The organism is Geminisphaera colitermitum TAV2, from assembly GCF_000171235.2.
GTDB classification, from domain to species: Bacteria; Verrucomicrobiota; Verrucomicrobiia; order Opitutales; family Opitutaceae; genus Geminisphaera; species Geminisphaera colitermitum.
Genome location: NZ_ABEA03000041.1, coordinates 1 through 113,868, shown reverse-complemented (window position 1 = coordinate 113,868; position 113,868 = coordinate 1). Strand labels below are relative to the sequence as shown.

Sequence of the window (113,868 nt, the reverse complement as noted above, 5' to 3'; positions counted from 1 at the left end):
GACCGGCACATGTTCGACCCCGAACGCGTTTATCCCCACCTCGAAAAACTCGGTGCCAAATGGGCTCGCGTCCAGACCGGCTGGAGCCGCTGCGAAACCACCCCCGGCGTTTACGATTTCGCCTGGCTCGACACCATCGTGGACCGCCTTCGCACCATCGGGGTGCAACCGTTCTTCTCGGTCAGCTTCGGCAACAAACTCTACATGCCCGACGTTCCCCATGAATCCGCCGTCGGCTACGTCCCCCTCTACTACGGCGACGCCGTCCGCGACGCCTGGACCTCTTACACCCGCGCCCTCGCCGCCCATTTTCGCGGCCGCGTCGCCCACTGGGAAATCTGGAACGAACCCAACATTCCCCAATTCTGGCACCCCTCCAAACCCGACGCCCGTGCCTACGCCGAACTCGTTCGCATCACCGCCGCCGCCATCCGCGAACAAATCCCCGACGCCACGATCATCGGCGGAGCCATGTCCAAGCTCGAACCCGCCTACCTCGAAACCGCGCTCCACGCCGGCATGGCCGACCACATTGACGTGTTTTCCTTTCACCCCTACCAGACCGTCCCCGAGCAAAACCTGCAAAACATGCACGACCTCATCCGTCGCCTGCTCGACCGCCATTCCCCCGCGCGCCGCATCGCCATCTGGCAAGGCGAAAACGGCTGCCCCTCGCAAACCGCCGGGCACAACGACGACTGGCTTGGCCTCTACGACATGGACCAGATCGTGCAGGCCAAATGGATCGCCCGCCGACTCCTCATCGACCTGCGCATCGGCTTCGACCTGCTCCTCTATTTCCACGCCGTTGACCTCATGGACCGCCCCTATCGTCAGGCCGGCGGCAAAGTCAACCGCCCTGTCATGATGGGACTGATACACGGCAAACGTTACACCCCCAAATACTCCTTCGAAGTCATGCGCCGCATCTGCTCGCTCTTCGACAACGACACCCACCGCCGCGAACTCTACACCCGTTTCGCCGAACCCGACCCGCAACACCCGCAGCACAGCGGACTCATGGCCAGCCCCGTTGCCGCCACCTTCACCCGCCACGGCGCGCCGCTCGTTGCGTATTGGAATACCGAGGACGCCCAACAAAAAACCGCCGCCCGCGAAATCGACCTCGTCCTCTGGCACGACTCCGATCTGCGCCTCGAAAAACCCGTCCTCCTCGACTTCCTTACCGGCACGATCCACGACGCCGCCGCCCGCGCTGAAAACTTCGTCCTCGACAACGCCGTCATCGGACGCCGCTTCCGCCTCCCGCTCCCCGACTACCCACTCCTCCTCACCGACGCATCCGTTTTGAGTAGCGAGTAGTGAGTAGCGGGTAGCGAGCATGGTTCCACCGCTCGCACCGCTCGCCTCCTACTTTCTATTCAATCCCTGCGGCGCAGCCGCCGCTGAAATCCTACTCGCTACCCGCTACTCACTATTCGCTACTCTCCCATGAAACTCACCGCGCTCAAAACCTACATCTGCGACGCCTACCGCACCAACTGGTGCTTCGTAAAAATCGAGACCGACTCCGGCCATCACGGCTGGGGCGAAGCCACCCTCGAATACCGCGAACCCACCGTCACCCAGGCCGTCCGCGAACTCGAACGCGGCCTCGTCAACCGCGACCTCCGCAACATCGAAGCCTGGTGGCAGGACGCCTATCGCGACGCCTACTGGCGCGGCGGTCCCGTCCTCATGAGTGCCCTCTCCGCCATTGAAATGGCACTTTGGGACATCAAAGGCAAATCCCTCGGCGTACCCGTACATCAACTACTCGGAGGCCGTGTCCGCGACGCCGTCCCCTGCTACGCCAACGCCTGGTTCGCCAACGCCAAAACCCCCGCCGAATTTGCCGCCGCCGCCACCAAAGCCGTCGCCATGGGCTACCGCGCCCTCAAGTGGGACCCCTTCGGCGCGACCTTCCGCCACCTCTCCGCCGCCCAACTCCGCGATGCCCTCGCCGTGGTCGAAGCCGTCAAAAACGCCGTCGGCACCACCGCCGAATTGTTAATCGAAGGCCACGGACGTTTCGAACTCCCCACTGCCCGCCGCATTGCCCGCGCCCTCGAAGACTACGACATCCAGTGGTTCGAGGAACCCCTCATCCCCGGCAACCTCGAAAACTACGCCCGCCTCCGCCGAGAAACCCGCACGCCCATCTCAATGGGCGAACGCCTCTACACCCGCTGGGAATTCCGCGAAGTTTTTGAAAGCGGTTGCGCCGACTTCATCCAGCCCGACGTCTCGCACGCCGGCGGCATCTGGGAACTCCGCAAAATCGCCACCCTCGCCGAACTCTGGCAAATCCCCTTCTGTCCGCACAACCCCTCCGGCCCCGTTGCAAACGCCGCCACCCTGCAACTCGCCGCCTGCACACCCAACTTTCTCTATCTTGAAACCATGGCGACCGACGTCCCTTGGCGTGCCGAAGTCGCGCAGGAAACCTGTCGCTTCGCCAACGGCGAAATGCACATCAGCGACGCCCCCGGCCTCGGCGTCGAAATTAACGAAGACGCCCTCGCTGCGTACCCCTACCAAGTCCACGACCTCCGCCACTACACCGGCGCCCTCACCGCCATCCGTCCGCCCGACGCCAAAGCCACCTTCTAAACCATGGAGTGCGGCGATTCATCGCCGCTTTCGACGGCGGGATTTATCCCGCCGCGTTCCATTCTCCCCCACCTGCATCCTTCACCCGAAAATTGCCGATAAATCGGCAACAACAAAGCGGCGATGAATCGCCGCACTCCAAACTCATGCAAACCACACAAATCTCTACCGCACCGCTCCCCGACTTCAGCGACCGCACCGTCCTTGTCACCGGTTCCACGCAAAACCTCGGCCACACCATCGCCCTCCTCTTTGCGCAAGCCGGTGCGCGCGTCATCCTCCACGGACGCCGCCTTGCCGACGTCGAAGCCGCCTGCGACCGTATCCGCTTATCAACGACACCCGGTTCCTCCTCCCCCCCCCCCCTCTGCCGCCGACGTTCATGCCACCCACTTCGCCCTCGGCGACTCAGCCGCCATCGAAACCGCTTTTGCCGACCTCGCCCGCCGCAACCTGATGCCCGACATCCTTGTCAACAACGCCGCCCACCTCGGCCTTGGCGACGACACCACATTTCTCGGCCAGACGCCCGCCTTCTTCCGCGAGGTCATCGACGCCAACCTCCACGGCACCTTTCTCTGCTCGCAACTCGCCGCCCGACACCTCCGCGACGCCAGGCGTCCTGGTGCGATTATCAACATCACCTCGCTTGCTGGTGAACGCTCCATTTGGGGCCGCAGCGGATACTGCACCAGCAAGGCCGCGCTCGAAGGACTCACTCGCGCCATGTCGCTCGAACTCGCGCAGCACAACATCCGCGTCAACTGCATCTCTGCCGGTTACATTTGGACACCGCGCTGGAACGACCTTTCGCCCGAGCAAACCGCCCGCCGTCACCAGAACACCCCCGGACGCGCCCCCACGCAGCAGGAGGAAATCGCCCGACTCGCCCTCTTCCTCGCATCGGAGCAAGCCCCGACGCTGATCGGTTCCCGCATCGTGATCGACGGTGGCCTCAACGCCCAGCAAGTCCCCAGCGACGTCGTGGTGTAAGCGTTTGTTTACATGACCCTGTCGGGTATCGTCGGTCCCCCCGCCGCAACCGAAGAAACGAAAATTTCCCGCCACGGCGCAACGGCCGCCACGCTGAGAGGCAACAGGCTGATGGCGTTGCGACCGTTGCGCCGTGGCGGGAAACCCGAAATCCCCTCAGCTAAGGTATTACGCCAGCAGCCAGTCCACGTAGAGTGTGGCGGACCAGCCGTAGTCGTGGATGGTTTGATGCGGGTGGCGTCCGGGAATGTTTTTGAGTTTGCGCAGCAGATGCGGCGGCTCCACTTCGCGGCGGTCATCGAAGTATTCGAAAAAGGTGCCCCAGCGTTCGCAGGTGCGTTCGAGTTCGGCAAGCGTGAGCGCGCGGAGCCGGTCGGCTGCGACGCTCAATCCATAACGACGCAGGCCGCGCGCGACGAGCCAGTTGACGTTGATCCACGTGGGGCCGCGCCACATGTCTTTAGAGTAGTTGGCAGCATCACAGGCGGCGATTGCGGGAATAGGAAAGGCGGTTCCAAAGGTGGCGGGGTTTTCGAGATGCGCGGCGATTTCCATCGCCTGGCATAGATCGGGAGCGCCGCAGAGCAGCGGCAGGAAACCCGCGCTCGACAATATCCCCGTGTGGCGTCCGGTGCTCGGGTCGAGGTCGCAATAAAGCCGGTGCTCGTCGGACCAGAGTTTTTGGTTGATGAGGGCGCAGAGCGCGGCGTGACGGGCGGACCAGCGTGCGGCGTCATCGGGGCGTCCAAGGAGAAGCGCGAAGGCGGCGAGCGTTTCGTATTCGTTGGCCTGATACGCATTGAAATCCGGGGCGTCGAGAGGCACGGCGGCGTCGAAGCGGGGGGAGTTGTCCATGCCGCTTTCACCGCTGCGGCAGTCGTGGGCGTTTTCGATGAACCACTCCAGCAGACCGCCGCCATCGGTGTCGCGGTGGGCGGCATTCCACTCCACGCAGGCGCAGAGTTTCGGGTAGATGGCGGCCAGCCAGGCAAAGTCGCGTGTTTTCTCGAAAATGAGACTGGCTCCAAGCGCGAGAACAGGCGGCTGGGTGATGGCGGAGCGCTGGCGCGGGCTGGCCATGTGCGGCACGAAGCCGTCGGGTGTCTGGACATCGAGCACGGCATCGATCATGTGCTGCGCGAGCGTCGGGTCGATGTGCCGCCAGCCGATGGCGTGGAAGGCGGAATCCCAAAGCCACATGTCGCGGTGCGGCCAACGGTCAGGCGTGGTCCAAGGATGGCGGATGATGCCTTCGGGCGAGCAGAGTTGCCCTTTCATCTGCGAGAGTGCGCGGATGAGAGGATGGCGGGAGGTGGCGGGGACGGAGCGGGGGAGTTGGGGAAGTTGCTGTTTCAACCAATGAAGGCGTGTGCGGGCGATGGCGTCGAAGTCGATATCGACAAGGGCGGGATTGAAACAGACCGAGGAGCCGATGAGCAGGCGACCGTTGCTGGAAAGGGAGGAAAGCGTGTCGGAGGCGGCGTGCATTTCACAAAAACCTTCGATCAGGAGATGATGCGCATCGAGCACCACGCCGCGAATGAGAGAGCCGTCGTCCGCATGCGCCTCGAACCAGTCGCTCGTGATACGGGATTCGCCAATCGGACGGAGAAAGCGCACGTGACCTGATCCGGGAAACTTGAACTCCATCCCTCCGGGAACGGTTCGTGCAACGAGTCCGTTGGCGTAGTCGGTCAGACCGTCGAGGTGTGAAAAGGAGAGCAGGTTGCCGGTATGCCAGCAGCGCGAAAGGGGGACATGCTGGGGAGCGTAGGCGTGAGCGTGCGTGTGCTGACGCAGTGACGGTGCTTCGAGGACGGAGGAGGCCGTATTCATGATTTCGTTGCACCAAGAAAACACCAAGCATCGCACGGTTGCCAGACGGTGGCAGGTGAAGCGTTCAAATGCGCACCCGGCGGCTGGCATTCCGGGCGGCAGTCCGCTCCTAGTATTACCAACTGATGTTACGTGGAGTGTTCGTGGCGCGGGCGTCTCGCCCGCTTCGGCTGGAGGTGCCTGTCAGTCTCGTCTCAGGGCGGCGCTCCACGCCGTCTGCGGGCGAGACGCCCGCGCCACTTTTTCTGCCAATCCTCCGTCGTGTAACTTCAGCTCTTAACCCGGATTCAGGTCCGATGCATGACACCCTGTTTCCCGGATTTTCTGTAACACGTTTCCGGTCGTGTGCGGCGGCTGTCGAGCAAGGATAGCCATGCATCGTAATTCTCCACCCACCGGCCCTCAATGGCGATGATCTGGGGGTGCTCCGGCAGGCCGGTTTCATTGTGCTGGAGGAGGGAGACGAGGTGATTGCAGGCAACACGTCCAACCTCCCAGGAAATCTTGTCGATGCCGCGCGAGCGGGAGTCCGCGTGGCGGATGTTCATGTTCACGTAACGGATGCCATCGGGCGGCGGACGACGATAAACCTTCTCCCAGTCCTGCGGGAAATCTCCCCCGGCGCTGATGATTGCATCGGGACGGTGTTTTTTGACCCATGTATCGAGATTACTGGTACCATCGTCGGAAGCGTTCACGGGGATGCGTCGCGCCCGCGGCAGTGTGTCACTGAAAAGCAGATACGCAGAGCGCCACAGACTCCACACCTTGGCGTCGTCCCCAATTTTTATGTTCAGGCCGATGCGCAGGCATCGTTCCCCGGCGAGGCGGTGCAGGACATCAAGCATTTCCCGGTAGTAGTCGGTCGTGGCGCGATGCAGGAGCGGCGCCGTGAGCGAGTAATCAAACGTCACGGCGGCAAAGTTCTCCCACGCAAGCGGGAGTTGTGCGTCTGGCTGCGGAAACCCTGCGACGAGCAGGCCGCGAATGCCGCGCGCCTCCAGCAGGCCGCTCATGCGCGCGGGCGTCATGCCGGGTTCACCGAGATGAAACACCTCCACGCGGTAGCCGAGTTCGGTGGCGCGTTCCGCCGCGCCCATGTAGTAGTCGTGTTGCGAGAGCCAGTTCCACTCCTCGTAGCGGGTGAAGCTGCTCAGGAAGGCGATGGTCTCGTGATACTCCGTTCCGCTCTGCGTGCGCAGGTGTTGCATGAGTGTGGCGAGCTTCGGATCAGGGTGGTAGCCGAGGCGGCGCGCCACGGCTTGTGCGTGCGTCCGCGTGGCGGCGGCGATGCCCGGATGGTTGCGCAAGGCCATTGAGGTGGCCGCGAGCGACAACCCAGCCTCACGGGCGATGGTCCGCAGGGTGGGACGTTTTTCTGGGGGAGGGCAGGGGGAGGCTTTGGCTGGCATGTGAACGCTTCAGTAGCGATGCGGTTGTCCAACGCACAAGAAAGAAACTTCACTGGTTCCAGCCTTTGAATTACCAAACCCGCCCCCTACCTGCTGCAACACGCATTCCACATCGAAACCAACCCGAACCCCATGAACACCCGGACACACCGTATTCGACATGCCGCCGCCCCCACGCTGAACGAACCGCCGCCGCTACCTGAGCTAGCTCAGGTAACAGGACGAAGTCCTGTTAAGAACCCCTTCCCAGCCTCTTCCGCCTCCCCGCCTGCTTCCGCTTTCACGCTGATCGAACTCCTCACGGTTGTTGCCATCATCGGCATTCTCTCGGCGATCCTTGTCGTCACCATCAGTGCGGCCCGCAAGGCGAGCTACCGGGCCAAATGCGTGTCCAACATGCGCGGCGTGGGGTATGGCATTTTAAACCACGTCAACGACCATCGCGGACGCCTCCCCGGCCCCTTGGGGACAGACCAACACGGGGCCGAATACAAATCCAACAGCAACGGCACAGGCTTCGCCACCAACCATTCGATCGGCTCGGCGCTCGGCGAATACCTCGACCTCAAGCCCCCCCAACCTGGCGGTTCCTCCCAACGCGCGGATGTCCTCGTCTGTCCGGCATGGGACGCCGTCACCCAAAAAAAATCCGGCAACACCACCTACGACAGCGTCCTCTGGCGACTCAACCGCAGGGACGCCTTTGGCGGCGGCACATATCGCAATCGCAACATCAGCGAAGTCGAAACCCTCGTCACCACCCCGGAAGGCCCGGCGAACAATTCCCCATCCAAAATCCGTCTCATGTGGGAACTCGATGCCATCAATCAAGCCGGTTACAAATGTCCACCGCCCGTGCACGGCTCTATCCGCAACATCCTTTATCTCGACGGGCACATTGGCACGCGACCCTCCTCCGAAAAAACCTATTAGCGCCCGTTCCATCCTCCCTTTCCCCCTCCCCTCCCTCCTCCGCATCCGCATGAAACACGACTCCATATTCCACTCCCTGCATCGTGCCCTTGCGATCACCTGTTTGATCGTGACCCCCGCCGCATTCGCCCAAACCAGCATCGCAACCGCCGCCGCCACGCCGCCGAAAAACGTGACCACAGTCGAGAGCTTTGCCGCACTCGCCTTTGACACCAGCCAACGGGGGACGCCGCTGGATCTGAGCAACTATCAGCGGACATTTTTCGACGACTTCGACACAATGAGCATCTCCCCCCCCGGTGGAGAAGAAGCGACATGGTATGGCCCGGTCCACGGAGGCGAAACCCGCACCCGCTGGCTCCCGCCTGGCCCCAATGGCCCCTTCTCAATCAAAGACGGCAACCTCGTCATCACCGCTACAAAACCCACCGCCACCACCCCCTCCGCGAAATGGGACAGCGGCATCATCGAAAGCGTTGACCGCAACGGGCGCGGCTTCGCCCAAAAATACGGTTACTTTGAAATGCGCGCCCAATTTCCCGCTGGTCCCGGCGCCTGGCCCGCCTTCTGGCTCAAAGCCGCCGCCGAACGCACCAACCGCACCATCTCGCGCCCCGAAATAGACATCGTAGAATGGTATGGCGGCGACTCACGCGGCCACCACGCCTCCATCCACCTCTGGTCGTCCACGCGCAACCGCGACCCCGATTACCCGCTCGCCCGCCACGTCTGGCGATCCAACTACTTCGACCTCCGCGAACTCACGCCTCCCGTCCTCACGCCAGCCGAAAACGACCGCTGGGGACACCTCAACGGCTTCCACACCTACGGCGCCGAAGTCACGCCCCGGCACGTCATCTTTTATTTCGACCGCAAAGAAATCTCCCGTTTCCCCACCCTGCCCGAATACCACCAACCCCTCTTCATGCTCGTCTGCCTCAGCATCCTCGCCAAGGAAGCCGACATCGCCGAAAGCCCAAAACAAATGCTCGTTGACTACGTCGCGGCTTGGCAGACGAAAGACCCCAAATAGCCCCCCCCGCCGCCACGCGCGCACACACACCCTTTCCAATGAACATCATAATGAACATCAAACGCAGCCTGGCCCTATTTCTCGCCCTCATTCTCGGAACACTTCCCGCGTTTGCTAAACCAGGGATTACCCTGCAACGCCACGCGCCGAACAACATCTTCGCGCCCGGCGAAATCATCCGCCTCGACGGAAAACTCGACGGTTTCCCCGCCGTTGAATGCGAACTCACCGCCATTCTCCGCGACGAAAAAGGCGACGAAATCACCCGCAAAAACCTCGTCCTTCCCCCCGCCCCCTCCCCAAGAACATTCACGCTCGATTTCGGAAAACAGGAACGCGGTTACCACGAAATTTCCGTCACGGACAAGTACCAGGAAAACCGGATGGGAACGGAAACCATTTCCGCAAGTATCGGAGTCATGGATACGGTCAGCCGTTCCGCCAGCGAAGCGCGCGACGGCAACCACATCTTCGGCCTCAAATGGTGGAACGGCATCCGCCAGCAACGCGAAATCGCCGAAACCATGACCCGCCTTGGCCTCCAATGGACCCGCGTCGGGCAGGCGCAAAACGAAACCACCATCATCACCGACTTCCCCATCAACGCTGTCATCAAGGTCGAACGCTTCCCCAAGGAACTCTACGACGCCGACCGCTACGGTCCCCTCGCCGAATGGGAAACAAAGTTCGGGCGCGGCGCCTGGCTAATCAAGACCCTCCCCAAAAAAATCCCCTACCAAAACTATCTCCGCGACTGGCTCGACACCATCCCCGCGCACCAGAACGTATTCGAAATTTGGAACGAACCCTGGGATAAAATGTCGCCCCAAGACTTCGCCACCCTCAGCCAGTGGATCGCCGACGTCATCCTTGAAAAACGCCCCGACGCCATCATTGGCCCCAACTTCTTTGGCCGCACCGACGACTACGAATACGACGCCCAAGTGATCAAGGCCGGTGGCATGAAACACATGAAAATGGTCGCCCTCCACCCCTACGCCGCCGAGCAAGACCGCGCCTGGCTCCGCGATTATCAAGCGTGGATCAGCCGACAAACCGGACGCGACATCGCCATTTACATCACCGAATGCGGCTCGCATTCCACGCCCGAAGGCCCCGCCCGCCGCTCCGAACTCGAACAAGCCCGCCGCACCGTCCGCCAAGCCATCGAACTCGCCGCCGAAGGCGTCAAAGCCATCACCCCGCACTGGGCCGGACAAAGCGAAAAAAACCGCACCTATATCGAAGACTGGTTCGGCTTCGTTCGCAAAAACGAAGAACCCAAACCCGTTCTCCTCGCCTACGCCAACGCCGCCCGCCTCATCGACGGCTCAAGCCATCTCGGGGACCTCTGGTTCGGCCCCCAAGTCGCCGCCTCGTTGTTTGAAAAAAACAACGCGCGCACACTCGTTCTCTGGACGCTCGACAGCACTCGAACCGGCACGCTCGACCAAACCCAAACCGCACAGGAAAACACCGCCCGCAAAGAAATCCTCATCGAGACCGACGCCCTGGCCATCCGACTCATTGACATGATGGGACGCGAAAAAAATCTCCCCACCGAAAACGGACGCCTCCGCCTGACGCTTGACGAAGCCCCCGTTTATCTCGTCGGCGTCGGGCCAAAACTCGCCGCGCAAGCCACCCGCGACCTCCGCGCCGACCGGTGGCCGCGTCCCGCCAAGCCACCACGCCTCCTTCGCTCCACGAAACAACTCGCCGAACCGCCCACCCTTGACGGCAAGTTTTCCGATTGGCCCGGCGCCGCCCAACTCGCCCTGATCAACCCCCAGGTCAACGGCTGGGATTGCAGCGGCACGGGTTACGTGTCATGGGATTCCCAATACCTCTACATCGGTGCCGACATGCGCGACAACGAAATGCTCAACACCCGCAGTCGCAACAAACTCTATCTCGGCGACAGCATGGAACTTTTTGTCAGCACCGCTCCGCGCGACTCCGGTGGCGGTTACGGCCCGCGCGATTTTCAATTTTTTCTCACCCCGGTATCCGGCGAAGGCAAACCCATCATGGGCAAAGTCACCGACCGCGAAATGGGCACCGTGAGCGACATTGAGGACGCCCGCTTTTTTGCCGGTCGCACCCAAAACCCCGATCCCGGCTGGGCGATTGAAGTGGCGATTCCGTGGAGTGCGCTCGGCGATTTCCGTCCCGCCCCCGGTGCGCGCCTCGCCCTCGAAATGCGCGTCAACGACAACGACAGCACTCATGAACGCTGGAAAATTGACCCCTCCGACGCCGGCATCCTCAACGTCACCGACCCCTCCACATGGTCCCTCCTCGAACTCCAATGAACAAACCGCTCGAACCAACGCTTAACGTCCAAACAAAACCCCAACGACGCAGGAGTGCCCCACTTGGACGTTCGATGTTGGACGTTCGATGTTGGATGTTCGACGTTGAACGTTCGGCGAAGCCGCTCCCCCCTCCCCCCCCCGCCGCAAACTCCCGCCCCCACTTTTGATCACAAACCCACAACACCACACATCGCCCATCATGAAAACACGCACGCTATCATTGCTCGCCCTCCTCGCCTTCGGAACGGGGACCGCCACTCGTGCTGAAACCGTCCTCGAATACAAATTCGATGTCGCCAACCCGCTCAAGGGAGGCGAATTCGTGACCGCCACCACCGTCGTTCCCAAAGGCTCGCCCAACGCCAAACTCATGCCCGGCTCCGCCATTCACGCCGAAGCCACCGGAATCAGCGACAAATGGGTCGGCTTCCTCCAAACCGGCTTCCTTCGCACCGGACTTGGCGCGACCAAAAAACAATTCGGCCTCAAAACCGAACCCACGCCCGACGCCTACAAAGGCCGCAACGCCACTTACAGCGAATACTTCGGATTCAGCGGACTCGGCCTCAAAGAGGGCGGCGATGGCGGCGCCCTTTATCTCGTTTTCAAACCCAACGACACATGGAACAAACCCGCCCGCCGTCGCGGACTCTTCGGCACCGGCCACACGTTTGAGGGCGTCGTCACCCTTCAAGCGAACGAGCAAAAACAACTCATCCTGACCGTCGGGCGTCTGCGACCCGACGACGCCAAAAACGCCGTCACCGCCACCCTCGACATCCCTTGGGAACAAAACGCCTGGTATTTTCTCGCCGCCAGTTGGCAGGAAAACTCCGCCCCCGTTTTATTCGTCAGAAAACTTGCTCCCGAAGGCGCGAAAGCCTCGCCCGCTGGCGTTTCCGGCAAGGCATCCGGCCCCGCGCCAAGTCCAACCGAAGCCCCCCGTTATGACCCGCTGGTCATTGGTGCCTCGTGGCACAATCCTGGCAGCGACCCTTCCACCGTTGACGGTTCCGACTCCGACATCGCTTACGTCCGCATTGACAACACCCACGCGACCGAAGCGGACATCCAGAAAATATTCCTCTCCCTCGCCAACGAGTAAACATCTCCCTCCCTCCCCAAAAATCACCAACCCGCAGCTATCACACACCATGAAAAACACGGCATTCATAACACACATCAAAATCGTTGCGGCCCTTTTATTTGCCGCCAGTGCCTATCCGAACCTTCAGGCGCAGACCGCATGGACCGGCGCTGGCGCCGACAACAACTGGTCCACCGTGGCGAACTGGAGCAGTGGAGTTCCCGGCACATCCAGCAATGTGACGTTTGACAACACCGGCACCACCACAGCCGGAACCGTCAACAGTATCGTTAATTCCAATACAACCATTCAGCAACTGCTCGCCAAAAACACCGGCGCGACCGCCACCGACTGGCATGTCCTGCAAATAAACACCGGCGTGACCTTGAAAACCACACGAGAAGTCCATATTGGGAACATCACAGTAGCGACGGCAACGGAGTCGGTAACCACGCAAATGAAACTAACCGGAAACGGGAAATTTATCATGGATTCCGCGAGCAGGGATTTTATCGTCACCAACAAAAATTCAGTTAACAACGCGACGAACATCTCCTCCGCCACACTGGACGCCTCCGGCTTGGCGCAATTTGAGGTCTGGGCTTCAAACGTGAAAGTAGGAGACGGACAAGGAAGCCTCGGAATACTTTCGCTCGGTCAAACGAGCAAGATTTACGCAGGCACCCTGACCGTTGGTGGAAATGGAAACAACGGGCCAGTGTCCGCCGAGGCGAATGCCGTTCACATGGGCGGCAGCACAACACTTCAGGTAAACACGATCACCATCGGGAAGTATCGGGCCAACGGCGTCCTGGATTTTCAAAGCGGACTTCAGGGCACGCCCACGGTGAGGATTCTCGGACGCAACACCAGCGTGGTTGAGCGGGCGGACATGACTGTGGGTTGGGCGTTGAATCACCAGTTGGACACTCCGCTGGAAGGCACTGTGGACTTCACCGGTGGCACCGTGGACGCCTTCATCAACAATCTGGTTGTCGGAACGGCGGCGCGCGAAAACCGATACAATCCCACTGGCGGCGGCCTTGAGGGAGCTGGCGGCGGCGTGACCGCAATCGTTAGCATGGACGCCGGCACAATTGACGCGAACGCGGTTATTCTGGGTCAAAGCACGAGTGACAAGGGGACGGCACGAGCCGCCCTCGCATCGGGCACGCTCACGGTGAATGGCGGCACCTTTAAAGCAGGCTCAATGACCCTCGGACAAAGTGCCGGGCAGGCGGCCACGGGCATCGTCAACATCGGCGGCACTGGCGCGTCGGTTGAAGTCACCGGAGACATTGAAATGGGCAGTCAGTCCGGTCTGGATACGGCCGCCACCTACGGCGGCACGGTTGTCGGAGTCGGAGCCGCCACCGCCACGATCAACCTCTCATCCGGCACATTGAAAGTTGGTGGAAACATTACGAAGGGAAGCGATGCTTCAGTCGCCGGAAGCGTTGTATCCACCATCAACCTCGGCGGTGGCACGCTAGACCTGACGGACGGCAGCGGAAGCATCACCGTTGACAACTTCAATTTCACCGGCGGCACGCTCAAAAATGTCACAGCATTTTCGGCCACCGGCATGGGCGGACTCGTATTGCAAAACACCGCCACGCTCGCCTTCGACCTGGACGCCGCTTTCACGACGCTGGCTCTGACTGGCGCGCTCGACCTGTCCGACGGCAACGCCAACCTGTCCCTTGCTCTTGCGGACGATTTCGCACCGGTTGCGAACTTCATCCTCATAGCCAACGACGCCTCAGATTCGATCACCGGCACCTTTGCGACGATCAACGGCGGCGCGTTTGGAAGCGGAAACATGTTCACGCTGACCAACAACACCGGCACGTATGAGTTCTCGCTCAACTACGCCGGGGGCGACGGCAACGATCTCGTGTTATCGTTAACCTCCGTCCCCGAACCCGCCCTGTGCGCGATTTTTGCCGGTCTCGGCATGTTGGCCTTTGTCCTCTGGCGTCGTCGTCGCTGACCTCTTCGACGACCTCACCGCCATTGGCCTCGACTGCTTCAATCCCTTTCAGCCCGAAGTCATCGACATCCCCAAAATCCACGCGCAATATCGCGGACGCCTCTCCTTTTTTTGGGGTCTCTCCATGCAAAAAAACCTCCCCTACGGCACAGTTGCCGACGTGGTCAGCGAGAGCCGCGCCCTTCTCGAAATGGGTCGTTCTGGCAATTACATCTTTTCCCTCTCGCACGCTGTCGAGGGTGACACGTCCATGGACAACATCATCGCTTTCATTCGCGAAGCCCGCGCCCAATCCGGCCTCCCCGACGACCTTCGCGACGTTTCAATTTTCTGACCCGCATTTTTCCTCCCCCCGCATTCCATCCCGATTCGACAGGAAAGGGAATTCGATGCTGGCACGGCGAACGCGAGCTTCTCGATGAAGCCCGTCTCCACGGTATTCCTTACCTCCTCCACATTTGCGGCAACACCCGGCTGATTCTCGATAAAATGGCGACCCTCGGCCTTGATGCCGTCGAACTCGATTACGCCACTCCCCTTGACGAAATCGTCACTCATTTTGGTTCTCGCACCACGCTTTTTGGCACCATTGATCCTTCCGGCATTTTCAATTTTGGGACGCCCGACAAAGTGCGCGCCGAGGCTGAAAAGATTTTCACCGCTTACCGCGACAATCCCCGTCTCGTCATCGGTGCCGGTTGCGCGCTCCCGCCCACCACACCCGCTGAAAACATCCACGCCATCGTCAACTTCGCCCATTCCGGAGTATTTTAGGAAGACCACTAAAACTCGCCTGCGCGGAGTTTTTTCAACGCTTCGCCGGGCGTCAGAATCAAAATCCCGAAACCGGGTGCAGGCGCAAAATCACGCGGATTAAGCGTCACGATTATTTTTGATTCGGTTGCCAGCGCCGCCGCCACAAACGGCAAATCATCAACATCAGGCCAGTCCGCCTCCGGCACCGGCAACGGAGTCACTCGAACCCCCGACGAACGCAGCTTCAAAACCACGGCCACGCGTTCCCGCAACTCAATGCCAAACTCTGCGCGCCCCATCACCTCCCCATATTCGGCAATAATGTCACCTGTCCACGCGAGTTTCAGTTGATCGTGGAAAAATGCGTCCACCAACAAACCCGACGCCCCATGCGGTTTCAACAGACCGGCAATCAATGCGCAGGTGTCCAAAACAAGCGGCGGCTTCATGACGAAGGCATTGCACGTTCACGGCGCGCCCTCTTCACAACCTCTACAATGGCCTTGTCGGACATCCGGTTTCGTTTGTTCGCCATGGCGCGTGTCCGGATCGAATCCAAGGCGAGCAAGGCCATCCCATCTATTGCCATCTTTTCCAGTTCCCGGCCAAGACCGGAAACCGGCGTCTGGTTTGCGACTTCCTCCGCCGAGGTCACGAGGTAGCGGTTCAAACTGAGACCGCGCATCTTGGCAGCGCGTGAAAGACTGCGTTTTGTCGCGGGGGTCAGACGTATCGTTGTCGTGATTGTCGCTGGCATTGTGCTACACCTGTAGCACACCGTGCCGGATGGTCAAGCATCGCGCACCCATCATCACCGGCCCCTGTCACAGCGGCATTGCCATCGGGGCGCTTCGTGGTTCGTGTGGAGGGCTAATTCTACCGACTCACATGACCATTTTCCCGGATCGCGCCGCCTTCCTGCAACTTGCCACCCAAGGTAACATCATCCCGGTTTACACCGACTTGATGGCCGACTTCGAAACGCCCGTCTCAGCCTACGCCAAACTCAGGGTCGCGGGTCCGTCCTTTCTCCTCGAATCCATCGAAGGCGGTGAACGCCTCTCGCGTTACAGCTTTATCGGCTGCCGCCCACGCAAGGTCTTCGCCTGCGGCCCCGACACCACCACGATCCGTTCGCATGGGCAGACAGGACAGGGGGGGGGGGGGGGGGACGTCTCGCGCATGTTGAAACCGTCCCCACGCCCACCGATCCGTTGACGTTGATCGAACAGGAAATGAGCGGGTTCAAACCGGTGACGATTCCGGGGTTGCCGCGCTTCACGGGCGGGGCGGTGGGGTTTATCGGTTACGAGTATATCACGCGGATCGAGCCGACCGTCCCGGCGGCGTCGCCGGAAAACGATCTCGGCACGCCGTTGCTCTACTTTGTCATGGCGGATTCACTACTGATCTTCGATCGCGCCAAGCAAACGCTCCGTCTTTGCGTCAATGCGCACATCCACAACGGCGACGCCGACGCCGCCTACGACCACGCGCTGGCGGAGTTGGGCGAATTGGAGGCGTTGCTCCGTCTGCCAAGCACGCTCGCTCCCGCGCCGCTCATCGATCCGGGCGCGGTCACGGTGCCGCCGGGCAACTTCACCAGGGAACACTTCGAGCACACTGTCGAGTCGGCCAAGGAATACATCCGCGCGGGCGACATCATCCAGTTCGTGCCTTCGCAGCGTTTCACCAAGCCGTTTGCGCGCACGCCGCTCGATCTCTACCGGGCGCTGCGCACGGTCAACCCGTCGCCCTACATGTTTATCCTCGACGCGGGCGACTTCGCCATCGTCGGCGCGTCGCCTGAAGTGCACGTGCGGTTGACGGATGGTCTGGTGGAAATTCGCCCCATCGCCGGCACGCGCAAGCGTGGAGTGACGCAGGCCGACGACCTCGCGCTCGAAAAGGATTTGCTCGCCGACCAGAAGGAGCGAGCCGAGCACCTGATGCTCGTGGATCTGGCGCGCAACGACATCGGGCGCGTTTGCGAGTATGGCAGCGTGACGGTGCCGGAGATGATGGTGATCGAGCGGTATTCGCACGTCATGCACATCGTGTCGCAGGTGGAGGGGCGCATCGCGTCAGGGAGAACTGGATACGACTTGATCCGCGCCACGTTTCCGGCGGGCACGGTGAGCGGTGCGCCGAAGATTCGTGCCATGCAGATCATCGCGGACAACGAGCCCAACCAGCGCGGGTTTTACGCCGGGGCGCTCGGTTACATCGGTTATGATGGAAATCTGGATACGTGCATCACGTTGCGCACGTCGTTGATCAAGGATGGCAAGATTCACATTCAGGCGGGCGCGGGCATCGTGGCGGACAGCGATCCGGCGAGCGAATATCAGGAAACGGTCAACAAGGCGTCGGCTCTGTTCAAGGCGGTGGCAATCGCGGAGCGGCTGTAAACACGCTTTGCGGGGGACCGGCTTCAGGAGCGCTCAATCTTCGACCGATTTGCAGCCATCACGCCGGAGGCGTGACAGCCATTAGCCGGGGGTTGAGCGGAGTGCGCAGCACGCAGCGACACCCCCGGAATAGGTTTGTTTTATTTTTGCACCCCGGCAGGGGTGCCAGCCCGCAACGGACTCTGGGGGAAGGAGGACGCTGAGGAGGGTGATCAGGGGGTGGCGGCGGGAGTGGGAGCGGGCGTGGCGGCTTCCTGCGCCATTTGCATGGCGGCTTGTTGCACCTTGGGTATGGCCTTCATCATGCGGGGCATCATGATGGTCTGCATGCGGGCTTGGAGTTCGGGCTGCTTGTCGAGGACGGCGACTCCAGTGGGGGTGTTGTAGAAGCTGGCCATGCCCTGAATCTCGTCCTTGGTGAAAATGTCGGCGTAGGCTTTGGCGACGTCGTCCTTCATGCCTTCGAGGTTCATCTCATCGAGCATGATGTTGATGAGCTTGCTCTGCTGGGCGGCGATCTTGTCGGCTTCGGCACCCTTGATGCCTTGTTGGGCCAGCATTCCGCGCACCATTTTGCCGATGGCCTCGCGTTGCTGATCGACGGTTTTGCGGATCATCTCGGCAAAGCGCATCTGGTCCATGAGGGCGGTGGCGTCGGCGAGCGTGGCTTTGCCGCTGTCGGCAGCGACGTCGGCATTCTTGGCGTCGGCGAGGGTGATCTGGATGGTGTGGCCGTCCTTGGCGAGCGTGAGGGTGCCGGTGGCGGCGTCGTAGGTGTCGAGTTTCCAGCCGTCGAATTTTTTTCCGAGTTCGGCCCAGCGGGCATTGCCGTCGGCGCTCGCGAGCGAGAAGAGGGGGCCGTCGCCGGTCATGAGGACACCGCGGAGGGTGGGGAGTGGCGAGGCGGTTGCAGCAGAGGCGGCGGAGGCCGGCTGGATGGTGGCGAGGGTCCCGCAGGCAAGGAGGACAAGAATGAGGATTTTGTTCATGGGATGCGTTTTTGGGAAAGATGAACCTTCACGGCAAATGTGTTGGAGGGCCATCACAAATATACGACTACAGAGGGTGCGGGGGAGGAAGGGGAGGGGGAGGGACGTTTTGTGCGCTTACTTGGTTTTCGTCGTGTCGGTTGAGGTGGAGCCGGTTTTGGCGGGGGAGGGACGGCGGACGGGCTTGGGAGGAGGCGGCGGGTTGGCCAGGTATTCACGAATAAAGGCGAGGACTTTGTGCGGGCCTTCGTAAACATCGATTTCCTTCGGTGCGGCAGGTGCGGTGGGTGCGGCGTCTTTGGCGGCGGCACTTTGGGCGGGCGGTGCGTCCTTGGGGGTTGCTGGTGAGGGAGGTGTGGGACGAGGAGGGACGGGCGGGGGGGGGGGGGGAGAGGAGGCGTCATTGGGCGCTTCAGGGGGCTTTACTTTCACATAGCTGGAGGCGAGGAGTTTTCCGTGGGCGTTGACGAAAACGAGGTTGGGCACGCCTTTGCTCCGGTGTTTGCGAACGGAGGTGGCGATTTTGATGTTTTCATATCCGACTGCGGGCCACGGCATTTTTTCTTCGGTCATGAAGGCGAGCATTTCGGGTTCCGATTCGTCGGCGCTTACGAAGATGATCTCAAATTCGGGATAGGCGGCTTTGAGCGCGGGGTAGGCGGCGACGAGTTCCGGGGTGAATTTCCTGCTCGCGCCGGACCAGCCCGCGGCGAAGTAGATGCCATAAAATTTTAGCGGTTTCAGGGTGTCGGGAGGCACGGGGACGAAGGCTTTGTCCTTCAGCGTCACGAGCAGTTCGGAGAGGTTGTGGGTGACCGAGGGGAGGCGGGGTGCGTTGCTGGCGGGTTTCGCAGCGTCCTTTGGGTCCGGCGTGGGTTTGGTCTTGGCGGATGGGGGGGCTTGGTCGGTTTTGGGCTGAGCGGGAGCGGCGGGACCGGCGGGACTTGTATCGGCGGCGGGACTACGCCGGCGTTCTTCGCGTTGCGCGGCGAAGCGGAGGGCGGCGGCATGGACGCGTTCCTGGTCGGCGTCGGAGAGCGTGCTGATCAACACCCGGTAGCGCCGGTCGTTTTGCTCTTTGCGGAACTCAGCCCAGTTTCTGTGTTCGTTAACATCGAGTAATTCGGCCTGCATCGTCCGGCCTTGTTGGTCGGTCCATGTTTCCACGTCCGCCAGCACGGGGGAACAGAGGCAGAGGATAAGGAGCAGGAGGCGCGGCGTCATGGCACCAAATGACAGGGGGGGAGCGCGTGGGTGCAACTCAAAGTGGCGTCAGTAGTGTCATCGACTGAAGAGGCGATGGGGCATTTTTGGGGCAGGCGGGCCGTTAAAACGGCCCGTCAAAGCGGCGATGAATCGCCGCACTCCATAACTGGGCATCACTTTGGGACTATGCGTGATATTTTTTTTGGACGCTATCTGGCTGTGTTTTGGCGATGGCAAAAGGCAGCGCGGTCTTGTTGGGGTCCTTTTCCTGCTCTTCGCGGCTGGATTCTTCGTCAGAGCTGGGTGGCTCGGCGCGCAGGGTGCGGCGGAGGAGTTGGCGGAGGCGTCCGGTCGAGATTCGCAGGTCGAGGGAGGCTCTCAAAAAACCAGAATTGGCCGGATGGTGGACGAATTCCGAAACTTCCATCGCGTAGTCCCGGGTGCGCCGCAGCCGTCCGGTGGCGCGGACAAGGTCGAGGTCCGCTTGAAAGTAATTGGAGGACAGGACTCGGATGAGGGGGTAGAGGACTCGTGCCATCGGGTGCAGGGATTCTTTGAGCACTGACTGCGCAAATTTTTCGAGGGGAATCTGATGCTGGGAGCAATAGGCCTCGGCAAATGTCTTGCGAAAACTAGGTTGAGAGGTCGTCGAGTTGTTCATGGGAGTGGAGGGAGGGGATGGTGGTGAAATGGATTATTTTTGCTTGTTTGCGATTAAAATATTCAGCCAGCGGTTCAGAAATCTGGCATTTTTGCGTCTCTGATCCAAAATGACCGGGTGGAAAACCGCGATCCGAAATCGCAGCCAGAATGGCATTGCGGCGGGGTGGGGGGAGTCGCTTCATTGCCCGCTTCTATTCACCCAATCATCCATCAGTTATGGCCAAGTATTCCGTTTTGAAAGAGGCCTTTGAGCGTGCAGGTCAGGGCCACGTTTTTGCGTTTTATGATCGTTTGTCGGCGGACGAACAGCAGCGGTTGATCGCCGATGCCGGGGAAATCGATCTCGCCGAGATCGGGCGTCTCAATCGCACGCTTGTCGCTCAATCGGGCGCGGGTGTGGTGGGCGTTAATATTGAGGGCATCGCCCCGGCTCCGTTTGAACCGTTGCCGGAGAATGGCGGTGACGCCGGTGCCTGGGCGCGGGCCAAGGCCGTGGGCGAGGAGGCGTTGCGCGCGGGTCGCGTGGCGGCGTTCACCGTCGCGGGGGGGCAGGGGACGCGGCTCGGTTACGATGGACCCAAGGGCACTTATCCGGTGACGCCGATCAAACGGAAGTCGTTGTTCCAGGTCTTCGCCGAAAAGATTATTGCCGCCGGCAAACGCTATGGGCGTCCGCTGCACTGGTTTGTCATGACGAGCCACATCAACCACGCGGCTACCGTGGCGTTTTTTGAGCAGCACGCCTTCTTCGGGCTCGACCGGGGGCGGGTTCATTTCTTCCGGCAGGGGCGGATGCCCGCCGTCGGTTTTGACGGCAAGATTTTGCTCGAAACGCAAAGCGCCATCGCCATGTCGCCCGATGGTCACGGCGGCTCCTTGCGCGCGCTCGACCGCAGCGGGGCGCTCGATCTCATGGAGCGCGAGGGCATCGACATGCTGAGCTATTTTCAGGTGGACAATCCGCTGGTGCGTTTCATCGATCCCGCCTTCATCGGCTGGCACCTCATGAGTCGTTCCGAGATGAGTAGCAAGATGATCCCCAAGGCTTACGCGGGGGAAAAGGTCGGCCATTTTTGCACGCAGGGCGGCAAGCTCGTGGTCATCGAGTATTCCGACTTGCCCAAGGACAAGCAGGAGGAGAGGGGCGCCGCCACGGGCCAGCTCCGCTACATCGCCGGCAGCATTGCCATCCACCTGCTCGATCGCGGTTTCATCCGGCGCATGGCGCGTGGGGACGACGCGCTGCCTTTCCACCGCGCCGACAAAAAAATCCCTTGCGTGGACGCCGCTGGCAACGTCGTGAAGCCCGACAGGGCCAATGGCGTGAAGTTCGAGATGTTCGTGTTCGACGCGCTGCCTTTTGCCAAAAACCCGGTCGTCATCGAAACGCGTCGCGCGGACGACTTCTCGCCGGTCAAAAATGCCGAGGGTCTCGATTCGCCCAAGACGTGCGCCGAGGACCAGCGCCGCCAGTTTGCACGCTGGCTGCGCGCCAATGGCGCCACCGTGGAAACGGACGCCACGGGGCTGCCGCCGTTCGAAATCGAGGTGTCGCCGCTTTTTGGATACGACGAGGATTCCTTCGCCGATGCGTGGGCCCGGCTCGCCGGCGCCGGCAGGCAGCCCGCCATTGCTCCGGGGCTTTGTTTGGAGGCCTGAGGAAACCATTACGGCTCCCCCCGGACTTTTTGGGCAACCCATGTATCCACACAACCATCCCTTTGATCCAACCGGCGGATACTCGAAGGAGCAATTGCTCGCGTTGCAGCCCGTGATCGACGAACCGGTCGATTTTGCGGCGTTCTGGCGCGAGACGTTTGAGTGGGCGGCGTCCATGCCGCTCGACTGGAGTATCCGGCCTTCAACTACGCATCCGGGGACTGAGCACACGGAGGTGTTTGATGTGGAGTTCGCCAGCTTGCACGGGCAGGGCAACCGGATCGGTGGCTGGTTGACGTTGCCGAGGGGACGACCCGTGCGTCGCGGCGCGGTGATTTGCCACGGTTACGGAGGGCGCGCCGAGCCAGACCTCAATCCACCGTTCCCCAAAGAGGCGAATGTTGCCGCCATTTTCCCTTGTTGCACCGGCCTTCCTGAACGCAGTCGTCATGCGGACATCCGTCTCGAAGGGGCTGGCCATGTGCTGCACGGCATCGAGCGTCGCGAGACGTACGTGCACCGGTTTTGCGTGGCCGACGTGTGGCGCGCCGCGTCGGTGTTGCAGGCGGCGGTACCGGAAACACGGGAGCGACTCGATTACCTGGGAGGCAGTTTTGGAGGTGGCATTGGCGCGCTCGCTTTGGCGTGGGATGCGCGCTTTGCAAAGGCGCACTTGTCGGTGCCGAGTTTTGGCAATCATCCGTTGCGTCTCGGATTGCCCTGCTGTGGCAGTGGCGAGGCGGTGCGTGTGCATACACAGCGTCACCCGGAGACGCGTGAGGTGTTGAGGTATTTCGACGCGGCCACGGCGGCGCGGCACATCAAAATCCCGGTGCACGTGGAGGCCGCGTTTTTCGACCCTGCGGTGCCTCCGGCGGGGCAGTTCTCGGTTTATCACGCGTTGGGGAATCCGGCGGCAAAACGTCTGTTTGCGTCGGAGACGGGGCACTACGATCACGCGGGCAAAGCGGCGCAGGAGGCCCGGTTGCGCGAGGCCTTGCTCACTTTTTTTGCAAGCTGAGGGGATGCAATGAGGATATCGTTTTGATTTTTGCTTGCGATGCAGCGAAGCCGCCCCCTAGTAACGCCGCTCTGTTTTTCACCGTATTGGTGAGGCAACAAGACGCCAGAGTAGCTCAGTGGTAGAGCAGGGGACTCATAAGCCCTTGGTCGGCAGTTCAATCCTGCCCTCTGGCACCACTTGGAAATCAAGAGATTGCGGGATTTTTAGGGAGGAGAAAATAGGCAGAAGAAAGGCACACTGTGCGTTTACTGTGCACTTTTTGAGCCAATACCCCCACACCACCCGCTCTATTCCGAACAACTCCGCCAGGCTCGGATCCTCCCGCAACGGATCACAACACGTCTCGCGCAGGGTGGCTCACTCAACTCGCAACGCATCTTTCAATTGACCGATAAGCCGGCTGGCCCCCGAGCGCACTTGCCGCACCCGTGGATTCCAGACCAGGGCGAGCTTTCGTTTCAGACGTTTCAGCGTGGGATCGATTACGCTGACGTAAGTGCCGGTTGGCAATTCAGCCAAGGCGAGCGACGGAAGGATGGCCGCAAAGCCTCCCGAGCGGACGGCACTCACCGTCTGAGGAAAGGACTGGCAAGCGAGTGCCGGGCGGAATTCCACTTTGAAGCTGTCGGCGATCTGGCGGACACGTTGCGTGAATTGTCCGTCCGCTGTCTGCGATGCCAGCGGCAGTTGGCCGATGACATCCTTGAGCATTGGAGTCTTGCCGCGACCGATAAGCGCCTTGGGAACGACAGCAACGTAACCGAGTTCCCCCAGCGGGGCCGAGTCGAGTGCGGCGGTCACGGCGTCCTGCCGGATCACTCCGAAATCGGCGCGGACGTCGGAGAGGTATTGCACCACGTCGTTGGTGCGCAGGCCAATGGTCGCGAAACGCACCGGCTGTTTCCCCGCCACGAGTGCGCCGAGCCGCGGAATCACCAGCCAGTGCAGCAGGCTGTCGCCAGCGGCGATCGTGTAGTCCAAACTTTCGGCCGCGCACTCTGCGCGAAAATCTTCCAGCGAGCGAAAATGTTCACGGGTCAGATCGGCCAGCCGTCGTCCCTGCCCGGTGAGCTTGAGCAGCTTGCCCTGCCGCTGCGCCACCTCGCAGCCGAAAAACTCGGATAGTTCCCGAAGCTGCCGGCTGTATTGGCTCTGGCGGATCGGGTCGCCCGGCGCCGCCTGGGCGATGCTGCCGGCGTCGTGCACCTCGACCAATACACGCATGCGATCCAGCGAAAGACCGCGTTCGGAGAAGAGTTTTTCAAACATGATTCCAAAGTCAGGTATCCTGCGCCTTCGCACATGGCAAGCACCGGCTATTCTGGTAGGATGTCGGGACAACGGATTTTGCAGTTTCGCAAGATTGAGAAAGAATTTTCAAAATCCCTCTTGATTTCAGAACCGCCCGATCCGTTGTAATTCTACGAACACCTAATCATTTCAACCTTCTGCCATGAATCGAACCACACGACTTATTCTCACAGCCCTCCATCTATCGGAGCGTCATCGGTCGTGTGCGAATCTGCCGACAAGCCAGACGACCATGCGTAGCGAACCGGTCGGATTCCGACCCGATTACGCAGGCAAACATCGAAGTGGTATCTTTTAACGCCGAGGTATTTTAACAACCTCACATGCGACCACTTCTTTCCCGAAGTGGTTTTTTTGTGCCTCAACTCAGGCCAGCCGCTTCCGGGAATCCGGGTTCACACTCGTTTTCCATATTCCGTAAGCGGCTTCATCGCTGAGCCCAGTCAATCAGCCAAGGCCCGCACAAAATCCTGCGGCCGTCCAAACCGCCCGAACCAATCGGGCGAGAGGGACGATGGTGTGTGTTCTTTTTTGCAATGAAACGCTCAGCGAAACCGCGAGCCTCCATCATTTTTTTTGCGGGTAGAGCGAGTGCTCCATCTGGTCTCATAAGCCACGATGCGTCGGTGCAAGTCCGACACCCGCACCCATCTTTCGGAGCGTAGCCTAGAAGTCAGGTACTCGGCTTGGGACCGAGATCACGCGTGTGCGAATCACGCCGCTCCGACCATTTTTTGTCAGGTGTGTGGCCCAGTCAGCGGGGCACCGGCCCGTGAAGCCGGGGAAGTGGGTGCAAATCCCACCCACCTGACCAATTTTTGCGGTGTCGTCTAACGAGCAGGACAGTGGGCTTTGAATCCGTGAATGGAGGTGCGAATCCTCCCGCCGCAGCCACTAGCGCGTTTTTTCAAAACTATGGCCCTTGCCTTGACGGTAGGGAGGCCTCTCCGAGGCCTCCGCCTCCCGCCCTCCTACCTGTGAATTTCGTATTCACTCTCACACTACGAACAGCGGAGGCCTCGGAGAGGCCTCCCTACCAGGTAGGTGATGACTACAGATTTTTTGAAAATGATCTGATTAAGCATTCCGGCAAAGCGTAGGAAGCGCCGCATCCCGTTGGTATCGGGGAGAGCGGAGCGCAAGTCTCCGTGCCGGCCTTGTAAGCCGGACGAGGCCGGTGCGATTCCGGCGCCGGGCCCCATTTTCCTCCTGTAGTGAAAAAGCCATCACACGGCCGTGCGAAGGCCGAGGTCCAGGTGCAAGTCCTGGCAGGAGGACCCATTTCCTCGCGTGGTGAAAAACATATCATACCGCGCTTCGAACGCGACGTTGCGGGTGGAAGTCCCGCCGCGAGGTCCATTTTTCAAAAAAGAACACACACCATCGTTGGCAAAACCATGCCCGGCGAAAAGCCCACACCATTCACCACCATCACAACTTCCCATGTCTGACATCCTCGACAAACCCATCGTCCTGTCGCTCAACCGCGCCTGGCAAGTCATCGGACACCGCACCGTCAAGCAAGCCCTCGTCGCCCTCAACGGCGGCAACGCCGATCTGCCTCCCGCGCTCGGCCTCGACATCGCGTATCCAAAATTCGACGACGGCGCGTGGAACTTCGACCGACCGCTCTTCCTCAATCCGCTCCCCTGGAGCGAGTGGATCGAACTGCCGGTGCGCGATTTCGATTTCGCCATCACCACGCCAAGACTCCGCATCCGCGTCCCCACCGTCATCGTTGCAACTCAGTTTGCGAAAATGCCGGTGCGCATCCCGCGACTCACGCGCGAAGCCATCTTCGAACGCGACGGCGGCGTCTGCCAATACACCGGCGAACACGTTGGCAAACACGGCGGCAACCTCGATCACGTCGTTCCACGCGACCGCGGCGGACGCGACAGCTTCGAGAACCTCGTGTGGGCCAAGCGGGAAATCAACTCCCTCAAAGCCAACCGACTCCCGCACGAAGCCGGACTCCGCTTGTTGCGCAGGCCCAAGGCACCCGCGCCGCTACCGGCCTCCATGACGATCCGCGAAGCCCGACACCCAGACTGGCGACACTTCCTCACGCCCTGACGGCAACCCGCAGATGAGGACGCGCATTCCCATCCTCCCTCTGCGGGCTGCCGCCCACTCATGACCAGCGTATCCACTTTTCCAATCCACCTCGCCGATTTCCTCGACATCGTTGAAACGGCGCTCGCCACCCTCACCCGACGTTTGCCGGCCAACATCGCGCGCGACGACCTCGCCTCTGTTGGCAAACTCGCGCTCATCGCCGCCCTCGGCCAACGCAACGGCGAACCCGACGACGTGCGCGCCTACTGTTACGTACGTGTGCGCGGCGCCATGCTCGACGAACTCCGCCGCCTCGACCCGCTCAGCCGCCGCCAACGCAACCGGATCAGCTTCATCGCCCGCGCCCGCACCGCACTGACCAAGCGCCTCGGACGCCTTCCAACTCTGGACGAAATCGCATCCGCCACCCAGCTCACGAAAGCCGAGCTAACTTCAGCAATCGATGCCGCCACACAAGCCACCGACACCACTGAAATCGAGTGGGACACGATCCCTGACACGCAACTGCCTTCGCCAGCCGAAGTCGTCGAACTCGACGACATCCGTGCCAGCCTCGGCGTTGCGCTTGACCGCCTGCCTGCCAACCAAGCGCTGGCGCTCCGCCGCTACTATCTGGAAGACGCCACGCTCGACGCGATTGCTGTCGAACTCGGCGTCTCCCGCGAACGAGCCCGCCAAGTCCGTGAAGCCGGCGAGAAAAAACTCCGTGCCGATTTCGTCGTCCTCGCCCTCTGGCAAAGCTTCGTCAACCGCAGCCGGGACTGATGCGCCCTCCCGCAGCCTCCTCCCCCCCCCCCCCCGGCTGCGCTACTCGGCTCTCATTTTTTTTATCCATACAGAAACATGACTAACAAATCAGGTATTCTGCGCGATCTCCTCTACCTTGAATCCTCCGAACACTCTATTCTCTCACTCAACCAAACCAAATAAAACGAACATGAAAACCATCACCCTATCCCATGCCCTGAAGCACAAGAACCGCCTTGCCGGTGAAGTTGCCCGCCTGCGCGAAATCGTGCAGCGCGAAAATTCCCGCAAGGACACCCAACCCGCCCGTGCCGACGTGCGCGCCGCGTTCGACGAGAGCGTCACCCGTTCCCGCGAACTCGCCGCCTTCAAGGGCGCTCTTGCCGCTGCCAACGCTGGCGTGACCGGCCTCGATCACGGCATCTACGGAAAACTCAACCTCCAAGCCGAACTCCGCGGCCTCCTCGCCTTCGTCCAGGCGCTCAACACCAAGGAAGGCACGGAAATCGAACGCGTCGGTTTCCTCAGCCGCGACGAGGCTTCCCGCACCGTTTATGTTGCGGTGATCACTCGCGACGAGGTGGACCGCCTGACTGTCGCCTACCAAACCGAGATCGAACGTCTTCAAGACGAGATCGACGAATTCAACGCGAGCACGCGCATTCCTCTCGCCGTTTAACTTTATTTTCGGGCCCGGCTTGAGCGACGACTGACAGACAACAGGCACATCGGCATCCTCGGGTGCCTCTGGACGACCTTTAAAGTCGTTTCACCAAACGATACCGACCTGATTGTTAACCGTCATCGTTCAACGTTTCAAAAAGCAAACCTCACACCTAAAGGCTCAAACCTTTGCCGCCTATTTCTGTCCGCCATCGCCTCAGGCCGGTGTCCCGATCAACTCTCTTTTATCATGAATATGGAAATCAAAGCCCGCGATTTGCTCGCGGCTGGTTGGCTCGAAGGCCGCCGACTCGGCTCTGCCCTTCGCCGCGCACGTGAACTCGACGCCACTGGCCTCGACCGCGCACTCATCTTTACCCAACTCGAACAGGAGTTTCCCAAACAAGTCCCGCTGATCCAACCGCGCGCCTCCAACGCTCCGCTCGCCGAAGCCGTTGAAACCGAGACCGACGAGGAAACTACCAACGTTGCCTCCGCGCGTCAGCGCATGATGGAACTCCTGCATACGCCTGTCGTCCAACGCGGCGTGCTGATGCCCGACACCTGTCCGACCGGAGGCGGCACCGCAACCATCCCGGTTGGAGGTGCCATCGCCGTGGAGAACGCCATCATTCCCGGCGCACACTCGGCGGACATTTGTTGTTCGATGTTCGCGACCTTCTTCGCCGACAACCATCCGGTCGAAGAACTCATGAACCACCTGCAAAAAGTAACGCACTTCGGTGCCGGTGGACGTCCGCGTGGCCAACAATTCACCTCCGCCGTGCTCAACGAGCCGGTGTGGGACAACCCCTTCCTCTCCGGCCTGCGCAGCCGCGCCCAAGATTTCCTCGGCACCCAAGGCGACGGCAACCACTTCGTCTACGTCGGACGTATCCAGTTCACGGATGCACAACGCGCCGCGCTCGAAACCGCCGGTTACACCGAACTGGCCGAGACGATCACGCGCCGCGACGGCAAGTTCAACGTTCTCGTGACTCACCACGGATCGCGCGGCATCGGCGCCGACCTTTACAAACGCGGCCAGAAAGCCGCCCGCAGTTGGTGCGACGAAAACGCCACAAACATCCCCGACGCCGCCGTGTGGTTACCCGCCGATTCACCGGAAGGCGCAGCCTACTGGGACGCCTTGCAATACATTGCCCGCTGGACGCGCGCCAACCACGCCGTGATTCACGACGCCTTTCTTGGCCGCATCGGACAACGCTCCCTCGCGCAGATCGGCAACGAGCACAATTTTGTGTGGAAACGCGGCAGCACCTTCCTCCACGGCAAAGGAGCCACGCCAGCCTGGCGCGACGAGCAAGGCCGCCCGTTGCTTGGTCTGATCCCGCTCAACATGGCACGCGAAATCCTCCTCGTGCTCGGCGCGGACAACAGCGATTACCTCTCCTTCTGTCCACACGGCGCAGGCCGCAACCTCTCGCGTTCCGCTATGCTGCGTCCCTACAAAGACAGCGACGGCGAGATCGATCCCGCCCGCGTAAAAGAAGTTCTGTCCTCGGTGACGCAAGGAATCGACGTGCGCTGGTTCAACGGTGCGCCCGACCTCTCCGAGTCCCCGCTCGGCTACAAAGACGCGACCAAAGTAAAAGCCCAGATCGCCCGTTTCGGCCTCGCAACCGTGGTCGGCGAAATCCAACCGCAAGGCTGCATCATGGCCGGTGAAGCCCCCGAGCCGCACTGGCAACGTGTCCGCCGCGAAAAGCGCGCCTCGCATAAAAGCGAACGGCGTGAAGGCCTTGCTGAAACCGCAATCTAACCTGCGAGTGCTGCCCTTGCCTCCCTATTGCCCGGAAATCAATCCGATGGAATGCTTCGGCAGTCCTGAAAAAGAAACACCCCGGTAACTTATTCAATTACCGGGGCTTTCAATAAAATGGAGCGGACGAAGAGGTTCGAACTCTCGACGTCCACCTTGGCAAGGTGGTGCTCTACCAACTGAGCTACGTCCGCTTGAGAGATGGGCGAGACAATGAATCCTACACGGCGGGTCAATAGGATTTTCCAGATTTTTTATTGCAATGGCCTCACAGGCTCGCGGCGAAGCGATCCAGACGGGCGCGCACGCGATCTTTGCCGAGGAGTCGGAAGAGACTCGTCAGGCTCGGACCAGCAGGGACCCCCGTCACGGCCAGACGCGAGACGGCCTGGTAGTCGCCAAATCCAAGGCCGCGCGCAGTGGCGAGGTCTTTGATCGCAGTCTCAATGTTCGCGTCACTGGAAAAATCCGCGTCGGACAGGGCAGCGGATAGCTCGGCGAGCCGCGCCTTCGGATCGCCTTTGCCCAAAACTTTGGTCCGGTTTTTTTCGTCCACAGGATAATCGTCGGTGAAAAAATACACCGTGTAGGCGGGCAATTCTTCGACGGATTTGATCTTGGGTTGGGCGAGTAGCATCACGTCGCGGAAATACGCCGGATCAGCCGCCAGCGCGGGTGCGAGGAGGGGGGGGGTATCGGTTGCGGAGGCCTCGGTTTGGCGTTCGAAGTAGACGCGGGCGTGGGCGACGAAGCGCTCGGGCGGCAGTTCGAGCAGGTAGGCCATGTTCATGTGCGCCATTTTTTTGTCGTCGAAACGGGCGTTGCTCTGGTTGACGCCGGGGAAGTCGAAACGCCCGATGATCTCGGCGATGGGCATTTTTTCGCGATCGTCCTTGGGGTTCCAGCCGAGCAGGCAGAGGAAGTTGACCACGGCTTCGGGCAGGTATCCGCGGCGCTGATACTCCTCGACGAGCGCGCCCTGGTCGCGCTTGGACATCTTGCCGGGACCGTTTTGTTTCAGGATGAGCGGGATGTGCGCGAAGGCGGGCACGGGTGCGCCGAAGGCTTGGTAAAGTTCCACGTGCTTGCTCGTGTTGGAGAGGTGGTCCTCGCCGCGGATCACGTGGGTGATCTTCATCGTGATGTCGTCCACCACGTTGACGAAGTGGAAAACGGGATTCCCGTCGGAGCGGAAAATGACAAAATCCTCGTCCTCGGTGCGCTCCACTCGACCGCGGATGCAATCGTCGATGACGACGGGTTTGTTGGCGACCTTGGTGACGGTTTTTTTGCGATGGTCGTCAAACACCTCCGAGCGTTCGCCGAGGAGCTTGAACCAGATGGCGCCGTCCTTCTCGTAGGTGCGTCCGGCGGCGGTGAGTTTTTGGAGGTATTCGCGGTAGATGGCGTCGCGCTCGCTCTGGCGGTAGGGACCGTAATCGCCGCCCACGCCCGGACCCTCATCCCAGTCCATGCCGAGCCAGCGGAGGCTGTCGTAGATGACATTCAAAAACGCTTCGCTGTTGCGGGCGTGGTCGGTGTCCTCAATGCGGAGGACAAAGGTGCCTCCGGTATGGCGGGCGTAGAGCCAGTTGAAGAGGGCGGTGCGGGCGCTTCCGATGTGGAAGAAACCGGTGGGACTGGGAGCGAATCGAACGCGAACTTGGGACATGGATTTGGATAAAAGCCGGAAGTCTAAAGGGTCGAAAGTCTCAAAGTCGAAGGTCTAAAAGTCGGGTTCCGCCAAAGGTCGGGTCCGGTGCGTCAGTCCATCAGTGCGTGGATTCCGGCGGGTGAAACGTACCGGTTTCGGCGGCGCGGATGTAGCCTTCGGTGACGCTTTTGAGCTGTTCCCAACGGGCGCGGATCGAGGCGGCCTCTTCGGGGGTCACTTTCTGGTCGGCGGAGGCGGCGGCGATGAGGGACAGCATTTCGGCAAATTCCTCCACGATTTTGCTGGTGGCAGGGGCCAGCGGGCGGGTGTTGGGATGCGCCTCCGGGTTGTGGATAAAAAAGCCGCCGGCCTGCTGGCAGACCCATTGGGCGAGGCGGATGTCGCCCGTGGAGGCGATGAGCTGGCCGACGCGCGCGAGGGGATTGTGGGAGCCGCTGCCACCACTGCTGGCATTGCTGCCGCTGCCGGTGTCGCCCCCCGGGGTTTCGCTCCACTTGTAAACCAGCGACAATGACACGCCCAGATCGGAGGCGATTTGTTTGGCGCTGGTTTTTTTGAGGATGTCCTTAAAAAGCTCGTGCGGCTGCATGGCGGCGACGCTGCGCGAGCGGCCTCAAAAGGCAATGTTCGGAAACGGCTGCAACGGGAAATGCGGATGCCGCCGTGCTGCTTAGAGCATTGGCTTGGCGCGCTTGAGCACCTGCACGGCGAAGCCCCACGGATCGCGCAGCATGATGATCTGGTCGCCATTGGGGAGATTTTCCAAGTCGGCGGCGAGCGTGGCCCCATTGGCCAGCAGGTAATCGCGGGCTGCGGCGGGGTTTTCGACCGCGAAGGCGACGTGCAGATGCAGCGGATCGTAGGTGCGGTAGTCGGGGATGCTGGCCTTGGGATTGTTGTAGATCTCGATGACGAGACGGCGCGTGGCGTCCGCGATAAAGTGCATGTGAACCGGCGCGGGCCCCTGGCGCACCACCTCGAAGCCGAGGTGCTTGACATACCAGGCGGCGACGGCGACCGGGTCGGAGGCCTGCCAGGCGACATGCTCGGCGGCGAATTTAATGGCGGGGACGGAGGCAGTGTGGGTGCTCATGTGATGTGTGTGAAGAGAAGCCAAAATATGGAAATACGGAAAAGTGAACAAAAGACCATGCCGGCGGCGACGGCGCGGCGCGAGAGGATTGATTGTGGGAACAGTGGCAGAACCTTACAAAAAAATATCGGAAAACATCACTCCGCCATCGACAAGAGGGGCAACATACGCACGGTTATTCACACGTTATCCACATATGGAACATCTGAGCGGGACCAGCGTTCACAAACCACGGCTCAAGTTCTCTGCGAAGGTCAAGACCTTCGTGCTCGACACCAACGTCCTGCTCCACGACCCGCAATCCATCTTCAAATTCGAGGATAACAACCTCGCAATCCCGGTGGAGGTCTTGGAAGAGCTCGATGCCATCAAGACGGAGCAGTCCACCGAGCGAGGCCGCAACGCCCGCCGCGTGCATCGGATACTCTCCGAACTGCTCCCCGATTCGCGCTCCATGCACGAAGGCGTGCGGCTCGAAAACGGCGGCACCCTCTCCGTCATCATCAACCCCTACCTCGCCGACCCCTCGCTTAAGGACAGCCCCGGCATGCGCGCCCTCCGCGCCGTGCTCCCCGACATGGGCAAGAAGGACAACCGGATCATCGCCGCCGCCGTCTTCGTCAAGGACGCCTACCCGCCGCCCACGATTCTCGTCACCAAGGATGTCAACGTCGCCCTCAAGGCCCGCGCCGTCGGCCTAGAGGCGCAGGATTACCTCAACGACAAGGTTCCCCTCGCCGCCACGGATGACGAGGCCTCCTACCGCGTGGTGCCGGTGACGATCTACGAACTCCAGCGTTTTTGCTCGGAGGGCTTTTTTGACATCGGTCATGGCGCCGCCACTACAGGCGCGGATGTGCAACCGTCCGGCGCGCTCCATCTCAACGAATACGTGCTGCTGCGCTCCGACGAGGGCAAGACCATGCCCGCCCGCCACTACGGCGAAGGCATCGTGCGCCGCCTCAAAATCCCCGAATTCGTCAAAGCCCCCGGCGGCATCCCGATCCGCCCGCGCAACCTCGAACAGCAGTTCCTCGTGGATGCGCTGCTCGACGACTCCATCTCGCTCATCACCTGCTACGGCAAGGCCGGCACCGGCAAGACGCTCCTCTCCATCGGCTGCGCCCTGCACCAGACGCACGACGACCACTCGCGCTACGACGGCGTCTCCATCTCCCGCCCCGTGATGGCGCTCGGCAAGGACATCGGTTTCCTGCCCGGCACCATGGAAGAAAAGATGAAGCCTTGGCTCCAACCCTACTTCGATGCGCTGGAAGTGCTGATGCCCTCCAAGCCGCCCAAGGACCCGCAGTTCGCGGCGATGAAGACGTCGAAGAAAAAACAGAAAAGACACCACGACGCCGCTCTTGAGGCTGCGTCCGCGCCGTTTGTCTCTTCGAACGGAAATCACTCCGGCCAGGGGGGGGGGGGAGGGGCCAATGGGAACCTCGCTCCGATGAAACCGTATGAGCGGCTCATCAAGAGCGGACTGGTGGAGGTCGAGGCGTTGTGTTTCATCCGCGGGCGTTCCATCGCCCGCCGCTTCTTCATTCTCGACGAAGCGCAGCAGCTCACGCCGCACGAGGTCAAAACCGTCATCACGCGCATTTCCGAAGGCTCGAAAATCGTGCTGATCGGCGACCCTGCGCAGATCGACAATCCTTATGTGGATGCGCGCAGCAACGGGCTCGTTTACTGTCACAACCGGATGAAGGGCCAAGCCCTCGCCGCGCACGTGAAGCTGACCAAGGGCGAACGTTCCCGTCTCGCCGAACTCGCCGCCGACTTGCTGTAAGTAAAAACATCGGAGGGCGGGTCTCCCGACCCGCCAGACGCGGCACAGCCGCGCCCATCCGGAATCGCGATGCTTCGCATCGTCGGCGGGTCAGGAGACCCGCCCTCCGATGTGCGGTTGCCCTCGACGGTCGATTTGGTTCACTCGGCGTTTTCGCACCACACCATGAGCCAAGCCATCGACGATCTTCGCCAAACCATCGCCCGTCTCCGCGCCCCCGGCGGATGCCCGTGGGACATCGAACAAACCCACGCGACCCTCGTGCGCTGCCTCATCGACGAAGTCAGCGAACTCATCGACACCATCGACCGCAACGACCTGCCGCACATGCGCGAGGAACTGGGTGACGTGCTCATCCAGGTGATCTTCCACGCGCAAATCGCCTCCGAAACGGGCGCGTTCGACCTCGACGACGTCGCCCGTGAAGTGAATGACAAACTCATCCGCCGTCACCCGCATGTATTCGGAAACCATGACAAACTCGGCACCGCCGCCGATGTCATTACGAAGTGGGACGAGATCAAGGCGCAGGAAAAGAAAAACGGCCCCGCGCAATCCGGTGTATTCAAAGAACAACCACCCCGTCTCCCCGCCCTCATGTATGCCGAGGCCATTTGGAAGCAGATCGGCAAAAAAAACATTCCGGTCGGCGACGCCGCGGACGCGCCGCAGATCAAGTCCATCGCCACGCATCTCGACGACGAGCGCCTGGGGCGTCACCTCTTCCAACTCGCCGCCGCCGCCCGCGACGCCGGACTCGATCCCGAAGGCGCGCTGCGCCGGGAAACGGACCGCGTAAAGGCCGCCATCGAGGCGAAGGTTCGCACTGAAACCAAACCTGCTTAACCACTAATACACACTCATGGGCACTAATAAGCAGGCCTTGAAATTGTATTCAAAAATAAGTGACAAAATCATGCATGGTAGGGGCGTCGCTTGCGACGCCCGCGTCTGCCGGACGCGGCACACTTACCAATCGCGGGCGTCGCAAGCGACGCCCCTACATCGGAAAGTAATGCTTTCCCCACTACAAATCCGCCCTCCGAAATTAGTGTTCATTAGTGTCCATTAGTGGTTAAGAAAAACGCCGTGACCGAGAACGCCCAACAGCCAGCCGTGCCGCCCGCCATCGTCGCCGAGTGGCTGACGCCGTTTCTCGATTATCTGGCCCGCGAACGCCGTTATTCGGTGTATACGGTTCGCAACTACCGACAGGCGTTCGAAGATTTTTACCGCTGGCTGGTTTCCTCGGGACTGCGCGACGCGGCAAACGAATCCGCTGCATCTCTCGCACCCGACAAGCTCACGCCGCGCGATCTCCGTGATTTTGTCATCGAGGGCCAGCGGCGCTTCGACCGGCGCACGCTGCACAATCATGTTTCCGGGCTGCGTTCGTTTTACAAATACTGGCTCCGTCATGGCCGTGTGTCGCGCAATCCGCTGGTCGGGCTGGCGCTGCCCAAACTCGAAAAACGCCTGCCGAAATTTCTCACCGAGCAGCAAATGAAACTCCTGTTGTCCGGGCCGCAGCGTTTGCTGGACAATGTGGCGGACATCACGCCCTTCACCGCCTGGCGCGACCGGCTGGCGATGGAACTGCTTTACGGCGGGGGCCTGCGCGTCAGCGAATTGACCGCGCTCGACTACGGGCAGATCGACTTTACGAGCGGCGTGGCCCGCGTTCTCGGCAAGGGCAGAAAAGAGCGCCTGTGTCCGCTCGGCAAAGTCGCCCTGGCCGTTCTTGTGAAGTGGAAAAACGAATACGCCCGCGACACATCGCCCGCCGCTCCCGTGCTGGTGACGCCGGAGCACGAGCGCATGCCCGTGCGGCAGGTGCAGCTAATGCTGAAACGCTATCTCGCGCTGGCCGGCCTGCCGACCGACCTTTCGCCGCACAAGTTGCGCCACAGTTACGCCACGCATCTGCTCAACGCGGGGGCGGACCTGCGTCTGGTGCAGGAGTTGCTGGGTCATGCCAGTTTGAATACGACACAGATTTACACCCACGTGAGCATCGCCCGGTTGCGCGATATCTACGACAAGGCGCACCCGCGGGCGTGAAGTCGGGGGGGGGGGGGGGGGAGGGGAGCCGTCAGAGGCGGGCGAGACGCCCGCGCCACTTCAAACGGGGTGCGTTGCGACTCGTCCCTCTGCGTAACTTCGGTTCGTCGTTCGTAATTTATTCGACGCCGAGCAGGCTGATGCCGAGTTCGTGGGCGCGTGCGAGGACGGCGGGTTTGTCCAGGATGATGACGCGCCCGGCTTCGATGGCGGCGGCCTTGATGCCGGAGGCGTGCATGTTTTCGAGCGTTTGCAGACCGAAGCAGGGAACGTCGAAACGGTAGTCTTGCGCGGTTTTGACGACTTTGACGAAGACGGCTTCGTCGGTCTTGAATTCGCCGACGCGGCGCAGCATGGGATCGGTGCCTTCGTAGGCTTCAACGGCGAGCACGGTGCCTTTGCGCACTACGCAACCCTGGCCGATGTCGAGCCGGGCGCATTCGCGGGCGATGTGCAGACCGTGGTCAACGCTCTCGCGCTCGATGGGAAATTTGCCACGGGTCATGACGCCGGGTGTGGCGAGGTGCGCGTCGATAAAACAGCGCGCATCGAGCAAACGCACGCCCAGGGCTTCGATTTCCGAGGCGATGGCGCCGAAGATCGTTTCGGCGTTTCGGCGTTTGAGACGTGCGAGGATGGCGAGGGCTTTGAGGTCGGGGTGGAGGCCTTTGAAGAGGCGGCGCGGGGTGATTTGTCCAGCCATGAGGGCGTAGCCGGCGCGCAGTTCGCGGATGGCCTTGAGCATTTTGCCAAGCTGGCCGACGAGGATGGTGCGACGTTCGGCTTCGGGGAAGGTGGCGATCAATTCCTGCGGGGTTTCTTCGTCAAACGCGACGAGTCGCAGTGGAATCCCGGCGGCGCGGATGGAGCGTGCGACGAGTTGGGGGTAAAGGCCTTTGCCGGAGAGCAGGGCGATGGGGCGTGTGGGATCGTAGTCGGGCGGGAGAAAGGCGGAGGGGGGGGGGGGGGGGATGGCAGAGGTCGAGATGGTCACGTTTTTGTTGTTGGTGAAGGGGTGGGATAAAAAGAGCGGGGAAAATTATTTAAAGTGTATTGACAGAATAAAAACAGGCGACACGGTCTCGGCCTCTTTACTGTTCCTTTGTTGCAGGGTGGAGCAGCCTGGTAGCTCGTCAGGCTCATAACCTGAAGGTCGTTGGTTCAAATCCAACCCCTGCACCCACTTTGGCCCTTTGGAAATCTTTCCAAAGGGCTTTTTTGCAGGTTGTTGAGGGCTTTGTGTTCTACAGGAAGAGCAACTGCAGATTCGCTTCGTGGTGAATGCGGCGGGCGGCCAGGTCCTGCACGTAACGAAGGGCTTCGGTGTAGTCGCGCTGGCGGCGCGGAGTGGCGCGGGCTTGGGGGGGGAGGAAGGCCGGACGCAAATTGGTGACGAGCAACGTGGATTCGCGGTAGGGCGCGAGTCGCTTGAGACCTGTCATCAGTTCCGCACGCGCAAAGAGCGGCGTCGCCGAGGTGGTAGTGCCAAGGGCATCCCAGTGAAAAAATCCGTGGCCGGGTCGCTGGTCATTGAAGAAACGTTGCAGGAGGCGCGCGGCGGCGGCGTTGAACTCCGCATCGTAACGCGCCGCAAATTCGGGATGCTCACGGGTTCGCGTCTCAAGCTCCGTCAGGCTGAAGGCAATGGCTTCATGGATTTGACGCGCCAGATAAAGGTCGTGCCCGGTCAGCGGCGCAAAAAGCGAATCAATGAAATACAGGCGGCGCAGTTGGTCGCGCGGAAGGGGGGGGGGGGGGGGGGACATTCGGATCAGCTTTTTCCGTCCAGTGTCTTGATTTCCTGCATGAACTCGGAGACGTCACGAAATTCTTTGTAAACGCTGGCGAAGCGCACGTAGGCGACCTGGTCGATCTTGCGGAGGTGCTGCATGACGGCGTCGCCAATGGCGCTGGAGGGGATTTCGCTGTCGTATTGCGTCTCCAGAACATCAATCACGTCCTCGGCCAGCATGGAGATTTGCTCGGCGTCGATGGGGCGTTTGTGGGAGGCGACGCGGATGGCGCGGATGAGTTTGTCGCGTTCAAAGTCTTCGCGGCGTCCGTCGCGTTTGAGAACGACAATGCCTTCGCGAACGAAGGTCTCTGTCGTGGTAAAGCGGTGACCGCATTCCAGGCATTCGCGGCGGCGACGGATGGTGGTGCCTTCACGGCTGATGCGGGAGTCAATGACTTTGTCGTCAATGGAGGTGCATTTGGGACAGCGCATGATGGTAACGGGTTTAAAGGCTAAGGAAGTTTTCGAGGATCTTCATGCCGCCTTCGGTGGCGATGGACTCGGGATGAAATTGGACGCCCCAGATGGGGAGCGTCTTGTGGGCGAGGCCCATGATTTCGCCTTCGGCGGTCTCGGCGGTGATGGCGAGGCAGTCGGGCAGGGTGGCGCGTTCGACGAGCAACGAGTGGTAGCGCGTGGCGGCGAAGCCTTGCGGGAGACCGCGGAAGACGTCGGTGTCGCGGTGCAGGATCGGGGAGGTCTTGCCGTGCATGAGGCGGTCGGCGCGGATGACGCGGCCGCCGAAATAGTGTCCGATGGATTGATGGCCGAGGCAGACGCCGAAGATGGGTTTTTTGCCGGCGAAGGCGGCGATCATGTCGAGCGAGACACCGGCCTCGGCGGGCGAGCAGGGGCCGGGCGAGATGAGGACGCGCTCCGGGTTGAGCGCGAGGGCTTCGGCGGGGGTGATCTCGTTGTTGCGGTAAACACGTTGTTCCACGCCCAGTTGGCCGAAGTATTGGACGAGGTTATAGGTGAACGAGTCGTAGTTGTCGATGACGAGCAGCACGGGTGGTGGCGTTGGATGGAACGCGGCAGGCTGCCGGTTTGATGAGTCGGCGTCCGCCGCGAACGCGCACTAATCGCACGCCGGGGCGGCCGGGTCAACGTCACATTACAATCGCCAGATGGGAGCTGGAGCGGGCAGTCTGCGGGGTGTCATGGAGATCGAAGAACAACGGCCGGTGCGCACGCAGCAGAAGAAACCGAGTTTTCCGGTGAGCGAGCCTTTGCGGACGTATTTGCGGCGGTGGCGGCGCGAACGTGAGCTGCCGGTGACTTACGAGCGGTTGCGGCGGTTCAGCGACAGCGTGCCGTTGAGCGACGCGAAGGGGCGGCAGACGTTGTGGGAGGGCGTGGTTTACGAGCCGCTGGAGATGCAGGCGTTGCAGGAGGATTTGAAACAGGTTTACGCCATCCTGCGCGTCGATGGCGACATGTCGGTCATGCAGCACCTTTACATCGACCGGATCGACTACTGCGCGTTCGGCAACTCGGCGCCGTTTCGTATCCGGATTGTGAATGCGTATAACGACAACCCGGATCATTTCTACGTCAAGACGGGCGACGCGTCGCGCATCTACGGGCTGGAGTTGGAGCACTTGTTGTCGCCGAATCGGATGAACTATCTGACGTGCGGCAACACGCTCATCGAGGAGCATATCGCGGGTATTCCGGGCAACGAGTTTATCAGCCGCTGGATGGAGAGTCCGGAGATCAAGCCCATCCGGCTGGCGAAGGAGTTGGTGAAGTTTAACACGCGGTGTTTCGTGCGCTTGCTGGGCGACATGCGGAGTTACAACTACGTGGTGGTGTTCACGCCGGATTTCGAGGGGGCGCAGATCCGGCTGCGGGCGATGGATTTTGACCAGCAGAGTTACGAGGGGCGCATGAACTTGTATCGTCCGCAGTTTTTTAAGGACAACCGGGCGCTGGCGTTGTTTTGCATGAAGCATCTGCGGATCGAGACGGCGCGGCAATACGAGCGCGAGGAGCAGGTCTTGATGTTGCAGCGGGCGGAGATCATCGAGGACCGGCTGACGATGTTGCTGACGGCGATGTCGGGCGACCGTCTTGCGCCGCCGGAGAATGTGCGCGAGTTGCGCGTGTCATTGGCGGAGCACTACAAGCGGAGGGCTTATCTGGATTGCGAGTCGATGGGGGAACTGGTGAGCGAAAATTTGGAGTCGATCCGGCTGAGTGTGGCGGGGGAGTGAGCCCGCAGGGAGCCCGCAGTGAGGGGCGGCATCCTGCCGCCGGTATTCCGAAGTAGCGCAGGCATCCTGCCTGCCATCCATAGGTTGCGCGAAGTGCGGTGACTTCTTCTGTTTTCTGTTGGTTCGGCTATTTGGGCGGCGGCGCTTCGCGCAATCGACTCGATTGCAGGCAGGATGCCTGCGCTACGGGGAACGCGGAGCGGGCGGGACGCCCGCTCCACTTCGAACCGGCGGCTTTCATGAAGACCGCCGCTCCTTGCTTCGGCTTTGCGAGGTTTTACGTTAGTGTTTCACGTCCACCTTGGCACCTTGGGGCTGGCCAATGGCGGCGAGGAGGGGACCAAACCAGGGGGTGGCGAGGTTGAAGGGTTTGCCGCCTTTGATGCGGGGGAATTCAATGGCACGCAGGACGCCGCCTTTGTCTTCGTCGTGGCCGATGACGCCGCCTTCGCGCCGGAGGGCGCATTCGACGGCGAGGTCGGTGCAGCTTTTGATGAGGCGCAGGTCGTCAATGTTGGCGGCGGCGGCACGGGCAAAGTAGCCGCTTTTTTGCACGAGGGTTTTTTCGGCTCCGAGCATTTTGGCGAATTGTTCGCCGAACCATTTGCCGGGGTTGATGGCGTCGAGTTTGACGTGGCCGAAGGCGTCGCGGGGGACTTCCTGGCCTTTGGATTGCATTTCGGCGATGATGGATTCGACGCCGGCACCTTCGGAGATGAAGATGTTTACGTTGTCGGTTTCATCCATGACTTTTTTGAGGCGGGCGGCTTCGGCGGCGATGTCCACGGCCATTTCGGGGATGAAGATGGCGTGGATGTCGAGGTTGGCGCGGGAGAGGCCGAGGCCGGGGACGAATTCTTCGCGGTCGAGGAGTTTGCGGTATTCGGCGGCGGTGGCGGCGGTGAGCCAGCCGCAGTTGCGGCCCATGACTTCGTGGATGATGAGCATGCGGGGGTTGGCGTTGTGCTCGGCAACGACGTTGCGGAAGTAGCGGGCGCCTTGTTCGGCGGCGGTCCAGGCACCGAGGGACTGGCGGATGGGATAGACGTCGTTGTCAATGGTCTTGGGGAGGCCGATGACGGTGAGTCCGTAGTTGTTTTTGGCGAGGTAGGCGGCGAGGTCGGCGGCGGCGGTGTTGGTGTCGTCTCCGCCGATGGTGTGGAGGATGTCCACGCCGTCTTTGATGAGTTGGTCGGCGGCGACTTTTTGCGGGTCCTGGCCGTTTTCTTTGACGAGGCCGCGTTTCACGCAGTCTTTGATGTTGGTGAGTTTGACGCGGCTGTTGCCGATGGGGCTGCCGCCGTGGCGGTGGAGAATGTGGGCGGTGGCGCGTTCGGCGGGGCCGACTTTGTAGCTGTCACCGAGGAGGAGGCCTTTGTAGCCGCCGCGGTAGGCGATGATTTCGATGTCGGGCGCGATTTCGGTGTAGCGCTCAATGAGGCCGCCAACGGCGGAGCTGAGGCAGGGCGCGAGGCCGCCTGCGGTGAGGAGTGCGACTTTCTTGGGACGTGCGGATGTTGCCATAAGTGGCGGGCACGTTCGCAAAGCGAGTGGCGCGCGTCGAGTGCGGAGACTGCGCACGGATTGGCAAATGCTGGAAAAGCGGAGGGGGGGGGGGGGAGGGGACGGCTGGCTGGCCGACTGGCGGGTTTGCTCAGATGGCGGCTTCGCCGTGCTCTTCGGTGCGGATGCGGATCACGTCGTCCACGGGGAAGACGAAGATCTTGCCGTCGCCGATCTTGCCGGTCCTGGCCGCCTTGGTGATGGCGGCGATGGCCTTGGGGGCGAGGTCGTCGGGGACCACGATTTCAAGTTTTACCTTGGGGAGGAAATCAACGGTGTACTCGCTGCCGCGATAGATTTCGGTGTGGCCTTTTTGGCGTCCGAATCCCTTGGACTCGGTGACAGTCATGCCTTCGATGCCGATGGCAGTGAGGGCTTCTTTCACTTCTTCGAGTTTGAAGGGTTTGATGATGGAGATGATGAGTTTCATGGATTGGTAGTGGTGTGGTCGGTGTGTGTGGTGTTCTGAGTGTGCGGTGGGGTTATTTTCGGCTTCGTCTGCCGTTTTCGGCGATGGCGTCGGCACGGGGGAGCTTGGGACGGGGTTTGGGGCGCGTGATGCCGAGGTAGGTTTTGGAGCGCATTTGCTCTTCGTAATATTCGGTCATGCGCACGCCTTCGCGGGGTTTTACGAGGTCGCGTTTGGTGGCGTGGTCGATCTGCGTTTTCATCCGGCGGCAGAGTTCTTCCCACTGGTATTGCACGCCTTCGATGACGTCACTGATGCGGCTGCCGGCGATGGTTTCCTCGACGTAGAAGCCGTTGGGTTCGTCTTCTTCGAGGAAGACGTGCACTTCGTTGACGCGGCCAAAGAGGTTGTGCAGGTCGCCCATGATGTCCTGATAGGCGCCGGTGAGGAAGACGCCGAGGTAATAGGGCTTGTTGTTGAGGGGGTGGAGTTGGAGGTAGTCCTTGGTGTCCTGAAGGTCGATGAAGCTGTTGATCTTGCCGTCGGAGTCGCAGGTGATGTCCACGAGGGTGGCGTTGACGGTGGGTTTTTCCGTGAGGCGGTGGAGGGGGGCGATGGGGAAGAGTTGCTTGAGCGCCCAGTGGTCGAGGAGGGACTGAAAGACGGAGAAGTTGCAGACGTATTGGTCGGCGAGGAGGGTTTTGAGTTGTTCGAGGTCTTCGGGAATGTAGCCGCCGTCGTCGAGTTCGTGGGCGATTTGTTCGCAGATTTGCCAGAAGATGGACTCGGCGGCGGCGCGGTTTTCGAGGTCGAGGTAACCGAGGTTGAAGAGTGAGAAGGCTTGGTCCTTGGCTTGGACGGCGTCGTGGAAGCGTTCGAGTTTGCCGAGTTTGCTGCGGTTGCGGAGGAGGGCTTCGAGGTCGGTGACGATTTTGTGCTTTTCCTTGGGCTGGTGCTGGCGGCCGAGGGTTTCGCGCTTGTTGATGCGTTCGAAGACTTCAACAACGAGCATGGAGTGCGGGGCGACGACGGCGCGGCCGGATTCACTGATGAGGTCGGGCAGGGGGACGCCGGCGGTGTCGCAGATGTCGCGGACGTTGGCCACGACGTCGCGCGCATACTCGGCCATCGTGTAGTTCATCGAGGATTCGTAGTTGGTGCGGGAGCCGTCGTAATCAATGCCAAGGCCGCCGCCTACGTCGAGGTAGCCCATGGGGAAGCCCATTTTGTGCAACTGACAATAGAAGCGCGAGGCCTCGATGACGGCGTTCTTGATCGTGAGGATGTTGGGGACTTGCGAGCCGATGTGAAAGTGGACGAGGCGGAGGGCGGTGGTGAGCTTGGCTTTGCGGAGTTTGTCGCAGGCGAAGAGGATTTCGGCGGTGTTGAGGCCAAACTTGGCGTTGTCGCCCGAGGACGAAGACCATTTGCCCTCGCCGCGCGTCTGGAGCTTGGCGCGGAATCCGATCATGGGCTTCACGCCGATTTCCGCCGCGACGGCAATGATGTCGTCCACTTCTGAGAGTTGTTCGACGACGATGATGATTTTTTTGCCGATTTTGCGTCCGATGAGCGCGAGGCGGATGTAGTCGAGATCCTTGTAGCCGTTGCAGATGATGAGGCGGTCTTTGCCCTCGTGCATCGCCAGCGCGATCATGAGCTCGGGCTTGGAGCCGGCTTCGAGGCCGTAACCGTAGTCCTTGCCGGCATCGACGATCTCATCGACGACTTCGCGGAGTTGGTTGACCTTGATCGGGAACACGCCGCGGTAATCGCCTTTGTAGCCTTCTTCTTTGATCGCGTCGCGAAAGCATCGGTTGATCTGTTCGACGCGGTGGCGCAACAGGTCTTGGAAGCGAATGACCATCGGAGCCTTGAGGCCCATGTCGAGGGCTTCCTGGACAACGTCGGTGATGCGAATGGCGCGTCCATCGGCGAGCGGTTGCACGGTGACAAGACCATCGGGATCGACACCGAAGTGCCCCGCACCCCAGCGTTTGAAACCATACAGTTCTTCGGATTGCGTGGCAGACCAGGCGGCGGGAGCGGAGGAGACTTTGCGTTTCAAGATGGCGAAAATGCGGCTGAGTTTATGACAGATGGACTCGGGAACCGAATCGGAACCCGAATGGACTTAAGACAAAGCTTGCGTTCAGAGCGGAGGACACGGTTGTCTCGCTGTTTCTTTTTTCAAACACACCAACACGCAACGACGAAAATGACTCAGTTTTTCTCCCAGACCTTCCCGTCCCTGATCGCCCAGGCCGCTCCCGCTGCTCCCTCCTCCTCTCCCGGTGGCAGCCCGCTCGGCCTGCTCTTCCCCATCCTTCTGCTCGTGGCGATGTGGTTCCTCGTCTTCGCCCCCCAGCGCAAGAAGCAGAAGCAGCACCAGAAAATGCTCTCCGAACTGGGCACCGGTGACGAAGTCATCACCTCCGGCGGCATCTATGGTGAGATCACCCACAAGAAGGACGACCGCTTCACCATCCGCATTGCCGACAACGTCAAAGTCGAGGTCAGCAAGGGTTTTATTCAGGCCGTGGTGCGTCGTGCCGGTGACGCCAGCAAGTAAGCCGCTCCGCCGGCTGTCTGCGCGTCCTTGGTGACCGTCCCCGCTACCATCGGTCAACAACTGGCACGCGCCGGACAAACCCGCTTCCACCTCCCCCCCCCTTCTCTCCCGCCACAAGCCATCGCCACCTGCCGCCAGACTCGCGCCCTACTCCCTCCATCCGGCGCCTCACCGGCCCGGTGGCGAAATTCGTTTTCAGAATCAAAAGCAAAGTAACAAATAACAACATCAACGAACCAACCACCATGCTGAAACAAAACCTGTGGAAGCTCATCCTTAGTGTCGCCATTGCCGGCTGGGCAGCCTGGACGCTCTTCCCGCTCAAAGACCGGAAGTTTGAAACCTACGTCCAAACCGAGGCCACCAAAGAAACCGAAAAGGCCGCCGCCTTCCGCGTCCTCGTAGACACCGCCATCAAGCGCCACGCCGAGCACCAATCCCCCTCCTTCTTCTCCGCGCTGCGCAGCGTCGCCAACGAACAAAAAATCGACCTCTCCCAGTATTTTCCCGGCATCCGCCTCGAAAGCTCCCTGGTCAACATCGAGAAGCGCAACAACATCCTCCTCGACCACCTCCTCAAGGAATCCAAGAGCAAACTCCAACTCGGCCTCGACCTCAAAGGCGGCGTCGCCTTCACCCTCGAAGTGGACGAAAGCGCCCTCAAGCAGACCGCCGAATCCGAACGCGGCAGCAAGCTCAGCAAGGCCATCGAAATCCTCGACACCCGCATCAACGGCCTCGGCGTCACCGAACCCATCATCCGCGCCGTTGGCGACCGCCGCATCGAAGTCCAACTCGCCGGCGTCAACACCCGCGACAACCCCGAAGTCGTCGATAGCGTGAAAAAACCCGCGCTCCTCGAATTCCGCACCGTTCACCCCACGCTCACCCCCGGACCCGGCGTCGAAACCCCCGTCGGCTACGAAATCCTTCCCCTCGAACACGACGACCGCGGCAAACTTCAAATCGAAGAAGTCTTCGTCAAACAACGCCCCGACATGACCGGAGACGGCGTCTCCAACGCCGCCGCCGTCATCGACGAATACGGCCGCTTCCAGATCGCCCTCAACTTCAACGACGCCGGCTCCAAGCGCTTCGCCGCCGTCACCCGCGAAATCGCCGCCAACGGCCAGCGCAGCGGACGCCTCGGACGCCTCGCCATCGTCCTCGACGGCAAGCTCTACTCCGCCCCCACCGTGAAAGAGGAAATCTCCGGCGGACGCGCCTCCATCTCCGGCTCCTTTACCCAGCGCCAGGCCATCGAACTCGCCAACGTCCTCAACAATCCCCTCGACCTCCCCATGCAGGTCAAGGAGCAATACGAAGTCGGCCCCTCCCTCGCCCAAGACGCCATCGACAGCGGCGTGCGCGCCTCGATCATTGGCGTCGTCCTCGTTGCCGCCTTCATGATCACCTTCTACACCATCGGTGGAGTCGTCGCGATCTTCTCTCTGGCCTTCAACATCCTCATTATCTTCGGCACCATGGCCAGCCTCGGAGCCACCCTCACTCTCCCCGGCCTCGCCGGTATCGTGTTGACCATCGGCATGGCCGTGGACGCCAACATCCTCATCTTCGAGCGCATGCGCGAAGAACTGAAGGTCGGCAAAACCCTCGCCTCCGCCAACCGCAACGGCTTCTACAAAGCCCTCTCCACGATCCTCGACGCCCACTTCGTGCAGCTTCTCATCTGCGCCATCATGATCTGGCTCGGCACCGGCCCCATCAAAGGCTTCGGCGTCACCCTCGCCATTGGCGTCATCTCCACGCTCATCTCCGTGCTCATCACCGCCCACTTCGTCATGGAAGTGCTCGTTGACGGCGGCATCATCAAGCGCCTGCCCATGGGCCGCATCATCAAGGATATCCATGTGGACTTCGTGAAGTACGGCAAAGCCGCCTTCATCGCCTCCTGGCTCGTCGTCCTCGGCGGCCTCTGCGTCATCATCTACAAAGGCCAGAATATCTACGGCATCGACTTCGTCGGCGGCGACGTGATCAGCGCCAAATTCACCCAAAAGATCGACGCCAAAGAGATCCGCGAAGTCGCCTCCCAAATCGGCACCGGCGAGGTTGTGCCGACCTACGTTGCCGCCCTCGGCAGCGGACTCGAAACCCTCAAAATCGAGACCGGCGAAGGCAAATCCGATGAACTCTTCACCGCCCTCCAGAAAAAGTATCCGCAGGCCGGCCTTGAGAAAATCGGCACCAATCACCTCGGCGCCAGCATCGGCGCGGAAATCAAGAAGAACGCCCTCATCGCCATCCTCGCCTCGATGGCCGTGACGCTCCTCTACATCGCCTTCCGCTTCGAATTCGGCTTCGGCATCGGCGCCATGTTCTCCTCGCTGCACGACATCCTCATGACCGTCGGCATCTTCGTCCTCTTTGGTCACCACTTCTCCGCGCCCATGGTCGCGGCCATCCTCGCCATCGCAGGCTACTCGATCAACGAAACCGTCGTCGTCTTTGACCGCATCCGGGAAGAGCTGAAACTCAATCCCAACGGCAAACTCCGCGACATCGTCAACGATGCCATCAGCAAGGTCTTTGCCCGCACCATCATGACCTCCACCACGACCTTCCTCGCCGCCCTCTCGCTCTTCCTCTTCGGCGGCGGCGTTCTGGAAGACATCGCCTTCACCTTCCTCGTCGGCATCCTCACCTCCACCTTCTCTGCGATCTTCATCTCCTCGCAGGTTTTCTACTGGTGGCACAAAGGAGACCGCAAAAACGTGGAGAAGCATCAAGACGTCCGCCCCACCTACGAGTGGGAAGCCACCAGCAAGGCCTCACGCTAACCCATCTGTCACGCACGCAATCACGCCCTCCGCCTCCCGGCCCGGCGTGCTCGCGTGCGTGGCCCTTGCCCAATGATGACTTCTCCCGTGACCGCTCCCAGCACGGGCGAACAACCCGTGCCCGGCAACTGCAACACCGGCCCCACCCCGCCGCCCTTTTACACCGCGTCCCGCACCACCCGCTGGCTCTACGAACCCGCCCCCGCCGCGCAAATCGCCGCCCTCACGGAGGCGACTCATGTGCCGCCTGTCATTGCCGAGCTTCTGGTGCGTGCCGGCGTGGGCACACCCGCCGCCGCCGAACGCTTCCTCAACCCCGCGCTCGCCTCCATCTCCGACCCCTTCCAACTGCAAAACCTCCAGGCTGCCGTCGTCCGCCTGCACCAAGCCATCCTCCAACGCGAGGACATCACCGTGCTCGGCGACTACGACGTGGACGGCGTCACCTCCACCGCGCTCCTCGTCAGCATCCTGCGCCGCTTCGGGACCAGTCCCCGCTTCGTCGTCCCCCGTCGTATGGAAGACGGCTACGGACTCTCGCGCAGCGCCATCGACCGCGCCCTCGAGCCCGGACATCCCCGGCTCTTCATCGCGCTCGATTGCGGCACCAACTCCCACGACGAAATCGCCTACCTGCGCGGCCTCGGCATCGACGTCATCGTGATCGATCACCACCAGACCAAGACCGGGCTCCTCAACGACGCGATCCTGATCAACCCCCACGTGTATCCAACGGAGAATGACGACGACTGGCGCCACCTCTGCACCGTCGGCCTCGTCTTCAAACTCGCGCACGGCCTGGTGAAACACCTGCGCAGCGAAAACCATCCCGGCGCGCACGAAGTGAAAATGCGCGACTACCTCGACCTCGCCGCCATGGGCACCGTGGCCGACCTTGTGCCCCTCACCGGGGAGAACCGCGTCATCGCCCGCAACGGACTGCGTATCCTTAAAACGACTACGCGCTCCGGCGTGCGCACCCTCATGGAAGTCGCCGGCGTGCGCCCCGGCCAGGAGCTCATGCCCGTTGACATCTCCTTCCGCCTCGGCCCCCGCATCAACGCCAGCGGACGCCTCGCGGACGCCTCGCTCTCGGTGGAACTCCTCCTCAGCAACGACGAAAAATTCTGCAAGGAAACCGCCACCCAACTCGACGCCTTCAACCGCGAGCGCCAGGACATCGAACGTCAGATCACCGAGGAAGCCGAGCGCATGATCGAGAGCCAGCATCTTGACTCGCCCGGCATCGTGCTCTTTGGCGAAAACTGGCATCCCGGCGTCGTTGGCATCGTGGCCGGCCGGGTCTGCCGCAAATACAACCGCCCCTGCGTCGTCCTTGGCACCGAGACCGACGGCAGCGCCAAAGGCTCCGGACGCAGCATCGACGGCGTGAACCTCGTCGAAGTCCTCGCCGCCTGCGCCGCGCACCTCACCAGTTGGGGCGGCCACCCGATGGCGGTGGGCGTGGCATTGGAAAAAGAGCACCTTGCCGCCTTTCGCGTCCAGTTTGCCCAGTCCGTGTTGCGGCAGGCGGGCGGCGCCTTGACCGCCCCTACGCTCAACATCTCTGCCTGGCTCCGTCCCGAGGAAATCCACGAAACCTTCATGGGCGAACTCGAGCGGATGTATCCCTTTGGGCAAGCCAACCCGGAGCCCATCTTTGGCGTGCGCAACGTTGTTTTCCGTTACCGCCCCGAGGTATTTCGGGAGCAGCATTTCCGTTTCCAGTTTGAGGACTCCCACGGACGCCGCCTCTTTGGCGTGGCGTGGAAACAGGCGCACAACGTCCCCCCTGCCGGCGAGCCCATCAACCTGGCGGTGCGCCTCGCTTGGAACTTTTTTAACGACCGCAAACTCCTGCAACTCGAGTTGGTGGACTGGCATCGCAGCGAGTGAGTCTGGAGGGCGGGTCTCCTGACCTATACGCGCTAACATCTTTTCAATCGCCACGCATTTCTTGAGATTATTTCAGCAGAAAACAGCGATTTTTAGATTTAAAAGGCTGGTTTGAATCAAAAAATGAAGAAAAAAACGAAACATGTTAGCGCGTATAGGTCTCCTGACCCGCCAGACGCGGCTTTGCCGCGCCCATCCGAAATATCTCACGCGGAGCCGCGGAGAAGAAAACAGCAGGATTTCCCGCAACGGCGCGACGGATGCCACGCTGAGGGGGTACCCGCAGGCTGATGGCGTTGCGCCCGTTGCGCCGTAGCGGGAAATTTTGATTACTTCGGTTTTGGCGCAGCCCTTGGAGGGCGGGTCTCCCGACCTATACGCGCTAACATGTTGTCTTTACATGGGAGGAGGAAACGGGTAGATAGGTGGGATGAAAAAGACATGGATGACGGAAGAGTGGGGGCTGGTGAAGGGGCTGCTGCCGGAAGGGTGGGAGGTGGCGGCCAGGGAGCAAGGAGCGTTCAAGCAGGCCAAGGGGATAAGAACGGCGGAGGAGTTGCTCAGGCTGATATTGATGCACGCTGGGAGCGGGCTGTCGTTGAGGCATGCGGTGGCGAGGGGGGCGGCGGCAGGGTTGCCGGAGGTCTCGGATGTGGCGTTGCTCAAGAGGCTGAGGAACGCGGAGGGTTGGCTGAGGTGGATGAGCGTAAGGTTGCTTGAGCAGCAGGCCGGACAGCCGAGGTGGTCGAGATTGCCGGAAGGGTGGACGGCGGTGGCGGTGGACAGCACGACCATAGAGGAATCCGGAGCAAGCGGAACGGACTGGAGACTGCATTATGCGATCGGACTGCCCAGCCTGTTTTGCGAACAGGCCGAACTGACCGACAACAAGGGGGGCGAAAGTCTGTGCCGTTACAAGGTGCGCAAGGGGGATTTGTTTTTGGGCGACCGGAATTTTTGCCGAGCCCCGCAGATCAGGCATGTGATGGATCATCAGGGGGCGGTCCTGTTACGCTGGCACAGCACCAGTCTGCCCTTGTTTGACCAGCAGGGGCATGCGCTGGACGTTCCCGCATGGCTGGCCCAGTTGCGTTCCCGTCAGTGCTCCGGACTGCCCGTCTTCCTCAAGGACGGCACCGCCTTGCGCCTGTGCGCCCTTCGCGTCAGCCCACAGGCCGCCCAACGCGAACGAGCCAAAATCAGGCTCAGCGCCAAAAAAAACGGCCGCAAACCCTCCTGCCAGTGCCTGTGCATGGCTGATTACATTGTCGTTGTCACTTCCCTGCCCTCCTCTTGCCTGGACTCCCGCGGCATCCTCCAACTCTACCGCCTGCGCTGGCAGATCGAACTGGCTTTCAAACGCCTCAAATCACTCCTGAACACTGGCCACGTCCCAAAAAAAGACCCCCTCAGCTCCCGCTCATGGCTCCAAGCCAAATTACTCACCTGCTTGCTCATCGAAAAATCCCTCCTCCAATCAGAGGTTTTTTCCCCCTGGGGATTCATCCTCCCTGACTAACTCCAGATGGACTGAGTTTGTCTTCGCTCGCGATTGTCTCCTCTCTTGTCTGGCCATCCCTCTCTCCCTAAGCCTCTTCCTTCTCTGCGGCCATCGCCTACGCGGTTCCCTCGGCTACCCTCCTCGCAAGCGCATCCCCCACCGTATCCTCATCAAATCTTAACATGTTAGCGCTTATAGGTCGGGAGACCCGCCGACGGCGCGAAGCGCCGCCCATCCGGAAGGCGCGGCTGCGCCGCGTCTGGCGGGTCGGGAGACCCGCCCTCCAATAACCTACTGGACGCGGCGGGCGGCGTCCAGCGCGGGACGGTAGGCGGGGGCGAGGCGGAGCGAGGTGGCGAAATGGGCGCGGGCTTCGTCGCGGTGGTTCTGTTTCTCGGCAATGAGCCCGAGGCGGAAATACACGGCGGAGTGCGGAGGTTCGGCAGGCGTGGGCTTGAGCGTGAGGCAACGCAGCAGGGCCGCCGTGCCGTCGGCAGGTCGCAGGCCGCTGTCGGCGGCGATGCGGCCCAGCGTGTAGAGCGCGAGGTAGTTGTCGGGCGCGGCGGCGAGGGCGGCGTCACACAGGGCAAGGGCTTCGGTGAAGCGTTTTTCGTCGGCGTGGATCGATGCTTCGAGGAGTCCGCCGCGCAGGGGGTCGAGGCGCGTGGCGGCTTGCGCGTGTGCGAGCGCCTTGGCGCGGCTGCCGCCGGCGATCATGGGGGCGTGTCGATAAAACTCCACCAGGCCTTCGTGATAAAGGATGTTGCCGGGGTCGAGGGTGGAGGCCTTTTCGAGGGCGTCGCGTCCGCGGCGGGCAAGGGAGAGGGCGCGAAAGCTGGTGCCGAGTTCGGCGGCACGGTGCAGGCAGGCTTCGCTGTAATCAGCAAGGATGGGAGCGGCGAGGGCGTCGGCAGGGGGGGGGGGGGGGGGAGGAGAGGGGCGAGTGTGGCGATGGCGTCGTCGTAACGTTGCAGGCCGAGGTAACAGCGGGCGAGGAGGTGGCGGGCTTCGGTGTTGGAGGGCTCGGCGGTGAGGAGTTGTTCGAGGGGCGGGCGTGCTTCGGGGAGGCGTTGGGCCGCGATGAGTGAGCGGGCGATGGCGAGGACGTCAGTTGTGGTGGAGGCTTGGATACTGGGGGATATGTAACCAAAAATCAGCCCCAGAAAAACAAGGGCGCCGACTTTCAAACCGGAATGGCCGCAAAAAGGCACATAAGGCGCAAAAACTCCGGCAATCCTGTTCCTTTCTTTTTTGCGCCTTATGTGCCTTTTTGCGGCCATTCCTTTGTTTTGATTTCAGGGTGCTTTACTCGTAGCGGAGGGCTTCGATGGGGTCGAGTTGGGCGGCTTTGTGCGCGGGGTAAAAGCCGAAGGCTATGCCGACGGTGGCGGAGAATACCACGGCGAGCGTGATCGAATCCATGGAGACTAGGATGGGCCAGCCTTTGAGGTGCGAGACGAGTTGCGAGATGCCGATGCCGAGGGCGACACCGAGGAGGCCGCCGAGGACGCTGAGGATCATGGCTTCGATCAAAAATTGCAGGCGGATGTCCTGATCGTGCGCGCCGATGGCGAGGCGGATGCCGATCTCGCGGGTGCGTTCGGTGACGGAGACGAGCATGATGTTCATGATGCCAATGCCGCCCACCATGAGGGAGACGCCGGCAATGGAGCCGAGGAGGGCGGTCATGGTGCGCGAGGTCTCGGTGGCGCGCTCGGCGAGTTCGAGTTGGTTGCGCACGGTGAAGTCGGGTTCGCGTCCGCCGCGGCGCTGGGTGAGGAGCGCGGTGATGTCTTCCTGGATGATGGGCATTTGCTCGGCGCTGGCGGCTTCGACGAGGATGGAACTGAGGTAGGTGCGGCGCGAGATGCGGCGCATGGAGGTGGTGTAGGGGACGATGATGATGTCGTCTTGGTCCTGGTTCATCATGGCGTTGTAGCCTTTGCTTTCGAGCACGCCGAGGATGCGCATGGGGATGTTGCGGATGCGGAGGGTCTGGCCAACGGGGTTACTGTCGGGGAAGAGTTGTTCGGCAACGGTGGAGCCGATGATGCAGACTTTGGCGGCGCTGCGGACGTCGGTCTCGGCGAAGATGGCGCCTTCGGCCATGCCCCAGGCGCGGACGCTGAGAAAGTCGGGGGATTCGCCTTGCACGAGGGTGTTCCAGTTGAGTCCGTTGGCGAGGACTTGTTGCCGGTCGCGGACTTCGGGGCTGACGGAGACGACTCCGGGGACTTCGCGTTGGATGGCTTGGGCGTCTTCGGGGGTGAGGGTGCTGGCGCTGCCCCAGCCGGTGCGAACACCGGCGCTGGTGACGCTGCCGGGGAAGACGGTGATGACGTTGCGACCGAGGCTGGCGACCTGGGCTTCGACCTGGGCTTTGGCGCCGTTGCCGATGCTCACCATGGCGATGACGGCGGCCACGCCGATGATGATGCCGAGCGCGGTGAGGAAGCTGCGGAGTTTGTTGCGGCGGAGGGCGCGGAGGGCAATGAGCGTGGTGGCTATGAAGCGCATGGTGGAGGGAATTGGAAATTAGGAATTAGAAATTAGGAATTAGGAATGACGGATGGGTGGAAGGGGGGGGGGGGGGGAGGGAATGTGCGGCTGGTTTGTTTTTCTAATTTCTAATTCCTAACTTCTAATTTCCCTCGTCGTGGAGTTTGGCTTCGGTTTCGGCGACTTGGAGTTTGAGCATTTCTTGGGAGGAGATGAGGCGGTTTTTTACGGGTTCGTCGCGGACGATGCGGCCGTCGCGGAAGATGATGATGCGTTTGCAGTAGTTGGCGATGTCGAGTTCGTGCGTGACCATGACGATGGTGATGCCTTGGTCGTTGAGGCGTTGAAAGACGCCCATGACTTCGACGGAGGTTTTGCTGTCGAGGTTGCCAGTGGGTTCGTCGGCGAGGAGGACGCGGGGTTCGTTGACGAGGGCGCGGGCGATGGCGACGCGTTGTTGCTGGCCGCCGGAGAGCTGGCTGGGGACGTGGTCGGAACGGGTGGAGAGGCCGACGATGTCGAGCGCGGCAAGGGCGCGGCGTCGCATCTCAGCGGCGGAGATGCGACGGGGGGCGTAGAGCATGGGCAACTCGACGTTCTCAAGGGCGGTGGTGCGGGAGAGGAGGTTGAAGCCTTGAAAGACGAAGCCGAGTTTTTGGTTGCGCATGTCGGCGCGCTGGGTGCGGTCGAGATTGGCGACGTTGGTGCCGTCGAGGTAGTAGTCGCCCCGAGTGGGACGGTCGAGGCAACCAAGGGTGTTCATGAGGGTGGACTTGCCGGAACCGGATGCGCCCATGATGGCGACAAATTCGCCGGGTTCGATGGTCAGGGTGATGCCGCGCACGGCATGAACTTCCGTCTCTCCGTTGCTGTAGATTTTGTGGATGTCTTCGAGTTTGACGACGGGTTGCATGGGGGAATTAAGAATTAATAATTAAGGGAACTTCTAAAAATTACACAGAGGACACAGAGGAGGCACAGAGTTTGGGGAGGCCTGTCCGGTGGAAGGACATTTTCCTCGCGAATGAATGTCTCTGTAATTCATTTATTATAAATAAAATAATGTTTTTTTACGGAAAAAGGAACAAAGTCGTTTTGTCCTCCCTAAACTCTGTGCCTTCTCTGTGATCTCTGTGTAATTTCTGATTTTTAGAACCTCCCTTAAGAATGGCAGAGGGCGGAGGGGGGCAGGGGGGGATCAGCATGGTTTTTAATTTTTAATTTCAGAATCTACGTCTCGGTTGGGGGGCGAAGGGGTTGCCGGCGCCGGAGGAGGCGCTGCTGCTGGTCGTGGCGGTTTGGATACCGGTGATGATTTCATCGCCGTCAGCAAGGCCTTCGAGGATTTCGGTGTTGATGCCGTCGGTGACGCCGAGTTTGACGGCGACGGACTGGGCAAGCGGGGCATCGGGTGTGCCGGCGGGTTTGTAGAGGGTGCGGGTGGTGATTTGTTGCTGGTTGCCTCCCGATCCGCGGTTGCGGCGGCTGGGGAGGACGATGCCGCGTTCGGTGGCGAGGGCGCGGACTTTGGCCCAGATCTCGCGGGTGGGTTGCTGGCCGGGCGGGTTGCCGGCTTCAAGGAGGAGTTGGGTGACTTGGTCGGTGGGGCTGTTGGCGGCGGAGGCTTGGTCCTCGGCGAGGGGGATGATGATGTCTTCGGGGAGACGGACGCGGAGGGCGGAGTTGCTGACGAGGAGGGTGCCGCGGCGTTGGTTGACGACGACGGAGACGTTGGCGGTCATGCCGGGTTTGAGGCTGAGGTCGTCGTTGTTGACGGCGATGATGGTGGCGTAGGTGACGACGTTGGACTGGGTGGTGGGGGAGTTGCGGATTTGGGCGACGGTGCCGTCGAAGCGGCGGTTGGGGAAGGCATCGACGGTGAAGTGAACGGTCTGGCCTTCGCGGACGTTGCCGATGTCGGCTTCGGCGATGGCGGCGTTGATCTGGAGTTTGCGCAGGTCGGTGACGAGGATGAAGAGGGTGGGGGCGTTGAGGCTGGCGGCAACGGTCTTGCCGACGGTGGCCTGGCGGTCGAGGACGGTGCCGTCAATGGGGGCGTCAATGACGCAGCGGGTGAGGTCCACTTTGGCGGTTTCAACCGAAGCTCTCTGGATTTTGAGCTGGGCTTCGGCTTGTTCGAGTTGGGCGTTGGCCTGGTCGAGTTCTTGTTGCGAGACGAGGTTGCGTTCGCGCAGGGAGCGGACGCGGTCGGCGTTGAGTTTGACGAGGGTGTGGTTGGCCTGGGTGTTGGCGAGTTGGGCCTCGGCCTGGTTGAGCCTGGATTGGTAGGTGGCCGGGTCGAGGCGGGCGAGGACGTCGCCTTTTTTCACGGCGGAGTTATAGTCCACGGGCACTTCCGTGATGATGGCGGAGATCTGGGAACTGACTTCGATTTTTTCGACGGGTTCGAGGGTTCCGGTGGCAGTGACGCTTTGCGTGAGGTTGCCGCGCGAGAGCTTGGCGGTGTTGAACTGGACCGGCACGGGTTGCTGGCTGCGGTAGTAATAGTAGCCGCCGCCACCGAGTGCGCCGAGAATTACGAGGAGGGTGAGGATGCGTCCAGGTTTGAAAGCCATGTGCGTGAGCGGGTGAGGATGAGTGAGTGCGAAAATGAGAAACAGATATGCTTTGCGAGTGGGGGGAGACGGTGCAACAGCCGATCTGGTTTCGAGTGGAGGAAAATCGTGTTTCGCGGAGGGGGGGGGGGGGGGATGCGCGCGTTGTGGGTGTGTCGCGGATGTTGCCAAGTGGGGGCGGGATGGTGCATGTTGTGCGACATGAATCACGCAATTTATTTTGAGCGTAATCCGGGCATATGCGGGGGGCAGCCTGTGATCCGGGGGACGCGGGTGCTGGTGCGCACGGTGCTGGCAAGCTTGGCGGAGGGGCACCGGGTGGAGGAGATTTTAAGGAATTTCCCGAGTCTGACGGAGGAGGCAGTCCGGGCGGTGATCGCGTTTGCGGCGGCTTCCGCCGAGGAGGATTTGCCCATGCCGCCGTTGCCTGCCGTCGCATGAAGATCAAGCTCGACGAGAATCTTCCGTTGTCGCTGGCGGCGTCTGGCGCGGGCGCGGGTTTGCTGGTGTTGCGCGATGTCGAGTTTGGTTACGCGGGGATGACGTCGCCGTTGTTGAGCGGGTTGTCGGTGCAGTTTCCTGCGGGATGGACGGGGATCGTGGGGGCAAACGGCGCGGGCAAGAGCACGTTGCTCAAACTCGCAGTCGGCGAATTGGCGCCGCAGTCAGGCTTGGTGCAAGGTCCGGCGCGGGGAGGGGGGGGGGGAGGGGGACGAGGCAACGCGCTTTACGTGGCGCAGCGCACGGACGAGCCACCGGGGGAATTGGAGGATTTTTTCTGGGCGCCCGACGGTGCCGTGCTCAAGTCGCGCCTGCGCATCGGCGACGACTGGATCGAGCCGGGACGCTGGGTGACGCTCAGCCACGGCGAGCGCAAGCGGGCGCAAATCGCCGTCGCGCTGTGGCTGGAGCCGGCGTTGCTCGCGCTCGATGAACCAACAAATCACATCGACGCCGAGGCGCGGTGGTTGCTGGTGGAGGTGTTGCGGGAGTTTCGCGGCACGGGTCTGCTGGTGAGCCACGACCGGGAGTTGCTCGACGAGCTTTGCACGCATTGCCTGATGATCGAGCCGCCGGGCGCAACGTTGCGTCCGGGCGGGATTTCGGAGGCGCTGGCGCAACAGGAGACAGAGGAGCGGGCGGTGCAGCATGAGAGCGAGGCGTTGCGTCATGCCGCCACGCGTCTGCGTGCCGAGGCGCAGCGGCGTCGCGTGGTCGCCGATCAGAAGGCGGCGGCGTCGCGGGGGTCGCGTTCGAAAAAAATCCCCGCGCACGACCACGACGGGCGCGCCATGCGCAATCTCGCCAAGATGACGGGCAAGGATGCTTGGGCGGGCAAGCTGGCCGGGCAGATGACGCGCCGTGCGGGCAAGGTGGAGGCGCAGCGGGCGAACTTGTCGGTGAAGAAGCGTTACGAGACGGGCATCTGGGTTGATGGGGCGTCGTATCTGCCGCGTGATTTTTTACTGCGTCTGCCTGCCGGAGTGCTGCCGTTGGGCGCTCCTGCCGTTCCCGCCTCGTCCGGGCGCGTGTTGCGTTTCCCCGATCTGGCCATTGGCGGCGCGGACCGCATTGCGCTGACCGGGGCCAATGGTTTGGGCAAAAGCACGCTGATCCGCCACTTGCTCGCCCATCTCGACCTCGCGCCGGAGCGCCTCGTTTACGTGCCGCAGGAGATCACGGCGGAGGAGTCGCGCGTGTTGCTGGAGAACGTCAAGCGCCTGCCCAACGACGAGCGCGGGCGCGTCATGACCACGATCAGCCGCCTCGGGTCGCGCCCGGCGCGTTTGCTGGAGAGCGCGTTGCCGAGTCCGGGCGAGGTGCGCAAGCTCCTGCTCGCGCTCGGCATTGTGCGCGGGCCGCATCTGATTGTGATGGACGAGCCGACGAACCACATGGATTTGCCCGGTATTCTTTGTCTTGAGGAGGCGCTGGCGGAGTGTCCGTGCGCGATGTTGCTGGTGAGCCACGACCGGCCCTTTCTGGAAAAAATCGCGCATCGGCAGTGGAGTCTCATGCCGGAGGGCAGCGAAGGCGATTCGCGTCTGGAGATCGTGCCGCTGGCGTCTTGAGGAAAACCGGAATTGCAAAGCACCCTCGAATGTCGCACGAAAATGCAACTGTCAGGAAAAGCCACTAACAACAAAAACAAACACTATGTCCACAACACCAACAACACCGCCTCCTCCAACTCCTGCCGCCGCCGCATCTATTCCGGGCGCGGAGAAAAAAATTGCCGCAGGCATTTGCGGGATTCTTCTCGGTGCCCTCGGCATCCACAAGTTCATCCTCGGTTACAAAAAGGAAGCTTTGATTATGCTCCTCGTCTCGGTGATCTCCTTGGGTTTCCTTGCCTGGATTATGGGAATCATCGGTCTGATCGAGGGAATCATTTATCTGACCAAAACCGATCAGGATTTTGTGAACACCTACGTGACGGGCAAAAAAGGCTGGTTCTTATCTGCCTTCCCGCCTGCTGCCCGCTGGTCCCCCCCCCCCCTGCCAACGCCGTTCCGCCTCATGTGCGGGGCGGCGTTTGTTTTTGGCACCGGAGGGCGGGTCTCCTGACCCGCCGACGAGGCTCGCGGCAGCGAGCCGCGCCCATCCGAATACGTGATTACGATATGGATGGGCGCGGCTGCGCCGCGTCTGCCGGGTCGGGAGACCCGCCCTCCGGTTGCCCCCCCCCCGCAATCCCTGCGAAAACGCACTTGCCCGCGCACGCGAGGGTGCGCAGCGTTCCGATTTTTCCCCGCACATGTCCACGCAGGAATTTTACATCCGCCAACCATCGGAAAACGAGGCCCGCGGGCCTTACACGCTCGAACAAATGACGTCTCTGGCCGAGAACAATGAAGTGGCTCCCGAGACGCTTTATTACGAGGCCATGACTGAGCAATGGACCGCCATTCAGGACAACGCCGCCCTGATGGAGTCGCTTTTCCCGCAAAAAAAGGTGTTACGGATCAAAAAGAAGGAGAAAATCCAAAGCCTCAACACCGCCGACGAGGTCACCAAACCCATCACGGTGCAGCAGATGCTTGCCGCCGCCGAGGGACGCACCGAGGAAAACGCCACGGTGCGCGTGCCGCAGGAGGTGATCTTCCGCCGTGCGGTAATGGTGGGGCGCATCGGCGCGCTGGCCATTCTGGCCGTCACGGCGCTCGGCTTCACCTTCTACTCGGGCGCCGCTGCGCTGCGCGGCGATCTGGCGGGGATGAGCGCCAAGCCGCTCAGCTTCTTCGGCATCGTGGACCTGGTGCTGGCGATCCTCGTCGCGTGCAGACTCAACATCGCCCATAACCTCGTGCGCATCCGCGCCTCGCTGTTCCTCGGATTTGCCGGGTTCCTCTACTACGCGATGGAGGGGGCGGGCGGCATCCTGACGATCGGGGAGGCGGCGGTGTCGGCAATCTCGCTTTTCCTCGTCGTCACGCGGCAGTCGATCATGGGCAACCTGGTGACGGGCATCATCGGGCTCGTGGCTACGATCCTGCTGGTCGTGCAGATTTTCCGCTGACCAGCTTTTTTCCGCCCAACCCATGCCCGCCACGCACGTCATCCGCCGTCTCAAGCGAATTTACCAACACGACATCTGGCGGACGGAGGTGCTGGGGGAGCGTTCCCTGCGCGGTTTGAGTTATGCGGCGCTGCGCATCCTCTCGATCACCATTACGGGGATCATTGAGACCAAGGCGTTCAGCCGGGCGGCGGCGCTGAGTTTTTCCTCCATGCTCGGACTGGGTCCCTTGGTGGCGATTGCGATGCTCGTGGCGGGTTTTGTGCTGGATCGCAAGGACCCTGATCTGGCGGTCAACACGCTCAACAAGATCATCAAGTTCATCGCGCCGCAGATCACGCAATACGAGGCCCTGCAAAACGAGTGGAACGATTACGACGACGCTTCGTTTACGCGCAGCGACATCGTGACGGCGGCGACGCTCAATGTCAGAGGCCAGAAGCCGGAAAACAGCGCTCAGCGTCCAGCGTCCGGCGTCCCCAGTCCCGAAGACGAAGCGACCGCCGCCCCGACCGCCGCTCCGTCCGCCGAGGCTGCGGGCGAAGAGGCTCAGGTGGAGGTCAACCCGGAACTGGTGAAACTGATCGACGGCTTCATCGACGGCTCCAAGTCGAGCACGGCGGGCGTGGTAGGCGTGCTCACGCTCATCGTGATCGTGGTGCAGTTGTTCACGACGGTGGAAAATGTTTTTAACGAAATCTGGGGCGTGCGACGCGGACGCAGTTGGGTGATGCGGGTGGTCTATTACTGGACGGTGCTGACGCTGGGCGCGGTGCTCTTTTTCGCGGCGGTGACGGCGTTGTCGGCGGGGGCGTTTTTCAGCTTTTTCGCGCAAAACATGCCCTTTGGCATCGGCACGACGATTGCGGCGGTCCTGCGCTGGGCGCTGCCCTCGCTGTCGATTGTGCTGCTGATGATTATCCTGACTTTGTTTTACAAGTTCATCCCCAACACGCGGGTGTTGTGGCTGAGCGCGCTGGTGGGGGCGGTCGTGGTGGCGGGGCTTGTGATGGCCAACAACTATCTGGCGTTTCTCTATCTGTCCAAAGTGATCCAGCAGCGGAGCTTTTTCGGTTCGCTGGGCATCCTGCCGATCCTGATGTTTGGGCTGTATATTTTCTGGCTGTTCATCCTGCTGGGCGGGCAGGTGAGCTACGCGGTGCAAAACGTGCATTTCCGCAACAGTCAGGCGGCGTGGATCACGCTCGCGGAGTCGATGCGCGAACGGCTTTCGCTGACGGTGCTGCTGCGCATCGGACGGCGTTTCCGCGACTGCCTGCCACCCTGCACGGCGTCGGATTTGGGCGTGCAACTGGGCGTGCCCACGCAAGTGCTCAACGAGTGCCTCAACCGGCTCGTGCAGATGTCGCTCCTTTCGCCCATCCCCCCCCCCCCCAACGAGGACAACACGGATTTCCGTTACCAGCCGGCGCGTCCGCTCAATCGGATGACGCTGGCGGATTTCAAGCAAATGGACGACGACCACGGCGGCGATCCCACGGGCCCGGTGCTGATTGACGCCGATCCGATCGTGCAACGTTACGACCAGGAATTGCAGGCGCAGCGCGCCACGGCGTTTTTCACCAAGACGCTCGACGAGTTGATCGAGGAGACTCCGATTGTCGGCAAAGCCGTGAAGCGGTCTTAACCGTATTGGCGGAGGGCGGGTCTCCTGACCCGCCGACGAGGCTCGCTGACGCGAGCCTCGCCCATCCGAATACGGGATTTACGATACGGGATACGGATGGGCGCGGCTGCGCCGCGTCTGGCGGGTCAGGAGACCCGCCCTCCGGGTTTTTACAGCACGTCGAGCCCGGCGCGGGCGGCGGCTTCGAGTTCGTCGAGACCCTGACGGGTTTCGGCGTCGGTCTCGGCTTCCACGAGCAGACGGAGTTTGGCCTCGGTGCCGGAAAAACGCACGAGCACGCGTCCGCGTCCGGCGAAGCGCGTTTCGATGGCGGCAATGGCGGCTTGCAGAGCGGGGAGTTCGTCGAGCGGACGGCGTTCGCGGACGCGGAGGTTGCGCGTGGCCTGCGGGTATTTTTTCAGGACGCGGCGCAGTTCGGAGAGAGGTTTGCCGGTTTCGAGCATCACGCGGATGACGCTGAGCGCGGCCACGAGGCCGTCGCCCGTGGGACCAATGTCGGCGCAGACGATGTGGCCGCTGGATTCGCCGCCGAGGTTGGAGCCGGTGGCGCGCATGTGTTCGAGCACGTAGCGGTCTCCGACCGGGGTGCGCACGGTGCGGCCTCCGGCTGCGCGGATGGCGGCGTCGAGGCCGAGGTTGCTCTGCACGGTGGTGACAAGGGTGTTGCTGGCGAGGCGTCCGTGGGCGAGGGCGTGGGTGCCGAGGATGGCAAGGAGTTCGTCGCCATTGAGGATGGAGCCGGTCTCGTCGCAGAGGACGCAGCGGTCGCCGTCGCCATCGTGGGCGATGCCGAGGCGGGCTTTTGTTTCTTGGACGGTCTGGCTGAGGAGGGCGGGGTGTTCGCTGCCGACGCCGGCGTTGATGTTGTGGCCGTCGGGGGCGTTGCCGAGGTGGGCGAGCGTCGCGCCGTTGGCGCGGAGGACGTCGGGGCTGGTTTGGTGGGTCGCGCCGTTGGCGGTGTCGAGGACGATGTGCCAGCCGCGCAGGGCTTCGCGGGGGAGGAGGTTTTCGTTGAGGAGGGAGGCGCAGTAGTCGTTGCGGGCGTCGATGGCGGTGGCGGTTTCGTCGAGGCGGAGTTCACCGGGAGGGGGGGGGGGGGAGGGAGGGGAGGGAGCAGGGATTCGATGGCGGCCTCGTCTTCGTCGGTGAGTTTCGCGCCTCCTGTAGTGAAGAATTTGATACCGTTGTCCGTCGCCGGATTGTGCGAGGCGGTGATGACGACGCCGAGGGTGGAGCCGAGGGTTTTTACCTGGCGGGCGACGGCGGGGGTGGGCAGCACGCCGAGCGAGACGGGTTGGAGTCCGCCGGCGGAGAGTCCGGCGGCGAGGGCGCGCAGGAGCGGTTCGCCGGAGGCGCGGGTGTCGCGCCCGATGAGGACGCGGTTGTCACCGGCGGATGCGGGCCGCCGGGTGAGCGCCCAGCGGGCGGCGGCGCAGCCGAGGCGGGCGGCAAAGTTTTCGTTGATGACGGGGCCGCCGTAGGGGCCGCGGACGCCGTCGGTGCCGAAATAGTGGCGGATCATGGAAGGGAAAAAGCTGAAATGCTAAAATGCTGAAAAGCTAAAGGGAGGTTCTAAAAATTGAAGAAAACAGCGAAGACGCGAAGCCGCAAAGATCAGAGTAAGGCGTTTTGAATTTTATATCTCATTTGTAGTTGGTTAATTGATAAACAATCTGGAATTTTTCTTCCTTTGCGCCTTGGCGACTTTGCTGTTCAAAAATGTATTTTTAGGAGTTCTCTAAAATTAGTCAGCGCACTTCGCGCAGAGATGGGAATCGGGCAGAGATGGGAATGGGAGAGGATTGGGTGAATTTACTTATGGGAACTTCTAAAAATTACACAGAGGACACAGAGGAGGCACAGAGTTTGGGGAGGCCTGTCCGGTGGAAGGACATTTTCCTCGCGAATGAATGTCTCTGTAATTCATTTATTATAAATAAAATAATATTTTTTACGGAAAAAGGAGCAAAGTCGTTTTGTCCTCCCTAAACTCTGTGCCTTCTCTGTGATCTCTGTGTGATTTCTGATTTTTAGAACCTCCCTTTAGCTTTTCCCGAAAAATTCGCGGGTGGCGGCGATGCGGGCTTTGACTGCGCCGCCGAGGAGGAGTTCGCGGGCGCGGGGGAGGGCGTCGGCAGGGGAGGGGGCTTTGCCGGTGATCCAGAGACAGGTGGCGGCGTTGAGCGCAATGGTGTCCACGAGGCCGGCGGGGCCGCGTCCGGCGAGGAGGGCGTCCACGATGGCGAGGTTTTGTTCGAGGCTGCCGCCGAGGAGATCGGCGATGGGCGACTGGGGGAGGTTGGCGAGGCCGGGGGTGCCGGGCTGCCAGAGGGTGTCGATGTCGCGGAGGCGTCCGATGCCGCAGACGCGGTTGGGACCGGTGGTAGTGAGTTCGTCGATACCGCGCGGCGCGCCATCGGCGGCGGGGGGGAGGATCGCATGGGCGGAGAGGCCGGCGCGGGTGCCGAGCAGCGTGTGGACTTCGGCAAGAAGGGGCACCCATTTTTGGGAAAACGCGCCGAGGAGGATATGCGCGGGGCGACCGGGATTGATGAGCGTGCCGAGGATGTTGAAAATGGTGCGGCGGCCTTGGGCAGCGAGGAGTTTGCGAGCGGGGGCGATGTGGCGGAAGGAGGGGTGGTAGGCGGGGGCGTAGAAGAAGGCGAAACCGAGTTGGGCGAGCGAGTCCTGGAGTTTTTCGGCGGGGGCTTCGATGTTGACGCCGAGGTCGGCGAGGAGGTCGGCGCTGCCGCATTTGGAGGTGACGCCGCGGTTGCCGTGTTTCATGACGGGGACTCCGGCGCAGGCGAGGGTGAACACGACCATGCTGGAGATGTTAAACGCACCGACGTGGTCGCCTCCGGTGCCGACGATGTCGATGGCGTGCGGGGCCCAGCGTTCGACGCGGGGGTTGACGGCGCGTTCGCGGAAGGCGCGGGCAAAGGCGGCGACTTCGGCGGGCGTCTCGCCTTTGTCGGCGAGGGCGGCGAGGAAGCGTGTCTTGTCGGCGTCCGAAGCGTCGGTTCCGGTCAGCGCATCGGCGGCGGCGGTCACTTCCTCGTCAGCAAGGGAGTGGTGTGCGGCGAGACGTTCGGAGAGTTCCGCGAGGAGAGTCATGGGAAAACTGAAAGCTGAAAGCTAAAAACTGAAAAGCTGAAATAAGTGAAGCGTTGGAAGACTGGAAAATTGAAAGTGAAAGGCCAAAGGTTTCAGGACTTCTAAACCCAGAGTGCCGGATATATGAGAAAACTCTGATTTCAGCCTTTCAGCTTTCAGTTTTCAGCCTTCAGCTTTTTCCCATGGCCATCTCCGACCTTCGCAAAGATTACTCCCTCGCCGGGCTCCACGAAAAGGATCTCGCCCGCGATCCGTTCCGGCAATTCGACAAGTGGTTTCAGGAGGCGCAGGCGGCGAAGCTCCCCGAACCCAACGCCATGACGCTGTCCACCAGCACGCCGGACGGGCGGCCTTCCTCGCGCATCGTACTGCTCAAGGGTGTGGACGGGCGCGGTTTTGTGTTTTTTGGCAATTACGAGAGCCGCAAGGGCCGCGAACTCGCCGCCAATCCGCGTGCCTCGCTCCTGTTCCCCTGGTTCCCCTTCGAACGCCAGGTGATTGTCGAGGGCGTTGTGGCCCGGATCAGCCAGGAGGAGAACGCGGCGTATTTCCACAGCCGCCCGCGGGCGAGCCAGATTGGCACCTGGGCCTCGCCGCAAAGCACCGTCATCCCGGACCGCCGGACGCTGGAGGCGAGCTTCAAGGCGATGGAAACCAAATACGCCGAGGACGAAGTGCCATTGCCCCCGCACTGGGGCGGCTGGCGTCTCACGCCGCAAACCGTCGAGTTCTGGCAAGGACGCCGCAGCCGTCTGCACGACCGCCTCCGCTATCGCCGCATCGAAGGCGGCGAGTGGATCGTGGAACGTCTCGCGCCCTGACCCCCTCCCCCCCCCCCCCCCGCGTCCCTCTCTCCGCCCTTTTCCGATGAACATTTTCCTCACTGGAGCTTCCGGACTGGTTGGCAGCGCCTTTGCCCGCGCGGGCAAGCGCCGCGGACACCGCGTGCTGGCCGTGCCCGGCCCCGCTCACGCCCGTGCCGGATTCGGCCCAATCGAAGGGGCCGCCCGCCATTTCACCCTTGATCTCGCCGAACCGGGGGCCGTCACCACGGTGGCGCTCGATCTGTTTCCCGATGCGATCGTCAACTGCGCCGCCATCGCCGAGCCCGCGCGCTGCGAAGCCGATCCCGTGCTCTCGCAACGCCTCAATGTCGAACTCCCCCTCGAACTCGCCCGCGTGGCCCATCACATGAGCGCGCGCTTCATCCACGTCTCCTCGGAGCAAGTGTTCGACGGCACCCGCCCGCCCTATGCCATCGGATCGCCCCCCTCGCCCATCAATCTCTACGGACGCCAGAAACTCGAAAGCGAACGCGCCGTGACCCACGCCGCGCCGGAGTTTGCCGCCGTGGTGCGCGCCCCCCTGCTCACTGGCAACAGCCTCACGGGCACGCGCAGCCTGCACGAAAAACTCTTTGCCGACTGGGCCGCCGGACGTGCGCCCCGGCTCTTTGCCGACGAATTCCGCCAGCCCTGCACGGCGGAAAACCTTGCCGAAGTCCTCCTCGAACTCTGCGAACGCCCCGCCATGCGCGGAGTTTACCACTGGGCCGGGGCGGAGGTCTTGTCGCGCCACGACATCGCGCGCCGCATCCGTTCGCACTTCAAGCTCAACGACAAATCGGCCCCCCTCATTGCGATCAAGCGGGCCGACGACCCGGCAGCTTCCGCCAACCGACCCGCCGACCTGACGCTTCTAACAAAACCCCTGGCCGGAAATTTGAAGACCGTCGTCGAATCCTTCGACGCGCAACTAGACCAACTCATCATCCCCCCCCCCTGCCGCGAATGGTATTTCCAACAAAGCTGAGCGCAGGGGGGGGGGGGGGGGGACGGCAGGAACAGCGGGAAAAAGACATAAGGGAGGTTCTAAAAATCAGAAATTACACAGAGATCACAGAGAAGGCACAGAGTTTAGGGAGGACAAAACGACTTTGCTCCTTTTTCCGTAAAAAACATTATTTTATTTATAATAAATGAATTACAGAGACATTCATTCGCGAGGAAAATGTCCTTCCACCGGACAGGCCTCCCCAAACTCTGTGCCTCCTCTGTGTCCTCTGTGTAATTTTTAGAAGTTCCCATAAGGAAAAGGCGGGAGGATTTTCGTTCGATTTCATTTTTCTGAAAACAAACCTTGCCAAACCCCACGCCTTATTCTGTAACCTCCACCCTTTTCTGTCTCCAGACACATCGAAATCCAACCAATCCACCTAACCACTCAGAGCACGCCGGGTCGGAAATCCGGCGATCAATGCACCCAATGAGCACCACAAAGAACAAAATCCCGGCACTCAAGGCCCTCTACACCGAGCAGGTCGTCCCCGCGCTTGTCAAAAGCCGCGGCTACAAGAACAAGCACGAAGTGCCGCAGATCGTTAAGATCAACCTCAACACCGGCATCGACGCCGAAGCGGACAAGACGCAAATCGCCGACATCCAGCGCGACCTCGGCAACATCGCCGGCCAGAAACCCGTGCTGACCAAGTCCCGCAAGGCCGTCTCCAATTTCAAGCTCCGTCAGGGCCAGATCGTCGGCGCTTACGTCACCCTGCGCGGCAATGCGATGTGGGAATTCCTTTACCGCCTCCTCGCCGTCGCCCTCCCCACCATCCGCGACTTCCGCGGCGTGCCGGCCAAGCTCGACGGACGCGGCAACTACAACCTCGGCATCTCCGACTTCACCATCTTCCCCGAGATCACCGTGGAAAACGTCAAGAAATCCATGGGTCTCGACATCGCCATCACCACCACCGCTGGGACGGACGAAGAAGGCCGTGAGCTTCTCAAGCTCCTCGGCATGCCCTTCCGCCGCACCGAGCAGCAAATCGCCGCCGCAGCCGACGCCGCCAAAAAAGCCGCCGCCTAAAGAACGCAACCCACTCTCTTCCCACAATGCCGAAGACCTCCGCCATCAACCGCAACGAAAAGCGCAAGAGCCTCGTTGCCAAGCACGCCGCCAAGCGCGCCGAACTCAAAGCCATCCTCGCCAACCCCGAGACTGGCGACGAAGAGTTTTTTGCCGCCCAGAAGAAGCTGCAAAAACTCCCCCGCAACTCCTCCGCCGTCCGGATTCGCAACCGCTGTTCGCTCAGCGGCCGTCCCCGCGCCTTCATCCGCAAATTCGGCGTCTCCCGTATCCAGTTCCGCGAACTCGCCCTCGCCGGCAAAATCCCCGGCGTGACGAAGTCCTCCTGGTAACAACACACACACACTTCCATTTTCCACGCGGGAGTCGGATATGACCCGCGTGGCCTGAACAACATCCACCATGACAGATCCCGTCAGCGACTTCCTGACCCGCCTGCGCAACGCGTCCAAGGCCGGTCTCGCCCAGTGCGTATCGCCGCACTCCAAATTCAAGGAGAGCCTCGCGGCCATCCTTAAAGCCGAAGGCTACGTCACCGACTACGCCCAAGGCGCCGATGAGAACGGTCACAAGACCCTCGTCGTCACCCTCAAATACGTCGATAATGCGCCCGCGTTGACGCACATCTCGCGTATTTCCACCCCCGGCCGCCGCCTCCACTGCGGTTACAACAACATCCCCCGCGTCCTCAACGGACTCGGCATCAGCATCGTCTCCACGTCCAAGGGCCTCAAAAAGGACCTCGACTGCCGCCGCGAAAAAGTCGGCGGGGAGCTCGTCTGCAAAGTCTGGTAACCCAAGGAGACACGCAAAATGAGCCGCATTGGTAAACAACCCGTTACGATTCCCGCCAAGGTCAAGGTCGACGTCAAAGGCGACGACAAAGGCACCACGGTTGCCGTGGAAGGCCCCAAGGGCAAGAACACCAAAGTGTTCGCCCCCGTTGTCGAAATCACCGTGAAGGATGGCAAAGTCACTGTGAAACCCACGGAAGACTCACGCTTTGCCCGCGCCATGTATGGCACGGCCCGCTCGGTCATCGCCGGCATGGTCAAAGGCGCCGCTGAAGGCTTCGCAAAGGAGCTCGAAATTCAAGGCGTCGGTTTCAAGGCCAACCTCAAGGGCAGCAAACTCGACCTCGCTCTGGGCTATTCGCACCCGATCGTTTTCGATGTGCCCGAGGGCATCAAGATCACCGTCACCGACCAGACCAAACTCAAGGTCGAGGGAGCTGACAGACAACTCGTCGGGGCCGTCACCTCGCAGATCCGCTCCTACTATCCGCCCGAGCCCTACAAGGGCAAAGGTGTCCGCATCGTGGGCGAACACGCCGAGCGCGTCCGTCGCAAGGAAGGCAAGACCGTCGCCTAAGTGCGACCCGCCCTCTCGAACAAGCATTTTTAAAACAAAATCATTTCCCAGTGAAGAATACCATTCTCAAAGCCGAACTCCTTCAGAAACGCCGCTGGCGCATTCGCAAGAAGGTCAAAGGCACCTCCGCCCGTCCCCGTCTCGCCGTGAAATTCAGCGGCAAGAACATCTACGCCCAGGCCATCAACGACGACAGCGCCACCACGCTGGTGTTTCTCTCCAGCCTCGACCCCGCACTGCGCAAGCAGAAGGTCGCCGCCAACCTCGCCGGGGCCAAGTCCCTCGGACTCGCCTTTGCCGCCAAGGCCAAGGCCGCCGGAGTCGAAAGCGTTGTCTTTGACCGCGCCGGCGCTCCCTATCACGGCAAAGTCAAGGTGTTTGCCGACGCCGCCCGCGAAGGAGGGCTGTCCTTCTAAGGAACCAACACATGAGCACTCCCGAACAAGTTTCCCAGACCGAGAATCAAGCGCCTGCGGCCCCCGCTGAAACCGCGGCCCCCGCCGCCGCTCCTTCCCCGGCTCCCCGCAGCGAACGCGGCGACCGTGGCAACCGTGGCCCCGGCGGAGATCGTCGTGGCAGCGGCAATCGTCGCGGCGGCCCCCGTCGTGATGACCGCCAGGACGAGCCCGATTCAGGACTCGTTGAGAAGGTCGTCTTCATCAACCGCTGCGCCAAGGTCGTCAAAGGCGGACGCCGCTTCAGCTTCTCCGCCCTCGCCGTCGTTGGTGACAAAAACGGCAAGGTCGGCATCGGCTACGGCAAGGCCAACGAAGTTCCCGACGCCATTAAAAAAGGCACCGAGAACGCCCGTAAACGCATGGTCAGCGTGACGCTCAAGGGCGACACCATCCCCCATGAAGTTTTCGGCACGCATGACGGTGGCAAGGTTCTCCTTCGCCCCGCCGTGACGGGCACCGGCCTCATCGCTGGTGGCGCCGTCCGCGCCGTCCTCGAAGCCGCTGGCGTCAAGAACGTTCTCACCAAGTCGATGGGTTCCAAGAACCACATCGCCGTGGTCAACGCGACCCTTGACGGACTCCGTCAGTTGCGCGGTGCCGATAAGATCAAGGCCACCCGCAAGAACGCCGCCAACACCGAGGCTCCCGCCGGTCCCGCAGCCTAAGTTCCAGCACGCTTGGTTCCAGCACGGTAGGGAGGCCTCTCCGAGGCCTCCGCACCAAGTAACGAACCACTTTTGATCCACGAGCTTACCAGTAATTAACATCACGCCCGCAACGGAGGCCTCGGAGAGGCCTCCCTACCGTGGCAACCAGTCAGATTTATAGATCACAAAAAATCCGAGTCCTGCCTGCCAAAACCGCTGGCGGGGCGACCAGACAAAATTAGGAATCAGCACACATGAAACTTCACGAACTCAAGAACGTCCCCGGCGCCATTCATCGCAAAAAGCGCGTTGGTTGCGGCGAAGGCAGCGGCCACGGCAAGACCTCTGGTCGCGGTGGCAAAGGCCAGACAGCCCGTTCCGGCGGCTCCATCCGCCCCGGCTTCGAAGGCGGCCAGATGCCTCTCTATCGTAAACTCCCGCACCGCGGATTCAACCAGGCCGCTTTCCGCGAGGAAATCGCCGTGGTGAACGTGGGCGACCTCGCCCGCCTTGCCGATGACGTCAAGGAAGTCGACATCGCCGGCCTTGTTGCCGCCGGTCTCATCCGTGCCGGCATCGACACCGTCAAGGTTCTCGGCGACGGCGAAATCAGCCGTTCCCTCAAGGTCACCGCCACCAAGTTCTCGGAATCGGCCAAGGCCAAGATCGAGAAAGCCGGCGGCCAGGCCGTCGTCCTCGCCGCGAGCTAAGGCTCGCGTCTGTTATTTTCGATTTTCGAGTCCTGACTTTCGATTAAAGGCAAGCAACGGGATGAAACCCGGCCGTTAATCGCACTTGAAGGGAATCGAAAATCGAAAATCCAAAATCGAAAATCCACATTTCCTTTCCGCCGTGTTTTCCGCCTTTGCCAATTCCCTGAAGATTCCCGAGCTGCGCTCGCGGATTTTCTACACCCTGGCCCTCCTCTTTGTCGCGCGCGTTGGTGCGCACATTCCGCTGCCCGGCCTCGACCCGCGCCCCCTTGAGGCCTTTTTTGCCGACCAAGTCACCGGTGCTGGTGGCGCTCTGGTGGGTCTCTATAACATGTTCACTGGCGGTGCTCTCATGAAGGGTGCCGTTTGCGCGCTTGGCATCATGCCCTACATCAGCGCGTCCATTATTTTCCAGCTGATGACCGCTGTCGTGCCCAGCCTCGCACGGCTCCAGCAGGAGGGCGACGTGGGACGCCAGAAGCTCTCCCAATACACCCGTTACGCCACCGTCCTCATCTGTCTCATTCAGGGAGCGCTCCTCATTCTCGCCCTTGAAAATCCGACCCAGCTCTTTGGCGAAGGTTACGACATCGCCCGCTACGGTGAAATCGTGCTCGTTGACCGCACTTGGTTCCTCATCTCGTCGGTCATCTTCATGACCGCCGGCACCATGCTCCTCACCTGGCTCGGCGAACAGATCACCCAACGCGGCATCGGCAACGGTATCTCGTTGCTCATTACCATCGGCATTATTTCCGACCTCCCCGGTGCGATGGGCACCCTCTGGACTCTCCTCCGCGCCCCCGTCGGCACCCAAGGCATCAGCATGATTTCGCTCACCTTCATGGTGATCCTCTTCTTCGCTGTCACCATGGGCATCATCATGGTGGTGCAGGGACAGCGCAAAATCCCCGTCCAATACGCCAAGCGCGTGGTCGGCAACAAGGTCATGGGCGGCCAGAACTCGTTCCTCCCGCTCAAGGTCAATTACTCGGGCGTCATGCCTGTGATCTTTGCCAGCGCCATCCTGCTCTTCCCGCAGCAGATTTTCCGCTATCTCGGCGCTGCGTTCAACCTGCCTTTCCTCATCGAATTTTCCAACAACCTCATGCGCGGGCATTGGGTTTACTACGTCACCATGACGCTGCTGATCCTGTTCTTCAGCTATTTCTGGGTGTCCGTCATGTTCAAGCCGATCCAGATCGCCGAGGATCTCAAGAAATACGGCGGCTACATCCCCGGTGTCCGCCCCGGCGAACCAACCGCCAAGTTCTTGGATTTCGTGATGACGCGCATCACTCTCGCCGGTGCGATTTTCCTCACGATCATCGCGGTGTTCCCGGATTTTCTGAACGCCGAGCTTAACGTCCCGCAGCGCATCTCCAGCTTCTTCGGCGGCACCGGCATGCTCATCACCGTCGGCGTCATCCTCGACACGATGAAGCAGATCGAGACCTTCCTCCTCCAGCGCCACTATGACGGCTTCCTGAAAAAAGGCCGCATCCGCGCCCGCAACACCAACGTGGCCGGTGCCATTGGCGAAGCCGCCAGTATGGAGACAGTCGGCAAACTCTGGTTCTTCCTCGGCATCATTCTGATCGTTGGCCTCGCGGCAGCCGCCCTCAAACATTTGGGGGCAAACTAAAAAACCGGCTTTACAAGCGACGGAGTGTCTGAATCGTCTTCACCTTTTTTCCACGAAGCCCTTGGCCCCAAGCCCAGGCTTCTGATCCTCGACCAAGCGGTCCCCGTCTGGCTCTCGGATCGTTTGGCAGAAAAAACTCGTTCTTTGAATATTGAGCACGTCTCTCCCGCTGAACTGATGCGGCAGGAGATTTGCCGTCAGAGTCCCCTCGGCCAAACTGCCGCCCGGGAACTCCGCCAACGCAACCGCCTTGGTGATGCCACCACGCTCGCCCTGCTGCGACGCTGGTTCTGGACGCGCAAACCCGATGCGGGCTTTGTCCTCACGGACTTCCCGGCTACGTTGCTCCAAGCTCGTGTATTCGACGAATGGCTCGAAACGCGCGACGAAACTCTCGACGCCGTCATTGCCACCAGGTCCGCCGCCTCCTCCGACCAAAACGAAGAGGCGCAGCGTCTCCTGCTCCACGAATACTATCGCACCCACGGACTCCTCCACCTCTTCGCCGAGGATGGACAGTCCGTCGAAACTCACCTCGCCGCCGCATGATTCCCATTAAAAACAAAGACGGAATCGCACGGATGCGCGACGCTTGTGCGATTGCCGCGACCGTGTTGGAAGAACTTAAAAAACTCGTCCAGCCCGGCATTACGACCTACGACTTGGATCAGAGCGCGCGCGACACCATGACGCGCCTTGGAGCCAAAAGCGCCTGTTACGGCTACCAAATCCCCGGCCACCGCCCGTACCCCGCCTACACCTGCCTCTCCGTTAACGAAGAAGTTGTCCACGGCATCGGCTCCATGCGTCGCGTTCTCCAGAACGGCGACATCATCGCCCTCGACGTCTGCGTCGTTTACAACGGCTACATCGGAGACAACGCCTACACCGCCCGTGTTGGCACCGTCTCCCCCGCCGTCGAAAAACTCCTCCGCGTCACCGATGAAGCCCGCACCATCGGCATCGCCCAAGCCCGCGTTGGCAACCGCATCGGCGACATCTCCCATGCGATCCAGACCTACGTCGAAGCCCATGGATTCAGCGTAGTCCGCGACATGGTTGGCCACGGAGTCGGCACCTCGATGCACGAGGAACCGCAGATTCCGAACTACGGACGCAAGAACTCCGGCGACAAGATCAAGCCCGGCATGACCCTCGCCATCGAACCCATGGTCAACCTTGGCGGCTACAAGATCAAAACTCTTGGCGACGGCTGGACCACTGTCACCTGCGACGGCTCCCCCTCAGCTCACTTTGAGCACACCGTGCTCACCACCGAGAACGGCCCGGAAATCCTCACCATTCCCCGCGCCTGACCCTCGTTTCCACACATTTTATTCCGCAATTTTTCCAACTCGTAAACCACACATAACACTATGCCTCGTCTCCTTGGCGTTGATATCCCTGCGAAAAAGAAAGTCTCTTATTCGCTCCGTTACATCTACGGCATTGGCCCGGTTCGCGCCGACCAAGTCGTGAAAGAAGCTGAACTGAATCCCGACATGCGGGCCCAGGACCTCACCGAGGAACAGCTCAACAAGATCCTCCAGGTCATCACCGAGCACAAATGGACCGTCGAAGGCGACCTCCGTCGCTCTCACACCGCTGACCTCAAGCGCCTGCAAGCCATTGGCTGCTACCGTGGCATCCGCCACCGCCGCAGTCTCCCGGTTCGCGGTCAGCGCACCTCCACCAACGCCCGCACCCGCAAAGGCCCGCGCCGCACCGTCGGCGTCACCAAAGCCGCTAAATAATTCCCGCCATGGCCGAAGAAACGTCTGCTCCCAAGAAAGAGAAGGCTCCCAAGAAGGAAGCCTCCGCCGCTGCTCCCGCTGCCGGCGCCCCTGTCGCCGCCGAGAAGCCCGCCAAGGCTCCCAAGGCCGCCAAGCCCGCCGCTGAAGGCGAGGCCGCCGCTCCCGCCGCTCCTGCGGCTGCCTCGGCAGAAAAACCCGTTGAACTCGTCGGTGGCGTTGCCAAGCAGCCCACCGCTGAAGAGCTCCTCAAGGAAGAGCTTGGCGCGATCAAGATCCGCCGTGCCAAGGGCTCCAAGAACGTCACCTCGGGCATCGCCACGGTGCTCGCCTCGTTCAACAACACCATCGTCTCGATCACCGACGCCAAGGGGCAGGTCATCGCCTGGTCCAGCGCCGGCAAGTGCAACTTCCGCGGTTCGCGCAAGTCCACCGCCTACGCCGCTCAGGTCGTCGCCCAGGACGCCGCCCGCAACGCCATGTCGCACGGACTCAAGGACGTCACCATCCGCCTCTCCGGCCCCGGCCTCGGACGCGACAGCGCCGTCCGCGCCCTGCAAGCCATCGGCCTCGAAATCAACTCCATCATCGACGTCACGCCGGTGCCGCACAACGGCTGCCGTCCACGCAAGCGCCGCCGCGTCTAATCCGCGCTCCGCGCCTCGCGCGGAATCTCAAATCTCAAATCTTAAATCACAAATTCTAAAACATCATGGCTCGCTACACCGGACCAACAACCCGTCTCAGCCGGCGTTTCAACCAACCTCTTTTCGGAGCCACCAAGGCCTACGAAAAGCGCCCGTATCCGCCCGGCCAGCACGGACCCAAACTCCGTCGCAAAGTCTCTGAATACGCCGCCGGTCTTAACGAAAAACAAAAACTTCGTTACGTTTACGGCCTCCTTGAACGCCAGTTCCGCCGCACCTTCGAAGCCGCCAAGCGCGAACGTGGCGTCACCGGCGAACGCTTCCTCCAACTCTTGGAGACCCGCCTCGACAGCATCATTTATCTTCTCGGCTTTGCCCGCAGTCGCGCCGCCGCCCGCCAGCTCGTTGGTCACGGACACGTCCGCGTCAACGGCCACAAGGTGGACATCGCCAGCTACGCCGTGCAGGTCGGTGACGAACTTGAAATCAAGAACGCCGCCGGCTCCCGCCAGCTCGCGCAGCGCAATCTCGAAGAGACCCGCGCCCGCAACGTTCCCGGCTGGCTCACGCTCAACGCCGAGGCATTCAAGGCCGTCGTCAACCGCCTCCCCACCCGCGAGGAGATGGCCCCCGACATCAACGAACAGTTGATCGTCGAATTTTACTCCCGCTAAACCGTGGGAAACACCTTCAACGTCTTGAATGAAACAACACGGCCCACCCCCAATTTATAAAACGGGGATGGGCCTCTTGCTTGAAATTCAACGAACCATTTTTTAACCAATCCAATCCAGCCACTTTTACCGCCATGCCTAAACGCCTCGGAAAGTTCGAACTACCCAACAAGCTCACCAAGGTCGAGGAAGGCTCTTCCGACACCTACGCCAAGTTCATCGCCGAACCCTTTGAAGCCGGCTACGGACACACCATCGGCAACTCCCTGCGCCGCGTCCTCCTGTCCTCCATCGAAGGCTCGGCCATCTCCTCGATCAAAATCGAGGGTGTGAACCACGAGTTTCAGAGCATCGACGGCGTCGTCGAAGACGTCACTGACATCGTGCTTAACCTGAAAAAAGTGCTCCTCATCAGCACCAAGCGCGACCCGATCACCCTCCAGATTCGCGTCAACCGCGAAGGCCCCGTGACCGCCGCCGACATTCAGGCCGACTCCAACGTCACCGTTGTCAACCCCAACCAGGTCATCTGCACCCTCGACCGCGCGCGTCCCTTCAACGCCGAGATCGAAATCAAGACCGGTCGTGGTTACTATCCTGGCGAGCAAAACAAAAAAGAAGAACAAGCCATCGGTGTCATCGCCATCGACTCGCTCTTCTCGCCCGTCACCCTCGTCAAATACGCCGTTGAGAACACCCGCGTCGGCCAGATCACCGACTACGACAAGCTCAACCTCGAAATCTGGACCGACGGACGCATCACGCCCGACGACGCCCTCAAGCAATCCGCCGCCATTCTCAAGCACCACATCGACGTGTTCGACCGCGTCAGTGGCGAGAACTACGAATTCGAAAACCAGCAGAGCGAAGTCAGCGAGGAGCAGAACAAGCTCCGCAAGCTGCTCAACATGTCGGTCAACGAAATCGAACTCTCCGTTCGCGCCGCCAACTGCCTCAACAACGCCAACATCACCACCGTTGGTGAACTGGCGATGAAGACCGAGCAGGAGATGCTCAAGTATCGCAACTTCGGCAAGAAGTCGCTCAACGAAATCAAGGACAAGCTCGAAGCCCTCGGCCTCTCGCTTGGCATGAAATTCGACGAACGCCTCCTCGACACGAAGAAAGAAAACACCTGAACCGGCCTCGACGGTTCGCGGTAGGGAGGTCTCTCCGAGGCCTCCGCTTCCGCATCCAATCTTTTCCGGCCTTCGCGCCGTCCTCCCCGCTCAACGCTGCAGGGACGATTGCCGAACGGGGGCCGCAACCAAAAACCACAACACACACAACACCAGTAGTCGAAATCCGAATACACTAGCGATGCCTTTCCCCATTGGGATTTGGCCGCTTGGGATTTGGGATTTGCGGCGAAGCCGTTCCAATGCGTCACAACAAACACCGCGCCTCCCTCGGCGTCACCCGCGAACATCGCAAGGCGATGCTTGCCAACATGGCCGTCTCGCTTCTCGAACACGGTCGCATCAAGACGACCCTGACCAAGGCCAAGGCCCTCCGTCCCTTCGTCGAAAAAGTCATTACCAAGGCCAAGAAAGCCTCGGTCAAAACCGACAAGAAGGACGCCATCCATCTGCGTCGCCTTGCCCTCTCCGACCTGCGTGACGAGACCGCCGTGACCAAGCTCTTCAACGAGACCGTCAAGGAATTCGCCAACCGTCCGGGTGGCTACACCCGCATTTACAAACTCGGCGCCCGCATCGGCGACGCCGCTGAAATCGCCCTCATCGAACTCGTGAAGGCCGACGACCAAGGCTACGCCAAGAAGTCCAAGGCCAAGGCGAAGAAGCCCGCCTCCAAGGCCAAGAAGAAGGCCGATGAAGCCGCTCCTGCCGAAGTCCCCGCCGAGGCTGCTCCCGCGACCGAAGCCGCCAAGGAAGAGCCCAAGGCCTGATTTCCACAGACTCGTATCATTCAAACCAAGCGCCGGCCCCGCAAAGGTCCGGCGCTTTTTTGTAGACGCAACGCGGACGCCCTCCCCCCCCCCCCCCCCCCTCACAACACACACATTATACTCTCCGTGGTTTGTTCCTCCGTGCCTTTGTGTCTCCGTGGTTAATTCCCTCCGCTCTTCCGTTTTTTCTAGGTTTTCACGCGAATTTGCCCCCGCACTTGCATTCACCCTCCGCCACACGCAACGTCTTCCACTTATGCTCTACGACCGGCCCTACATGCGCGACACCAACCCGCAGCGATCCTCGCTGCCGGTGTTCGGCTGGGTGATCGCGGTGATCGTGGCGGTTTTCGTCCTGCAAGAGATCGCCGTAAAACTCTTTCGCAGCAACCTCATCAACGACTTCGCCGAACTCGACATCTTCTCCCTGAAACACGGCCGCGTCTGGACGCTCCTCACCTACGCACTGCTTCACGCCAGCCTCTTCCATATCTTCGCCAACTCCATCGCCCTCTTCTTCACCGGGCGCATCCTTGAACCCATTCTCGGACCGCGTCGCATACTCTGGCTTCTTGGCGCATCCATTCTTGGCGGCAGCCTCCTGTGGGTGGCGGTTAACTTCAACCACCGCGCCCCCCTCGTCGGCATCTCCGCCGGTGCCATGGGATGGTTCACGGTGTTCTGCCTCCTCTTCTGGGACAGACCGATCAACCTCCTGTTGTTTTTCGTCATCCCCATCACCATCAAACCGCGCTGGCTGCTCTACATCGGCGGCGGCATTGAAGTTTTCGGCATGGTTTTCGGGGAGATACTTCAGCGCAATACGTTTTACGGTTCCGGCGTCGCCCATTCCGCTCACGTTGGCGGCATCATCGCCGGCTGGCTTTACTATCGCTTCGTCCTGCACTCCGGCGGCAAGGAGCGCGACGCCCGCCCCGAGATTGAAAAGCCCGGCTGGTTCAAACGCGCCACCAATTCCGCGGCACCCAAACCCGTTTACAAGGTCAATGTATCTTCGCAACCCGCCTCCAGTCCCGCCGACATCCGCGCCGAGGTGGATCGCATTCTCGACAAAATCAACAGCCACGGTTTCGCCTCCCTTTCCGACGAAGAAAAACGCACCCTTGATGAAGCCCGCGACGTCATCTCGCGTCGCTGACACCTTCTGCTTCGCGACACCGCCATCATTCGCCACTCTTTTACTTCTTCGCCCACCGCCCTCACGCCAACATGCACACACCTCCCCCCCCCGCCGCCCGGCGCTCCCGCCTGCCACGTCTTGCCCTCTCGCTCACGCTCCTTGGCTCCGCCTGCGCCCTTGTGCTGACGCTCTTTGCCGCTCCCCCGCGCATCGTTCCAACCACCGCGCCCGCCACCATTGCCCCCAACACCATCGCCCCCCCCCCCGCCTCCGCGACGGACAAGACCGATCCCATCACCTTTTCCACCCCGCCCAGTCTCGGACTCGAAGCCCGCGCCCTCGTCCAGCTTCTTGAAAACTACCACTACAACCGCGACGCCGTGAAACCCGAAAACTACGGCGAAGTCATCACCAATTACATGAAGGACCTGGACACCCAGCGTCTCTTTTTTCTCCAGCCCGACGCCGACGATTTTAACAAACGCAACCCTGCCCGCAACATCTACTGGAACCTCACCGGACTCGGTCGCATCGAACCCGCCTACGAAATCTATGCCGTTTACGAAAAACGTGTCCGCGAACGCGCCCAGTGGATTTTTGACCATCTCAAGGACGACATCGACCTGACCGCGACCGACACCTACGCCTACGACCGCAAGGAGGCCTCTTGGCCCGCCACCCAAGCCGACGCCGACGCCCTCTGGCAGAAACGCCTCAAATTCGAAATCCTCCAGGAAGTCCTCAGCTACAAAGCCCCCAAGTCCGCCGCCCCCGACACCGACGAACCCAGCGCCGGTATCACTGCTCCGGATACACCAGCGCCCGCCGCGCCTGCGGCCCCCCCCGCCATCGAACCCGCCAAGCCCAAGACCCCCGAAGAAATCCTCGCCGACGCCCGCACCACCGTGCGCAAACGCTACGAACGCATCCTGAAAAACCTCGACGACATCACCTCCAACGACCTTGCCGAGATGTTCCTCAGCCGCGTTTCCCAACTCTACGACCCCCATTCCACCTATTTCTCCGCCGACACCTACGAAGACTTCAGCATCAACATGCGCCTCCAACTCTTTGGCATCGGCGCCCTCCTCAGCCTCGACCCCAGCAGCGACGTCTGCGTCATCAAAGAAATCATCCCCGGCGGCCCCGCCGACCTCAGCAAGCAACTCAGACCCAACGATAAAATCATCGCCGTCGCCCAGGACGGACAGGAGCCCGTCGAAATCATCGGCATGAAACTCCGCCGCATTGTTGAAAAAATCCGCGGCCCCAAAGGCACCAAAGTCCACCTCACCATCCAGCCCGGCACCAGCACCGACGACACCGAACGCCGTGTCGTCACTCTCGTGCGCGACGTCGTCAACCTCGACTCCGCCCGCGCCCACGCCGCCATCTTTGAAGTCCCCACGCCCGCCCCCAACCCCAAACTCAAAATCCTCAACACCCAATCCCCCCCCCGGCCATCCGCCGCATCGGAGTCATTACCCTCCCGGCCTTCTACGGCCGCGACGCCTCTGCCGAAGGCGACCAGAACAGCGCCAGCCGCGACGTCGAAGAACTCATCACCCGCCTCAAGACCGCCGGCATCGACGGCCTCGTCCTCGACATGCGCTCCAACGGCGGCGGCCTCCTCTCCGAAGCCATCAAAATCACCGGCCTCTTCATCCAACCCGGCCCCGTCGTTCAAGTCCGTTCCTACTACGGCGAAGTCAAAATCGACCGCTCCGACAACAAACAGATCGCCTACGACGGCCCCCTCGCCGTGCTCGTCTCCCGCTTCAGTGCCTCGGCCTCCGAAATCGTGGCCGGCGCTCTTAAAAATTACGGACGCGCCGTTATCGTCGGTGATAAATCCACGCATGGCAAAGGCACCGTCCAGCAAGTCATCGAAATGAAAAACGTGCTCCCCCAGCTCGCCAAAACCAAAAGCGGTGCCACCAAGCTTACCGTCCAGAAATTCTACCTCCCCAACGGCGATTCCACCCAGTTGAAAGGCGTCCTCTCCAACATCGTCATTCCCTCCATCAACGACTACCTCCCCATTGGCGAAAGCGACCTCCCCCACGCCCTCGCCTGGGACGAAATCACCACCAGCTTTTACGGCGGCCAACCCTACACCTCCGACAACATCGCCCCCCTCCTTGCCGCCAGCGAAGACCGCCAGACCACCCTTCCCGAGTTCATCTACCTGCGCAAACGCATCGACCACTTCCGCGAACGTCAGGAAGAGAAGACCATCTCTCTCAACCTCAAGGAACGCGAAGCCCGCAAAGAAGCCGACGCCGCCTTCAACAAGGCCACCAAAGCCGAACGCAAAGCACTCGAAGCCGGAGCCTACACCTTCACCGAGATCCTGCTTGCCCCCCCCCCCCCCCCGCCATCAAGGCCGCCGTCGAAGATGCCGATCCCGACGCTGATCCCGAGGAAACAGACGACAACGAACGTTACGCCAAACTCGACATCCCCTTGCGCGAAACCCTGCGTGTGGTGAGCGACATGCTGGCCCAGGGCACGCCTCCGCTCCAACCCGACACCACACCACCTGCCAAGACCCTGACCGCCGACAACGCCGTCTCCCCGCCCATTCGCAAGTAACGCAAAAGTGGCGCGGGCGTCCCGCCCGCTCCGTGGATTGAATGTGACGCGGGCATCCCGCCCGCCTCCGAAATCACTTCAATCACCCATGAGTTTCACTCCCTCTCACTACGTTCACGGAGGCCTCGGAGAGGCCTCCCTACCATTAAGGCAACGGATACATATCAACTGAAAATGCTCTAACCATGCTTCATCCCCGCTTCATCCAAAAAATCCTCAGCCTGATCCTGCCAACCAGCCTCGCGGCCCTCGCCCTTGCCCAATCTGTTTCGAGCGCTGGCGATAGTCTGACACTCCCCTCTCCCCCCCCCCCCCCCAACGTCCACCACTGCCGACCTCCCCCCCTGGACCGACATCGCTCTCCCCCGCGAGGAAATCGACGCCGCCCAAAACGCCCTCGTCCGCTGGTGGGAGATATTCCCCCGCGTGCAGCCCGCCGACGACACCCTTTCCTCCCTCCTCATGGACCAGCTCTCCCCCCTGCGTCCTGCCCTTACGGATACAAACCCCGCCCACACTGCCGCCCTCGCATGGCTCGACGCCGCCCGCGTCCCTTTGGCCGACATCACCCTGCGTGACGGCGAACGCCTGCAATTCCGCCGTATTGAAGGCCCCGATACACCCTTCCCCGACCACGCTCCCCTCCACTGGGTGGCCGTCACGCGCGCCAGCCTCGCCAAACGCGCCTGGCATGCCGGCGACCGCGCCGGGTCCCTCGCCCTCACGCTCGCCAACCTCGCCTATGCCCGCGCCTTCCTGCAAACTCAGGAAGGCGTCGTGCCCATGATCAAAGGCTCCGGCGTCTGGCAGGTTGCGCTCGACGGCGCTTACTGGCTCGCCCGCCAGCCCCTCGCGCCCGACGAAGCCGCTGCCCTGCAAACCGATCTCGCGCAAGATGCTCTCCTCGCCCGCCACGCCATCGCCCGTGGCTTTCGCGGCGAATTTACCTTCTTCTATAAAAACGTTCTCGAACGCATGCCCGACACCCGCGACCCCGACCTGCTCCTCGGCAGCCTTGCCTCGCTCGCCATGCACCCGCCTCAACCCGTCGAGGAAGGCGAGCAATACCTCGCCACTCCCCCCCCCCCCCCCGCCGGACGCGATCCCCTTGACCGCGACGCAACCCTTCGTGCCGGTGCCGCCGACATCCGTGGATACCTGCGTGAACTCGACCGCCTCGACGGACGTTTCCCGCGCGGCTTCGCCCTCAAGCACACCATCGAACCCCTCGACCAATGGCGCAAAGCCCTGGGCGGCTTCCACACCTACGCGACCGACGAAGGCCCCTTTCTGCCCTCCGTCCTCGCCGAAGCCAACGCCGTCGTCCTTCATACCGACAACCCTGTGGGCCGTCTCTTCCTGATCCTCAATACCCCGCAATGGGAGCCGCTCATCATCTCGATTTTGCGTCGTGACGCCCAGCGCGCCGCACTCACCGGCCTCCTCGCCTGGCGGCGTAATGGATCGCCTGATACATGGGATGCCCTTGTGCAAAAAGGACTGCTTGCCTCCCCCCCCCTTGATCCCTTTGGCGAAGGCGAACCGTTGCGTTTCGACCTAGCCGCCCCGCGTGTCTGGAGCGTGGGCATCGACGGCGTGGACCAAGGCGGTTTTGGCAACGGCGAAAACACCGGCCAGCCCGACGACTTCGTCTGGCCATGGTAAACGGGAACCCCGGATGTTTGGCGCTGCCGCGCCACTCGTCTTTCCCCTCCCACTGAAAAGTCGAAGAACCTGATCTTTTGCGGTTCTTCTTATTCGCGTCTATTCGCGTTCATTCGCGGTTACGATTTTCCGCCCGCACCATTTTTCCCTCTGCCCAACGACCGTGCGCGAGCACTTCCTTGGGCGAAAGCGGCAGGCCGGATTCATTATTCGTGATTTGTTCCGCCACCAAATCCATCGCCGCCGCGCCCAACATTTCGTAATTGGGATCGATGCCCGAAAAATGCCCGAAGCGCGGACACTGATTGAGCAGCAGCACGCTGACCTCCTCGGGCACCTTGATGCCTGCCGCGGGGAGCCAGCGGCCCACATCCCAGTCGAGCGTGATGATGGCCTCGCAGCGTTCGTGTTTGTGCCACGCGAGAAATGCGTCGCGGTGACGGGCTTGGAATTTTTCCCGGTTCCAATTCTCCATAAGCAGCACCTCCGGGTCCGGCAGGCTGCGATCCTCGTGCAGTGTGAGAAACCGTGTGTACGCCGCCGCCAGCCGGTAACTCGATTCGGGTTCGTGATACCGTTTGCTCACGAAACCAATCCTCCTGAATCCACGCCGCCACAATTCATCGATTGCCAGGCGCACGTTGCCAAAAAAATCCTCCGCCGAACAGTGTAGTGGCGGACTCGTTACATTGTAGTTGATCGTCGCCGCTGCGAATCCCGTCCAGTCAAAATCCAGGTTCAGCAGGTGCATTGGCCACGGCACGAAGATCACCCCGCGAATCCCGCGGGCGCGCAGTATTTCCGCAAGCCGTTCAGGGGACATGCCCGGTTCGTTATGCCAGAACATCTCCGTCCGGTATCCGAGTTGTCGGCCCCTTGTCTCGATGCCGACCACGATCCGGCGCGTGGGTTCGTTGCTGCGCCAGTCCTCGCGTGTCGGAAACGTGTGAATCACGGCCAGCGTCTCCTTGGTCTCCACAGGGCGGGACCGCCGCACATGAGTCATGAGTGCGGCCACCGCCGGGTTGACTTGATAGCCCATTTCGTCGGCGAGGCGTTGGATGCGCTGCCTTGTGGCCGGGGAAATGCGTTTGTGGTGGCGCAGCGCCATTGAGACCGTGGCGACTGTCGTGCCGGCCTTTTCAGCGATCATTTTGAGGGTAACAGGGGACATGTGTTTAACGACTTAAGCATCGGCGTTCTTGTTTCAAGCCCTGCCAGGCACAAGGTCGTGTCAGGAGCCTTCTTTATTACCACCTGTATGAACTCCCACCTCAATCAATGCCTTGATTCATCCGTGCCTTCCGGTTTGCGCAGATTTTTCAAAACGAGCCTGAACAATCGCTCCGGCTTCAGCCTCATCGCTTCCGCCATCCAGATAAACTCCACCACATCCACGCGTCGTTCGCCTTGCTCGATTTTTGCGATTACCGATTGCTCCCAACGGCACGCTTCCGCCACCGCCGCCTGTGTCAGCCCCAGACGTTTGCGCTCCTGTCGTAGTGTTTGGCGCAGGACGTCATTTTCGCTGCTGAAGAGAGATTTGCTGGGAGATTCTGCCACGCTGGCAGCGAGAATAACCGACAGATTAAAATATCCTAAAATCGGATAAAAGTCATTGTTATAAAATAACTTGCGCATTAATTAAGTTTCCTGTTTTTTCACCACCATGAACCTCGATCAGCACGTTTTCCGCCTGAGTTTGGGCATGCCCAACGTGATTGCCTGTAGCGTCCTTTGGATTGCAGGCACCGGTTTTTTGTCGGCTGCGACACTGACTCCGTCCGCCTCCGACAAACGGGTGCTTGAACTCACTTTTGAAGACGAGGTCAGCACACCGCTGCGCACGCCGGAAGGCGGAGGTGTGGCCGGACGCGGTCATGCGTTTGACAATACAGCATCGTCCAAAATGGGCGGCAATTCGCAGGCGCCCGGAAGCGGTGGCAAAGTCGGGGTCGCCGGCGGTTCGGCCAGACTCGCCAATGCGCGTTCCTTCACTGTCCAAGGCTGGTATAAATCCGACGCCGGCCAAATCCCCTCCAACTACGCCCGGCTCCTCGCTGCGGCACGGATCAACGTGTTTTTCGACTCCGCGCAAGGCAAGGGATTGAGCCTTTCCGTAAACCGCGGCTCTGCTCTTTGCCCCGATGCCGCCTTCCGGCAGTCGGCCCGCTGGGTGTTTTTTGCGATTACCTACGATGGCACACAAAAGACGGACAATGTCCTCTTTTACGCCGGTTCGGAAAACGAGCCGGTGCGTCTCGTCGGCAAGGCCGGCATTGATGCCGGTCCCGTGGGGCCGGGCGGAGCCGAACAACCCATCGTCATTGGCAACGTGGATGCGGGCGACCGCCCCTTTGATGGTTTGATCGACAACATCCGTCTCTGGGCCGACACCTCCGGCACCTCTGCGATTCTCGACCTCGCCGCGCTTGAACAACTCCGCAAAACCGACGCTTTCTGAAAATGAACCTGTAGTTACACCATGAATACTCACCGAAGACACCACTGCGCATTCACGCTCATCGAACTGCTCACCGTCATCGCGATTATTGGGATTCTCGCCTCCATTCTCATCCCGACGGTTGGCAAAGTCCGCATGACCGCCCGCAAGGGCAAAGCCATCGCCGAACTCCGCCACGTAGGCGTCGGCATCTTGCAATATGCCAACGATCGCAAAGACCAGCGCGTGCCCGGTGCCGCGCCGCTCGGCGTCAATCCGGTTTACGGACGTCCGTATGGAGACGGAGTGAGAGTCAGCCTCCAAATCGGACTTGTTCCTTACATGAACTACCGTGACCCGCTTACTCTTGGTTCGACCGAAAAAGTGATTTTCCCAGCACTCGTTTGTCCAGGAGTGATGAATCAATTTCCGACTCGCGATCTCCTCACCGAATCATCTTCCACACCGCATTATATCCAGAATTACACGCTCACGACGCGTCGCAAACAGGACGGGACACTCTCAAACTCACGAGTCCTGGGTGCGGAAGGTACCAGCACGGACGAGGCAAAAAATAACCCGCCTGTTACGCTCACCGAACTCGATTCCTATGGCGGTGCGGCCCGCGTCTGGGTGCTGACAAACCTCGACCGTGCTTTGCCAAAAGATAATCCGAAAATGAACAGCGGCAGTGTTACCGGTTCGGGCTGGTATACCGATCCTGGCCGCATTCCTGACACTCCCGTCTGGGGCAACACCCGCCTCCGCCTCTATTTCGACGCTCACGTCGCCTCCGTCCCGCGTGATGCTGATCCCTGATCGCCCGGAAAAGCTGACACGCTGAAAACAACAAAAGACTAAAACTTCAAAATGAAGATGACCCGTCTCTCATGGTCTCTGCTTGTGCCTGTTCTGATGCTTTCCGCATCAAGTATTCGCGCATCCAATACCGAATCGGCCTTCCTGCCGCTGCCCAATCCCGGCTTCGAATCCGGCCTCATCGACTGGATCGTCAACGAGGACAAAGCACCCATGAGCACTGCGCACCCCGATGCCGCGCGAACCGGCGAACGCGGATTGCGCGTCATCGACGAATCCGAAAAAGAAGGCTCCTCCGTCGCCACCCGCCGCCTGCCGGTCGAGCCCGGGCGCGCCTACCGGCTCGCCATCCATGCCCGCATCGTTTCTGGCGGAGGCATGGCCGTTTACCTCCGCTTTTTCGATGCCAAGGGCAAACACCTCAACCCCTGGCCCAAAGCCACGGACAACGCGGCCATCCAGTCTCCCAACTGGCGCGAATATACCGTCACCGCCGCGCCGCCGGAAGGAGCGGTTGTCCTGGATGCATGGATACACTCCTATGGTGGCTCCAAGGTTGTGGCCGATTTTGACGACGTTTCCATCGAGGCGTTCACTCCTCGCATCGAGCCGCCCTGGCCCTCGGTTTACAAAATCAACCCCGCCAACCCGGCGGACGCCGCCCGCCTCACGCCCTCCGACGTCGTCGGCCCCGACGGACTCGTGTACCCAAACTGGAAATACGTGGGAATCCCCGGCGGCATCCCCCAAAAATCCGCCTCCCCCGTCGTCGTCGGCCCGGAAACCTTTGCCGCCCACGCCGGGCGCGACATCGCGCCGCTCCTCAACGAGGCCGTCCGTCGCGCCGCCGCGCAAGGCGGAGGCGCTGTCGAACTGCCCGCCGGCACATTTTTGCTCGAAAGCCCTGTCATTGTCCGCGACTCCGGCGTCACCATTCGCGGCGCGGGACGCGACCGCACGCGACTCATCTATCAAGAACACATTCCGTTCGGCACCCTTCGCCTCCATTGCTGGAATCCCAACGGCAGGATTGGTCCCGACAGCTTTTGGGAAATCCAGACCAATCCCAAAAACCTCACGCTCATGCGCGTGACCGCCACGGACCAACGCCACGGCAAAAACGACAAAATCGTCCTGATGGAAAACATCCGCAAGGACCATTGGGGAAACCGCTTTTCCACCCGCCTGCGCGGAGCCCTCGTCCTCGAAACCCTTGGCCCCGGCCGCCATCAGATCGAGGCCGAAGTCGGCTACTCGACCGGCGAATCGTTCAAAAAAACGTTTTTAATCGACGTCGCCGCCACGCCACAACCCGGCGACACTTGGGCCGACCAGCACGGCGCGTTCATCATCGCCGGCCCCGGTTTGCAAGGTCCGCGACTTCCGCTCGCCTCCACCGCCCGGCGCGGCGACAACCGCCTCCAACTCGCCCCCAACCACGGACTCAAACCCGGCGACCACATCATGATTGAGGCCCCGGCAACGGATCGCTGGAACAAACTCACGGGCAACGTCACCCCTTGGGGGACGTATCGCATCAACCATTACGAAATCACTGCCGTGGCCGGGTCTTCCGTTACCATCGCCGATCCGCTGCGCCTCGAATTCCCGTGGGAGGACGGCTCCTACGTGCAACGCATCGGCGTTGTGAGTCGATCCGGTTTCGAGGGCTTTACCGTGGAGCAAAAAATCTTCACGCCTTCCAGCGAGTTTACCGGCCCGCGCATCCAGCACACGCTCTGGTATCCGATGGAAGACCTGTGGGCTGACGGCGTGACCTTCGCCTACGCGTGGCGCTGCTGGCTGCGCGATGTGCGCGTGGTCAATTCCGGGCGTAATCCAATTTACATTACGCGCTCCAAGCAGTGCGAGATCCGCGACGTTGAAGCGGACGGGGCGATTTTCAAGGGGGGGGGGGGGACTGGTTATGTCGGTTTCGAGCGCTCCTTTGACTGCCTCATGGACGGTGCGCTGACCAAGGACATGCGCCATGCGCCCAATGTCCAGTGGGGCTCCGCTGGCAACGTGATCCGCAACGGTCACTTCATCGGCAGCGATGCCCAGTGGCATGCCGGCTGGACCAACGAAAATCTCTACGAAAACAACATCATCGAACAGACTGCCGCTGACCGCACCAACGGAGCCTACGGCCACGCGTTTTTCGCCTCCGGTCCCGCCAGTTCCTCGCATGGACCGCAAGGGCCGCGCAACGTGGTTTACAACAACGACGTTTCCGCGCCCAAGGACGGCGTGCACATGGTCGGCGGCAATGAGGCATGGTTGATTCTGCACAACCGATTCCGGCTCGGTCAGGGCCGCGCGATTTATGGCAAGGAGAAGAGCTTCGATCACACCATCCGCGGCAACGTTTTCATCATGGAGAAGCCGGATGCCGTCGCCGTCCTCTTTGGTTCCGCCGACTGCACCGGCATCGATGTGATGGACAACCAGTTTTACGGCCCTCTCAAGACGCTCACCGGTTTTTCCGGCGGTCTGGGCGACTTCGGAATTGTATCAGGTAATAAACTACATCCGAAACCATCCGCCAGTGAACTTCCGCCGCGTCCGCAACCTGCCGTGCCTTCGATCTACGAATGGCAGCGCGAGAGAAAAATTAGGAATTAGAAATTAGGAATTAGAAAAACGAACCCATGCACATAAATTTTATAGGTATTGCAAAACCAACTACGATGGCGAAGCCGCCACTTCCTAATTTCTAACTCCTAATTTCTAATTTTTTCCTAACCCGCCACAAACAATGAACATCAAATCCGCCAAAAAATTCGCTGCCGCCTTTGCGGCCATTGCCATCGTCGCCGCGACCGCGCAGGCCGCGACGCTTCTGCACGAGTTCACGTTCAACGATCCTGCCAACGGCACCAGCACCGCCTCCACCGGCACGCTGGGCGGCTCGGCGTCATTCACCGCTCCAGCCAGCGCAGAAGATCATTCGCATGTGCCCACTAATCTTCATAATGACAACGGATTGGGAGTCTCGGGCAAACTGGGCGATTATGCATTCAACAATACCGGTTCCAGCCAAATGGGCGGAGGATCAACCACTCCGGGTTATGGTGGCGTGGCCACATTATCCAATGGTGCGGCATCTCTCAACGGACTGAGCTCCTTTACCATTTCGGGCTGGTACAACACGGCGAGCGCGACCAAGGCCGGCAATTCCGCCCGGCTCGTTGCCGCGGGAACTGGTTTCGAAATCCTTTTCCAAGTTGCAGTCACCGGTGCTAATCCGGCTCCCGCCGCCCTTCGCGTTACGCATGGCTCTTCCAAGGGAGCCATGGCGATGGGTGCGTCCGATACTATTTTTTACCAGACGAACACTTGGATTTTCTTTGCCTACACTTTCGACGGAGGCACCGGAGTCGGGACAATTTATGGTGGAGACAAGACAACCGGCGTGGTTTCGGCGCTCGTCACCGGTTCAGTTGCCTCAACCGGCGGCGTTGTTACCGCGAGCGGCAATTTGTTCATAGGCAATCAAGCCGGTGCTAACCAGCGTCCGTTCGATGGGTTGATGGACAACGTTCGTGTCTGGGGCGAAAGCTCTGGCGCGGGTGGGGCGCTCAGTTTGGCCGAGTTGCAAGCCGTCATGACCGCCGACCTTGCCAACACCCCGATTCCCGAACCTGCCACGAGCGCCGCGCTTTTGGGCGCTGGCCTGCTGGTGGCGGCGATGATCTGGCGCCGACGTTCTGTCTGAGTGCGCGGAGCATTGTGGCGCGGGCGTCTCGCCCGCTGTAGGGGCGTCGCTTGCGACGCCCGCGCCAAGCCCGGTCGAGACAACAAATCACATGCGCGGGCTTCGCAAGCGAAGCCCCTACCATGACACGGGCGGCGCTCCGCGCCGCCCTGTTCACGCGCACGTCTTTCCCTCCCGCCACCGTCCCGGGATCAACACCGTCTGCCGCAGGGCGGGGATGCCGAGGTCGTTGCGATTGAGCTTGTCGATCACCATGCGCACGGCGTTTGCCCCGATCCCTGTATTGTTTTGTTCGATACCAGAAATCCGATCTGTCGGCATGCAGTTGATGTTGATGAGCGACACTTTTCCCGGCACCTCCACCGACTCGCTGCGCAGCAATGCGTGAATCTGCTCCATGAGGCTCGATGACGTGATCACAGCCTCCACCCCATGCCGCCGCCGCCAGGCCGTGAATGTTTCCGCATCCCATTCGGGCAGATACAAGGGCGGGATGGCCGCGAGTTGCTGCGGCGCGGCCTTTTGCTCCAGCCAGAACGCAGCCCCGTTGAGCCCCTCCGTGCGCTCGTGCCCGACGGTCGTAAGCACCAGCCCGGCGCGCGACAAAGCGCGCTCACGGCAATGGGCCAGGGCCACCCGCATGCCATCGTAATTGTCATGCACCACGCGGTCAAAAGCGGGCGTCGTAAACGTGTATTCGATTACCACTACGGAGAACTTTTCCCACTCCAGATCAAAATGTCCGTGCGCCTCCGGCAGCGGCGCGATGATTACGCCGTGGATGTTGCGCGTGAGTAAAATCGTGTTGAGCCGCGCCGCCGTTAGTCCCGCATCGCCGACAACAAACGTCTCCAGTGAATATCCCTGCGCCGCCGCCGCCGCGCGTGCGCCGGCCACATGTTCGTCCCGGATGTGACTCTTGCGGTTGGCGCTGATGATGAAGGCCAGTGTTGTGCCGTTTTCCAGTGACGGAGGCCTCCGCGCGCGCCGAGCCGCCCCCAGTGCCGAGAGCAACGGATGCGGACGGTATCCGAGTCTTTCGGCAATCTCTGCGATGCGCGTCCGTGTCGCCTCTGGTATCCGCCGGTCATGACGCAATGCGAGCGACACCGTGCTGCGGTCGCAACCGGCGGCGTGGGCCACGTCGAGCATCGTTACACGAGGGGATGGGATCATGCGTTCAACGGTGTGAATGCCGCGGAGATTGGTCAACCCCCGCTTCGCTGCAATGCCTTCGCTCATTCGCGCCAGCACGGCCCCGTACAACCCAAATTCCAACACACACACCATGAAAACAGCCCACCTCTCAAGCATCCGTCTGTCGCTGTTCGCCCTTGGCCTTACCTGCATCCTCGTCGGGCACACATCCACTGCCGCGACTCTTTTCGAAGACAACTTCACCTTTGGTATTGGTTCCCATTGGAAAAAATCGAGCAGCGCTTCCAACATAACCTTTTCTGCTGACTCCACGCGTGGTCCCGTTGCTGGAAACCAAGCCGCTTTCTTTGACGCCACCGGAACAAACGCCGACCAACGCAACGGCGTTTATGCCAATTTCCAATCTACCACTCTCGCCGTGGGCGATTCGCTCACGCTCGCCTTCGACTACAAGGGCGTAAAATACACTTCCAACGACAACAACCGCTTCATCTTCGGCCTCGCTCAATCCACTTCCGGCAGCCTCGCCAGCACGACGGATGGCGAAGGCAACACCGTCACCAATCCCGGTTACATCACTGGCATCAAGGTCGATCTTCGTGACAACAAACAGAGCAACTACGCTGACTTCTACAAACTCGCCAGCCTGCCCTCCAATCATCAGACAAGCGGCATTGGTCGCACCCTGACGGGAGATTCATTTTTCCTCACTGACGCCGAAAGCGCATCGGCGAACACAAACACCAACATCGCCGACGTTTTCCACTTCACGCTGACCATCTCCCGTGAGATCGACGGTCTCCGACTCACCTCCATTCTCACCGATAACACCGCGCAAAAATCATTCACCATCACGACACTCGTCGCGGACGCGAACGTGACGACTTATACATTCGACACGCTGCTCATCGGCGTGCAGCGACGCGAAACCGCTGAGTTCACCATCGACAACGTCTCCGTCACCCTCACCTCCAACATCCCCGAACCATCCACAATCGCACTGATTGTCGGACTTGCAGCGCTCGTATTCGTCACACTTCAGCAACGCCGCCGCCACGACATCTGAAATCTCATTGGCAATCGCACGCCGCGTGCGTCCTCCCCCCCCCCCCCCTCTGGTAATCTGCCATGAGCATTCTCCCAACCACTGATATTCCGCCTCCCGAGACACAACGTTCACGACACGCGGACTTTGTCCCGGCGGAACGAAATAATGCCGCGCACACCTCTGTCGCCAGCGGCTTCGATTTCAAGACATGGCATCGGCCCCCCGCAGCGTATTCGCACTGCCCATTCTGGTTCTGGAACGACGACCTCGACGACGATGAGATCGTCCGCCAGATCGGCGAATTTCAGAAACGCGGCGTGGAGGCGTTTGTGTTGCATCCGCGTATTGGACTTCCGCGTACACTCGGCTGGCTCAGCCCGCGCCTCTTCCGCTTTATGCGTACGGCGCTGCGCGAAGCATGGAAACGCGGCATGTGGGTTTTCCTTTACGACGAAGGCATGTACCCGAGTGGATCGGCGGGCGGACTCGTCGTGGCGCGCAATCCGGCATTTCAGGTGCGCGGACTCGTGTGTGAAGAAAGGAAAAATGACGACCGCAATGCGTCACTCGTCGCCTATGTCCGGCGGGCGGACGGACGCAACGCCTTCATTTACGACCGCCCCGTCGATGCCGTTGTTCGCGGCCTCCACTACATCGGAGACGAAACCGACGCCGCGCATCTCGGCGAAGAAGAACCCATTGCCGCCGACCTTCTCAATCCCGCCGCCGTCCGCTGCTTCATCGAACTCGTGTATGAACGGTTTCACGCCGAGCTTGGCGAATACTTCGGCACGGTCGTCAAAGGCATTTTTACCGACGAACCCAACCCCCTCTCACGTCTTCGCCAAGCCGCTGTCGTGCCCGGCACCACCGGCATCCTTGAGCACGTCAACGCCCACCTCGGTTACGACTTCACGCCGCATCTGCCCGCGCTCTGGTTTGACGATGAACCTGACGCCAGTCGCCACCGTCGTGCCTATGCCGACGCCATTGCTGCCCGCCTCGACGAAACCTATTACGTCCCGCTTTCCCGCTGGTGCGCCGACCACGGCATCGCCCTCACCGGCCACCCCGCCGAGCCCGACGACATCGGCCACCTCCGGCACCTCCAGATCCCGGGCCAGGACATCGTGTGGCGGCACATTCTTCCCGCCACGCCCACCGCCCTTGAAGGCCCGCCCTCCACCATGGCCAAGGCCGCGGCGTCAGTAAAATTCCACTACAAACGCACCTGCAACCTCAACGAATTTGCCGGCGCCTACGGTGAGTCGCTGACCTTTCGTGAACTGCGCTGGCTTGCCTCCTGGCTTCTCATTCGCGGCTGCGACATGCTTGTGCCCCACGCCTTCTATTACTCCATGCGCGGCCCCCGCCGCGACGAACGTCCGCCCGATGTCGGCCCCAACAGCGCGTGGTGGAATAATGGATACAAAGAATGGGAGGCGATGACCCGCCGTCTCTGCTGGCTCAACGCCACCTTCGTCCCCGTCTGCGAAGTCGCCATCCTTGGCCGCGCCACCGAACTCCCCTGGCGCGCCGCCAAAACCTGTTTCGAAAACCAGATCGACTTCCACTACATCGAACCGCGCGACCTCGCCTCCAACCGAGCCCGCGTTGATGCCGAAGGTTTTTTGCGCGTTGGCCCCGGACGTTACACCACCTTGATCGTTGAAACCGGTTACGAAGACATTCCCTTGCCCTCCGGAACTCCTGTCCTTCGTTGGAATGCCTCCCCCCCCCCCCCCCCCTCCCTCCTCGCCACGTTGCCGCGAACTCTCCTTGCCGACTCGCCCGCTCCTGGCCTGCGAGTCCGCCATTTGCTCAACGAAACCGGCAACCACATTTTCCTCCTTTTCAACGAAGGCGAAACCTCGCTCGCCTCCCGTATCACTCTTCCCCTTGCCCAACCTGCGCTTCTGCTCGATCCCGTCTCAGGAACTCAAAAACCCTGGGACGCCTCGCGTCCTCTGACCCTTGGAGCACACGAGTTTGTTGCCCTTCTCACTCCGCCCAATCCATTCTGAAACCTCAGCACCACATGCCGCCATGTGTTCCCCAAAAAAACGCCCACATCCCACCGCTGCCTTTACCCTCATCGAACTCCTGACAGTCATCGCGATTATCGGGATACTTGCCGCCATCATCATTCCAACAGTTGGCAAAGTTCGCAACTCGGCGCGTGACGCTGGCTGCAAGTCCAACCTCCGCCAATATGCTTTCGCCAGCATGATGTATGCTGAAGACAACAAAGGAAAACTCCCCGAACATCAGGGCGCCAGTTCGCCCAAGTGGGTTGACTGCGTGCGCCCATACCTTGCGTCGGGAGCGCGCAAAGGCGGCGAGTTGATTGTGGACGGCGAGGTCCAGTTGCGTTGTCCGGCCTTCGCCATCCGTGCCGGTGAATTCAAGACCACTCTCGATAATGACACCGCCCGTGGGCGCGGCTACCAATACAACCTGAATCTCCGGCTGAAGCCGGTTCCCAACGTCGCCAACCCTTCGCGCACCCCGATGTTCTGGGACGGTGGTGGCGCGGCCAAAAACATCGCCGGTTACCCGGGACGCGCGGGAAGCGCGAGCAGCAATTACCTCGAACGAAAATACCGCCACAGCGACCGCATGAACCTCGTCATGGTTTCCGGCTCCATTTCCAGCGTTCGCGGAGTTTATAACGGCAGCGAAAGCTCCGACAAAGACGACGGCGAAATTCCCTTCGAGCAGGGCGGCAGCGACTGGGGAAAAAACGGCGAAGGACGCCCCTTCTCCTGGGGAAACTGATCACAATGCGCACGACACTTGCCACCACGATTTTCAGCATCGTTGCATTCTCGTTGCAGCCTTCGCTTCCCGCCGCGACGCCCCCTCCCCCCCCCCCCCCTTCGCGTGCCGACCTCGTCGCTGACGTTCCCGCGCTCGTGCCTGACGGTGATCCACTCGATCACGTATCTGCCTTTTCGCTACAAATCGGACCCGACGGCAATCCGCTCCCCGGCTGGTTCCCCATCGGACTCCGCCCGAAACAACCCTGGCAGGCTGTCCATGCCGGTTTCAACCTGACACAGCCCGCCGTCGTTAACCGCGGTTTCAAATCCTCGCCGCCCGCCCCCTTCTCCACCGCCATCAGCGAAAGCGGTGTATCCGGAAATCAATTATACGAAACGCACGGCCTTTTTGCCTACCTGCAAATCCGCGCCGCCACCGACATGGGCAGCGTCCGCTGGACGAATCCCATCGGCAACTACGGCGTCTTTCCCCCGGCGCTCCGTTCCGACGGCACACGCGTCGAAAAAAGCGTCGCTTCGCTCCCCCGCTTTTACGAAGGCACGCGCCGCTACCTGCTCGACTACACACGCACCGCCGCCGCCACCATCGGCGCCGCGCAACCCGGTGCCCGCCCCCTCGTGGCATGGGGCTTGGACAACGAATGGGAAGGCGGACTGGACTACTCACCCGAAGCCAAAGCCGCCTTCGCCAAATGGCTCGGCAAAAACTTTGCCGACGTCGCTGATCTCAACCGCACCTGGGGCACGCGTCTCATGCGATTCGATGACGTCGCCGCGTCCGGATACACGCCGCCCACGACCACCGAATTTGCCACGCGTCCCGCCGAGTTTCTTGCATGGTATCGGTTCCACGCCGAGAGCTTCACAAATCTCGCCGCCGACATGGCTGACTCCGTTCACGCCAACGATCCGCTCCATCGCCCCGTCATCTACAAGAGTACCCAGCAGACCATCGACATGCCGTTTACGCGGCGCTACAAAACCTTCGATCACGTGGTTTTTGGCGAACGCGCCCGCGCCACCTTTGGCGGCGGACTTCAGGGCGCCAACATCTACGGCGCAGGCGACCGCGAGGCCTACGAGATCAACTACATTTACAACATAGTCCGTCCCCTCGCCGCCCCGTCTCCCACTGACACCAACGACCCGCTTGCGCACGGCGTCATGTGCCCCGAGATCAACAACCACCGCGGCCCCGGCCACCAATGGGCGGCTACCTACTGGCGCGCACTCGCCAGCGGACTCAAAGCCGCCAACTTCTTCACCATGGGCTACGAGGGTGCCAAGGGCGACTACGCCACCTTTGGACATTTCGCGCCCGATGGCACCCCGCGAGCCAAGATGTTTTATGCCGCCCGCTGGGCTCACATGGTTCACCGCACTGAAGCGTTCTGGCGCGCCTCAGCCCCCGCCGCCGGACTTCCCCGCGTAGCCATGCTCCTGCCTCGCCACGACGTCGTCCTCGCCGAACGCACCGACCGGCGCGTCTCCAAATGGGCCTACCCGATGAACCACCGCGTCATGGTCTATAGCTGGTTGCGCGAACAAGGTTATTGGGTGGATGTGATCCCCGAAACAAAACTCGACACAGCGTATCTGAGAAAAAACTACAAGGCCCTCATCCTCATCGGAGCCGAACACCTCCCCCCCCCCTCCGCCACCGCCATCACCGAATTTGTCCGTTCCGGGGGCATCCTTCTTGCCGACGAACGCGCAGGACACTTTGACGACCTGCACCGTGAAAAACGCCAGTTGGAATCCGTTCTCGGCGTAAAACTCGGTCGCTACGACAACACCCCGGCCTCACGCGTCACGCTCGGTCCGCGCCAAGGCGCGCTTGCCGGGGTGCGCGCCACCGGACGCATGGAAGCCAATCTCGCTGGGGCGAGCATCCTGCTCTCTTCCAATGATGGACGCCCCCTCGTCACCACACACAGCTTCGGACGAGGCCGCGCCATTCACATAGGATTTATAACTGGCGATCTCCGCGAGGACGTGAACCAGCCCGTGCATGTCTCCACTTTCAAGGCCTCCGGAGGTAATGAAACTGCGGATACTGGCGATGAAAGTTCACCTGAACGCGGCGGTGCCATCAGCCGCTGGCTCGCTTCGCTCCTTAAGGAAGCCGGCGTGGTGCCCGCATATTCCGCGCGCGGAATACGCGCGGACGAGGCTGCGATTTTGCGTGTCGAGCAGCCATTCGCTGATGCGCACGGCAACCTCGCCGTGGTCATCACCACCCGAGGCGCGGGTGGCAGTGACGCAACGGGTATGCCCGTCGAACGCATTCCCGCCACCATGCTTGAGCTTCCGCTGCCGGGCGGACCTTGGACACATGCCGTGTGGGGCAGTGCCGAGGATGCCGGACTGCAATTTGTCAAAATCGTCCACATCGCGGACGACCGTTACCATGTGACGCTTCCGCCAGTGGAAACTGCAGGCGTTCTGTATCTGCTCAAAAAACACGCCCCCCTGATTGGCATCCGAAAAATCGATACGCCGAACCGGGCCATCGACGGTCACGCTGCCCGTGTGCGTTCGTCCGTTCCGTTCGTTGTGCGGGTGCAGCTTGTAAACCCCTCTCCGCTTAATCTTTCCACGGGTGCGCTTCGCTTTGCCGCTCCAAAAGGTTGGACCGTGCAGCCCGTCAAGGCCCAGCCCACATCCGTGCTTGCGCCGGGTGAAAGTGCCGAGGCCATTTTCACTGTCACGCCGCCTGACGAGAAGGCGTTGAGGACAAACTGGCTCTATCCGCTTGTCGCCCGATGGCGTCCTTCCGACTCCACGCCTGACATGCCGGATGAAGCCATCGCCGCCGCCAACGTCGAAGTCGTCATTACGCCGTAGCGGTCAGGTGTCCCTGACTTGCGTCAACCAAGGGGGGGGGGGACTTATACTGCCGACATTCAGAAAAGTGGCGCGGGCGTCTCGCCCGCTTCGGAACAGATTGCGGGCGGGACGCCCGCGCCACGTCTTCAGAAGAAGCCCGGCACTCGGAGTAGGAGGCGGCCTTTTTTGATGGGGAGAATAAAGGTGCCTTCTGGTGTACGGGGGAGTTCGGAATTGGTATCGAAATCCACAATACGTTTCGCGGCTGCGGGGAGGCGTAGTTCTTCGCCGGCAAAGGAGGAGCGTTCTTCGATCATGTCGATCGAGAGCGCCTTGCGCGTCGGGATGTAGTGGAGGAGCGTGAGCAAGAGGTCGGATCCGCGACGGCGGGGGACGCTGAGGATCGTCGTGGGCAGGCCGTCACCATAGGACGCAGGTCCAATGAGGCGGTGCATGGCGAGTCGCCAGCCGTCACGCACGGCGATGTTTCCAGAGTGGCGGTATTCGCGGAAAATGGGGTCGGCAAAATACACGAAGTTTTTCCCGGCAAGGACGGCGGCGTGACGGTCGGCAGTAGCTTGCGGCGGCGTTTGAAAATGCGACGAGAAGGTGAGGTCGGTGCGGCGGAAGTAGGGGAGCACTCGTTCGACTAGTGTCGTTATCCCCCGTCCGGCGGTGACGTTGACGCCGGGTTCGTAAACAACGCGGTCGCTGCGTGAGAGTTCGGGCGAGAATGCGGAACGGGCACGCCAGTAGGTCGGGAATTTTTGGACGTCGCCGGTGAGTTTCAGGTCAAGGCCGGGAATAAGCGATGCGGTGTCGGCGGGATCGGCTGGGGCGGCTGAATTGGCAATAAAACCGCTGCGGTGCGAGGCGATGAGTTTGCCGCCGCGCTTGTGGAAGGCGGCGAGGCGTTTTTGTAGTGGAGGCGTCACGACAACGCTGTCGGGCAGGATGACGAGATCGAGGCCGTCGAGGTCGGATTTGTCATCGAGGACGATGCTGTCGTAGTGGTTTTCCTCACACATCTGCACGGCACCTTCGAGCGACTGATCCGCCTTGGCGGCATCAATGGACGGATCGCCGGGTGCGATGATGCCGACTTGCGGCAGTGCGGTGGAGTTTTTGTAAAACGGCTCGGCGGCGGCGCATTGGGCGAAGACTGCGCCGATAAGGTCGTAGGCTCCGGCGTCGGGCTGGCCGCGGGGGGGGAGTTGGTCGCCGATGGAGTTGGCTCCGCCGAGCGCTTGGGAACGGAAACATTCGTATTCGAGTGCGGGTTGTGGTTTGAGTCCGCCGAAATCGCCCCACATGCGCTGGAAGCGACCAGTCATGCCAAGCCAGGGTTTGCCCCAGGTGCCAAAGGCGCGGGCGAGGCGCGGGAAGTGGTGGTAGCCCCAGAAGCCGGAGGGCAGGGATTCGAGTTCCCAGTGGCTTTGCAGGTCGTGGCGCGTGCGGACGCCGTAGCGCGAATCGGCGCAGATGGGATTGGGCGAGTTGTAGAAGATGGTAGCGTCTTTTTTGATACCGCGAATGAGCGAAGTGAAGCGTTTGGAAAATGCGACTTGAGCGGCGGTTTCGAAGCGGGTTTGAGTGGCGGGGTCGTGGCCGAGGAGGTTGTGCTTCTCGCGGAATTTCACGCTGGCGTCGCTCCAACAGGCGCGGGGGTCCATGAAGAGGATGTCGAAAAAGAGGCCGTCCACGTCGTAGTTGGCAAGGAGTTCGCGGACGTGGGCTTCGATGTAGTCCTGATAGTCGGGATGGAGGAAGTTGTTGAATTTCCATCCGCCGGGGTGCGGGGGTTTGGTGGGGTCGGCGTTGGTGACGCGGGCAAAGGTGCCGTCTTCGCGGAGTTGGCGCCATTCGGGGTGTTTGTCGGCGACGTCTTCTTCCCAGGCAACGGTGGTGTAGATGGGGGCTCGGATGCCTTCGCAGTGGAGGGCTTCGATTTGCGCGCCGAGGAGGTCGAAGCCTTTGAGGGCGGGGTGCTGCGTGCCGGTTTTGGTGGGGTAGTAGGACATGCCGTGATGGCATTTGGCGAAGATGGTGACGCTGTTGACGTGGGCGTCCTTGAAGGTTTTGGCGAAGGCGGCGGCGTCAAACTCGGAGCTGACATCGGGGATGTAAGGCGAGGTGTGAAAGTCGAGGTGAACCTGGCGTTGGTGGGAAAGGAGCGGGTGCATGGTGAAATTGGATAATGATGATACCGTTTTGATGGATTTTTGGGTATGGCCAATGGAGCCGGAATTATGAAGATTTCCGTCTTATGGAGTCTGGATCGATTTTTGCCACGCCTGCCGAGGAGTTGCTGCAACGGGTGCAGCCTCAGGTCTTGATCGTGCGTCGTGAGGTGGTCGGACCGGAGTGGCGGTGGGATTTGTTGAGTCCGTTTTGGCGACTTTATCTCAATGACGGAGCGGGGGCGTTTGTTGTGGAGCGTGAAACCACGCGACGGGTGGAGTTGCGGGCGGGCGTGGTTTATTTGCTGCCTGCGTGGGTGCGGGTGGAAACGGGCGTGGCAGGGGGGGGGGGGAGGGGGGACAAACGGGTGCGACATGATTATATGCATTTTTACCTGAACGGAATTCCGGCGACATTACACCGGCGGATGTTTCGACGGGTGGTGGAGTTGGAGCCGGACGCGGTGTTGCGGCCGTTGTTGGTGCGTTGGCAGCGAGTGATGGCGCGCGGCGTGCAGGAGGCGGGACCGGCGGGGTTTGCGTGGGCGCACGCACTGGTGAATGCGGCGCTGGCGCTGGCGTGGGAACGGTTGCCGGCGGATGCGCACGAGGAGGCGGCGCGTTGGTCGGCGGGGACGGAGTTGGTGAGGCCGGCGTTGGAGTGCATTGATCGTCGGTTGGCGGACCCGCCGCTCAACCGGGAACTGGCGGCGTTGTGTCACATGGGGGAGGATCATTTCATCCGCGAGTTTCGCGCGGCGGTGGGGTTGACTCCGGCGCGTTATGGTTTGGAGCGTCGGATCGCGGGCGCGGCGCAGTGGTTGACGGGGACGATGCGCAAGGTGGACGACATCGCGGCGGCAGCGGGGTTTGCTGACCGGTTTCATTTCTCGCGTGTGTTCCGCGAGGAGTTCGGCATGGCCCCGGTTGCCTACCGGCGGATGCACTGGCGGGGGCCGCGGGCGTGAGGGGGAGGGGGTATTAGGCTGGGAGGCGGTTCAGGCGGGGGAATCGGAAAACATTTAACGCTGAACATTAAACATTGAACATTGAATGTCAGAATCGGCAGCGGGGAAACGGCTCGGATTCATGGGTGGTTCGGTGTTTTGTTTAATGTTAAGGGAGGTTCTAAAAATCAGAAATTACACAGAGATCACAGAGAAGGCACAGAGTTTAGGGAGGACAAAACGACTTTGCTCCTTTTTCCGTAAAAAATATTATTTTATTTATAATAAATGAATTACAGAGACATTCATTCACGAGGAAAATGTCCTTCCACCGGACAGGCCTCCCCAAACTCTGTGCCTCCTCTGTGTCCTCTGTGTAATTTTTAGAAGTTCCCTTAAATGTTCAGCGTTAAATGTTTGTTCGGAAAATACTGGGGGAGAGAGAACACGCAGGTTTAGCGGGCAATTGTCTTGGGCAGGCGGTGGGGGAGGATGGTGAGGCCGGACTTGCGGGCGACGGCGCGCTGGCGTTCGTCAAAGGAAGCAAATTCACGGCTGCCAATCACAAGCGCGGCGGCAACGTGCAGGATGTCGAGGCTGCGACATTTGGTGGCAACGGTGTGCGCTTTGGAAAGGGTTTCGGCACGGCGAAACACTGCGGGCAGATCGTAGGCGGGACGTTCGTAACGGCCTGCGTCGATGTCATCTTGGAAGTTGGCGAGAGCGGTGTTCATTTCCGTTTCGGAGAGTTCACCGCGGCTGTGTTTGAGTCGGATGGCGTTACGGATTTCGAGTTCCTGAATATGCGTGAGGGGGAGGGGGGGGGCAGTGCGCAGAACGATTTCGTCGGCTTCTCGTGAGTTACTTTCGGTGGCGTAGGTTTTGAGCAGGATGCCTGTGTCAACGTAGGTGCTGGTTTGCATGGCAGTTGTTCAGTCGTTCACCATTCGCCCCGGCTTTCATCGACGATTTCGGAGAGGGGTTTTCCGGGAGGGGCTCCGTTGGGGAAGAGGCGGTTTCTTCGTGCGGCGAGATCGGGCCATTCGACTTTTTTACGTTTGCGAGCGACGGGTTGCAGTATGGCGAAGGTTTGGCCGCGACGGGTGATGGTGACGGTTTCGCCGTCTTCAATCCATTCGGATACGCGGGCGAAATTGTTGCGCAGATCGGCGACGGTGGCGGTTTTCATGATGATAGATTATCTATCATAGAGGGTTCGCAGTCAAGCAGGCGGAAAGGGGGGGGGGGGAGAGCCGTTAGCGAGTGAGAGTAATGGCCGTCATGGAACAGGGAGCAAAAGTGTGTGCGAAATGGGTGGCGGCGGTTGATATGGGGAGGATGGCATCGGTTTTTCCATCGGGCGAGGTGATGGAGGCAGGGTCGTTGTTGGCAGGAGTGATTTGACTGAAGTGGGCGGCGGCGGCGGAGTTTGTTGACCGGGTTCATTTCTCGCGTGTGTTCCGCGAGGGGTTCGGCATAGCCCCGGTTGCCTACCGGCGGATGCACTGGCGAGGACCGTGGGCGTAAACATGTGGATTGGTCGCGCCGGGTGACTGCGGGACGGGAAGACTCAGGCTTGTTTGTCACCGGGCAGCGCGTCTAGACAACACATCACGAACCCATGAACACACCACGCCGTGTTACCCAGACCGACATTGCCGAGCGCGCGGGTGTGCATGTCACCACGGTATCAATGGCATTGCGCAATTCGCCCTTGATCGCAGTGGCGACGAAGTTGCGGATTCAGGCGCTGGCCAAGGAACTCGGCTACCAGCGCGACCCGATGCTCGATGCACTCAGTTCCTACCGGGCAACGGTGAGACCGCGTGCGTTTCAAAGTGTGATTGCCTGGCTTGATGGTTATCGCGTGCCGTCCGCGTTTGGCCCCAACGGAATATACGCTCCCTTGACGCAAGCGGCACGGGAGCGGGCCGCAGCGCTGGGTTTTCAAATGGAAGTCATTCCCTTTGACGTGCAACATCCAGCGAGCGTGGCCCGGATGCTGGTGGCGCGCGGCATCGAAGGCGTGCTCGTGCCGCCAATGCCCGGCGGTCACATCGAAGTCTCACTGCCGTGGGAACGATTCGCTGCCGTGAGCCTGAGTCAGGGCATCGCAAAACCGCGCCTGCATCTCTTCATGCACGACCAGATTGCCAACATCCAGATTACCCTCCGCGTTTTAGCCGGGCGGGGCAGGCGGCGCCCCGGCCTGATTCTTGAGCAACACGAACACGAACGGACCAACGGCGAACGTTATGCCGGGTATTTGATTCACCAAGCAGGCTTGCCTGAAAGCGCGCGGGTGCCGCCGTTGATCGTGAAAGAGCGCTCCCCCGAGAATGTCAGGGCATACTGGATACGTCACAAGCCCGACGCGTTGATTGTGAATCGCGTGGGAAGCGTGCCGAAATGGCTGGCAACGCTTCCCGGCATCGGTGACACGCCCGAGTGGGTGGTGGCCGCCACGGTCGACCCCGGACTGCCCGGCAAGGGACTGCGCGAAGACATGGCGAGCCTGTCCAATCACGCCGTCGAGTTTCTGGCCGGCCTGATCCATCGCCGTGAAAAAGGGCCGCCAATCTGTCCTGTGCGCATCCTTGTCAAGGGGCGTTGGAGGGATGAACTTTGAGCCGTTTCTAATGTTAGAAATAGGGCGGCCCTTGCGCAGGTTTCAGGGCTCCGGCACGATGTGCCCAATGCTTTTGTCAGCGGTTGTTTTTCAATAAGGTAAGGGACAACGGATCACTGACGAATGCCCATTCTCATGCCGCCCCTTCTTCGCTTTTCGCCATGCGCACCAGACTGATTACCGTCTTGCAACGACTACCTCGTCTGGTCAGCCATTCGCTGCTCATCGTCGCACTGTGCCTGGCAGCATCCCGTGTCAGCGCGGTTCCCCGCGAACAACAGGCGGATTTTTCCAAGGATCTTGATGGCGTGACCTGGACTTTGACCGAAGGCGACGCGGACTCCGCCGGGGTATCCAACGGGAAATTGTTGTTGGGGGCCGCCTCGGAAAATACCACCGCCGACGCATGGAAAACCGGGGCCACAACCCTGCGTTACCGTTATTATCCATTGCGAAGTCAGCATGAACGCCCGGCTTTTGGTGATTTCGCAGCCGAGGCGCGAATTGTCCGCAACGCCAAGGCCGGCGTTTTCTCTCTGGGCTTGTGCGATGCCGCGGACTGGCAGTTGTGGGTGGAGTTTGACCAGACAAACACGCAGGCGCATCTCAGAGAAAAATCCGCAACGACAATAAAAACGGGGGACCGGGTTTCCATCGCCAGTGCGCGTGACGCGTCCGCGCTCATCCTGCGACTGACCCGGCGCGGCGACGTAATCGAAGCCCGTGTTGCGGACGTGTTGGTTGGACAATGGCACGGCCAGCTTGCGCCCATTGTGGATTTCGCATTGCGCGCTTCTTCATCCGATGGCGATGACGCTGGCCGCAAACAGGAATGCCATCAAGTGGAAGCTTTTTCCATAAAAGCCCTGCCTGCGGTATCGGTGTTTTTTGATGTTCTTCCGCGAGCGGGCCAAGCTCTGTCGGGTGACGAAAAATTAGGGAAACTCGTTCAGATGGGTGCGGCAAACCTCGGTGGTTATCTCTGGGGGAGGGGGGGGGCGGGGGAGGTGAGCGGAGCAGACAATGACGGGAAACCCGCACTCGAATTGCGTCTCGGCAACGTTGCCCCCACAGATGTTTCCGGTTACGTCGAATTGCGTGTGACTGATTGGCAGGATGCGGAGGTTGAAATTGCCCCTCGGCGTTTGCCGGTGACGATTCCAGCCAATGATGTTGGCGAATGCAGGCTCACGGTTCCTCTTCCGTCTGAGCGTTACGGTTATTTTACCGCACATTTGCGATTTGTATTGAACAATGGGATACAGATAGGGGCGCCTCGTTCTGTCGGATTTGGCATCACTGCGGCCCCACTTCCAGCGGAGATGAGCGAGTCCAATATTGTCGGCGTTCACACCGCGCCTTTCGCCCGCGTCGGCGCCAAGTGGACGCGCTTTCACGACAACGGCGGACGCGCCGTCGTATGGTCGGGCATCCAGCCCGCGCCCGACCGCTGGGACTGGTCCGGCCTCGATGCCTACGTGCAACGGGTCGAGGCCGCGGGCATGGCCCCGCCGCTCGTCGTATTGTCCATGACGCCAGAGTGGGCCAGCAGCGATCCCGCAACGGGCACCTATCGCGGACGTGGTGCGTATTCATCACCACGTGACATCAGCGACTGGAGCGAATTTTGCCGGCGCATCGCCACTCGTTACAAAGGCCGCGTGCGGCACTACGAAATCTGGAATGAACCCAATAACAACAAACTCGCTCCGCGCGGATTCTTTTTTCACGCCCCGGTGGAAAAATACTACGAAATGGCCAAAGCCGCGCACGACGCCGTCAAAGCCGCCGACCCCGACGCCCTCATCCTCGCCCCCTCGGGCACGGGGAACTTTTTTCCCTTCCTCGAACGCTTCATGGAGCTCGGCGGTGGCGATACATTCGATATCCTTAGTATCCACACTTACACGACACCCTTCCCGCCGGAAATCGGCTACCACTTCAACAACGAAAAAAGTTATCTGAATCGTGTGACTCGCGCGCGTGAAATCCTTGCCCGCCACGGCCACAAAAAAACCATCTGGAACACCGAGATCGGCTATCACTCCGGACAGTCCCTGCGCATCGCCGGGAGCTTCATTCGCCAGGACCAGATCGCCCGCGAGGCACTGCCCGGATGCTGGCCCGACTGGCGCAATCGCTGGTCATTCCGCCCGCTTGATCCGCGACGCGGAGCCGCCTTCTTTGTCCGTTTCCTCGCGCTAACGCCGGTCTATGGAGTCGATAAAATTTTCATCCACCACCGGCTCATGATGGATGGCAGCGCGACCGGCTCGCCCCTGATGGCCGCTCCTGCGGTTGGCTGGTTCAGCCGCGCGTTGGGAGAGGCCGCCTTTGTTCGCAGCCACGCATGGCATGAACAGGTGCAGGCGCACGAATACCGCCGGGCCGATGGCAAACACGTTGTCCTCTTCTGGCGCGTGGAAAATGAAACATTGCGCATGAATGCCCGGGATGACCGTCGCCTCGGCGAAGTGGAATCCGCGCCGATCGATGGCATTGAAGGCATTGCGAACCAGCGTTCCGTTCCGGTGATAGCAGGCCGATCGCCGCGTGATACTTATTTCGATCCTGCTCGTCGCGTTCCTGTCATCCTTCGCCTCAATCGCTCGCCGGATGCCGCCTTCGATTTCTGGGGCAACGCCCTCCCATTGGGGCAGGGAGCGTCAACTGAATGGCGTATCGGTGAAGCCCCTGTGTATTTGGTTTACAATGACGACACGGGTGCGACCACTTCGGCTCCCGGCTTGCAAGCGGAGGTGCGTGTGGATGTCGCCCCCGTCGAACCTGCCGCGCCCGCGCTTGTTTCGGTTCCCGGCAGGTTTGTGCCCGCTGCTCAGGCGCGTCCGCTCGAAGTGGCAACCAACATCAATGAACAAACGGCCGTGCATCTGGTCCGCCTGCCTAATTCTCGCGCGGAACGTCCGGCGGGCTCACCGTCGTCGGAACTGCAACTGGGCGGCGACGCGGCGATTCGCTGGACGCTTGACAAAAACCACGCCGGCGCCGCCCGCATCCTGCTTTGCGTGCGCAGTTCGGACTCGGCGGCCCGGAGTTTCAACTGGCCATGGCAACTCCAGCTCAATGACCGTCCGCTTGCGCTTGAGCCGTGGAGTGCGTGGCCGGAGAGTATTCGCCGACGCGGGAAAAATTGGGAGGAGTTGTCCGGCTATCTTCTGTCTGAACCCGCGACACTCCGTGCCGGCGACATCCTCACCGTCCAGTCATCACGTTCCCAAGCCCGCATCTACGAAGCATGGTTGCAACCCGTGCGCACGGCGGAGTGGCGGAACACAGAACACAACCAATCAGCAACTGCTCCCCAAAAACCATGAATCCGAAAAACTACACCCTCCGCGCCTTGCACCACCTGCGCGGTTTTACATTGATCGAACTTCTCACCGTTATCGTCATCATTGGCATCCTTGCCGGGATCATGATTCCGGTTGTGGGCCGCATCCGCGAATCGGCGCGCATCACTCAATGCGCCTCCAACCTGCGCCAGATCGGCCTGGCCTACTCGCTGTATCTGGCCGACAACAAACACCTGTTTCCACCCTACTATCTTCCGGGGGAACCCTACCGCCTCAATGCCGTTCGTCCTTACATTGAGGCGAGCGGCAAGACGCCGGTTTATGGTGTCATGGCCTGCCCCACGGCCCAGCCGGTGTTGCGCGGACTCTACACGGATTCATGGGACCGCAATTCGTATCACCAGAACCGTCGCTGGCCTTCGTTGGGAAACAGCGAAACCGCTCGCAAATCGCTGATGTCTTTCACGCAACCGTCACGCGCCGTCCTCGTTTACGAACGCTGGGGAGCCGCCGACAAAACGTGGCCCAACCCGAACACACACACCGCGGCGCGCAACCTTCTGTTCGTTGACGGCCACGTCAAAACGAGCCGCGAACTGATTCCCTATGCCTCCATTAACGCCGCCCTCTCCATCGAATGACTCACCAATCCGCCAATCCACCCATACAAACACCACGATGAAAACCACGATGAAAACCACCACCACCGTCCGTCTCAACTCGCAGCCTGTTGCGCATGTCAGTCATGCCGCCTGCAGGGTGCTCATTATCGCATCCTTGTTTGCGATCTCATTGCCGATGGTATCGGCCCAGACCGATATCTCCCGTGCGGCAAGCTGGGCGGCATCCGCGGCAGCAGTCGCGCCCGCAACGTTTAACGGCAACTCGCATGGTTCGACGCAGAACCCGACGGACGCGGTGTGGCGTTACTACCTTCAAGCCGGACGCGACGCGGACGGTCTGATTTCCAGACTGCTCCCATCGACATGGACGGCGATGCCTTTTTCGGCATCTGAATTTCGTCTCAACGAGCCGGTTGGCGGTGTCAATCGAGGTTATGTCACCGCGTCTGCGACAGGGTTGACTTCGTTTTGGAACAAAACCGGCTCACCCGAAACAAATCCGGTGGATGCCTTTCGCCCCGCGTGGTCCATTGCCAGCTACACCGAACTCGCTGAGGAAGGCGGCATCTATGACATTGGCGGTGCGCTGAGTTGGTCTTTGGCCAGAACAAAGGACTCCGGGGCGATCCTTGTGAAAATTGCCAAGATCAGCGGTGCCTCCGTGACCGAACTTTTCAGCCAAACCGTGAGTTCATCGGCGCTCGGCACGTTTGAGATCTTCAACGCGACCAGCGTGCCTGCAAGTCTGACGGGGATAAGTCTTCAGCAAGGAGAGCAACTGGCGTTTGCCATTCGTGGCAGCACAACGCAGTTTCGCACCATCACGCTTGATGACTCCGCGCTTACCCTGACTCTACGCTCTGTTCCTGAGCTGCGGGTGACCGCGCTATTATCCGGGCTTGCGGTGTTGCTGATCGTGGTAATTCGTCGCGCAAAGAGTCAGTCAACGCATTGAGTCATCACGGCGTGAATATCATGTGGATTTTGCCGCCAAGCGGGCGGCGCGGATGAGGCAGATGCAGTTGGTGCCGTCGGTGGTGGGGAGCCACTCGGGGGCGAGGGTGGCAAATTCGCGGTTGATGGCTTTGCGCAGGGCTCCGACTTCCATCAGGACGAGTCCGTGCGGCGCGAGGCGGTCGCGGGCTTGGCGGAGGAGTTTGCGGATGATGATCAGTCCGTCGGGGCCGCCGTCGTGCGCGAGGCGGGGTTCGGCTTTGAATTCGGGGGCTTGGTTATCGACGTGCGCGCTGGGTTCGTAGGGCGGGTTGCTCAGGATGAGGTCGTAGGTGGGTCCAAGGGGGGGGGGGGGGAGGGCATCAAGGACGTCGCTGGCGTGGAGGTGAACGCGTGTAGTGAGTTTGTGGTTACGGATGTTGATCGCAGCAACATCAAGGGCGTCGCGTGAGAGGTCGAGGGCGTCAACGCGGGCGCTGGGGAATTGGTGCGCCAGAAGGACGGCAAGGCAGCCGGAGCCAGTGCAGACGTCGGCTAGGTTTTGAGGGGTGACGCCTGAAGGGAAGAGGCGGGGGAGGGTGGGGATGATTTCTACAAAATAGCTGCGGGGAATGATGACGCGTTCGTCCACGTAAAAGTTGTGTTCGCCGAGCCAGGCTTCGCGAGTGATGTAGGCGGCTGGGATGCGTTGTTGGAGGCGGCGGTGGAGGGCGGCTTCGATGGCGCGAACTTGGTCAGGGGTGGGGATGTGGGAGAGAACGGATTCGTCACTGTCGAGGGGGTATTTGAGCGTGCGGAGGAGGAGGTAGAGGGCTTCGTCGTGGGCGTCGGAGGCGGTCTGGCCGAGGGCAATGTCGGAGGCCTCGTAGCGGTCAAGGGCGTGTTCAAGCCAGTCTCCAAGGGTGCGGGGGGGGGGGGGGGACCGGGGTTCATAGGTGATGTTGTTTTTAACCACTAATGCACACTAATAGACACTGATGAGATGTTGTGTAGTGGTTTTTTGATACGAATCCGTGTATCCAAACATTAGTGCTCATTAGTGTGCATTAGTGGTTGGATTTTTTTGTCAGGCGATGAGGTTGTAGAGGGCGATGTAGGGGGTGAGGGCGAGGGCGAAAATTTTCCCGAGGAGGAGGCGGAAGGCGGGGAGGTTGATGGCGATGATGAGGATAACCCAGCCCCAGTTGGCAAAGCCGATGTAGGTTTCTTCACTCATGCCGCCCCAGTACATGAGAAATTTGGAGCCGTCGAGGGGGGGGATGGGGAGAAGGTTGAAGATCATGAGGCCGACGTTAACGTGAAGGAGTAGCGAGGCGAGGTCGTGGAGGCGGACGTCGAATCGAGAAAGAAGACCGGCGGCAATGGTGGCGAAGAGGGCGAGGAGGGCGTTCATCGCGGGGCCGGCGAGGGTGACGGCGGCGCGCTGGCCGGTGCGGGGTAGGGCGGCGGGGTTGATTTGCACGGGCTTGGCCCAGCCGATGAATCCGAAGCCGCCGAAAAATTTGAGGACGCCGAGGAGGGGGATGATGAGGGTACCGAATATGTCTATGTGCGCGAGGGGGTTGAGGGTGACCCGGCCTTGGGAGCGCGGGGTGTCGTCACCCAGTCGGTCGGCCATCCAGGCGTGGCCCCATTCGTGGAGGGCGAGGCTCAGGACAATGAGGATGAAAATGAGCAGGCCTTGCTGGATGTGCGCGGGATCGAGGTCCATGAGGGAGGGGAAGCAGCCAGTAGTCAGTAGTCAGTAGCCAGTAGTCAGTAGAAGTTACCAGCTACTGGCTACTGACTACTGACTACTTTTTTCAGCTTTGCGCCTTGGCTTGCTTGCGGGCTTTCTGGCGTTCGCCGGAATTGAGGATGCGTTTGCGAAGGCGGAGTGTCTTCGGCGTGACTTCAAGGAGTTCGTCGGCGGCAATGTATTCGATGGAGCGTTCCAGCGACATTTTGGTCGCCGGGGTGAGACCGGCGGCAACGCCTTCGCCTTGGGAACGGAAGTTGGTGAGCTTTTTTTCGCGGACGGCGTTGACGGAGATGTCTTCGTTGCGGGGGTTTTCGCCGACGATCATGCCTTCGTAAACTTGCTCTCCGGGGCTGACGAAGAGTTTGCCGCGTTCCTGGCACATGACGAGGGCGTAGGTGGTGGTTTCGCCGGCTTCGGTGGCAATGAGGGTGCCGGTGATGCGGGTAAGGACTTCGCCGGCGTAGGGGCCGTATTCTTTAAAAAGGTGGCTGGTGACGCCTCTTCCACTGGTGGCGTTGACGACGTCGATTTCCAGTCCGATGAGGCCGCGGGTGGTGATGGTGGCCTCGATCATGGTTGTGGTGTTGTGCTTCTCCATGTTGGTGATCTGGCCTTTGCGGTTGGCGAGATTTTGCATGATGGAGCCGACGCATTCGTCGGGGACTTCGATCCAGACGGTTTCGTAGGGTTCGAGGCGTTCACCGTTGGGTCCGGTGCGTTCAATGACGGTGGGGCGGGAAACGAGGAGTTCGAAGCCTTCGCGGCGCATGGTTTCGACGAGGACGGCGACTTGCATGGCGCCGCGGGCCTTGACGTTGAAGGTGCCGGCGCGGTCGGCGTCGTCGATGAAGAGGGAGACGTTGGTCTTGAGTTCGCGCATGAGGCGTTCGCGGATCTGGCGCGAGGTGACGAGTTTGCCTTCCTGACCGACGAGGGGGCCGTCGTTGACGCTGAATTGCATTTCCAGCGTTGGGGGGTCGATTTCGGTGAAGGGGAGGGGGTGGGCGTCTTCGGCGGCGGCGAGGGTGTCGCCGATGTCGATGTCCTCAAAGCCGGCGAGGCCGACGATGTCGCCGGCGTAGGCGGTGGAGGAGTCGGTGGTGCCGAGGCCGGCGTATTCGAAGAGTTTGGTGATTTTGCCGCGGATGCGTTTGCCGTCGGAGTGGCGGATGACCCAGACGGGGTCGGAGAGGCTGACGGAGCCGCAGAGGATTTTGCCGACGGCGATGCGGCCTACGTAGTCGCTCCAGTCGATGTTGGAGACGAGCATGTGGAAGGGTTGGTTGGGGCGGGCGAAGGGGGGGGGGACGTGTTCGAGGATGACGTCAAAGAGGGGGGTCATGTCTTTGTTCTCGTCGGTGAGTTTGCGCTTCATGTAGCCGTCGCGGCCGGAGCCGTAAACGACGGGGGCGTCGAATTGTTCCTCGGTGGCGTTGAGCTCCATGAGGAGTTCGAGGACTTTGTCGTACATTTTGGCGGGGTCGGCGTTTTCGCGGTCGATTTTGTTGATGACGATAACGACTTTGAGACCGTGGGCGAGGGCTTTGCGGAGGACGAAGCGGGTCTGGGCCTGGGGGCCGTCGTAGGCGTCCACGAGGAGGAGAACGCCGTCCACCATGCGGAGGGCGCGTTCGACTTCGCCGCCAAAGTCGGCGTGGCCGGGGGTGTCGAGGATGTTGATCGTCTTTTCGTGCCAGCGGACGGCGGTGTTCTTGGCCTTGATGGTGATGCCTTTTTCGCGTTCGAGGTCCATGGAGTCCATGGCGCGTTCGGCGACTTGCTGGTTGGCGCGGAAGGCGCCGCCATGCTTGAGGAGTTGGTCAACGAGAGTGGTTTTGCCGTGATCGACGTGGGCGATGATGGCGATGTTGCGGATGTTTTGGTTCATTGGCGGCGCGGCTGGCGGTTGCGTGGTAGAGTGTGCCTGTGTTGGCGGTCTGTGGATGATGGTTTGTGAATAAAAGGGGTCCAACGTGCCGATGCGCGGCGCGGTTTTCAAGGAGTGTTTTGGAGACAATGAAAAAGCCGCGTCCGTGAGGCGGGCGCGGCTGCGAATGGCGCGGGGAGATGCGGTGCGTTTTTTACTGGAGGCGTTCCTCGGTCGGTTTGAGGTTGTAGGGGGAGCGGGGGCCGCCGCCGCCGATGATGCGGTGGGGGCGGGAGGGGTGGATGTTGACGTCGCGGTTGATCTCGTCGATTTCGCGCTGGGTCAGCAGGCGGGTGCGGAGTCCGCCAGTATCGGAGTCAGCCGGGTCTCCCGCGATCATGATGGTGCCGGCGGCAATATCTTGTTTCTGGCCGGTGTGGGTGTCGAAGCCGACAAGGCCGTCGGTGGTGGCAACGCTCACGACTTGCACCCAGTTTTCGTTGAGGGTGCCGCCTATGCCGGCGATGGAGCTTTGCATGACTTCGGTGGTGCGTACGCGGAAGGTGGTGCCGCGCACGCCGGCCACGCCGTGGGAGGTGTTGATTTTGTAGGTGGAGCCGGTCTTGAGCTTGCGGACGTGGTTGGTGAGCACGCCACGGCGGAGTTTGAGTTCGGTCTGGGAGGCGGGTGGGGCGGTTTCAGTGGCGTTGTTGTCGTCGGGGGCTTGGTGGTAGCCGAGGAGTTCGACTTCGGAGTTGGCTCCGAGGGAGACGAGGGCGTCGTTGGGAAGACGGAGGAGAACGCGCGAGTCGGGGCCGGTGGTCAGTATGCCTTCGACGGGGAGGATCATACCTTGGGTGAGGGGGGCGTCCGGTTTGTCGGGACGGGTCCAGGTGGCCTGGCCGGTGAGTTCCTCAATGCGGAAAAAGGCGGGGGCGGCAGCGGTCCAGCCGATGGCAGCGAGGGCATGGCAAGCAAGGCCAATGAGGAATAGGTGGCGGAAGGTGTTTCCGAGGGCATTCATGGTATTAGGGTGGGGAGGATTTGGGATGTATGTGCATTTGTCTAGCTTCACTCTGAGGGAAGACACGTGGTTTGGGGTATTATTAACGGATGTTACGCATCCCGCCAAGGAGCGGCGGCCTGGAGACCGCCGCTCCTTGGCAAACGTCCGCGTAACTTCAGGGGCGTCGGAGGGGGTAATGGGGTTCAAGCCATGCGCAGGCGGAGGGTTTTTATTTCGAAGGGGCGGAAATCGGCGGCGACTTCGTCGCCGAACGTCGAACATCGAACATCCAACATCGAACGTCCAATGGCGGCGGCGGGCAGAGGGGTTTCGAGCAGGGTGGTTTCGCTGGCGGTCTGGATGCGGACGCCGGGGATTTGGATGCGAATGTGACAGCGGGTGGCGGCGCGGGCGGATTCGTAGAGTCGGAGTATGAGGTCGCCGCTGTCGTCTTCAGCGAGTTTCACGGTTTCGAGTATGATGTTGGGCGCGTCGCAGGTGATGAGTGAGGTGTTCCGGGGGGGGGAGCGGCGTTGGGTACGAGGCGGAGGGGGGTGCAGAGTTCGAGGGCTTGTTGCGCGAGGCCGCTGGTGAGGAAGGGGCCGTTCCAAGCGTAGAGGGCGTAGGTGAATTCGTGGTCGCCGATGTCGGCGGTCATGTCGGGCGCCTGCGGGGCGCGCAGGAGTGTGAGGGCAAGGGTGTTGCGGTCGGCGCTGATGCCGTGCTTGCAGTCGTTGAGGAGGGCGATGCCGCGGTTTTCCTCGGCGAGGGCGGTCCATTTTTGCTGGCAGACTTCGAAGCGGTCCTGATCGGCTTTGCGCGAGCGGTGCGTGGGACGGCGGAGGTGGCCGAATTGGATTTCGTGCAGGGCTTCGTGCGTGGTGAGGGCGAGGGGAAAGGCGACTTTGAGGAGTTTGTGTTTTTCATGCCAGCGGATGCGGGTGCGAAATTCGATGCGGCGTGAGTTGCGGGGAAGCCAGATTTCTTGTTCGAGGTCGGAGTTGTGCAGGCGGCGGCGTACGTGGATGATCGTGGCGAGTGGGGTGTCGGCAATGATCTCCACTGTCGCTGGCGCAGTGAGTTCAACGGGTTGCTGGATGTAATGGGATTCGATTTCCCAAGCGTCGCAGACTCGGGGGGTGTCGCGATACATGCAAAAGTCGTTGAGCGGGGCGGCGGCGAGTTCGCGGTCGGTGGCTTTGTCGTGCCAGTTTGTGATGCGGCCAAGTGAATCGAGGGTGAGGCGGTAATGGGCGTTTTCGATGTGCAGGTCGTCGGTAGTGGAGCGATCAATACGGGTGACGGGGAGGGGGGGGGGGATAGCGGTGGCGATGTCGATCCAGCCACATGCGGGAACGGTGGCTTCGATGTAGGTGGCGTGGGTGAGCGGGTGCTGGAGGGTGTGGGTGTCGGGAGGAAGGGCGGTAAGGGGGATGGTCGGCGGGAGGGCAACGAGTTCGGTGCGAGGCCAGGCGA

Annotated in this window: 101 protein-coding genes, 6 tRNA genes and 3 pseudogenes (1 of these 110 only partly in view); 71 read left to right on the top strand and 39 right to left on the bottom strand. The window is 61.1% G+C overall.

Going from position 1 to position 113,868, the window contains the following annotated elements; genetic code table 11:
• The 3 genes from OBACDRAFT_RS05040 to OBACDRAFT_RS05030 form a co-directional block, all read left to right on the top strand.
• On the top strand, positions 1-1,323 hold the 3' portion of the coding sequence (locus OBACDRAFT_RS05040; protein ID WP_043583307.1) for a GH39 family glycosyl hydrolase. Its footprint begins 207 nt before the window's first position; 1,323 of the gene's 1,530 nt are visible here — the last part of the coding sequence; the start codon falls outside the window, past its left edge; the stop codon is at positions 1,321-1,323.
• Positions 1,324-1,452: 129 nt separating this feature from the next.
• On the top strand, positions 1,453-2,613 hold the full coding sequence (gene dgoD / locus OBACDRAFT_RS05035; RefSeq protein ID WP_043583304.1) for a galactonate dehydratase: 1,161 nt from the start codon (positions 1,453-1,455) through the stop codon (positions 2,611-2,613).
• Positions 2,614-2,817: 204 nt separating this feature from the next.
• Positions 2,818-3,606 carry an SDR family NAD(P)-dependent oxidoreductase gene (locus OBACDRAFT_RS05030; RefSeq protein ID WP_232766659.1) on the top strand — a complete coding sequence of 263 codons (789 nt, stop codon included), beginning with the start codon at positions 2,818-2,820 and terminating at the stop codon, positions 3,604-3,606.
• Between the two features lie 168 nt (positions 3,607-3,774).
• On the opposite strand, the gene OBACDRAFT_RS05025 is transcribed toward OBACDRAFT_RS05030, so the two are convergent.
• Entirely contained in the window at positions 3,775-5,532 is a 1,758-nt protein-coding gene (locus OBACDRAFT_RS05025; RefSeq protein ID WP_232766657.1) for an amylo-alpha-1,6-glucosidase, read from the bottom strand.
• A 197-nt stretch (positions 5,533-5,729) separates the two neighbouring features.
• Positions 5,730-6,854, bottom strand: coding sequence for a LacI family DNA-binding transcriptional regulator (locus OBACDRAFT_RS05020; RefSeq protein WP_052361173.1), 1,125 nt, complete (start codon positions 6,852-6,854; stop codon positions 5,730-5,732).
• A 132-nt stretch (positions 6,855-6,986) separates the two neighbouring features.
• Here OBACDRAFT_RS05020 and OBACDRAFT_RS05015 point away from each other — a divergent pair, with 132 nt between their 5' ends.
• The 7 genes from OBACDRAFT_RS05015 (at position 6,987) to OBACDRAFT_RS26235 (ending at position 14,992) form a co-directional block, all read left to right on the top strand.
• The gene (locus OBACDRAFT_RS05015) at positions 6,987-7,787 is read left to right on the top strand and encodes a type II secretion system protein (RefSeq protein ID WP_043583300.1); all 801 of its coding nucleotides are present in this window, start codon (positions 6,987-6,989) and stop codon (positions 7,785-7,787) included.
• Positions 7,788-7,836: 49 nt separating this feature from the next.
• Positions 7,837-8,820: a glycoside hydrolase family 16 protein gene (locus tag OBACDRAFT_RS05010; protein ID WP_157836919.1), complete on the top strand. Its 984-nt coding sequence runs from the start codon at positions 7,837-7,839 to the stop codon at positions 8,818-8,820.
• A 38-nt stretch (positions 8,821-8,858) separates the two neighbouring features.
• Positions 8,859-11,135, top strand: a complete 2,277-nt coding sequence (locus tag OBACDRAFT_RS05005; protein ID WP_043583297.1) for a sugar-binding protein — start codon at positions 8,859-8,861, stop codon at positions 11,133-11,135.
• A 202-nt stretch (positions 11,136-11,337) separates the two neighbouring features.
• Positions 11,338-12,243, top strand: a complete 906-nt coding sequence (locus tag OBACDRAFT_RS05000; RefSeq protein WP_043583294.1) for a hypothetical protein — start codon at positions 11,338-11,340, stop codon at positions 12,241-12,243.
• Between the two features lie 49 nt (positions 12,244-12,292).
• Positions 12,293-14,218 carry a beta strand repeat-containing protein gene (locus tag OBACDRAFT_RS04995; RefSeq protein ID WP_043583292.1) on the top strand — a complete coding sequence of 642 codons (1,926 nt, stop codon included), beginning with the start codon at positions 12,293-12,295 and terminating at the stop codon, positions 14,216-14,218.
• A complete protein-coding gene (locus tag OBACDRAFT_RS04990; RefSeq protein WP_043583290.1) occupies positions 14,193-14,552 on the top strand; it encodes a uroporphyrinogen decarboxylase/cobalamine-independent methonine synthase family protein in 360 nt (119 codons plus the stop codon). The genes OBACDRAFT_RS04995 and OBACDRAFT_RS04990 overlap by 26 nt, the downstream gene beginning before the upstream one ends.
• Complete coding sequence (locus OBACDRAFT_RS26235; protein ID WP_081721823.1) at positions 14,510-14,992, top strand: uroporphyrinogen decarboxylase family protein; 483 nt, start codon at positions 14,510-14,512, stop codon at positions 14,990-14,992. The genes OBACDRAFT_RS04990 and OBACDRAFT_RS26235 overlap by 43 nt, the downstream gene beginning before the upstream one ends.
• Before the next feature lie 8 nt (positions 14,993-15,000).
• On the opposite strand, the gene OBACDRAFT_RS04980 is transcribed toward OBACDRAFT_RS26235, so the two are convergent.
• Both OBACDRAFT_RS04980 and OBACDRAFT_RS04975 read right to left on the bottom strand, forming a co-directional pair.
• The gene (locus OBACDRAFT_RS04980; protein ID WP_043583286.1) at positions 15,001-15,423 is read right to left on the bottom strand and encodes a PIN domain-containing protein; all 423 of its coding nucleotides are present in this window, start codon (positions 15,421-15,423) and stop codon (positions 15,001-15,003) included.
• Complete coding sequence (locus OBACDRAFT_RS04975; protein ID WP_081721822.1) at positions 15,420-15,731, bottom strand: type II toxin -antitoxin system TacA 1-like antitoxin; 312 nt, start codon at positions 15,729-15,731, stop codon at positions 15,420-15,422. The genes OBACDRAFT_RS04980 and OBACDRAFT_RS04975 overlap by 4 nt, the downstream gene beginning before the upstream one ends.
• Positions 15,732-15,862: 131 nt before the next feature.
• Here OBACDRAFT_RS04975 and OBACDRAFT_RS31195 point away from each other — a divergent pair, with 131 nt between their 5' ends.
• On the top strand, positions 15,863-16,192 hold the full coding sequence (locus OBACDRAFT_RS31195) for a hypothetical protein (protein WP_269799054.1): 330 nt from the start codon (positions 15,863-15,865) through the stop codon (positions 16,190-16,192).
• On the top strand, positions 16,189-17,385 hold the full coding sequence (locus OBACDRAFT_RS04970) for an anthranilate synthase component I family protein (protein ID WP_269799053.1): 1,197 nt from the start codon (positions 16,189-16,191) through the stop codon (positions 17,383-17,385). The genes OBACDRAFT_RS31195 and OBACDRAFT_RS04970 overlap by 4 nt, the downstream gene beginning before the upstream one ends.
• A 212-nt stretch (positions 17,386-17,597) precedes the next feature.
• Here OBACDRAFT_RS04970 and OBACDRAFT_RS04965 read toward each other — a convergent pair whose 3' ends face one another.
• From OBACDRAFT_RS04965 to OBACDRAFT_RS04955, 3 genes are all read right to left on the bottom strand, one after another.
• Positions 17,598-18,374, bottom strand: a complete 777-nt coding sequence (locus tag OBACDRAFT_RS04965) for a DUF2059 domain-containing protein (RefSeq protein ID WP_052361268.1) — start codon at positions 18,372-18,374, stop codon at positions 17,598-17,600.
• A 117-nt stretch (positions 18,375-18,491) separates the two neighbouring features.
• The gene (locus OBACDRAFT_RS31190) at positions 18,492-19,598 is read right to left on the bottom strand and encodes a thioredoxin-like domain-containing protein (RefSeq protein WP_043583282.1); all 1,107 of its coding nucleotides are present in this window, start codon (positions 19,596-19,598) and stop codon (positions 18,492-18,494) included.
• A 166-nt stretch (positions 19,599-19,764) separates the two neighbouring features.
• Positions 19,765-20,241, bottom strand: coding sequence for a hypothetical protein (locus OBACDRAFT_RS04955; protein WP_052361172.1), 477 nt, complete (start codon positions 20,239-20,241; stop codon positions 19,765-19,767).
• A 218-nt stretch (positions 20,242-20,459) separates the two neighbouring features.
• On the opposite strand from OBACDRAFT_RS04955, the gene OBACDRAFT_RS04945 reads away from it, so the two are divergent.
• From OBACDRAFT_RS04945 to OBACDRAFT_RS04935, 3 genes are all read left to right on the top strand, one after another.
• Positions 20,460-21,902 carry a UTP--glucose-1-phosphate uridylyltransferase gene (locus OBACDRAFT_RS04945; RefSeq protein WP_043583278.1) on the top strand — a complete coding sequence of 481 codons (1,443 nt, stop codon included), beginning with the start codon at positions 20,460-20,462 and terminating at the stop codon, positions 21,900-21,902.
• Between the two features lie 40 nt (positions 21,903-21,942).
• Positions 21,943-22,923: an acetylxylan esterase gene (locus OBACDRAFT_RS04940; RefSeq protein ID WP_043583277.1), complete on the top strand. Its 981-nt coding sequence runs from the start codon at positions 21,943-21,945 to the stop codon at positions 22,921-22,923.
• A gap of 104 nt (positions 22,924-23,027) precedes the next feature.
• Positions 23,028-23,102: transfer RNA gene (locus OBACDRAFT_RS04935), tRNA-Met, on the top strand.
• Between the two features lie 181 nt (positions 23,103-23,283).
• Here the strand turns inward: OBACDRAFT_RS04935 and OBACDRAFT_RS04930 are convergent.
• The gene (locus OBACDRAFT_RS04930) at positions 23,284-24,195 is read right to left on the bottom strand and encodes a LysR family transcriptional regulator (RefSeq protein ID WP_043583275.1); all 912 of its coding nucleotides are present in this window, start codon (positions 24,193-24,195) and stop codon (positions 23,284-23,286) included.
• A gap of 697 nt (positions 24,196-24,892) precedes the next feature.
• Between OBACDRAFT_RS04930 and OBACDRAFT_RS27915 the strand changes: the two genes are divergently transcribed.
• The 7 genes from OBACDRAFT_RS27915 to OBACDRAFT_RS04895 all read left to right on the top strand — a co-directional run bounded on the left by OBACDRAFT_RS27915 (position 24,893) and on the right by OBACDRAFT_RS04895 (position 29,509).
• A tRNA-Pro gene (locus OBACDRAFT_RS27915) sits at positions 24,893-24,967 on the top strand.
• 8 nt (positions 24,968-24,975) lie between these two features.
• Positions 24,976-25,051 (top strand) — tRNA-His (locus OBACDRAFT_RS04925).
• A 5-nt stretch (positions 25,052-25,056) separates the two neighbouring features.
• Positions 25,057-25,131, top strand: a tRNA-Gln gene (locus tag OBACDRAFT_RS04920).
• Between the two features lie 549 nt (positions 25,132-25,680).
• Positions 25,681-26,313 carry an HNH endonuclease gene (locus OBACDRAFT_RS04910; RefSeq protein WP_043583271.1) on the top strand — a complete coding sequence of 211 codons (633 nt, stop codon included), beginning with the start codon at positions 25,681-25,683 and terminating at the stop codon, positions 26,311-26,313.
• A 60-nt stretch (positions 26,314-26,373) separates the two neighbouring features.
• Positions 26,374-27,081 (top strand): sigma-70 family RNA polymerase sigma factor, encoded by a 708-nt coding sequence (locus tag OBACDRAFT_RS25000; protein WP_052361166.1) that lies wholly within the window; start codon positions 26,374-26,376, stop codon positions 27,079-27,081.
• 172 nt (positions 27,082-27,253) lie between these two features.
• Positions 27,254-27,742, top strand: coding sequence for a hypothetical protein (locus tag OBACDRAFT_RS04900; protein ID WP_043583269.1), 489 nt, complete (start codon positions 27,254-27,256; stop codon positions 27,740-27,742).
• Positions 27,743-27,976: 234 nt separating this feature from the next.
• On the top strand, positions 27,977-29,509 hold the full coding sequence (locus OBACDRAFT_RS04895) for an RtcB family protein (RefSeq protein ID WP_043583267.1): 1,533 nt from the start codon (positions 27,977-27,979) through the stop codon (positions 29,507-29,509).
• A 118-nt stretch (positions 29,510-29,627) separates the two neighbouring features.
• Here the strand turns inward: OBACDRAFT_RS04895 and OBACDRAFT_RS04890 are convergent.
• The 4 genes from OBACDRAFT_RS04890 to OBACDRAFT_RS04875 form a co-directional block, all read right to left on the bottom strand.
• A tRNA-Gly gene (locus OBACDRAFT_RS04890) sits at positions 29,628-29,703 on the bottom strand.
• 74 nt (positions 29,704-29,777) lie between these two features.
• Positions 29,778-31,181 carry a glutamate--tRNA ligase gene (locus OBACDRAFT_RS04885; protein WP_043583265.1) on the bottom strand — a complete coding sequence of 468 codons (1,404 nt, stop codon included), beginning with the start codon at positions 31,179-31,181 and terminating at the stop codon, positions 29,778-29,780.
• Between the two features lie 100 nt (positions 31,182-31,281).
• Positions 31,282-31,773 (bottom strand): phage regulatory CII family protein, encoded by a 492-nt coding sequence (locus OBACDRAFT_RS04880; protein WP_043583264.1) that lies wholly within the window; start codon positions 31,771-31,773, stop codon positions 31,282-31,284.
• A gap of 81 nt (positions 31,774-31,854) precedes the next feature.
• Complete coding sequence (locus tag OBACDRAFT_RS04875) at positions 31,855-32,277, bottom strand: VOC family protein (RefSeq protein WP_052361165.1); 423 nt, start codon at positions 32,275-32,277, stop codon at positions 31,855-31,857.
• Between the two features lie 196 nt (positions 32,278-32,473).
• Here OBACDRAFT_RS04875 and OBACDRAFT_RS04870 point away from each other — a divergent pair, with 196 nt between their 5' ends.
• The 3 genes from OBACDRAFT_RS04870 to OBACDRAFT_RS04860 all read left to right on the top strand — a co-directional run bounded on the left by OBACDRAFT_RS04870 (position 32,474) and on the right by OBACDRAFT_RS04860 (position 36,133).
• Positions 32,474-34,072, top strand: coding sequence for a PhoH family protein (locus OBACDRAFT_RS04870; protein ID WP_043583262.1), 1,599 nt, complete (start codon positions 32,474-32,476; stop codon positions 34,070-34,072).
• A 69-nt stretch (positions 34,073-34,141) separates the two neighbouring features.
• On the top strand, positions 34,142-34,918 hold the full coding sequence (locus OBACDRAFT_RS04865; protein ID WP_232766653.1) for a MazG family protein: 777 nt from the start codon (positions 34,142-34,144) through the stop codon (positions 34,916-34,918).
• Positions 34,919-35,161: 243 nt separating this feature from the next.
• A complete protein-coding gene (locus OBACDRAFT_RS04860; RefSeq protein ID WP_043583499.1) occupies positions 35,162-36,133 on the top strand; it encodes a tyrosine-type recombinase/integrase in 972 nt (323 codons plus the stop codon).
• A 118-nt stretch (positions 36,134-36,251) separates the two neighbouring features.
• Here the strand turns inward: OBACDRAFT_RS04860 and OBACDRAFT_RS04855 are convergent, their stop codons facing one another.
• On the bottom strand, positions 36,252-37,127 hold the full coding sequence (locus OBACDRAFT_RS04855; protein WP_232766651.1) for an LpxI family protein: 876 nt from the start codon (positions 37,125-37,127) through the stop codon (positions 36,252-36,254).
• A gap of 112 nt (positions 37,128-37,239) precedes the next feature.
• On the opposite strand from OBACDRAFT_RS04855, the gene OBACDRAFT_RS04850 reads away from it, so the two are divergent.
• Positions 37,240-37,316: transfer RNA gene (locus tag OBACDRAFT_RS04850), tRNA-Met, on the top strand.
• 61 nt (positions 37,317-37,377) lie between these two features.
• On the opposite strand, the gene OBACDRAFT_RS04845 is transcribed toward OBACDRAFT_RS04850, so the two are convergent.
• From OBACDRAFT_RS04845 to OBACDRAFT_RS04835, 3 genes are read right to left on the bottom strand one after another with little or no spacing between them, the layout of a single operon-like run.
• Entirely contained in the window at positions 37,378-37,899 is a 522-nt protein-coding gene (locus tag OBACDRAFT_RS04845) for a hypothetical protein (RefSeq protein WP_043583261.1), read from the bottom strand.
• Between the two features lie 5 nt (positions 37,900-37,904).
• Positions 37,905-38,360 carry a transcriptional regulator NrdR gene (gene nrdR, locus OBACDRAFT_RS04840; protein WP_043583260.1) on the bottom strand — a complete coding sequence of 152 codons (456 nt, stop codon included), beginning with the start codon at positions 38,358-38,360 and terminating at the stop codon, positions 37,905-37,907.
• A gap of 13 nt (positions 38,361-38,373) precedes the next feature.
• Entirely contained in the window at positions 38,374-38,937 is a 564-nt protein-coding gene (locus OBACDRAFT_RS04835) for an anthranilate synthase component II (protein ID WP_043583259.1), read from the bottom strand.
• 151 nt (positions 38,938-39,088) lie between these two features.
• Between OBACDRAFT_RS04835 and OBACDRAFT_RS04830 the strand changes: the two genes are divergently transcribed.
• Positions 39,089-40,144: a hypothetical protein gene (locus tag OBACDRAFT_RS04830; protein WP_043583496.1), complete on the top strand. Its 1,056-nt coding sequence runs from the start codon at positions 39,089-39,091 to the stop codon at positions 40,142-40,144.
• 282 nt (positions 40,145-40,426) lie between these two features.
• Here the strand turns inward: OBACDRAFT_RS04830 and OBACDRAFT_RS04825 are convergent, their stop codons facing one another.
• From OBACDRAFT_RS04825 to speA, 3 genes are all read right to left on the bottom strand, one after another.
• Complete coding sequence (locus OBACDRAFT_RS04825; protein WP_043583258.1) at positions 40,427-41,668, bottom strand: pyrophosphate--fructose-6-phosphate 1-phosphotransferase; 1,242 nt, start codon at positions 41,666-41,668, stop codon at positions 40,427-40,429.
• Positions 41,669-41,798: 130 nt separating this feature from the next.
• Entirely contained in the window at positions 41,799-42,137 is a 339-nt protein-coding gene (locus OBACDRAFT_RS04820; protein ID WP_043583257.1) for a P-II family nitrogen regulator, read from the bottom strand.
• Between the two features lie 52 nt (positions 42,138-42,189).
• A complete protein-coding gene (gene speA / locus OBACDRAFT_RS04815) occupies positions 42,190-44,184 on the bottom strand; it encodes a biosynthetic arginine decarboxylase (RefSeq protein ID WP_052361164.1) in 1,995 nt (664 codons plus the stop codon).
• A 150-nt stretch (positions 44,185-44,334) separates the two neighbouring features.
• Here speA and yajC point away from each other — a divergent pair, with 150 nt between their 5' ends.
• The 4 genes from yajC (at position 44,335) to OBACDRAFT_RS26230 (ending at position 50,904) form a co-directional block, all read left to right on the top strand.
• On the top strand, positions 44,335-44,688 hold the full coding sequence (yajC, locus tag OBACDRAFT_RS04810) for a preprotein translocase subunit YajC (RefSeq protein ID WP_043583256.1): 354 nt from the start codon (positions 44,335-44,337) through the stop codon (positions 44,686-44,688).
• 245 nt (positions 44,689-44,933) lie between these two features.
• Positions 44,934-47,489, top strand: a complete 2,556-nt coding sequence (locus OBACDRAFT_RS04805) for a protein translocase subunit SecDF (protein ID WP_043583492.1) — start codon at positions 44,934-44,936, stop codon at positions 47,487-47,489.
• Positions 47,490-47,576: 87 nt separating this feature from the next.
• Positions 47,577-49,385 (top strand): single-stranded-DNA-specific exonuclease RecJ, encoded by a 1,809-nt coding sequence (gene recJ / locus OBACDRAFT_RS04800; RefSeq protein ID WP_232766646.1) that lies wholly within the window; start codon positions 47,577-47,579, stop codon positions 49,383-49,385.
• A gap of 430 nt (positions 49,386-49,815) precedes the next feature.
• Positions 49,816-50,904: an IS4 family transposase gene (locus tag OBACDRAFT_RS26230; RefSeq protein WP_081721820.1), complete on the top strand. Its 1,089-nt coding sequence runs from the start codon at positions 49,816-49,818 to the stop codon at positions 50,902-50,904.
• Between the two features lie 273 nt (positions 50,905-51,177).
• Here the strand turns inward: OBACDRAFT_RS26230 and OBACDRAFT_RS29365 are convergent, their stop codons facing one another.
• The 5 genes from OBACDRAFT_RS29365 to OBACDRAFT_RS04770 all read right to left on the bottom strand — a co-directional run bounded on the left by OBACDRAFT_RS29365 (position 51,178) and on the right by OBACDRAFT_RS04770 (position 55,961).
• Positions 51,178-51,603, bottom strand: a complete 426-nt coding sequence (locus tag OBACDRAFT_RS29365) for a tetratricopeptide repeat protein (protein ID WP_052361158.1) — start codon at positions 51,601-51,603, stop codon at positions 51,178-51,180.
• Positions 51,600-52,073, bottom strand: coding sequence for a tetratricopeptide repeat protein (locus OBACDRAFT_RS29360; protein WP_232766644.1), 474 nt, complete (start codon positions 52,071-52,073; stop codon positions 51,600-51,602). The genes OBACDRAFT_RS29365 and OBACDRAFT_RS29360 overlap by 4 nt, the downstream gene beginning before the upstream one ends.
• A gap of 118 nt (positions 52,074-52,191) precedes the next feature.
• The gene (locus tag OBACDRAFT_RS04780) at positions 52,192-53,403 is read right to left on the bottom strand and encodes an ABC transporter permease (protein ID WP_043583254.1); all 1,212 of its coding nucleotides are present in this window, start codon (positions 53,401-53,403) and stop codon (positions 52,192-52,194) included.
• Between the two features lie 124 nt (positions 53,404-53,527).
• The gene (locus OBACDRAFT_RS04775) at positions 53,528-54,298 is read right to left on the bottom strand and encodes an ABC transporter ATP-binding protein (RefSeq protein WP_043583253.1); all 771 of its coding nucleotides are present in this window, start codon (positions 54,296-54,298) and stop codon (positions 53,528-53,530) included.
• Positions 54,299-54,608: 310 nt separating this feature from the next.
• Positions 54,609-55,961, bottom strand: a complete 1,353-nt coding sequence (locus OBACDRAFT_RS04770; RefSeq protein WP_043583252.1) for an efflux RND transporter periplasmic adaptor subunit — start codon at positions 55,959-55,961, stop codon at positions 54,609-54,611.
• A gap of 201 nt (positions 55,962-56,162) precedes the next feature.
• Between OBACDRAFT_RS04770 and OBACDRAFT_RS04765 the strand changes: the two genes are divergently transcribed.
• The 5 genes and pseudogenes from OBACDRAFT_RS04765 (at position 56,163) to OBACDRAFT_RS04745 (ending at position 61,129) form a co-directional block, all read left to right on the top strand.
• Complete coding sequence (locus tag OBACDRAFT_RS04765; protein ID WP_043583488.1) at positions 56,163-56,402, top strand: DUF433 domain-containing protein; 240 nt, start codon at positions 56,163-56,165, stop codon at positions 56,400-56,402.
• Complete coding sequence (locus OBACDRAFT_RS04760; RefSeq protein ID WP_081721819.1) at positions 56,399-58,033, top strand: ATP-binding cassette domain-containing protein; 1,635 nt, start codon at positions 56,399-56,401, stop codon at positions 58,031-58,033. The genes OBACDRAFT_RS04765 and OBACDRAFT_RS04760 overlap by 4 nt, the downstream gene beginning before the upstream one ends.
• 85 nt (positions 58,034-58,118) lie before the next feature.
• A pseudogene (locus OBACDRAFT_RS26220) lies at positions 58,119-58,418 on the top strand (TM2 domain-containing protein); the annotation flags it as partial.
• A gap of 301 nt (positions 58,419-58,719) precedes the next feature.
• The gene (locus tag OBACDRAFT_RS04750) at positions 58,720-59,481 is read left to right on the top strand and encodes a GYF domain-containing protein (RefSeq protein ID WP_043583482.1); all 762 of its coding nucleotides are present in this window, start codon (positions 58,720-58,722) and stop codon (positions 59,479-59,481) included.
• Positions 59,482-59,503: 22 nt separating this feature from the next.
• Positions 59,504-61,129 (top strand): YihY/virulence factor BrkB family protein, encoded by a 1,626-nt coding sequence (locus OBACDRAFT_RS04745; protein ID WP_043583251.1) that lies wholly within the window; start codon positions 59,504-59,506, stop codon positions 61,127-61,129.
• Positions 61,130-61,278: 149 nt separating this feature from the next.
• On the opposite strand, the gene OBACDRAFT_RS29355 is transcribed toward OBACDRAFT_RS04745, so the two are convergent.
• The 3 genes and pseudogenes from OBACDRAFT_RS29355 to trpD all read right to left on the bottom strand — a co-directional run bounded on the left by OBACDRAFT_RS29355 (position 61,279) and on the right by trpD (position 64,246).
• Positions 61,279-62,100, bottom strand: a complete 822-nt coding sequence (locus OBACDRAFT_RS29355; RefSeq protein WP_232766694.1) for a phosphohexomutase domain-containing protein — start codon at positions 62,098-62,100, stop codon at positions 61,279-61,281.
• 203 nt (positions 62,101-62,303) lie between these two features.
• A pseudogene (locus OBACDRAFT_RS29350) lies at positions 62,304-62,651 on the bottom strand (phosphoglucosamine mutase); the annotation flags it as partial.
• Between the two features lie 521 nt (positions 62,652-63,172).
• On the bottom strand, positions 63,173-64,246 hold the full coding sequence (trpD, locus tag OBACDRAFT_RS04735) for an anthranilate phosphoribosyltransferase (RefSeq protein WP_043583250.1): 1,074 nt from the start codon (positions 64,244-64,246) through the stop codon (positions 63,173-63,175).
• Between the two features lie 182 nt (positions 64,247-64,428).
• Here trpD and pdxH point away from each other — a divergent pair, with 182 nt between their 5' ends.
• From pdxH to OBACDRAFT_RS04630, 22 genes and pseudogenes are all read left to right on the top strand, one after another.
• The gene (pdxH, locus tag OBACDRAFT_RS04730) at positions 64,429-65,067 is read left to right on the top strand and encodes a pyridoxamine 5'-phosphate oxidase (protein ID WP_043583248.1); all 639 of its coding nucleotides are present in this window, start codon (positions 64,429-64,431) and stop codon (positions 65,065-65,067) included.
• Positions 65,068-65,113: 46 nt separating this feature from the next.
• Positions 65,114-66,058, top strand: coding sequence for an SDR family oxidoreductase (locus OBACDRAFT_RS04725; RefSeq protein ID WP_043583246.1), 945 nt, complete (start codon positions 65,114-65,116; stop codon positions 66,056-66,058).
• A 453-nt stretch (positions 66,059-66,511) separates the two neighbouring features.
• Positions 66,512-67,117: a 50S ribosomal protein L5 gene (rplE, locus tag OBACDRAFT_RS04720; RefSeq protein ID WP_043583244.1), complete on the top strand. Its 606-nt coding sequence runs from the start codon at positions 66,512-66,514 to the stop codon at positions 67,115-67,117.
• A gap of 26 nt (positions 67,118-67,143) precedes the next feature.
• Positions 67,144-67,449, top strand: a complete 306-nt coding sequence (gene rpsN / locus OBACDRAFT_RS04715) for a 30S ribosomal protein S14 (protein WP_043583240.1) — start codon at positions 67,144-67,146, stop codon at positions 67,447-67,449.
• Between the two features lie 70 nt (positions 67,450-67,519).
• The gene (gene rpsH / locus OBACDRAFT_RS04710) at positions 67,520-67,912 is read left to right on the top strand and encodes a 30S ribosomal protein S8 (RefSeq protein WP_043583238.1); all 393 of its coding nucleotides are present in this window, start codon (positions 67,520-67,522) and stop codon (positions 67,910-67,912) included.
• Between the two features lie 18 nt (positions 67,913-67,930).
• Entirely contained in the window at positions 67,931-68,488 is a 558-nt protein-coding gene (rplF, locus tag OBACDRAFT_RS04705) for a 50S ribosomal protein L6 (RefSeq protein WP_043583236.1), read from the top strand.
• Positions 68,489-68,538: 50 nt separating this feature from the next.
• Positions 68,539-68,904, top strand: a complete 366-nt coding sequence (rplR, locus tag OBACDRAFT_RS04700) for a 50S ribosomal protein L18 (protein ID WP_043583234.1) — start codon at positions 68,539-68,541, stop codon at positions 68,902-68,904.
• Between the two features lie 11 nt (positions 68,905-68,915).
• Positions 68,916-69,611: a 30S ribosomal protein S5 gene (rpsE, locus tag OBACDRAFT_RS04695; RefSeq protein ID WP_081721817.1), complete on the top strand. Its 696-nt coding sequence runs from the start codon at positions 68,916-68,918 to the stop codon at positions 69,609-69,611.
• A gap of 236 nt (positions 69,612-69,847) precedes the next feature.
• Positions 69,848-70,303 carry a 50S ribosomal protein L15 gene (gene rplO / locus OBACDRAFT_RS04690; RefSeq protein ID WP_043583232.1) on the top strand — a complete coding sequence of 152 codons (456 nt, stop codon included), beginning with the start codon at positions 69,848-69,850 and terminating at the stop codon, positions 70,301-70,303.
• Positions 70,304-70,445: 142 nt separating this feature from the next.
• On the top strand, positions 70,446-71,951 hold the full coding sequence (gene secY / locus OBACDRAFT_RS04685) for a preprotein translocase subunit SecY (RefSeq protein ID WP_043583478.1): 1,506 nt from the start codon (positions 70,446-70,448) through the stop codon (positions 71,949-71,951).
• A gap of 144 nt (positions 71,952-72,095) precedes the next feature.
• On the top strand, positions 72,096-72,500 hold the full coding sequence (locus OBACDRAFT_RS04680; RefSeq protein WP_232766642.1) for a nucleoside monophosphate kinase: 405 nt from the start codon (positions 72,096-72,098) through the stop codon (positions 72,498-72,500).
• On the top strand, positions 72,497-73,267 hold the full coding sequence (map, locus tag OBACDRAFT_RS04675; protein WP_043583230.1) for a type I methionyl aminopeptidase: 771 nt from the start codon (positions 72,497-72,499) through the stop codon (positions 73,265-73,267). Before OBACDRAFT_RS04680 ends, map begins: the two co-directional genes overlap by 4 nt.
• A gap of 60 nt (positions 73,268-73,327) precedes the next feature.
• Positions 73,328-73,705 (top strand): 30S ribosomal protein S13, encoded by a 378-nt coding sequence (rpsM, locus tag OBACDRAFT_RS04670; RefSeq protein WP_043583228.1) that lies wholly within the window; start codon positions 73,328-73,330, stop codon positions 73,703-73,705.
• An 8-nt stretch (positions 73,706-73,713) separates the two neighbouring features.
• Positions 73,714-74,349 carry a 30S ribosomal protein S11 gene (rpsK, locus tag OBACDRAFT_RS31100; RefSeq protein ID WP_081721816.1) on the top strand — a complete coding sequence of 212 codons (636 nt, stop codon included), beginning with the start codon at positions 73,714-73,716 and terminating at the stop codon, positions 74,347-74,349.
• 65 nt (positions 74,350-74,414) lie between these two features.
• Entirely contained in the window at positions 74,415-75,023 is a 609-nt protein-coding gene (rpsD, locus tag OBACDRAFT_RS04660) for a 30S ribosomal protein S4 (RefSeq protein WP_043583225.1), read from the top strand.
• 134 nt (positions 75,024-75,157) lie between these two features.
• Positions 75,158-76,162, top strand: coding sequence for a DNA-directed RNA polymerase subunit alpha (locus OBACDRAFT_RS04655; RefSeq protein WP_043583472.1), 1,005 nt, complete (start codon positions 75,158-75,160; stop codon positions 76,160-76,162).
• 242 nt (positions 76,163-76,404) lie between these two features.
• Positions 76,405-76,932: a 50S ribosomal protein L17 gene (rplQ, locus tag OBACDRAFT_RS04650; protein ID WP_043583470.1), complete on the top strand. Its 528-nt coding sequence runs from the start codon at positions 76,405-76,407 to the stop codon at positions 76,930-76,932.
• 256 nt (positions 76,933-77,188) lie between these two features.
• Entirely contained in the window at positions 77,189-78,091 is a 903-nt protein-coding gene (locus tag OBACDRAFT_RS04645; protein ID WP_043583223.1) for a rhomboid family protein, read from the top strand.
• A 71-nt stretch (positions 78,092-78,162) separates the two neighbouring features.
• A pseudogene (locus tag OBACDRAFT_RS29345) lies at positions 78,163-79,314 on the top strand (PDZ domain-containing protein); the annotation flags it as partial.
• Between the two features lie 206 nt (positions 79,315-79,520).
• Positions 79,521-80,564, top strand: coding sequence for a carboxy terminal-processing peptidase (locus OBACDRAFT_RS29340; RefSeq protein WP_332835108.1), 1,044 nt, complete (start codon positions 79,521-79,523; stop codon positions 80,562-80,564).
• On the top strand, positions 80,540-80,668 hold the full coding sequence (locus OBACDRAFT_RS30545; protein WP_269799052.1) for a hypothetical protein: 129 nt from the start codon (positions 80,540-80,542) through the stop codon (positions 80,666-80,668). The genes OBACDRAFT_RS29340 and OBACDRAFT_RS30545 overlap by 25 nt, the downstream gene beginning before the upstream one ends.
• Positions 80,669-81,094: 426 nt before the next feature.
• On the top strand, positions 81,095-82,333 hold the full coding sequence (locus tag OBACDRAFT_RS04630) for a hypothetical protein (protein ID WP_052361154.1): 1,239 nt from the start codon (positions 81,095-81,097) through the stop codon (positions 82,331-82,333).
• A 109-nt stretch (positions 82,334-82,442) separates the two neighbouring features.
• Here OBACDRAFT_RS04630 and OBACDRAFT_RS04625 read toward each other — a convergent pair whose 3' ends face one another.
• Positions 82,443-83,507, bottom strand: coding sequence for a LacI family DNA-binding transcriptional regulator (locus tag OBACDRAFT_RS04625; protein WP_043583218.1), 1,065 nt, complete (start codon positions 83,505-83,507; stop codon positions 82,443-82,445).
• A gap of 104 nt (positions 83,508-83,611) precedes the next feature.
• Positions 83,612-83,974, bottom strand: a complete 363-nt coding sequence (locus tag OBACDRAFT_RS04620; RefSeq protein ID WP_052361151.1) for a helix-turn-helix domain-containing protein — start codon at positions 83,972-83,974, stop codon at positions 83,612-83,614.
• Between the two features lie 28 nt (positions 83,975-84,002).
• On the opposite strand from OBACDRAFT_RS04620, the gene OBACDRAFT_RS04615 reads away from it, so the two are divergent.
• From OBACDRAFT_RS04615 to OBACDRAFT_RS04600, 4 genes are all read left to right on the top strand, one after another.
• Positions 84,003-84,797: a LamG-like jellyroll fold domain-containing protein gene (locus OBACDRAFT_RS04615; protein WP_043583216.1), complete on the top strand. Its 795-nt coding sequence runs from the start codon at positions 84,003-84,005 to the stop codon at positions 84,795-84,797.
• A 21-nt stretch (positions 84,798-84,818) separates the two neighbouring features.
• The gene (locus OBACDRAFT_RS04610) at positions 84,819-85,595 is read left to right on the top strand and encodes a type II secretion system protein (RefSeq protein ID WP_043583214.1); all 777 of its coding nucleotides are present in this window, start codon (positions 84,819-84,821) and stop codon (positions 85,593-85,595) included.
• A 51-nt stretch (positions 85,596-85,646) separates the two neighbouring features.
• Entirely contained in the window at positions 85,647-88,220 is a 2,574-nt protein-coding gene (locus tag OBACDRAFT_RS04605) for an endopolygalacturonase (RefSeq protein WP_043583212.1), read from the top strand.
• Positions 88,221-88,353: 133 nt separating this feature from the next.
• Positions 88,354-89,313, top strand: a complete 960-nt coding sequence (locus tag OBACDRAFT_RS04600) for a LamG-like jellyroll fold domain-containing protein (protein WP_043583210.1) — start codon at positions 88,354-88,356, stop codon at positions 89,311-89,313.
• A gap of 153 nt (positions 89,314-89,466) precedes the next feature.
• On the opposite strand, the gene OBACDRAFT_RS04595 is transcribed toward OBACDRAFT_RS04600, so the two are convergent.
• Positions 89,467-90,555, bottom strand: a complete 1,089-nt coding sequence (locus OBACDRAFT_RS04595) for a LacI family DNA-binding transcriptional regulator (protein WP_232766641.1) — start codon at positions 90,553-90,555, stop codon at positions 89,467-89,469.
• A gap of 46 nt (positions 90,556-90,601) precedes the next feature.
• Between OBACDRAFT_RS04595 and OBACDRAFT_RS04590 the strand changes: the two genes are divergently transcribed.
• The 4 genes from OBACDRAFT_RS04590 (at position 90,602) to OBACDRAFT_RS04575 (ending at position 97,149) form a co-directional block, all read left to right on the top strand.
• A complete protein-coding gene (locus OBACDRAFT_RS04590; RefSeq protein ID WP_043583209.1) occupies positions 90,602-91,537 on the top strand; it encodes a PEP-CTERM sorting domain-containing protein in 936 nt (311 codons plus the stop codon).
• A gap of 62 nt (positions 91,538-91,599) precedes the next feature.
• Positions 91,600-93,543, top strand: coding sequence for a hypothetical protein (locus tag OBACDRAFT_RS04585; protein WP_052361148.1), 1,944 nt, complete (start codon positions 91,600-91,602; stop codon positions 93,541-93,543).
• Between the two features lie 22 nt (positions 93,544-93,565).
• Positions 93,566-94,297: a type II secretion system protein gene (locus tag OBACDRAFT_RS24985; protein ID WP_052361145.1), complete on the top strand. Its 732-nt coding sequence runs from the start codon at positions 93,566-93,568 to the stop codon at positions 94,295-94,297.
• 5 nt (positions 94,298-94,302) lie between these two features.
• Positions 94,303-97,149 carry a beta-galactosidase gene (locus OBACDRAFT_RS04575; protein ID WP_052361143.1) on the top strand — a complete coding sequence of 949 codons (2,847 nt, stop codon included), beginning with the start codon at positions 94,303-94,305 and terminating at the stop codon, positions 97,147-97,149.
• Between the two features lie 128 nt (positions 97,150-97,277).
• Here the strand turns inward: OBACDRAFT_RS04575 and OBACDRAFT_RS04570 are convergent, their stop codons facing one another.
• Complete coding sequence (locus OBACDRAFT_RS04570; protein WP_043583207.1) at positions 97,278-99,314, bottom strand: alpha-amylase family protein; 2,037 nt, start codon at positions 99,312-99,314, stop codon at positions 97,278-97,280.
• A gap of 83 nt (positions 99,315-99,397) precedes the next feature.
• Between OBACDRAFT_RS04570 and OBACDRAFT_RS24980 the strand changes: the two genes are divergently transcribed.
• Positions 99,398-100,279 carry a helix-turn-helix domain-containing protein gene (locus OBACDRAFT_RS24980; protein WP_052361142.1) on the top strand — a complete coding sequence of 294 codons (882 nt, stop codon included), beginning with the start codon at positions 99,398-99,400 and terminating at the stop codon, positions 100,277-100,279.
• A gap of 434 nt (positions 100,280-100,713) precedes the next feature.
• Here the strand turns inward: OBACDRAFT_RS24980 and OBACDRAFT_RS04560 are convergent, their stop codons facing one another.
• Together OBACDRAFT_RS04560 and OBACDRAFT_RS04555 are read right to left on the bottom strand one after the other, a co-directional pair.
• Entirely contained in the window at positions 100,714-101,181 is a 468-nt protein-coding gene (locus OBACDRAFT_RS04560; protein WP_043583205.1) for a type II toxin-antitoxin system VapC family toxin, read from the bottom strand.
• Positions 101,182-101,198: 17 nt separating this feature from the next.
• Positions 101,199-101,447 (bottom strand): type II toxin-antitoxin system Phd/YefM family antitoxin, encoded by a 249-nt coding sequence (locus OBACDRAFT_RS04555; protein ID WP_043583203.1) that lies wholly within the window; start codon positions 101,445-101,447, stop codon positions 101,199-101,201.
• A 432-nt stretch (positions 101,448-101,879) separates the two neighbouring features.
• On the opposite strand from OBACDRAFT_RS04555, the gene OBACDRAFT_RS04550 reads away from it, so the two are divergent.
• From OBACDRAFT_RS04550 to OBACDRAFT_RS04530, 4 genes are all read left to right on the top strand, one after another.
• Positions 101,880-102,887, top strand: coding sequence for a LacI family DNA-binding transcriptional regulator (locus tag OBACDRAFT_RS04550; RefSeq protein ID WP_043583201.1), 1,008 nt, complete (start codon positions 101,880-101,882; stop codon positions 102,885-102,887).
• 161 nt (positions 102,888-103,048) lie between these two features.
• Positions 103,049-106,222 (top strand): GH39 family glycosyl hydrolase, encoded by a 3,174-nt coding sequence (locus OBACDRAFT_RS27440; RefSeq protein WP_112787761.1) that lies wholly within the window; start codon positions 103,049-103,051, stop codon positions 106,220-106,222.
• The gene (locus OBACDRAFT_RS24975) at positions 106,219-106,842 is read left to right on the top strand and encodes a DUF1559 family PulG-like putative transporter (protein WP_052361140.1); all 624 of its coding nucleotides are present in this window, start codon (positions 106,219-106,221) and stop codon (positions 106,840-106,842) included. Before OBACDRAFT_RS27440 ends, OBACDRAFT_RS24975 begins: the two co-directional genes overlap by 4 nt.
• A 49-nt stretch (positions 106,843-106,891) precedes the next feature.
• Positions 106,892-107,779 carry a hypothetical protein gene (locus OBACDRAFT_RS04530; RefSeq protein ID WP_125069432.1) on the top strand — a complete coding sequence of 296 codons (888 nt, stop codon included), beginning with the start codon at positions 106,892-106,894 and terminating at the stop codon, positions 107,777-107,779.
• Positions 107,780-107,797: 18 nt separating this feature from the next.
• On the opposite strand, the gene prmB is transcribed toward OBACDRAFT_RS04530, so the two are convergent.
• From prmB to OBACDRAFT_RS04505, 6 genes are all read right to left on the bottom strand, one after another.
• The gene (gene prmB, locus OBACDRAFT_RS04525) at positions 107,798-108,733 is read right to left on the bottom strand and encodes a 50S ribosomal protein L3 N(5)-glutamine methyltransferase (RefSeq protein WP_052361137.1); all 936 of its coding nucleotides are present in this window, start codon (positions 108,731-108,733) and stop codon (positions 107,798-107,800) included.
• A gap of 111 nt (positions 108,734-108,844) precedes the next feature.
• Complete coding sequence (locus OBACDRAFT_RS04520; RefSeq protein ID WP_043583193.1) at positions 108,845-109,489, bottom strand: site-2 protease family protein; 645 nt, start codon at positions 109,487-109,489, stop codon at positions 108,845-108,847.
• A 91-nt stretch (positions 109,490-109,580) separates the two neighbouring features.
• Positions 109,581-111,407 (bottom strand): translational GTPase TypA, encoded by a 1,827-nt coding sequence (typA, locus tag OBACDRAFT_RS04515; RefSeq protein WP_043583449.1) that lies wholly within the window; start codon positions 111,405-111,407, stop codon positions 109,581-109,583.
• 193 nt (positions 111,408-111,600) lie between these two features.
• Positions 111,601-112,410 (bottom strand): FecR family protein, encoded by an 810-nt coding sequence (locus OBACDRAFT_RS04510; RefSeq protein ID WP_043583191.1) that lies wholly within the window; start codon positions 112,408-112,410, stop codon positions 111,601-111,603.
• Between the two features lie 185 nt (positions 112,411-112,595).
• Positions 112,596-112,859, bottom strand: a complete 264-nt coding sequence (locus OBACDRAFT_RS29335; RefSeq protein WP_052361134.1) for a glycosyl hydrolase-related protein — start codon at positions 112,857-112,859, stop codon at positions 112,596-112,598.
• The coding region (locus OBACDRAFT_RS04505) for a glycoside hydrolase family 38 C-terminal domain-containing protein (RefSeq protein ID WP_332835107.1) at positions 112,856-113,868 on the bottom strand (1,013 nt) is incomplete at its 5' end. The genes OBACDRAFT_RS04505 and OBACDRAFT_RS29335, both read right to left, overlap by 4 nt.

What these genes read in the sequence shown, in the direction of transcription:
- OBACDRAFT_RS04885 (WP_043583265.1), bottom strand. Translation starts at nt 31,181, where the DNA reads ATGTCCCAAGTTCGCGTTCGATTCGCTCCCAGTCCCACCGGTTTCTTC.
- OBACDRAFT_RS04750 (WP_043583482.1), top strand. Translation starts at nt 58,720, where the DNA reads ATGTCCACGCAGGAATTTTACATCCGCCAACCATCGGAAAACGAGGCC.
- OBACDRAFT_RS04770 (WP_043583252.1), bottom strand. Translation starts at nt 55,961, where the DNA reads ATGGCTTTCAAACCTGGACGCATCCTCACCCTCCTCGTAATTCTCGGC.
- OBACDRAFT_RS05005 (WP_043583297.1), top strand. Translation starts at nt 8,859, where the DNA reads ATGAACATCATAATGAACATCAAACGCAGCCTGGCCCTATTTCTCGCC.
- OBACDRAFT_RS04760 (WP_081721819.1), top strand. Translation starts at nt 56,399, where the DNA reads ATGAAGATCAAGCTCGACGAGAATCTTCCGTTGTCGCTGGCGGCGTCT.
- OBACDRAFT_RS04615 (WP_043583216.1), top strand. Translation starts at nt 84,003, where the DNA reads ATGAACCTCGATCAGCACGTTTTCCGCCTGAGTTTGGGCATGCCCAAC.
- OBACDRAFT_RS04975 (WP_081721822.1), bottom strand. Translation starts at nt 15,731, where the DNA reads ATGCCAGCGACAATCACGACAACGATACGTCTGACCCCCGCGACAAAA.
- OBACDRAFT_RS25000 (WP_052361166.1), top strand. Translation starts at nt 26,374, where the DNA reads ATGACCAGCGTATCCACTTTTCCAATCCACCTCGCCGATTTCCTCGAC.
- OBACDRAFT_RS04610 (WP_043583214.1), top strand. Translation starts at nt 84,819, where the DNA reads ATGAATACTCACCGAAGACACCACTGCGCATTCACGCTCATCGAACTG.
- OBACDRAFT_RS04555 (WP_043583203.1), bottom strand. Translation starts at nt 101,447, where the DNA reads ATGAAAACCGCCACCGTCGCCGATCTGCGCAACAATTTCGCCCGCGTA.
- OBACDRAFT_RS04520 (WP_043583193.1), bottom strand. Translation starts at nt 109,489, where the DNA reads ATGGACCTCGATCCCGCGCACATCCAGCAAGGCCTGCTCATTTTCATC.
- OBACDRAFT_RS04600 (WP_043583210.1), top strand. Translation starts at nt 88,354, where the DNA reads ATGAACATCAAATCCGCCAAAAAATTCGCTGCCGCCTTTGCGGCCATT.
- OBACDRAFT_RS04870 (WP_043583262.1), top strand. Translation starts at nt 32,474, where the DNA reads ATGGAACATCTGAGCGGGACCAGCGTTCACAAACCACGGCTCAAGTTC.
- rpsK (WP_081721816.1), top strand. Translation starts at nt 73,714, where the DNA reads ATGGCCGAAGAAACGTCTGCTCCCAAGAAAGAGAAGGCTCCCAAGAAG.
- OBACDRAFT_RS04775 (WP_043583253.1), bottom strand. Translation starts at nt 54,298, where the DNA reads ATGCAACCCGTCGTCAAACTCGAAGACATCCACAAAATCTACAGCAAC.
- OBACDRAFT_RS31195 (WP_269799054.1), top strand. Translation starts at nt 15,863, where the DNA reads ATGACCATTTTCCCGGATCGCGCCGCCTTCCTGCAACTTGCCACCCAA.
- yajC (WP_043583256.1), top strand. Translation starts at nt 44,335, where the DNA reads ATGACTCAGTTTTTCTCCCAGACCTTCCCGTCCCTGATCGCCCAGGCC.
- trpD (WP_043583250.1), bottom strand. Translation starts at nt 64,246, where the DNA reads ATGACTCTCCTCGCGGAACTCTCCGAACGTCTCGCCGCACACCACTCC.
- OBACDRAFT_RS04560 (WP_043583205.1), bottom strand. Translation starts at nt 101,181, where the DNA reads ATGCAAACCAGCACCTACGTTGACACAGGCATCCTGCTCAAAACCTAC.
- OBACDRAFT_RS26230 (WP_081721820.1), top strand. Translation starts at nt 49,816, where the DNA reads ATGAAAAAGACATGGATGACGGAAGAGTGGGGGCTGGTGAAGGGGCTG.
- OBACDRAFT_RS04605 (WP_043583212.1), top strand. Translation starts at nt 85,647, where the DNA reads ATGAAGATGACCCGTCTCTCATGGTCTCTGCTTGTGCCTGTTCTGATG.
- OBACDRAFT_RS05025 (WP_232766657.1), bottom strand. Translation starts at nt 5,532, where the DNA reads ATGCCAGCCGCCGGGTGCGCATTTGAACGCTTCACCTGCCACCGTCTG.
- rplO (WP_043583232.1), top strand. Translation starts at nt 69,848, where the DNA reads ATGAAACTTCACGAACTCAAGAACGTCCCCGGCGCCATTCATCGCAAA.
- OBACDRAFT_RS04585 (WP_052361148.1), top strand. Translation starts at nt 91,600, where the DNA reads ATGAGCATTCTCCCAACCACTGATATTCCGCCTCCCGAGACACAACGT.
- OBACDRAFT_RS04965 (WP_052361268.1), bottom strand. Translation starts at nt 18,374, where the DNA reads ATGAACAAAATCCTCATTCTTGTCCTCCTTGCCTGCGGGACCCTCGCC.
- OBACDRAFT_RS04780 (WP_043583254.1), bottom strand. Translation starts at nt 53,403, where the DNA reads ATGCGCTTCATAGCCACCACGCTCATTGCCCTCCGCGCCCTCCGCCGC.
- OBACDRAFT_RS04980 (WP_043583286.1), bottom strand. Translation starts at nt 15,423, where the DNA reads ATGAAGCCGCCGCTTGTTTTGGACACCTGCGCATTGATTGCCGGTCTG.
- map (WP_043583230.1), top strand. Translation starts at nt 72,497, where the DNA reads ATGATTCCCATTAAAAACAAAGACGGAATCGCACGGATGCGCGACGCT.
- typA (WP_043583449.1), bottom strand. Translation starts at nt 111,407, where the DNA reads ATGAACCAAAACATCCGCAACATCGCCATCATCGCCCACGTCGATCAC.
- OBACDRAFT_RS05000 (WP_043583294.1), top strand. Translation starts at nt 11,338, where the DNA reads ATGAAAACACGCACGCTATCATTGCTCGCCCTCCTCGCCTTCGGAACG.
- OBACDRAFT_RS04745 (WP_043583251.1), top strand. Translation starts at nt 59,504, where the DNA reads ATGCCCGCCACGCACGTCATCCGCCGTCTCAAGCGAATTTACCAACAC.
- OBACDRAFT_RS04830 (WP_043583496.1), top strand. Translation starts at nt 39,089, where the DNA reads ATGGAGATCGAAGAACAACGGCCGGTGCGCACGCAGCAGAAGAAACCG.
- OBACDRAFT_RS04620 (WP_052361151.1), bottom strand. Translation starts at nt 83,974, where the DNA reads ATGCGCAAGTTATTTTATAACAATGACTTTTATCCGATTTTAGGATAT.
- OBACDRAFT_RS27440 (WP_112787761.1), top strand. Translation starts at nt 103,049, where the DNA reads ATGCGCACCAGACTGATTACCGTCTTGCAACGACTACCTCGTCTGGTC.
- OBACDRAFT_RS05015 (WP_043583300.1), top strand. Translation starts at nt 6,987, where the DNA reads ATGAACACCCGGACACACCGTATTCGACATGCCGCCGCCCCCACGCTG.
- OBACDRAFT_RS04530 (WP_125069432.1), top strand. Translation starts at nt 106,892, where the DNA reads ATGAAAACCACCACCACCGTCCGTCTCAACTCGCAGCCTGTTGCGCAT.
- OBACDRAFT_RS04875 (WP_052361165.1), bottom strand. Translation starts at nt 32,277, where the DNA reads ATGAGCACCCACACTGCCTCCGTCCCCGCCATTAAATTCGCCGCCGAG.
- OBACDRAFT_RS04930 (WP_043583275.1), bottom strand. Translation starts at nt 24,195, where the DNA reads ATGTTTGAAAAACTCTTCTCCGAACGCGGTCTTTCGCTGGATCGCATG.
- OBACDRAFT_RS04940 (WP_043583277.1), top strand. Translation starts at nt 21,943, where the DNA reads ATGTATCCACACAACCATCCCTTTGATCCAACCGGCGGATACTCGAAG.
- OBACDRAFT_RS05020 (WP_052361173.1), bottom strand. Translation starts at nt 6,854, where the DNA reads ATGCCAGCCAAAGCCTCCCCCTGCCCTCCCCCAGAAAAACGTCCCACC.
- rplQ (WP_043583470.1), top strand. Translation starts at nt 76,405, where the DNA reads ATGCGTCACAACAAACACCGCGCCTCCCTCGGCGTCACCCGCGAACAT.
- OBACDRAFT_RS04765 (WP_043583488.1), top strand. Translation starts at nt 56,163, where the DNA reads ATGAATCACGCAATTTATTTTGAGCGTAATCCGGGCATATGCGGGGGG.
- OBACDRAFT_RS04725 (WP_043583246.1), top strand. Translation starts at nt 65,114, where the DNA reads ATGAACATTTTCCTCACTGGAGCTTCCGGACTGGTTGGCAGCGCCTTT.
- rpsE (WP_081721817.1), top strand. Translation starts at nt 68,916, where the DNA reads ATGAGCACTCCCGAACAAGTTTCCCAGACCGAGAATCAAGCGCCTGCG.
- OBACDRAFT_RS04805 (WP_043583492.1), top strand. Translation starts at nt 44,934, where the DNA reads ATGCTGAAACAAAACCTGTGGAAGCTCATCCTTAGTGTCGCCATTGCC.
- OBACDRAFT_RS04995 (WP_043583292.1), top strand. Translation starts at nt 12,293, where the DNA reads ATGAAAAACACGGCATTCATAACACACATCAAAATCGTTGCGGCCCTT.
- OBACDRAFT_RS04955 (WP_052361172.1), bottom strand. Translation starts at nt 20,241, where the DNA reads ATGAACAACTCGACGACCTCTCAACCTAGTTTTCGCAAGACATTTGCC.
- OBACDRAFT_RS04820 (WP_043583257.1), bottom strand. Translation starts at nt 42,137, where the DNA reads ATGAAACTCATCATCTCCATCATCAAACCCTTCAAACTCGAAGAAGTG.
- rpsD (WP_043583225.1), top strand. Translation starts at nt 74,415, where the DNA reads ATGGCTCGCTACACCGGACCAACAACCCGTCTCAGCCGGCGTTTCAAC.
- rpsH (WP_043583238.1), top strand. Translation starts at nt 67,520, where the DNA reads ATGACAGATCCCGTCAGCGACTTCCTGACCCGCCTGCGCAACGCGTCC.
- OBACDRAFT_RS04550 (WP_043583201.1), top strand. Translation starts at nt 101,880, where the DNA reads ATGAACACACCACGCCGTGTTACCCAGACCGACATTGCCGAGCGCGCG.
- OBACDRAFT_RS04595 (WP_232766641.1), bottom strand. Translation starts at nt 90,555, where the DNA reads ATGAGCGAAGGCATTGCAGCGAAGCGGGGGTTGACCAATCTCCGCGGC.
- OBACDRAFT_RS04590 (WP_043583209.1), top strand. Translation starts at nt 90,602, where the DNA reads ATGAAAACAGCCCACCTCTCAAGCATCCGTCTGTCGCTGTTCGCCCTT.
- rpsN (WP_043583240.1), top strand. Translation starts at nt 67,144, where the DNA reads ATGCCGAAGACCTCCGCCATCAACCGCAACGAAAAGCGCAAGAGCCTC.
- OBACDRAFT_RS04895 (WP_043583267.1), top strand. Translation starts at nt 27,977, where the DNA reads ATGAATATGGAAATCAAAGCCCGCGATTTGCTCGCGGCTGGTTGGCTC.
- OBACDRAFT_RS04865 (WP_232766653.1), top strand. Translation starts at nt 34,142, where the DNA reads ATGCTTCGCATCGTCGGCGGGTCAGGAGACCCGCCCTCCGATGTGCGG.
- OBACDRAFT_RS04910 (WP_043583271.1), top strand. Translation starts at nt 25,681, where the DNA reads ATGTCTGACATCCTCGACAAACCCATCGTCCTGTCGCTCAACCGCGCC.
- rplE (WP_043583244.1), top strand. Translation starts at nt 66,512, where the DNA reads ATGAGCACCACAAAGAACAAAATCCCGGCACTCAAGGCCCTCTACACC.
- rplF (WP_043583236.1), top strand. Translation starts at nt 67,931, where the DNA reads ATGAGCCGCATTGGTAAACAACCCGTTACGATTCCCGCCAAGGTCAAG.
- OBACDRAFT_RS04880 (WP_043583264.1), bottom strand. Translation starts at nt 31,773, where the DNA reads ATGCAGCCGCACGAGCTTTTTAAGGACATCCTCAAAAAAACCAGCGCC.
- OBACDRAFT_RS04825 (WP_043583258.1), bottom strand. Translation starts at nt 41,668, where the DNA reads ATGGCAACATCCGCACGTCCCAAGAAAGTCGCACTCCTCACCGCAGGC.
- rpsM (WP_043583228.1), top strand. Translation starts at nt 73,328, where the DNA reads ATGCCTCGTCTCCTTGGCGTTGATATCCCTGCGAAAAAGAAAGTCTCT.
- OBACDRAFT_RS05010 (WP_157836919.1), top strand. Translation starts at nt 7,837, where the DNA reads ATGAAACACGACTCCATATTCCACTCCCTGCATCGTGCCCTTGCGATC.
- OBACDRAFT_RS04575 (WP_052361143.1), top strand. Translation starts at nt 94,303, where the DNA reads ATGCGCACGACACTTGCCACCACGATTTTCAGCATCGTTGCATTCTCG.
- OBACDRAFT_RS04510 (WP_043583191.1), bottom strand. Translation starts at nt 112,410, where the DNA reads ATGAATGCCCTCGGAAACACCTTCCGCCACCTATTCCTCATTGGCCTT.
- OBACDRAFT_RS04845 (WP_043583261.1), bottom strand. Translation starts at nt 37,899, where the DNA reads ATGTCCCCCCCCCCCCCCCCCCTTCCGCGCGACCAACTGCGCCGCCTG.
- OBACDRAFT_RS31190 (WP_043583282.1), bottom strand. Translation starts at nt 19,598, where the DNA reads ATGACGCCGCGCCTCCTGCTCCTTATCCTCTGCCTCTGTTCCCCCGTG.
- OBACDRAFT_RS04945 (WP_043583278.1), top strand. Translation starts at nt 20,460, where the DNA reads ATGGCCAAGTATTCCGTTTTGAAAGAGGCCTTTGAGCGTGCAGGTCAG.
- OBACDRAFT_RS04625 (WP_043583218.1), bottom strand. Translation starts at nt 83,507, where the DNA reads ATGTCCCCTGTTACCCTCAAAATGATCGCTGAAAAGGCCGGCACGACA.
- pdxH (WP_043583248.1), top strand. Translation starts at nt 64,429, where the DNA reads ATGGCCATCTCCGACCTTCGCAAAGATTACTCCCTCGCCGGGCTCCAC.
- OBACDRAFT_RS04645 (WP_043583223.1), top strand. Translation starts at nt 77,189, where the DNA reads ATGCTCTACGACCGGCCCTACATGCGCGACACCAACCCGCAGCGATCC.
- OBACDRAFT_RS29365 (WP_052361158.1), bottom strand. Translation starts at nt 51,603, where the DNA reads ATGATCGCCGGCGGCAGCCGCGCCAAGGCGCTCGCACACGCGCAAGCC.
- dgoD (WP_043583304.1), top strand. Translation starts at nt 1,453, where the DNA reads ATGAAACTCACCGCGCTCAAAACCTACATCTGCGACGCCTACCGCACC.
- OBACDRAFT_RS24975 (WP_052361140.1), top strand. Translation starts at nt 106,219, where the DNA reads ATGAATCCGAAAAACTACACCCTCCGCGCCTTGCACCACCTGCGCGGT.
- OBACDRAFT_RS04570 (WP_043583207.1), bottom strand. Translation starts at nt 99,314, where the DNA reads ATGCACCCGCTCCTTTCCCACCAACGCCAGGTTCACCTCGACTTTCAC.
- OBACDRAFT_RS04655 (WP_043583472.1), top strand. Translation starts at nt 75,158, where the DNA reads ATGCCTAAACGCCTCGGAAAGTTCGAACTACCCAACAAGCTCACCAAG.
- OBACDRAFT_RS04900 (WP_043583269.1), top strand. Translation starts at nt 27,254, where the DNA reads ATGAAAACCATCACCCTATCCCATGCCCTGAAGCACAAGAACCGCCTT.
- OBACDRAFT_RS24980 (WP_052361142.1), top strand. Translation starts at nt 99,398, where the DNA reads ATGGAGTCTGGATCGATTTTTGCCACGCCTGCCGAGGAGTTGCTGCAA.
- OBACDRAFT_RS24985 (WP_052361145.1), top strand. Translation starts at nt 93,566, where the DNA reads ATGTGTTCCCCAAAAAAACGCCCACATCCCACCGCTGCCTTTACCCTC.
- nrdR (WP_043583260.1), bottom strand. Translation starts at nt 38,360, where the DNA reads ATGCGCTGTCCCAAATGCACCTCCATTGACGACAAAGTCATTGACTCC.